Source organism: Streptomyces sp. NPDC049954 (genome assembly GCF_040656295.1).
Lineage (GTDB): Bacteria > Actinomycetota > Actinomycetes > Streptomycetales > Streptomycetaceae > Streptomyces.
The window spans coordinates 1-113,149 of the sequence record NZ_JBFALS010000015.1; the positions used below are offsets into that span (position 1 = coordinate 1).

103 protein-coding genes and 1 pseudogene (1 of these 104 cut by a window edge) are annotated in these 113,149 nt (G+C 72.2%); 53 read left to right on the forward strand and 51 right to left on the reverse strand.

Annotated features, from left to right (window positions below):
- On the forward strand, positions 1-488 hold a 488-nt coding region (locus AB0J21_RS27740; protein WP_363148865.1), incomplete at its 5' end, for a transposase.
- A gap of 183 nt (positions 489-671) precedes the next feature.
- A pseudogene (locus AB0J21_RS27745) lies at positions 672-845 on the forward strand (Uma2 family endonuclease); the annotation flags it as partial.
- Between the two features lie 156 nt (positions 846-1,001).
- Here AB0J21_RS27745 and AB0J21_RS27750 read toward each other — a convergent pair.
- Complete coding sequence (locus AB0J21_RS27750) at positions 1,002-1,415, reverse strand: hypothetical protein (RefSeq protein ID WP_363148866.1); 414 nt, start codon at positions 1,413-1,415, stop codon at positions 1,002-1,004.
- 1,152 nt (positions 1,416-2,567) lie between these two features.
- On the opposite strand from AB0J21_RS27750, the gene AB0J21_RS27755 reads away from it, so the two are divergent.
- Genes AB0J21_RS27755 through AB0J21_RS27770 form a run of 4 tightly spaced genes read left to right on the forward strand, consistent with a single transcriptional unit; the run spans position 2,568 to position 7,206 of the window.
- Positions 2,568-3,182 (forward strand): RraA family protein, encoded by a 615-nt coding sequence (locus tag AB0J21_RS27755; protein ID WP_363148867.1) that lies wholly within the window; start codon positions 2,568-2,570, stop codon positions 3,180-3,182.
- Positions 3,183-3,201: 19 nt separating this feature from the next.
- Positions 3,202-4,341, forward strand: coding sequence for a glycoside hydrolase family 88 protein (locus AB0J21_RS27760; RefSeq protein ID WP_363148868.1), 1,140 nt, complete (start codon positions 3,202-3,204; stop codon positions 4,339-4,341).
- The gene (locus tag AB0J21_RS27765) at positions 4,325-6,355 is read left to right on the forward strand and encodes a heparinase II/III family protein (RefSeq protein ID WP_363148869.1); all 2,031 of its coding nucleotides are present in this window, start codon (positions 4,325-4,327) and stop codon (positions 6,353-6,355) included. The genes AB0J21_RS27760 and AB0J21_RS27765 overlap by 17 nt, the downstream gene beginning before the upstream one ends.
- Entirely contained in the window at positions 6,352-7,206 is an 855-nt protein-coding gene (locus AB0J21_RS27770) for an AraC family transcriptional regulator (protein ID WP_363148870.1), read from the forward strand. Before AB0J21_RS27765 ends, AB0J21_RS27770 begins: the two co-directional genes overlap by 4 nt.
- A gap of 27 nt (positions 7,207-7,233) precedes the next feature.
- Here AB0J21_RS27770 and AB0J21_RS27775 read toward each other — a convergent pair whose 3' ends face one another.
- The 4 genes from AB0J21_RS27775 to AB0J21_RS27790 form a co-directional block, all read right to left on the reverse strand.
- Entirely contained in the window at positions 7,234-8,004 is a 771-nt protein-coding gene (locus AB0J21_RS27775) for an SDR family oxidoreductase (protein WP_363148871.1), read from the reverse strand.
- Positions 8,001-9,035 (reverse strand): alcohol dehydrogenase catalytic domain-containing protein, encoded by a 1,035-nt coding sequence (locus AB0J21_RS27780; protein WP_363148872.1) that lies wholly within the window; start codon positions 9,033-9,035, stop codon positions 8,001-8,003. Before AB0J21_RS27780 ends, AB0J21_RS27775 begins: the two co-directional genes overlap by 4 nt.
- Positions 9,036-9,099: 64 nt before the next feature.
- Positions 9,100-9,876 carry an SDR family oxidoreductase gene (locus AB0J21_RS27785; RefSeq protein WP_363148873.1) on the reverse strand — a complete coding sequence of 259 codons (777 nt, stop codon included), beginning with the start codon at positions 9,874-9,876 and terminating at the stop codon, positions 9,100-9,102.
- Positions 9,877-9,946: 70 nt separating this feature from the next.
- Positions 9,947-10,741 carry a helix-turn-helix domain-containing protein gene (locus AB0J21_RS27790; protein ID WP_363148874.1) on the reverse strand — a complete coding sequence of 265 codons (795 nt, stop codon included), beginning with the start codon at positions 10,739-10,741 and terminating at the stop codon, positions 9,947-9,949.
- Between the two features lie 172 nt (positions 10,742-10,913).
- Between AB0J21_RS27790 and AB0J21_RS27795 the strand changes: the two genes are divergently transcribed.
- Positions 10,914-11,825 carry a phytanoyl-CoA dioxygenase family protein gene (locus AB0J21_RS27795; RefSeq protein WP_363148875.1) on the forward strand — a complete coding sequence of 304 codons (912 nt, stop codon included), beginning with the start codon at positions 10,914-10,916 and terminating at the stop codon, positions 11,823-11,825.
- Positions 11,826-11,858: 33 nt separating this feature from the next.
- On the opposite strand, the gene AB0J21_RS27800 is transcribed toward AB0J21_RS27795, so the two are convergent.
- The 7 genes from AB0J21_RS27800 to AB0J21_RS27830 form a co-directional block, all read right to left on the reverse strand.
- Positions 11,859-13,052 (reverse strand): polysaccharide pyruvyl transferase family protein, encoded by a 1,194-nt coding sequence (locus AB0J21_RS27800; protein WP_363148876.1) that lies wholly within the window; start codon positions 13,050-13,052, stop codon positions 11,859-11,861.
- A 200-nt stretch (positions 13,053-13,252) separates the two neighbouring features.
- Positions 13,253-15,337, reverse strand: a complete 2,085-nt coding sequence (locus tag AB0J21_RS27805; protein ID WP_363148877.1) for a DUF2264 domain-containing protein — start codon at positions 15,335-15,337, stop codon at positions 13,253-13,255.
- 80 nt (positions 15,338-15,417) lie between these two features.
- A complete protein-coding gene (locus AB0J21_RS27810) occupies positions 15,418-17,064 on the reverse strand; it encodes an extracellular solute-binding protein (protein ID WP_363148878.1) in 1,647 nt (548 codons plus the stop codon).
- Positions 17,065-17,143: 79 nt separating this feature from the next.
- Entirely contained in the window at positions 17,144-18,052 is a 909-nt protein-coding gene (locus tag AB0J21_RS27815; protein WP_363148879.1) for a carbohydrate ABC transporter permease, read from the reverse strand.
- Entirely contained in the window at positions 18,049-19,071 is a 1,023-nt protein-coding gene (locus tag AB0J21_RS27820) for an ABC transporter permease subunit (RefSeq protein WP_363148880.1), read from the reverse strand. Before AB0J21_RS27820 ends, AB0J21_RS27815 begins: the two co-directional genes overlap by 4 nt.
- Positions 19,072-19,191: 120 nt before the next feature.
- Positions 19,192-21,384: an alpha-galactosidase gene (locus tag AB0J21_RS27825; protein WP_363148881.1), complete on the reverse strand. Its 2,193-nt coding sequence runs from the start codon at positions 21,382-21,384 to the stop codon at positions 19,192-19,194.
- A gap of 500 nt (positions 21,385-21,884) precedes the next feature.
- Positions 21,885-23,081, reverse strand: a complete 1,197-nt coding sequence (locus AB0J21_RS27830) for a glycosyl hydrolase (protein ID WP_363148882.1) — start codon at positions 23,079-23,081, stop codon at positions 21,885-21,887.
- Positions 23,082-23,612: 531 nt separating this feature from the next.
- Here AB0J21_RS27830 and AB0J21_RS27835 point away from each other — a divergent pair.
- The 3 genes from AB0J21_RS27835 to AB0J21_RS27845 all read left to right on the forward strand — a co-directional run bounded on the left by AB0J21_RS27835 (position 23,613) and on the right by AB0J21_RS27845 (position 27,394).
- Positions 23,613-24,509 (forward strand): helix-turn-helix domain-containing protein, encoded by an 897-nt coding sequence (locus AB0J21_RS27835; RefSeq protein ID WP_363148883.1) that lies wholly within the window; start codon positions 23,613-23,615, stop codon positions 24,507-24,509.
- Positions 24,510-24,823: 314 nt separating this feature from the next.
- Entirely contained in the window at positions 24,824-26,257 is a 1,434-nt protein-coding gene (locus AB0J21_RS27840) for a GH1 family beta-glucosidase (RefSeq protein WP_363149013.1), read from the forward strand.
- A gap of 120 nt (positions 26,258-26,377) precedes the next feature.
- Positions 26,378-27,394 (forward strand): LacI family DNA-binding transcriptional regulator, encoded by a 1,017-nt coding sequence (locus tag AB0J21_RS27845; RefSeq protein WP_363148884.1) that lies wholly within the window; start codon positions 26,378-26,380, stop codon positions 27,392-27,394.
- A gap of 39 nt (positions 27,395-27,433) precedes the next feature.
- On the opposite strand, the gene AB0J21_RS27850 is transcribed toward AB0J21_RS27845, so the two are convergent.
- A complete protein-coding gene (locus tag AB0J21_RS27850) occupies positions 27,434-28,264 on the reverse strand; it encodes an AraC family transcriptional regulator (RefSeq protein WP_363149015.1) in 831 nt (276 codons plus the stop codon).
- Positions 28,265-28,401: 137 nt separating this feature from the next.
- On the opposite strand from AB0J21_RS27850, the gene AB0J21_RS27855 reads away from it, so the two are divergent.
- Positions 28,402-29,184, forward strand: coding sequence for a phytanoyl-CoA dioxygenase family protein (locus AB0J21_RS27855; RefSeq protein WP_363148885.1), 783 nt, complete (start codon positions 28,402-28,404; stop codon positions 29,182-29,184).
- 85 nt (positions 29,185-29,269) lie between these two features.
- On the opposite strand, the gene AB0J21_RS27860 is transcribed toward AB0J21_RS27855, so the two are convergent.
- The 5 genes from AB0J21_RS27860 to AB0J21_RS27880 all read right to left on the reverse strand — a co-directional run bounded on the left by AB0J21_RS27860 (position 29,270) and on the right by AB0J21_RS27880 (position 37,229).
- Positions 29,270-30,652 (reverse strand): ADP-ribosylglycohydrolase family protein, encoded by a 1,383-nt coding sequence (locus tag AB0J21_RS27860; RefSeq protein WP_363148886.1) that lies wholly within the window; start codon positions 30,650-30,652, stop codon positions 29,270-29,272.
- A gap of 121 nt (positions 30,653-30,773) precedes the next feature.
- A complete protein-coding gene (locus AB0J21_RS27865) occupies positions 30,774-32,129 on the reverse strand; it encodes a GH1 family beta-glucosidase (RefSeq protein WP_363148887.1) in 1,356 nt (451 codons plus the stop codon).
- Between the two features lie 83 nt (positions 32,130-32,212).
- Positions 32,213-33,565, reverse strand: a complete 1,353-nt coding sequence (locus AB0J21_RS27870; RefSeq protein ID WP_363148888.1) for a right-handed parallel beta-helix repeat-containing protein — start codon at positions 33,563-33,565, stop codon at positions 32,213-32,215.
- Between the two features lie 1,553 nt (positions 33,566-35,118).
- Entirely contained in the window at positions 35,119-36,090 is a 972-nt protein-coding gene (locus AB0J21_RS27875) for a zinc-binding dehydrogenase (protein WP_363148890.1), read from the reverse strand.
- Between the two features lie 245 nt (positions 36,091-36,335).
- Positions 36,336-37,229 (reverse strand): LysR family transcriptional regulator, encoded by an 894-nt coding sequence (locus AB0J21_RS27880; RefSeq protein ID WP_363149016.1) that lies wholly within the window; start codon positions 37,227-37,229, stop codon positions 36,336-36,338.
- 157 nt (positions 37,230-37,386) lie between these two features.
- On the opposite strand from AB0J21_RS27880, the gene AB0J21_RS27885 reads away from it, so the two are divergent.
- Positions 37,387-38,556, forward strand: coding sequence for an alpha/beta hydrolase (locus AB0J21_RS27885; RefSeq protein ID WP_363148891.1), 1,170 nt, complete (start codon positions 37,387-37,389; stop codon positions 38,554-38,556).
- A gap of 69 nt (positions 38,557-38,625) precedes the next feature.
- Here the strand turns inward: AB0J21_RS27885 and AB0J21_RS27890 are convergent, their stop codons facing one another.
- Positions 38,626-39,291, reverse strand: a complete 666-nt coding sequence (locus AB0J21_RS27890) for an alpha/beta fold hydrolase (protein ID WP_363148892.1) — start codon at positions 39,289-39,291, stop codon at positions 38,626-38,628.
- Positions 39,292-39,991: 700 nt separating this feature from the next.
- Here AB0J21_RS27890 and AB0J21_RS27895 point away from each other — a divergent pair.
- Both AB0J21_RS27895 and AB0J21_RS27900 read left to right on the forward strand, forming a co-directional pair.
- Positions 39,992-40,597, forward strand: coding sequence for a SigE family RNA polymerase sigma factor (locus AB0J21_RS27895; protein WP_363148893.1), 606 nt, complete (start codon positions 39,992-39,994; stop codon positions 40,595-40,597).
- On the forward strand, positions 40,594-40,902 hold the full coding sequence (locus AB0J21_RS27900; RefSeq protein ID WP_363148894.1) for a hypothetical protein: 309 nt from the start codon (positions 40,594-40,596) through the stop codon (positions 40,900-40,902). Before AB0J21_RS27895 ends, AB0J21_RS27900 begins: the two co-directional genes overlap by 4 nt.
- Before the next feature lie 441 nt (positions 40,903-41,343).
- Here the strand turns inward: AB0J21_RS27900 and AB0J21_RS27905 are convergent, their stop codons facing one another.
- Together AB0J21_RS27905 and mca are read right to left on the reverse strand one after the other, a co-directional pair.
- Complete coding sequence (locus tag AB0J21_RS27905) at positions 41,344-41,583, reverse strand: hypothetical protein (RefSeq protein WP_363149017.1); 240 nt, start codon at positions 41,581-41,583, stop codon at positions 41,344-41,346.
- Positions 41,584-41,613: 30 nt separating this feature from the next.
- Positions 41,614-42,495 carry a mycothiol conjugate amidase Mca gene (mca, locus tag AB0J21_RS27910; protein WP_363148895.1) on the reverse strand — a complete coding sequence of 294 codons (882 nt, stop codon included), beginning with the start codon at positions 42,493-42,495 and terminating at the stop codon, positions 41,614-41,616.
- A gap of 243 nt (positions 42,496-42,738) precedes the next feature.
- Here mca and AB0J21_RS27915 point away from each other — a divergent pair, with 243 nt between their 5' ends.
- Both AB0J21_RS27915 and greA read left to right on the forward strand, forming a co-directional pair.
- On the forward strand, positions 42,739-43,131 hold the full coding sequence (locus AB0J21_RS27915) for a DUF4307 domain-containing protein (RefSeq protein WP_363148896.1): 393 nt from the start codon (positions 42,739-42,741) through the stop codon (positions 43,129-43,131).
- A 196-nt stretch (positions 43,132-43,327) separates the two neighbouring features.
- Positions 43,328-43,825: a transcription elongation factor GreA gene (gene greA, locus AB0J21_RS27920; protein WP_363148897.1), complete on the forward strand. Its 498-nt coding sequence runs from the start codon at positions 43,328-43,330 to the stop codon at positions 43,823-43,825.
- A 203-nt stretch (positions 43,826-44,028) separates the two neighbouring features.
- On the opposite strand, the gene AB0J21_RS27925 is transcribed toward greA, so the two are convergent.
- From AB0J21_RS27925 to ilvA, 3 genes are all read right to left on the reverse strand, one after another.
- On the reverse strand, positions 44,029-44,898 hold the full coding sequence (locus tag AB0J21_RS27925; protein WP_363148898.1) for an ABC transporter permease: 870 nt from the start codon (positions 44,896-44,898) through the stop codon (positions 44,029-44,031).
- Positions 44,895-46,094, reverse strand: a complete 1,200-nt coding sequence (locus tag AB0J21_RS27930) for an ATP-binding cassette domain-containing protein (RefSeq protein ID WP_363148899.1) — start codon at positions 46,092-46,094, stop codon at positions 44,895-44,897. The genes AB0J21_RS27925 and AB0J21_RS27930 overlap by 4 nt, the downstream gene beginning before the upstream one ends.
- 186 nt (positions 46,095-46,280) lie before the next feature.
- Positions 46,281-47,531, reverse strand: coding sequence for a threonine ammonia-lyase (gene ilvA, locus AB0J21_RS27935; protein ID WP_363148900.1), 1,251 nt, complete (start codon positions 47,529-47,531; stop codon positions 46,281-46,283).
- 216 nt (positions 47,532-47,747) lie between these two features.
- Here ilvA and AB0J21_RS27940 point away from each other — a divergent pair, with 216 nt between their 5' ends.
- The 3 genes from AB0J21_RS27940 to AB0J21_RS27950 all read left to right on the forward strand — a co-directional run bounded on the left by AB0J21_RS27940 (position 47,748) and on the right by AB0J21_RS27950 (position 49,174).
- Positions 47,748-48,296: a MarR family transcriptional regulator gene (locus AB0J21_RS27940; protein ID WP_363148901.1), complete on the forward strand. Its 549-nt coding sequence runs from the start codon at positions 47,748-47,750 to the stop codon at positions 48,294-48,296.
- A gap of 115 nt (positions 48,297-48,411) precedes the next feature.
- Complete coding sequence (locus tag AB0J21_RS27945; RefSeq protein WP_363148902.1) at positions 48,412-48,891, forward strand: RNA polymerase subunit sigma-70; 480 nt, start codon at positions 48,412-48,414, stop codon at positions 48,889-48,891.
- Positions 48,892-48,919: 28 nt separating this feature from the next.
- Positions 48,920-49,174 (forward strand): hypothetical protein, encoded by a 255-nt coding sequence (locus tag AB0J21_RS27950; RefSeq protein WP_363148903.1) that lies wholly within the window; start codon positions 48,920-48,922, stop codon positions 49,172-49,174.
- 132 nt (positions 49,175-49,306) lie between these two features.
- Here AB0J21_RS27950 and AB0J21_RS27955 read toward each other — a convergent pair whose 3' ends face one another.
- Entirely contained in the window at positions 49,307-50,470 is a 1,164-nt protein-coding gene (locus AB0J21_RS27955) for a cystathionine gamma-synthase (protein WP_363148904.1), read from the reverse strand.
- Positions 50,471-50,546: 76 nt separating this feature from the next.
- Between AB0J21_RS27955 and AB0J21_RS27960 the strand changes: the two genes are divergently transcribed.
- Positions 50,547-51,653 (forward strand): hypothetical protein, encoded by a 1,107-nt coding sequence (locus tag AB0J21_RS27960; protein WP_363148905.1) that lies wholly within the window; start codon positions 50,547-50,549, stop codon positions 51,651-51,653.
- 165 nt (positions 51,654-51,818) lie between these two features.
- The gene (locus tag AB0J21_RS27965; protein ID WP_363148906.1) at positions 51,819-52,778 is read left to right on the forward strand and encodes an SDR family NAD(P)-dependent oxidoreductase; all 960 of its coding nucleotides are present in this window, start codon (positions 51,819-51,821) and stop codon (positions 52,776-52,778) included.
- A 19-nt stretch (positions 52,779-52,797) separates the two neighbouring features.
- Here AB0J21_RS27965 and AB0J21_RS27970 read toward each other — a convergent pair whose 3' ends face one another.
- Entirely contained in the window at positions 52,798-53,151 is a 354-nt protein-coding gene (locus tag AB0J21_RS27970; RefSeq protein WP_363148907.1) for a DUF1330 domain-containing protein, read from the reverse strand.
- Positions 53,152-53,307: 156 nt separating this feature from the next.
- Positions 53,308-54,357, reverse strand: coding sequence for an NAD(P)-dependent alcohol dehydrogenase (locus tag AB0J21_RS27975; protein WP_363148908.1), 1,050 nt, complete (start codon positions 54,355-54,357; stop codon positions 53,308-53,310).
- Positions 54,358-54,584: 227 nt separating this feature from the next.
- Between AB0J21_RS27975 and AB0J21_RS27980 the strand changes: the two genes are divergently transcribed.
- On the forward strand, positions 54,585-55,598 hold the full coding sequence (locus AB0J21_RS27980) for a helix-turn-helix transcriptional regulator (RefSeq protein WP_363148909.1): 1,014 nt from the start codon (positions 54,585-54,587) through the stop codon (positions 55,596-55,598).
- A 123-nt stretch (positions 55,599-55,721) separates the two neighbouring features.
- Here AB0J21_RS27980 and AB0J21_RS27985 read toward each other — a convergent pair whose 3' ends face one another.
- The 3 genes from AB0J21_RS27985 to AB0J21_RS27995 all read right to left on the reverse strand — a co-directional run bounded on the left by AB0J21_RS27985 (position 55,722) and on the right by AB0J21_RS27995 (position 59,360).
- The gene (locus AB0J21_RS27985; RefSeq protein ID WP_363148910.1) at positions 55,722-56,405 is read right to left on the reverse strand and encodes an ABC transporter ATP-binding protein; all 684 of its coding nucleotides are present in this window, start codon (positions 56,403-56,405) and stop codon (positions 55,722-55,724) included.
- Positions 56,406-56,457: 52 nt separating this feature from the next.
- Complete coding sequence (locus AB0J21_RS27990) at positions 56,458-57,957, reverse strand: ABC transporter permease (RefSeq protein WP_363148911.1); 1,500 nt, start codon at positions 57,955-57,957, stop codon at positions 56,458-56,460.
- 149 nt (positions 57,958-58,106) lie between these two features.
- A complete protein-coding gene (locus AB0J21_RS27995; RefSeq protein WP_363149018.1) occupies positions 58,107-59,360 on the reverse strand; it encodes an Ig-like domain-containing protein in 1,254 nt (417 codons plus the stop codon).
- A gap of 413 nt (positions 59,361-59,773) precedes the next feature.
- Between AB0J21_RS27995 and AB0J21_RS28000 the strand changes: the two genes are divergently transcribed.
- A complete protein-coding gene (locus AB0J21_RS28000) occupies positions 59,774-60,133 on the forward strand; it encodes a hypothetical protein (protein WP_363148912.1) in 360 nt (119 codons plus the stop codon).
- Between the two features lie 54 nt (positions 60,134-60,187).
- Here the strand turns inward: AB0J21_RS28000 and hutH are convergent, their stop codons facing one another.
- The 5 genes from hutH to AB0J21_RS28025 form a co-directional block, all read right to left on the reverse strand.
- Positions 60,188-61,747: a histidine ammonia-lyase gene (gene hutH, locus AB0J21_RS28005; protein ID WP_363149019.1), complete on the reverse strand. Its 1,560-nt coding sequence runs from the start codon at positions 61,745-61,747 to the stop codon at positions 60,188-60,190.
- Between the two features lie 91 nt (positions 61,748-61,838).
- A complete protein-coding gene (locus tag AB0J21_RS28010) occupies positions 61,839-62,993 on the reverse strand; it encodes a GGDEF domain-containing protein (RefSeq protein ID WP_363148913.1) in 1,155 nt (384 codons plus the stop codon).
- 61 nt (positions 62,994-63,054) lie between these two features.
- Positions 63,055-63,855 carry an enoyl-CoA hydratase-related protein gene (locus tag AB0J21_RS28015; protein WP_363148914.1) on the reverse strand — a complete coding sequence of 267 codons (801 nt, stop codon included), beginning with the start codon at positions 63,853-63,855 and terminating at the stop codon, positions 63,055-63,057.
- A 97-nt stretch (positions 63,856-63,952) separates the two neighbouring features.
- Positions 63,953-65,311, reverse strand: coding sequence for an adenylate/guanylate cyclase domain-containing protein (locus AB0J21_RS28020; protein ID WP_363149020.1), 1,359 nt, complete (start codon positions 65,309-65,311; stop codon positions 63,953-63,955).
- Positions 65,312-65,381: 70 nt separating this feature from the next.
- Complete coding sequence (locus AB0J21_RS28025) at positions 65,382-66,248, reverse strand: biotin--[acetyl-CoA-carboxylase] ligase (RefSeq protein WP_363148915.1); 867 nt, start codon at positions 66,246-66,248, stop codon at positions 65,382-65,384.
- 254 nt (positions 66,249-66,502) lie between these two features.
- Between AB0J21_RS28025 and AB0J21_RS28030 the strand changes: the two genes are divergently transcribed.
- From AB0J21_RS28030 to AB0J21_RS28045, 4 genes are all read left to right on the forward strand, one after another.
- A complete protein-coding gene (locus AB0J21_RS28030) occupies positions 66,503-68,119 on the forward strand; it encodes an acyl-CoA carboxylase subunit beta (RefSeq protein WP_363148916.1) in 1,617 nt (538 codons plus the stop codon).
- A 174-nt stretch (positions 68,120-68,293) separates the two neighbouring features.
- On the forward strand, positions 68,294-68,503 hold the full coding sequence (locus AB0J21_RS28035) for an acyl-CoA carboxylase epsilon subunit (protein WP_363148917.1): 210 nt from the start codon (positions 68,294-68,296) through the stop codon (positions 68,501-68,503).
- 87 nt (positions 68,504-68,590) lie between these two features.
- Positions 68,591-68,725, forward strand: coding sequence for a hypothetical protein (locus AB0J21_RS28040; RefSeq protein WP_363148918.1), 135 nt, complete (start codon positions 68,591-68,593; stop codon positions 68,723-68,725).
- Between the two features lie 66 nt (positions 68,726-68,791).
- The gene (locus AB0J21_RS28045) at positions 68,792-69,442 is read left to right on the forward strand and encodes a Maf family protein (RefSeq protein WP_363148919.1); all 651 of its coding nucleotides are present in this window, start codon (positions 68,792-68,794) and stop codon (positions 69,440-69,442) included.
- Here AB0J21_RS28045 and AB0J21_RS28050 read toward each other — a convergent pair.
- A complete protein-coding gene (locus AB0J21_RS28050) occupies positions 69,420-69,911 on the reverse strand; it encodes a hypothetical protein (protein WP_363148920.1) in 492 nt (163 codons plus the stop codon). The two genes, AB0J21_RS28045 and AB0J21_RS28050, sit on opposite strands and share 23 nt — an antisense overlap.
- Before the next feature lie 439 nt (positions 69,912-70,350).
- On the opposite strand from AB0J21_RS28050, the gene AB0J21_RS28055 reads away from it, so the two are divergent.
- Both AB0J21_RS28055 and AB0J21_RS28060 read left to right on the forward strand, forming a co-directional pair.
- A complete protein-coding gene (locus AB0J21_RS28055; RefSeq protein WP_363148921.1) occupies positions 70,351-72,123 on the forward strand; it encodes a biotin carboxylase N-terminal domain-containing protein in 1,773 nt (590 codons plus the stop codon).
- Between the two features lie 156 nt (positions 72,124-72,279).
- Entirely contained in the window at positions 72,280-72,909 is a 630-nt protein-coding gene (locus tag AB0J21_RS28060) for a helix-turn-helix domain-containing protein (RefSeq protein WP_363148922.1), read from the forward strand.
- Between the two features lie 24 nt (positions 72,910-72,933).
- On the opposite strand, the gene AB0J21_RS28065 is transcribed toward AB0J21_RS28060, so the two are convergent.
- The 3 genes from AB0J21_RS28065 to AB0J21_RS28075 form a co-directional block, all read right to left on the reverse strand.
- On the reverse strand, positions 72,934-73,656 hold the full coding sequence (locus tag AB0J21_RS28065; protein WP_363148923.1) for a DUF4328 domain-containing protein: 723 nt from the start codon (positions 73,654-73,656) through the stop codon (positions 72,934-72,936).
- Positions 73,657-73,800: 144 nt separating this feature from the next.
- Complete coding sequence (locus AB0J21_RS28070; RefSeq protein WP_363148924.1) at positions 73,801-74,769, reverse strand: DeoR/GlpR family DNA-binding transcription regulator; 969 nt, start codon at positions 74,767-74,769, stop codon at positions 73,801-73,803.
- Positions 74,770-75,284: 515 nt separating this feature from the next.
- The gene (locus AB0J21_RS28075; RefSeq protein WP_363148925.1) at positions 75,285-76,733 is read right to left on the reverse strand and encodes an NAD(P)H-quinone dehydrogenase; all 1,449 of its coding nucleotides are present in this window, start codon (positions 76,731-76,733) and stop codon (positions 75,285-75,287) included.
- 175 nt (positions 76,734-76,908) lie between these two features.
- On the opposite strand from AB0J21_RS28075, the gene AB0J21_RS28080 reads away from it, so the two are divergent.
- The 3 genes from AB0J21_RS28080 to AB0J21_RS28090 all read left to right on the forward strand — a co-directional run bounded on the left by AB0J21_RS28080 (position 76,909) and on the right by AB0J21_RS28090 (position 80,130).
- Positions 76,909-77,346, forward strand: a complete 438-nt coding sequence (locus AB0J21_RS28080) for a gamma-glutamylcyclotransferase (protein ID WP_363148926.1) — start codon at positions 76,909-76,911, stop codon at positions 77,344-77,346.
- Between the two features lie 212 nt (positions 77,347-77,558).
- A complete protein-coding gene (locus AB0J21_RS28085; RefSeq protein WP_363148927.1) occupies positions 77,559-78,386 on the forward strand; it encodes a purine-nucleoside phosphorylase in 828 nt (275 codons plus the stop codon).
- Between the two features lie 73 nt (positions 78,387-78,459).
- Positions 78,460-80,130, forward strand: coding sequence for a phospho-sugar mutase (locus AB0J21_RS28090; RefSeq protein ID WP_363148928.1), 1,671 nt, complete (start codon positions 78,460-78,462; stop codon positions 80,128-80,130).
- A gap of 87 nt (positions 80,131-80,217) precedes the next feature.
- Here AB0J21_RS28090 and gdhA read toward each other — a convergent pair whose 3' ends face one another.
- The 5 genes from gdhA to AB0J21_RS28115 all read right to left on the reverse strand — a co-directional run bounded on the left by gdhA (position 80,218) and on the right by AB0J21_RS28115 (position 86,674).
- Entirely contained in the window at positions 80,218-81,576 is a 1,359-nt protein-coding gene (gdhA, locus tag AB0J21_RS28095; protein ID WP_363148929.1) for an NADP-specific glutamate dehydrogenase, read from the reverse strand.
- Between the two features lie 301 nt (positions 81,577-81,877).
- Positions 81,878-82,837, reverse strand: coding sequence for an alpha/beta hydrolase (locus AB0J21_RS28100; RefSeq protein WP_363148930.1), 960 nt, complete (start codon positions 82,835-82,837; stop codon positions 81,878-81,880).
- The gene (locus tag AB0J21_RS28105) at positions 82,834-83,946 is read right to left on the reverse strand and encodes a LacI family DNA-binding transcriptional regulator (protein WP_363148931.1); all 1,113 of its coding nucleotides are present in this window, start codon (positions 83,944-83,946) and stop codon (positions 82,834-82,836) included. The genes AB0J21_RS28100 and AB0J21_RS28105 overlap by 4 nt, the downstream gene beginning before the upstream one ends.
- Entirely contained in the window at positions 83,943-84,869 is a 927-nt protein-coding gene (locus AB0J21_RS28110; RefSeq protein WP_363149021.1) for an ROK family protein, read from the reverse strand. The genes AB0J21_RS28105 and AB0J21_RS28110 overlap by 4 nt, the downstream gene beginning before the upstream one ends.
- Positions 84,870-84,955: 86 nt before the next feature.
- Positions 84,956-86,674 (reverse strand): hypothetical protein, encoded by a 1,719-nt coding sequence (locus AB0J21_RS28115; protein ID WP_363148932.1) that lies wholly within the window; start codon positions 86,672-86,674, stop codon positions 84,956-84,958.
- Positions 86,675-86,916: 242 nt separating this feature from the next.
- On the opposite strand from AB0J21_RS28115, the gene AB0J21_RS28120 reads away from it, so the two are divergent.
- From AB0J21_RS28120 to AB0J21_RS28145, 6 genes are all read left to right on the forward strand, one after another.
- Positions 86,917-88,257, forward strand: a complete 1,341-nt coding sequence (locus AB0J21_RS28120; protein WP_363148933.1) for an ABC transporter substrate-binding protein — start codon at positions 86,917-86,919, stop codon at positions 88,255-88,257.
- Positions 88,254-89,135 (forward strand): sugar ABC transporter permease, encoded by an 882-nt coding sequence (locus AB0J21_RS28125; RefSeq protein ID WP_363148934.1) that lies wholly within the window; start codon positions 88,254-88,256, stop codon positions 89,133-89,135. Before AB0J21_RS28120 ends, AB0J21_RS28125 begins: the two co-directional genes overlap by 4 nt.
- Complete coding sequence (locus tag AB0J21_RS28130) at positions 89,132-90,019, forward strand: carbohydrate ABC transporter permease (protein ID WP_363148935.1); 888 nt, start codon at positions 89,132-89,134, stop codon at positions 90,017-90,019. Before AB0J21_RS28125 ends, AB0J21_RS28130 begins: the two co-directional genes overlap by 4 nt.
- Positions 90,020-90,076: 57 nt before the next feature.
- The gene (locus tag AB0J21_RS28135; protein WP_363148936.1) at positions 90,077-91,171 is read left to right on the forward strand and encodes an ABC transporter ATP-binding protein; all 1,095 of its coding nucleotides are present in this window, start codon (positions 90,077-90,079) and stop codon (positions 91,169-91,171) included.
- The gene (locus AB0J21_RS28140; protein WP_363148937.1) at positions 91,168-92,526 is read left to right on the forward strand and encodes a hypothetical protein; all 1,359 of its coding nucleotides are present in this window, start codon (positions 91,168-91,170) and stop codon (positions 92,524-92,526) included. The genes AB0J21_RS28135 and AB0J21_RS28140 overlap by 4 nt, the downstream gene beginning before the upstream one ends.
- A 67-nt stretch (positions 92,527-92,593) precedes the next feature.
- Positions 92,594-93,799 (forward strand): hypothetical protein, encoded by a 1,206-nt coding sequence (locus AB0J21_RS28145; protein ID WP_363148938.1) that lies wholly within the window; start codon positions 92,594-92,596, stop codon positions 93,797-93,799.
- Positions 93,800-93,912: 113 nt separating this feature from the next.
- Here the strand turns inward: AB0J21_RS28145 and AB0J21_RS28150 are convergent, their stop codons facing one another.
- Positions 93,913-94,509, reverse strand: a complete 597-nt coding sequence (locus tag AB0J21_RS28150) for a PH domain-containing protein (RefSeq protein ID WP_363149022.1) — start codon at positions 94,507-94,509, stop codon at positions 93,913-93,915.
- Positions 94,510-94,795: 286 nt separating this feature from the next.
- Here AB0J21_RS28150 and deoC point away from each other — a divergent pair, with 286 nt between their 5' ends.
- From deoC to AB0J21_RS28165, 3 genes are read left to right on the forward strand one after another with little or no spacing between them, the layout of a single operon-like run.
- Entirely contained in the window at positions 94,796-95,770 is a 975-nt protein-coding gene (gene deoC / locus AB0J21_RS28155) for a deoxyribose-phosphate aldolase (RefSeq protein WP_363148939.1), read from the forward strand.
- Between the two features lie 3 nt (positions 95,771-95,773).
- The gene (locus tag AB0J21_RS28160) at positions 95,774-97,213 is read left to right on the forward strand and encodes an aldehyde dehydrogenase family protein (protein ID WP_363148940.1); all 1,440 of its coding nucleotides are present in this window, start codon (positions 95,774-95,776) and stop codon (positions 97,211-97,213) included.
- Entirely contained in the window at positions 97,206-98,177 is a 972-nt protein-coding gene (locus tag AB0J21_RS28165; RefSeq protein WP_363148941.1) for an aldehyde dehydrogenase family protein, read from the forward strand. Before AB0J21_RS28160 ends, AB0J21_RS28165 begins: the two co-directional genes overlap by 8 nt.
- Before the next feature lie 99 nt (positions 98,178-98,276).
- Here AB0J21_RS28165 and AB0J21_RS28170 read toward each other — a convergent pair whose 3' ends face one another.
- On the reverse strand, positions 98,277-98,675 hold the full coding sequence (locus AB0J21_RS28170) for a hypothetical protein (RefSeq protein ID WP_363148942.1): 399 nt from the start codon (positions 98,673-98,675) through the stop codon (positions 98,277-98,279).
- Positions 98,676-98,800: 125 nt separating this feature from the next.
- On the opposite strand from AB0J21_RS28170, the gene AB0J21_RS28175 reads away from it, so the two are divergent.
- Complete coding sequence (locus AB0J21_RS28175; protein WP_363148943.1) at positions 98,801-99,490, forward strand: uridine kinase; 690 nt, start codon at positions 98,801-98,803, stop codon at positions 99,488-99,490.
- A gap of 97 nt (positions 99,491-99,587) precedes the next feature.
- Positions 99,588-99,776: a hypothetical protein gene (locus AB0J21_RS28180; protein WP_363148944.1), complete on the forward strand. Its 189-nt coding sequence runs from the start codon at positions 99,588-99,590 to the stop codon at positions 99,774-99,776.
- Positions 99,777-99,993: 217 nt separating this feature from the next.
- Here AB0J21_RS28180 and AB0J21_RS28185 read toward each other — a convergent pair whose 3' ends face one another.
- The gene (locus AB0J21_RS28185; RefSeq protein ID WP_363148945.1) at positions 99,994-100,776 is read right to left on the reverse strand and encodes a SigE family RNA polymerase sigma factor; all 783 of its coding nucleotides are present in this window, start codon (positions 100,774-100,776) and stop codon (positions 99,994-99,996) included.
- 211 nt (positions 100,777-100,987) lie between these two features.
- Between AB0J21_RS28185 and afsQ1 the strand changes: the two genes are divergently transcribed.
- The 5 genes from afsQ1 (at position 100,988) to AB0J21_RS28210 (ending at position 105,205) form a co-directional block, all read left to right on the forward strand.
- The gene (afsQ1, locus tag AB0J21_RS28190) at positions 100,988-101,665 is read left to right on the forward strand and encodes a two-component system response regulator AfsQ1 (RefSeq protein ID WP_363148946.1); all 678 of its coding nucleotides are present in this window, start codon (positions 100,988-100,990) and stop codon (positions 101,663-101,665) included.
- On the forward strand, positions 101,662-103,539 hold the full coding sequence (locus AB0J21_RS28195; protein ID WP_363148947.1) for a HAMP domain-containing sensor histidine kinase: 1,878 nt from the start codon (positions 101,662-101,664) through the stop codon (positions 103,537-103,539). The genes afsQ1 and AB0J21_RS28195 overlap by 4 nt, the downstream gene beginning before the upstream one ends.
- Positions 103,523-104,215, forward strand: a complete 693-nt coding sequence (locus AB0J21_RS28200) for a hypothetical protein (protein WP_363148948.1) — start codon at positions 103,523-103,525, stop codon at positions 104,213-104,215. The genes AB0J21_RS28195 and AB0J21_RS28200 overlap by 17 nt, the downstream gene beginning before the upstream one ends.
- A gap of 140 nt (positions 104,216-104,355) precedes the next feature.
- The gene (locus AB0J21_RS28205) at positions 104,356-104,907 is read left to right on the forward strand and encodes a VanZ family protein (protein ID WP_363148949.1); all 552 of its coding nucleotides are present in this window, start codon (positions 104,356-104,358) and stop codon (positions 104,905-104,907) included.
- 91 nt (positions 104,908-104,998) lie between these two features.
- On the forward strand, positions 104,999-105,205 hold the full coding sequence (locus tag AB0J21_RS28210; RefSeq protein WP_363148950.1) for a PspC domain-containing protein: 207 nt from the start codon (positions 104,999-105,001) through the stop codon (positions 105,203-105,205).
- A 61-nt stretch (positions 105,206-105,266) separates the two neighbouring features.
- Here AB0J21_RS28210 and AB0J21_RS28215 read toward each other — a convergent pair whose 3' ends face one another.
- The gene (locus tag AB0J21_RS28215) at positions 105,267-106,397 is read right to left on the reverse strand and encodes an adenosine deaminase (protein ID WP_363148951.1); all 1,131 of its coding nucleotides are present in this window, start codon (positions 106,395-106,397) and stop codon (positions 105,267-105,269) included.
- Positions 106,398-106,511: 114 nt separating this feature from the next.
- Here AB0J21_RS28215 and AB0J21_RS28220 point away from each other — a divergent pair, with 114 nt between their 5' ends.
- Entirely contained in the window at positions 106,512-107,270 is a 759-nt protein-coding gene (locus AB0J21_RS28220; protein ID WP_363148952.1) for an alpha/beta hydrolase, read from the forward strand.
- Positions 107,271-107,306: 36 nt separating this feature from the next.
- Here the strand turns inward: AB0J21_RS28220 and AB0J21_RS28225 are convergent, their stop codons facing one another.
- From AB0J21_RS28225 to AB0J21_RS28235, 3 genes are all read right to left on the reverse strand, one after another.
- Positions 107,307-108,404, reverse strand: a complete 1,098-nt coding sequence (locus AB0J21_RS28225) for a LysR family transcriptional regulator (protein ID WP_363148953.1) — start codon at positions 108,402-108,404, stop codon at positions 107,307-107,309.
- 193 nt (positions 108,405-108,597) lie between these two features.
- Positions 108,598-109,257 (reverse strand): hypothetical protein, encoded by a 660-nt coding sequence (locus tag AB0J21_RS28230; protein WP_363148954.1) that lies wholly within the window; start codon positions 109,255-109,257, stop codon positions 108,598-108,600.
- Between the two features lie 13 nt (positions 109,258-109,270).
- On the reverse strand, positions 109,271-109,714 hold the full coding sequence (locus AB0J21_RS28235) for a hypothetical protein (protein ID WP_363148955.1): 444 nt from the start codon (positions 109,712-109,714) through the stop codon (positions 109,271-109,273).
- A gap of 192 nt (positions 109,715-109,906) precedes the next feature.
- Here AB0J21_RS28235 and AB0J21_RS28240 point away from each other — a divergent pair, with 192 nt between their 5' ends.
- The 4 genes from AB0J21_RS28240 to AB0J21_RS28255 form a co-directional block, all read left to right on the forward strand.
- A complete protein-coding gene (locus AB0J21_RS28240; RefSeq protein ID WP_363148956.1) occupies positions 109,907-110,968 on the forward strand; it encodes a sigma-70 family RNA polymerase sigma factor in 1,062 nt (353 codons plus the stop codon).
- Between the two features lie 210 nt (positions 110,969-111,178).
- Positions 111,179-112,102: an AEC family transporter gene (locus AB0J21_RS28245; protein ID WP_363148957.1), complete on the forward strand. Its 924-nt coding sequence runs from the start codon at positions 111,179-111,181 to the stop codon at positions 112,100-112,102.
- A gap of 172 nt (positions 112,103-112,274) precedes the next feature.
- Entirely contained in the window at positions 112,275-112,727 is a 453-nt protein-coding gene (locus AB0J21_RS28250) for an SRPBCC family protein (RefSeq protein ID WP_363148958.1), read from the forward strand.
- A gap of 93 nt (positions 112,728-112,820) precedes the next feature.
- A protein-coding gene (locus AB0J21_RS28255; protein ID WP_363148959.1) for an NUDIX domain-containing protein crosses the window boundary here: on the forward strand, positions 112,821-113,149 show its 5' portion. It continues 298 nt past the right edge of the window; 329 of the gene's 627 nt are visible here — the first part of the coding sequence; its start codon is at positions 112,821-112,823; the stop codon falls past the right edge of the window.

Consider the following 113,149-nt stretch of genomic DNA (forward strand, 5'->3'; position numbering starts at 1 on the left):
GCTGGCCCGCGCACCACCGGGTGATTGCCCGCAAGGAGCCGCTGCATCCGCGCTACGTCAAGGACGCCAGCGCCTACGAGCTGAAACAGGAAGCGCGCTACCAGACCTTCGCCACCAACAGCCGCCGCGGCCAGATCGCCCACCTCGATGGCCGACACCGCAAACACGCCCGCGTCGAGCCGAAGATCCGCGATCAGAAAGCGTCCGGGATCGGCCTGCTGCCCTCGCGCGAGATGGAGGTGAACGCCGCCTGGCTCACCGCCACCACTCTCGCCGCCGACCTGCGCTGCTGGTTCCAGCTCCTCGCCCTGGACGGCGACCCCGCCAAAGCCACCCCGAAGACCCTGCGCTACCGCATCCTCCACGTTCCCGCCCGCCTCGTGCGAGGCCAGCGCAAACGACGCCTGAAACTGCCCGACACCTGGCCCTGGAACACCGCGATCATCCGCGCCTTCGAACGGATCCTCGTCCTGCCACACCCCACCTGACCAGCACGAATCACCTCACCGAGTGCCGAGAGGAGGCTCACCCGCACACTCCGGGCCCGTGGAACCCGGCGTCATCCGGCACGTCAGCCGACGCGCACCCCTGACCGGAACCGTCACCGGACAGGGATCAACGCGACACCACGGACGCAAGATCAACTGGCCGCCGCCGTGAAACAACGAGGCAAGGCCGGCATCCCCTTCTACTGGCGCATTGAACAGGCCGCCACCGGTGTCCCCATCGTGTACACCTACGTCCTCGACCCCGCCACCAAGGCTTACCGGGACGGCGAGATGTTCACCGGCGCGATCAAGACTGCCGCGCCGTTCCCCGTGACGGTCGATCTTGGCGTCCTGTAGGGGCACCGAGAGGTCGTCCACCATCGACGCTTGACCTTTAACGCACGCATCGTGCTACTTCGCAGTCCGATCGACAAGCGTCTTCCATCTCCGGACCTGGCGAACCTCCTGCTAGGCCAATTCTTCAGGTAGGCGATAGCGCACGCATGGGCGGCGTCAGCAGTACGGCCAGCTGATCCCTTGCCCGCCACCCCTGATCGCACGCCAACGTTCCACGGGAACCCGGCCCACAGCGGCGTAAATCCAGCCTCCGTAAAGGGCCTCGTCAACGATCTTCTCAAACGTGTGCCAGTCGGCCTGGTGCCCGCAGGAGGCGCAGCGGTTGGGGTTGAACCCTCGCCCGCGCTGCCATGCCGGCCTGTCAGCCAACTGCTCGCGGAGGCCTGGCTCACTGTCCGGCTCCGCCAGGATGTCGCGGGCCGTCTCAACCGCTTCGGGAAAGTCCGTGGTGGTGAACTCGTCGCCCCGAGGCCTGTGTGAAGGCAACAGCGCGAATACCCACCAAAAGGAGAACGAACACCGCTCGCACGGCGCCTCGAAGGTCAGGACATCCACCCTCAGCGAGTTCATTCTGACCTCCACAGTGATCGTCACACATGCCTTGGGGCATTCAGACGGGTAACCGTCACTTGGCTCAGCCGACCCGCGCAGGCGGCCGAAAGGCCGCGGGCTCCGTCTGCTACCGGTCGACGACATTGCCCACAGCCTGGAAAGAGTACGGGGACCTGGCATGCGCGAGTCGGCGGGGCATGCCCCGCCCCCAGGCACCGGCCCCGCACTACGGAGCGAGACCCGGTCCGTCCCCGACCACCCCTGACAAGACGATCCCCGAAAATCCGCACCGATGCCGGGCACGGTTCTCTCCCAAGAGTGACCCGGCAGCTTCGGGGGCAGTCCGGAGGACCATGGGAGAGGTGCCGTCAGTCGGAGTCGGCGACTGGGCGCGGGCGGGACGAGGACGGTGACCGAGCGCCCTGACACGCAAGCGCCTCGGAGTTCGGGTACCGCACAGCCTTGTCCGAGGGTGAGCGCACGGGGCGGTGCGCCGTCGCTCCGGAAGGACTCCCCTCATGACCGTGGCACTGCTCTCTGCCGTGATCTGCACTGGTCTGCACTCGTGCGTTCACCCCCAGCGCGCCATCTGCCCGCTGACCCTTCTGGTCGGCCACCCCAGCGCGGAGGATGCTCGCCACCAACCCCGAACAGACGCGTGCGCGACCGCCGTTCCTCGCGGCAGAGGACTTCACGCCGCACCAACGCTCGTGAGCTGTGCGGCCGGCCTTCCGGTCTGGGTCACGATCCGCACGGCCCTTCACGCACCGCGTCGAAGGTCCGTCTCTTACGCCTCGTCTCCCCACAGCCCCCCGCATCTGAGGTGCCTACGGCGCGAGGGGACAGCCGTACGTACCCGCACGGCGACAAGGACGCGGAGTGCGGTGTCAGGGGCGGTGGGACCGGCAGATCGTGCAAACCATCGGCATACGGGGCCGGGTGTGCACCGCTTCCCCTTGCCTACAGTCTGGAGGTCGGCGCCCAGCCGCCACTTCACCCGCGTCGCCGCCGACAGGCGGACGCTCACAGCAGAGTTCTGCAGGAAGTGAGTCACCACGCATGGACCGTTCACGCACTGACGCCGCGCCGCCTCCCGTCACATCATCCAGGGACCTGTCAGTCGCCGGGTCGCCACTCGCCGACGGTGAGCTGTGCGACCGGTACGCCCGCGTGCCCACGGCCGCGGTCAACGACGTGCTCCGCAGCAGGGGGCTCGTCCGCCAAGTGATCCCCCACGCGATCGTCCCGTTGCGGGACGACATGCGACTGACCGGTGTGGCGTTCACCATCAAGGGTGCCAAAAGCCTCCAACTGGACGGCGAGATGGAGGAACGGGCCGCGATGCTGGAGGAGATCCCGGACCACTCCGTCTGCGTCTGGGACACCTCCGGCGACGACGAATCGGCACAGTGGGGCGAGGTCATGACCATGGCCGCGCAGCGAAGGGGCTGCCGTGGTGCCGTGGTCGACGGCGGGGTGCGGGACACGGAGAAGATCTCGGACCTGGACTTCCCCGTCTTCGCCCGGTACCGGACGTCCAACGGCATGCTCGGCCGCTTCCGGATGACGGGCTGGCAGACCGACATCCGGCTTGGTGAGGTCACGATCTCGCCGGGTGATGTCATCGTCGGCGACCTCGACGGAGTGATCGTCGTCCCGCGCGCTCTGGCCGAGGAGGTCCTGCTCGCTTCCGAGGAGGTGGAGGAGACCGAGATCGGGATCAAGGAGATGGTCTCCTCCGGCGTGGAGCCCCGAGAGGTGGTGAAGCGTGGTGGCTACTTCTGACCCCGGGCGGTCCGGTGACGTGACAGACCACGCCCCGCATGCCACACCTCACGATGTCGCGGTCGGGCTCTTCCTCCACTACGAGGCCATCGAGGAGATCAAGGCCTACTACGGTGTCCTGGCGATCTACGCGCTGGGGCGTGCGGCGGCGGAGGCCGGCGACGAGGCCGGCGTTCGGCGCGCGGAGTCGGTGGTCCGCCAGTTCCCCGACGAGATCACACATCCTCCGTACAACTTCCCGAGCTACCGCATCGGCGGGATCGCTCACGCGTATCTGAGCACGCTGGGTCTCCTCGACGACCGCTCGGAGCTGCTGCGGCAGTACGCGGACGAGATGATGACGGCGACGCGCGACGAGAAGGGGATCCTCGCCATGCCGGGGTGTCCCGGACTGATCTGGATCGACGTCGCGATGGCATCCGCGCCTTTCCTGATGTACGCGGGCATCGCCCTGGACGAACCCCGCTACGTCGACGAGGCGATCAACCAGGCCGTGCTGATGTACGACGAGTTCCTCGACCCCGGCAACGGTCTGCTGCACCAGTGCAAGGGGTTCGTCGCCGAGGGGGTCGTCTCGCAGGACCACTGGGGGCGGGGCAACGGGTGGGGCCTGTTCGCTCTCGCCGAGCTCCTGCGCGCACTGCCCGAGGGCGCGGACCGGCGCGCGGAGGTCGTGGAGCGGTTCCTCGCCCTGTCACGGAGCCTGTTGCCGCATCAGACCGGCCGGGGGATGTGGCGTCAGGAGATACCCATGGCCGATGCCTGGGAGGAGTCCTCAGGAACCGGCCTGATCGTCTACAGCCTCGGGGTGGGGATCCGGCAGGGGGTGCTGGTCGGCGAGGAGTGGCACGAGGCCGTCAGGGCCGGGGTGCACGGCCTTGCCCGGTGGTGCGTCAACACCGACTTCTCCACGGAGAACAGCTGTCCGGGCACGCTGTGCCCGGGCGAGGGCGAGGCCGCGGGGACTCCCGCCGCCTACGTCGGTCTGCGTGCGCCCTTCCGGGACGAGCCGCACGGGTTCGCCGCGCTGATCCTGGCGATGTCCGTCGCGCCCGTCGTCGGCATCGAATCAGTGCGGCTTCGGCCCTCCCGGCAGTCCGGGCCCTATCTCTCCTCCTCCCCGACCACTGATGAGGCCTCCCATGTCCTTGGCGAATGATCCCCGCGCGATGAGCCGGCTCGATGTGCGGCGCGTTCTCGACCTGTGCCGGAAGGACCCCCGGGCGCAGGGCATGCTGGATGTGCTGACGCAACGTGCCGAGCGATGGGCCTCTTCCCCGACCCTCGTCGATCCGGGCGACGCGGCCGCGAGGGTGGACTGGTGGTACGTCTGCTGGGAGCGGCTGAGCGATGTCGCGCTCGTCCAGGCGCTCATGCCGGACGAGCGCCGGGCCGCCTGGCTCACCGACGAGGTGATGAGGATCTGCGGCCTCCCGGCGGACGAGTGGACAGGCCCCTCGTTCCGGCCGCGGTCCTCACCTCCGGTCGGCACCCTGGAGACGGCCCACATCGGTCTCGGCGTCACCACGGTCCTGGAGCTCTGTCCGGACCTCTTCGACGAGGCACAGCGCCGCCTCGTCGAGCAGGCCCTCGTCAGCAAGGGCCTCGAACCGTGCCGTCGCTTCCTGGAGGGCAACGAGCGCGTGCCCGGGGACGGGGAGACGGCGCCCGACGTGTGCAACTGGTACCTGGTGCTCCTGAACGGATATGCCGCCATGGCCTTGGCGACAGGCTCCGATGCCGACATCGAGACGCTCCCCGGCCGGTTCCGGTTCGGGGCCGCGCTGTGTCAGGACGACAGCTACGCGGAGTGGGTCCAGTACTGGGGCTACGCGATACTGCACCTCACGCACCTGTACGAGCTGGTGATCGCCGCCGGCGTCCCGGGGGTGTCCCCGGAGTGGATCACGCCCCTGGGCAACGCGCTGCCGTGGGTCGCGCAGTCGGTGATGTTCGAGCAGAAGCGCAGCTCGTGGGGTGAGGGCCGCTATACGGCGATGGTGAATTTCGGGGACACGGCTCTGACGGGGCGGCCACCTGCCGATGCCCTCCTGTGCCTCGCGAGGTTCCTGCCCCACTCCGGCGGGACGGGGCATCAAGGTCTCGCACGCTGGCTCTTCGAGACCACCTACGCGGACTTCGAGCTCATGCCGGGCGGAGCTTCGACCTTCGGCTTCTTCAACGGGATCAGCTGGCGGAGCCTCAACCACCTGGCGGATGCCGCCGAGCCCGTGTCGCCCTCGGCGGCCGGACTCGCGACAGGGCAGGGCTTCAGTACGGGCGCGGTCGTCGTCCGCGACTCCTGGCAGGACACCCGGACGGTACTGGCCGCGCGCACAGGCCACGACAAGCTGCCCACCGTCTCGCACCGTCATGCCGATGACGGGAGCTTCGTTCTGGGGCATCGGGGGGAGGTCCTGTTCACGGACCCGGGTCACTGCTGCTATCGCCTCCAGGCGGAGTCGGACGCCAAGTCGGCTTCCGCGCACACCGGTTGGTCGTTCTCCGATCCCTCGACAGGTGAGACGGTGACGCAGAGCCTTCCGCTGACCGTGGAAGCCCAGGGGGGCCGAGTCGGGCCGCGCCTCGTCGACAGCCCGTCCGTACAGGGACCGGTCACCGTCTTCAGCGCCGATCTGGCCGCCGCCTACCGGGATTCGGCCGTCGTCCGTGCCCGGCGCACCTGGATCAGCTGGCTTCCGCATGTCGTCCTGATCGTCGACGAGATCGATACGCGGCACCCCTTGGTCGTACACTCTCACTTCGTGATCAACAACCGCGACGATCACCTGCGGACCAACAGGGCCACGGACAGCCGGCTCGTCTTCCGGCGTGGCGAAGCGGCGGCCAAGTTCTTCCAGCTGGCGTCCGAGACCGATCAGCGCCCGTCGATGTCTCCCGTGCAGACGCGTTGGTCCGCTCTCCATGACATCTACAGCCCGCACCCGAACTCCCCCGGCCAGGGCAAGGAAGGAAGCGGCGAGGTCCACACGTTCTCCTCGGCGACCGCCGGGTCTCACCATCGCAGCGTCTACTCGATCATTCTGGACGAGGAGTCGGCGATCCAGGGCTGGCACATCTGGCTGCGGAGCGGGAACGTCGCGGTGGTGCAACGTCCGGAGGGCAGTGAGATCTCCTTCGACCTCGACCACTTGCTGGACAGCGCGACGTGACGAGCCGTTCTTCGGGTGATCAGCGGCGGCAGGTCCCTGTCCTGCCGCCGCGGGACCCGTTCGACTGCGCGGTCAGCGACATCGACTACGTGCTGATCCGCCAGACCGGGCCCAACTGGCGGATCACCAACCACGCCAACACGCAATCCCACATCATGGTCTACGCCGTGTCGGGCAAAGCGGACTACGAGATCGCCGGCCAGGCCTACCGTATCCGGCCCGGGGCGCTGATCCTGATGCCTCGCGGCACCGTGCACACGGCCAGCAGCGATCAGGAGGACCCCTGGCACTTCATGTCGGTCGCCTTCCGGGTGACGGCGGCCGGCCAGGATCCGGACGCGCTGCTCGGCACCCTCCCCGTCGTGAGCACCGATCTGTCCGGAGGGGTCACCACCTCCTTCGCGCAGCTGCACACCGCGTGGACGTCCCGGGAGCCCGGGTCCTCGCTGCAGATGCGGGGGCTGACCTCGGCGGTGCTCTTCCGCGTGATCCAGAAGCACGGCCAGTCGACGCTGGAGGCGCCGCACGCGCGGCGCATTTCCGCCATCATCCAGCTCCTGGCGGACAACTACGCGACCACGTACACGGTGCAGCAACTGGCCGCCCTGTCAGGGTTCAGCCCTTCCCATTTCCGGACCACATTCAAGAAGGTCACCGGAGTGTCGGCGACGGCGTACCAGCAGAACGTCAAGATCGCGAAGGCCACGGAGTTCCTGCGCAGCGGGGAGTTCAACGTCACGGAGACCGCACGCCTGACCGGCTTTCGGGACGTGCACTACTTCAGTCGCCTGTACAAGAAGATGACCGGCACCAGCCCCTCGCACCTGTTCCAGAGCGGTTTCACCGTCTGAACGGCCGGGACGGGCGCCGGTCGCGCGTCATCGCGCCAGCCAGCCGCCGTCGACGGGCAGCGTCGCGCCGTGCACGTAGTCGGCCGCGGCGCTGGCCAGGTACACCGCACTCCACGCGATGTCCGAGGGATCGCCCCAGCGGCCGGCCGGGATCCGGTCGAGGATCGCCCTGCTGCGGTCCGGGTCGTCGCGCAGCGCGGCCGTGTTGTCGGTGGCGATGTATCCGGGGGCGAGGGCGTTCACGTTGACACCGGATCCGGCCCACTCGTTGGCGAGCGCCTTCACCACGCCCAGGACGCCGTGCTTGGCGGCGGCGTATCCGGGGACCAGGATGCCGCCTTGGTAGCTCAGGAGTGACGCCGTGAAGATGATCTTTCCCGCGCCTCTCCGCACCATGGCGGCACCGAGGTGCCGGGCCAGCAGGAACTGGGCGGTCAGGTCCACCTGGAGGACCAGGTCCCAGTCCTCGTCGGAATGGACGGCCGCCGGCGCCCGGCGGATGACGCCCGCGTTGTTGACCAGGATGTCGATCGGCGGGTCGGCCTCGGTGAGCGCCGCCGCGAGGCCGGCGACGGCTTGACGGTCCGCCAGGTCCGCCTGGACGGCCTGGAAGGACCGCCCCTGCGCGCGGACCGCCACGGCGGTCTCGCCGTCGTCGGTGAGGGTGCTGGAGACGCCGACGACATCGGCTCCCGAGCGGGCGAGTGCGACGGCTATGGCCTGGCCGATGCCACGGCTGGCCCCGGTGACCACGGCCCGGCGGCCGGAGAGGTCGAACGGTGAGCGCGGTTCTGTCATCGGGCCTCTCCTGTGCCGGTGCCGACGAGGACCTTCATGACCCCGTGGCCGGACTCCATCGCGGCGAACGCCTCGGCCGCCCCGTCGAGCGGGACGATCGTGGAGATCATGGCCTCGGTGGGCACCGTTCCGTCGTGGATCAGCTCCACGGCCTCGGCGAAGTCCCTCCGTTCGTACAGCCGGGCGCCGACGAGGGTGAGTTCGCGCCAGAAGATCCGGTGCAGGTCGACGCTCTGGGGGCGGGGGTGGATCGCGACGAGGCAGAGCCGGCCGCGGACACCGAGTACCTGCACTGCGTTGGCCAGGCCGGCCGCCGCTCCCGAGACCTCGAAGGCGACGCAGGCGCCGGCACCCTCGGTCCACTCCTCCACCGTGGCGTTGGGGTCCTCGTCGCCCGGGTCGACGGTGCGGAATCCGAGCCGGGAGATGAAGTCCCTTCGGTAGGTGTCCGGTTCGACGACCAGTACGGAGCCGCCGGCCCGGCGGGCCAGGAGCGCGATCAGCACCCCGATGGGCCCGGCCCCCACGACCACCACGGTTTCGCCCTCCGAGACCCCGGCCCGGCGGACGTCGTGGACGGCGACCGCCGTCGGCTCCACGAGTGCGGCCGCCGCCAGGTCGATGTCGGGCGGCAGGGCCACCACCACGCCGGCCGGAACGGTCCAGCGTTCCTGGAGGGAGCCGGCGGAGTCGACTCCGATGAAGTCCAAGGACTGGCATATGTGCTGATGGCCGCCCCGGCAGGCCGCGCACGCACCGCAGGAGCGCAGCGGCATCACGGTCACCGGGTCCCCGGGCGAGAGACCGGTGACCCCCTCGCCGATCGCGCTGATCCGTCCGGACATCTCATGCCCGAGGACCGCCGGCCGGCTCACGCGGCCGTCCATGTCGCCGTGGAAGATGTGCAGGTCCGTCCCGCAGATCCCGGTGTAGGCCGGGGCGATCTCCACCTCGCCCGGTCCCGGTGGGCGCCGGTCGACGTGCGCCGTGACGATGGAATGAGCACCTGCGTACTGGACTGCGAGGGGCATGTGAGGTCTCTTCTCCGAAGGAGGCGTGCAGGAAGTGGGTGGGGGAGGCTCGCCCGGCCGGGTGTCAACGCGACCGGGGAGCTCCCGTGGACTCGAAGAGCAGCTCGCGCACCACGACGTGAGGGGGAAGGGACATGATGTACAGCAACGCGGAGACCACGTCCTCGGGTGACATCAAGGACTCCCGCTGTACGGGCCGGTCGCCCCAGAACGGCGTGTCCGTTCCTCCCGGAGCCAGATGCGTGACCCGGATCCGCTGCTCTTTCAGCTGCAGGGAGAGGGCCGCGGTGAACATCGCCACGGCCGCCTTGGCGGTGCAGTAGCCCGGGGCGGTGGCGTTCGGCCGCAGGCCCGCCGCGGAACCCACGTTGACGATCAGGCCCTGCGCGCCGGCCAGATGAGGTATGGCGTGCTTGCAGGCGAGCATGGTCCCGGACACGTTGACGTCCAGCATCCTGCCGAGGTCCGCCGCCGACGCCTCCGCGATCTCGCCGGGGACCGACAGTCCGGCAAGGTTGACGAGGACGTCGAGGCCGCCCAGTTCACCGACGGCCGCCTCCACGAAGCCGGCCACCTGCTCCTCGTCGGTGATGTCGGCGACCCGGCCGAAGACGCCGGGCACCTCCCGCGTCAGAGAGTCGAGGCGTCGCTTGTCGGAACCCGTCGCCGCCACCGCCGCGCCGCGTTCACGCAGAGCGGCCACCAGCGCTCGGCCGATACCACCGGTTGCTCCCGTGACGGCTATCCGGAGACGGGAAAGGGAATCTGCTGCGCACATCCGACAACTCCTCAACAAGTCCTGGACCTGCAACTGTGGCCGTGGAGGGCGGGCCCGTGCCATTGACTGGAAGCTCCTCCCTTGCACAATCCGCCGCTCGGCCCCGGTCGCCGGCGCCGGTCGCCGGCGCCGGTCACCGCGCGGGGTACAGCGACCGGTGGCGTCGGCGGAACTCCGCCGGGGCGATGCCGTAGGTGGCCGAGAAGGCGGCGTAGAAGCGGCTCGCCGAACCGAATCCGGCGGTGTGCGCGACCTGTACGACGGACAGCTCCGTGGTCAGCAGGAGGTCGTGCGCCAACGAGGTCCTGCACTGCCGGATGTAGGCGCCGATCGTCACTCCGGTCACCGCCTTGAAGACGGTCATGGCGTACCCCGGGGCGAGTCCGACCGCCTGGGCGAGGTCCCGGACGGACAGCGGCTCGCGGAGGTGGTGCGCGACGTACTCGGCGACGGCGGCCGCGTGGGCCGGTCCGCCCGCCGGGGCCCGCGCGGCATCCTCCTCCACCGGCCCGGCGGACCACAGCCAGCGCACCACCGCCGCCTCGGCCTCCAGGGAGACGGCGTCCTCCGGGCCCAAGCCGGGTGTCTCCCAGCGGCCGGTCACGTGGGCGTCCGCGTCGTCCTGGCGCACGATCACGGCGGTGTCGCGCAGCAGCCGGCGCATGACCGCGGCGCGGCCGCGCCAGTGGTGCAGTTCCGAAAGGGGGATGGTGACCCAGCGCACCGTGCACTCCGGGCCGGCCCGCACCAGACGGTGCGGAACCGCCGACCAGATGACGGCGACGCTCCGGGCGGGCACCACGACGTACCGTCCGCGCACGAGGTAGGCGAGGTCGCCGCCGCGGACGAGGTTGATCTCGATGCCGTCGTGCGTGTGCGTGCGGCCCATCGGTTCCGGAGCACCGGACCAGCAGTGGATCTGGACCATGCCGGTCTGCCCTCCTCTTTCCCCCGCCCTGCGTCTCCCCACCTCTGAGCAGGAGCTGAGGATACGGGAGAGAAGGAGAACAGAGCCGGAGGTTTCTCCCGCTTCCTCGCCCTAGCGTCGTCCATGGCGTCGCCCGGCGCCGGCAGACGGCCCGTCACCAGGGAGAAGAACGATGACGACGACATCCCACCCGCTCGCCCTCACCGGCGCGGACAAGGAGCTCTTCGACGAGCAGGGCTTCCTCGTCCTGCGCGACCGGATACCGCGGCACCTGCTGGAGCGGTGCCGTGTCGCCGCGCAGGAGTGGATCGACGCCGCGGACGGCGTTCCCGCCGGCCATCCGCGGTCAGCGGACTGGCACCGCGCCGAGCGCGGGGGCAGCTCCCGCCTGTTCCGGGTCGACTACGTGCACGACAAGGGCGGTGAGGCGGCTCTCGAACTGCTCGGGTCCCCCGAGGTCCTCGGCATCGCCGAGAGCCTGGCCGGCCCGGACTTCGTGCCGACCTACGAGTCCCTGGTGTTCAAGGGGGCCGGCGACGGTCAGCCCGTGCCCTGGCACCAGGACGCCGTGCACCCGCGCCGGCACCGCGTCTTCAACGTCGGCGTCTACCTCGACGACTCCCGCTCGGGCGAGGGCGCGCTACGGGTCCTGCCCGGCTCCCAGCGCGGCGCGGCCGACATCTGCGCCATCGAGCGGGACGGGGGCTGGGAACCGGACGGCTTCGTCGAGGTGGAACTCGCGGCCGGTGACGTGCTGGTGCACGACACCATGCTCGTGCACGGTTCACCCGCGGTCCGGGGCAACCGCCTGAGGCGCACGATCTACCTGGAGTTCCGTCCGGCCCGGCAGATCATCGAGGAGGGCCCCTGGGACCGTGCGTGGATCGACGCGCGGCTGCGGCTGGTCCCGCTGGCCCTCGCCTCGCACGGCGCGGTCCTCCCCCACAGCCGCCCCTTCCCGTGGAATCCGTCCCCGCGGCTGCGTCCCTCGCCTGCGCCCGGCCGGGAGGCTGAGCTGCGCATCGTGCACGGCGTCCACACCCCCGGCTCGTACTGCAGCGCGGGGCCGCCCGCCGTCCAGTAGGCCGGGCGCCCGCCACAAGGGCCGGCGCGACGGTCAGTGCCGTCGCGCCGCGCCGAGTGCGTCGGCGAGGACACGCATCGACTCCTTCTGCATCCGGTCCACCCTCTCCTTGGCCGCTGCGGCCTTCGCCCGGGCGGCGGCGGGGTCGGCGGCCATGCCGAGGACGGCGGGCGCGATGCCGGCCACGGACGCCGGGTCGTCCATGTCGAACAGCCAGTCACCGAGCCCGATGTCGCGCCACATGAACCCCTTGGACGTCTGTTCCTTCCACCGGCACACGAGGGCGGGCACTCCGTGGCCGACGGCCATGATCGGCGAGTGCATCTCGCTGCCGAACAGCCCGGCGGACCGGGCGTGGACGCTCAGCGCCTCGGCGAGACTCCAGAAGTCCTCCCGCCACACCACCCGGCTGCGGACGTCCGAAGGCAGCCGGTCGTAGATGTTCTCCCGTGCGACCTTCATCTGCGAGCGGTCCTCGGGGCACAGCAGCACCTTGAGGCCGGTGTCCCGTACCACCGCCTCGATCGCGGCGCGCAGCGGTGCGTGGTCCTGCTCGCGCATCCGCTCGTTGTACGCGTGGTCCCGCCGGTCCTGCTCCGTCATGGGCCGGTCGTAGATGTCCCAGTACGGGCTCACCCTCAGCCGGCTCAGGCAGCACAGGAACGTGCCGTCCTCCAGTCCGTTCGCGTCGAGGAACTCCCGCGCGGCGGTGTCGTCGCGGAGATCGACGGCGAACGCGCTGTCGGGGGTGAGGTCCACCACGGGTGCGCTCACCCCGGCCTCACGAGCCCGCTGGAGGGAGACCGAGTCCCGGAAGTACGCGAACTCGGCGCCGCTCAGCAGGCGGACCGTCTCCTCGTCGGTCTCCTGGAGCGTGATGCCGTACACCCCGTACGGCTTCCCGGTCTCCGCCCACCGGGCCAGCTCCTGCGCCCCCATGAGCTTGGGCCCCGACCCGTGCAGCAGGAAGTCGTTGTGGGCCAGAGCCGTCGCGAGGTTCTCCGCGGTCTTCTCCAGCACCCGCACGCGGGGGAACCGGGCGGCGATCTGCGCTTCCACCCCGTTGTCCACGGCACTGGGCCACAACTGCACCTCGGCTTCGGGGAGGTACTTCTCCAGCAGGGCCAGCAGTCCCGGTGTGTGCGCCACGTCGCCGATGTTCACCGTCTGCCACGCGGAACGCAGCAGGATGCGCGGGGGACGGGCGCCGGATGGTTCATGGGCCATGATCAGGCTCTCATTCGTATGAGGGTCAGGCGATCTGCGCGAGATCGGGGAGCGGTCACGGGGAAGCGCAACAGGCGTCCGTGCACGAGACGTTCGAGCCCGTCCACCGCCGAGCGGCCCAGCCGGGTCAGTTCGTTTCCGGAGGACCCCGCCAGGTGCGGTGTCAGCACCGTCAGGTCGTCTGCGTCATCTCGTCCCCGTCATGTCGTCTGCGTCGGGCCGTGTGCCGGACGCGTCGACGCGACGGCCTTGGCCGTCCCGGTCCCCGGCGGGTCGAGGCGGAACGCGTCGCGGTGTCCGTCGCCCCAGCGGACGCTCACCGTGCTGCCTTGCGCGTCCACCGTCACGTCGACGGTCACCTTCTCGGCGGACGTGACGATCGTGGGGTCGCCGGCGAGAACCAGCAGGGCCGCGTAGACCTCGCCGTAGCGCACCGGCTGCCCGCTGGTGACCGTGGGGACGGCCGCGTACCGGCCGAACGCGCTGGTGCCGTCGGCCTCCACGGCCGCCGCGTCCGGGAGCCCCCGCAGTCCGATCGCCACGCTGGTCGGTCCGTTCGCCGCCGTCACGTCGGCCCGCGCGGGCGAGGTGCGGGCCCGGACGGGTTCGTCGCCCGCGACGGGCAGGCCGCTCATGCTGAGCGTCCACGGCCCGTGGTCCTCGGGGAGTCCGGGGGCCCGGCTGTTGTCGGCGTCGGCGTCGGCGTTCCGCGGTTGCCAGGCGTCGACGCGTGCGAGCCGTACTTCGGCGCCGTGGTGCAGCACCGACGCGGTGGTCACCACGGGGCCGGTGGTGAACCGGGTCGAGTCGGGGACGAAGTAGTCGGGGAGTTCACCGTCGAGCCAGTGGGCCCGGTGGCGGGAGACCCCGACCCGGCCGTCCAGCCGCAGCCGCTGCCAGGGCCGTCTCAGGGAGGGCGAGCCGTCCGCGCGGACCAGGGCGACGTGGGCGTCGACCGGACGGGAGTCCGCGGTGCCGCCCACGGCGGGCCCGGAGGCCGTCGCGTACGCGTACCGCGCGTACACGCTGTCGTCGGACTCCAGGAACCTCGGGTCGGCGTGGTCCCCGCCGTGCTGGACCAGCCGCACGATCCCGTCCCGGCGGGTCCCCGAGACGAGCCACCCAGGGGCGGTGAGGGGGAACTCGGTGTCGGCCTCCTCGACGGGCAGCGGTTCCTCGGCAGCGGTCCACACCGGGTGATCGGCGGGCAGGAGCAGCCCGGCGAAGCCCTTGCTCGCCCAGTAGGGCGAGGCCGGACCGGAGTACGGCTGCCGGATGCCCGGGAACGCGTCCCGCCACCCGAGGGACAGCAGCCCCCGTTCGTCCACGCAGCCGCCGTCGAGGAAGTACCGCAGCACACCGCTGGCGAGCCGTCGGGTCAGGCCGGGAGCGAGGGGGGTGGCGTCGAAGAGCGCGCCGGTCCAGAAGGGGGCCGCGACCGCCATGCGGTAGGTCAGCGAACGCCCCTGGAACATCGGCGCGCCGTCGGCGCCGACGAGGTGCACCGCGTCCTGGAGATAGCGGGAGAGCCGTTCGCGGTACAGCGTCAGCTGGTCCGGGTAGGCGTCCGGTCCGGCGATGCGGCAGAACCAGAGCGGGTAGAAGTGCATGGCCCAGCCGGAGTAGTAGTCGAACCTCCGGTAGTCGCCCTCCTGGTCCGTGCCGTCGGCGTACCAGCCGTCGCCGGCGTAGAACTCCTCGTTGAGTGCCATGACGGCGGCGACGTCGTCGGGCGACCACGGCGCGCCGACCGAGCGCAGGAAGGCGTTCGTCACCCCCTGGAACCACGCCCAGTTGTTCCGGCTGGGCACCTGGCCGACCGCGGGTGCCAGCCACTCGGCCACCCGCTGCCGTACGGCGTCGTCCAGCCGGTCCCAGACGAGTGGACGGGTCTCGTGCAGCGCGAGCACGATCGAGGCGGCTTCCACCTTGGCCTGCGGGGTGTCCCGCAAGGTGGGCCAGCGCTCGGGCGAGGCGGGGTCCGTTCCGGCGGCCAGGCCGTGGGCGTACCGCTCCGCGAGCTGGAGCGGGTCGTGCTCCCCCGGTCCGGCGAGCCGGAAGGCCGCCAGCAGGAACGTGCGGGCGAAGCCTTCGAGGCCGTCGCTGAGCCGGCCCGACCGGCCGGCCGGGCCGGGCAGGTCGATCAGTGCGTGGGTGCTGGAGGCGTAGGGGCGTACCGCTGCGAGCAGACGGTCCGCGGTGTGCTCCCAGTGGGCGCGGGTCCAGCCGGTCAGCGGCGACAGCGCGCGGTCCTCCGGGGGCGGCGGGGCGGCTGTGGCTGCCATCGCGTTCTCCCTTCCGGTGATCGGTTCCGGTGATCGGTGCGATACGGAGCGGCCGGGCGCCGCCTCGTGGTTACGGGAGGTCAGGCCGCCTCGATGGCCTTCGTCAGCTCGTCGCGGGCGCTGTCCCCGCCGCTCTGCCGCCACGTGTTCATCGTGTCGTCCCAGGAGGAGACGGGCTTCCTGCCCTGGAGGATCTCGATGCGCGAATCGTCGAGGATCTGCTGGAGCTGGGCTTCCTTGCGGTTCAGCGTGGCCGAGTAGAAACCGAAGCAGGGGTCCTCGACGGAGGTTTCGAAGTGCACCTTCTCGAAGGTGTGCATACCGCGCACCACGTCGTCGTTGCGCGGGTAGTTGAAGACGTAGGGCGAGTCGGTGATGAACTTCACCCCGATCGACGTCTCGGCCTTCCCCTTGTCGGTGAGCGTGGGCGCGCCGTCGGCGTCCCAGGTGTAGTGGACCCCTTCGAGGCCGTAGCGGCGCAGGAGGAACTCCTGGCTTCCGATGGGTGCGGCGAGCCAGTTCGCGATGTCCAGCAGCTCCCTGGTGCGGTCCTTGCTGCTCTTCTTGATGGCGCTGAAGCCGCCCCAGAACGAGGGAGCCTGCAACCAGGGCGTTGGTGTGACGCCTTTCGCGAAGGAGAAGGCCGGCCGCCCGGTGATCCGGTAGGAATCCCCGGCGATGTTCTGGTCGTACAGGTCGGTCCAGCTGTTGTTCGGGTTCTGGATGAACGCGACCGTACCGGCGTTGAACCACTGGGCGTGCGGGGCGGTGGCGAGGAACGCGTCGGGGTGGAAGAGGCCGGCCTTGCGGACCTTGAGCATCGCGTCCAGAGCCTGCTTGGTCTCCTCCATCTCGTTGACGTTGGTGAGCTTTCCGCCTTCGGTCTTCCAGTTGTTCGGCAGGCCGAGCATCTGCTGGACGTAGAGCACCATGCCCAGGGGGCTGGCCAGTCCGTAGCGGTGCTTCGCGGGGTCGGTGTACTCCTTCAGGGCCGCGAAGAACTCGTCGAAGGTCTTCGGAGCGGGGTCGATGCCCTGCTTCTCCAGCAGGTCGTCCCGGCTGAAGAGCGCGATGTTCGCGCGCGGCCGCGGTATGGGAAGGCCGTATATCCCTCCGTTGACGGCCGACACCTTCCAGGACGACTGGGGGAGGTTGGCGAGGTGGGGGTAGTTCTTGATCTCGTCCCCTGCCAGGAACTCGCTGAGGTCCTGGCACTTGGCTTCGAGGAAGGGCGCCAGCTCCGGGACCGCGCCGTTGGTGATCTGGGTGAAGTCGGGCAGGTCGTCGCCCGCGACGAGAGTGGCGATCTTGGTCTTGTAGTCGCCGGAACCGACGACGCTCATCCGGAGGTCGACGTTGAGTTTGCCGTTCAGCGCGCGCCAGTACTTGTTGCGGTCCGCGCCCGGCGGGACGGGCGTGTAGGTCTGGACGAACCCGGAGACCTTCCCGCCCTTGCCCGGCGCCTTGCGGACCGACTTGACCGACTCGCGGGGGAAACCGAAGTACCCGTCGGTGCCGTCCTTGTTGACCTTGGGCAGGTCGGGCTTGATGCCGCCGAGCTTGCTCGGGACGTGGTGGGGCAGCTCGGCCTGCTTCCCGGGCTCGGCCGCGCTGCCACCGCCCCCGCCGCACGCCGTCAGGAGCGGGCCGCCGGCTCCGGCGGCGAGCGCGACGGCGGTGCCCCGCAGGACCGTACGGCGGCTGAGCGCGTGGTGGTTGTCGTTCATGAGATCCTCTGTTTCTTTCGAACAGCACGGAGAGACCGGATGGCCGTACGCCTCGTACGGCTCCTGCGATGCGCCCGGATCAGCCCTTCACCGCACCCGTCAGCATTCCCTTGGTGAAGTGACGCTGGAGGAAGGGGTAGACCAGCAGGATGGGAATGATCGACACCAGCAGGATCGCCATCTGTATGGACTGCTGGGGCGGCAGGGACTCCGCGGAGGCGTTCAGCTGGTCGACGCCCAGTTCGGTGTTGTTGACCACGTACGTGCGCAGGACCAGCTGCAACGGCCATTTGGAGCTGTCGTTCAGGTACAGCAGGGGTGCGAAGAACGCGTTCCAGTAGGAGACCGCGTAGAAGAGCCCGATGACGGCGAGCACCGCGCGCGACAGCGGGAGGATGATCCGGAAGAGGACGGTGAGGTCGCTGGCGCCGTCGATCCGTGCGCTCTCCAGCAGTTCCTGTGGCAGATCCATGAAGAAGGCGCGCATGACGATGACGTTGAAGGCGTTGATCGCCGTGGGGAGAATGATCGACCAGTAGCTGTTGACCAGCCCGAGGTTCTTCACGAGCAGGTAGCTGGGGATTATCCCGGGTGTGAAGAGCAGGGAGAACAGCACCACCATGAGCAGTGGTTTGTGGGCGTAGGAACCGGGCCTGCTCAGGCTGTAGGCGAGCAGCGCCGTGCATGCCAGGCTCAGCAGGGTTCCCGTCACCGTGACACCGATGCTGACCGCGAGGGCGCGGGTGACGACTCCCCCGTCGAAGATCGCCGTGTAGGCGTTGAGGGTCGGGTGGTCCGGCCACAGGACGTAGCCGCCCGCGTTGGTCACCTGCTCACGCGAGGCCAGGCTGGTGGAGATCATTCCGATGAAGGGGACGATCACCACGGCGCAGACGAGGGTGAACACCACCGCCTTGACGGCCCCGGCGAGCCGGGGCACGAGGCGGGGGGAGAGCGGGGTGGAGGGATGGACAGGGGTGTAGGTCATGACTGGTAGATGCCTCGCTCTCCGAACAGGTGGGCCACCTTGTTGGCGCCCAGTACCAGGGCGACGCCGACCAGGCCCTTCACCAGCCCCACGGCGGCGCTGACGCCCCACGCGCCGCCGACGATGCCGTTGTTGTAGACGTAGGTGTCGAGCACGTCGCTGGCGTCCTTACCGACGGGCCCCTGCTGGAGGATGATCTGCTCGAAGCCGACCGTGACGGCGTCTCCGAGCCGCAGGATGAGGAGCAGGATGATGATGCCGCGCAGCCCCGGCAGCGTCACGTGCCACATCTGGCGCCATTTGTTCGCCCCGTCGACGCTGGCGGCCTCGTAGAGGGACGGCGGGATCTGGGACAGGGCGGCCAGGAAGAGGATGGTCGCCCATCCGGTGTCCTTCCAGATCACCTGGCTGGTGAGGAGCGCCTTGAACCACTCCACGTTGCCGATGACGTGGACGGCTCCCACCCCGTGGTCGCGCAGCACGCTGTTGAGCAGGCCGGCGTCTCCGAGGAACTGCTGGAACATCGCCACGACGATCACCCAGGACAGGAAGTGCGGCAGGTACAGCACGCTCTGCACGAGCCGCTTGACGCGTTCCGACGTGAGGGTGTTGAGAGCGATCGCCAGCACGATGGGGGCCGGGAAGACGAGAACCACCTGGAGGAACAGCAGGACAAGGGTGTTCTGGAGGGCGTTGATGAACTGCGGGTCACCGTTGAAGATGACCTCGAAGTTGCGGAACCCGACCCATTCGCTGTTCTTGATGCCGGTGAAGGGCTGGTAGTCCTGGAAGGCGATGACGTTTCCCAGGAGCGGGAGGTAGTGGAAGAGCAGCAGGATGGCGATTCCGGGGACGGCGCAGAAGAGCAGGAGCCGGTCCCGGCGCAGACGGCGCCATCGGGACTCGCGCGTCTGCTGGTGCCCGGTGTCCCCCCGGGCGTTCTTCGAGGCGTTCTTCGCGGACTTCGGCGGAGCCTTCTTCGAGGCGATTCTCCGCGGCCGTTCCAGTCGATCGAGCATCAAGGCCACCTGACGTCATGAGGTTCTCGGTTTCCGCACAGCTCCACCAGCCGGCGGTGTGGCGGTCGACAAGCCTGCCGGGGGGCGCTCCTCTCACTCGCGCCGCCCGTCACGCACGGTTCAGACGACTTCCGCCAGCAGCAGCACGACCTGCAGGGGGCGCAGCTGCGGCATGGTGACTCCGACCCGGCCGAGCACGGCCCCCGAGACCACCGCGCCGTCCTCCGGCAGGCCGGGGACACGATCGGCACGCGATACCGCCACCTCCGTCGGAGGCTGGATCGAACGAATGCGGTACTGCCTGTCGGGAAGCAGTCCGGGGATGGTCATCCGCGGCGGTGTGGTGTTCAGCCCGTCGTCGAACTGCACGCAGGCCATCAGGGCGGCGGTGGCGTCCGGGGCGACGACCCCGTGCATCCACGGCCGGCCCTCGCCGGTGTCCGCCCTGACGACCCTCCCGGTGTGCAGGAGCGTCCGGTGTTCCTTGTAGAGCTCGACCCAGCCCTTGAGCGCGTCCCGTTCCTGCGGGCCGGCCTCGCGTACGTCCCACTCGATGCCGAAGTGCCCGAAGAAGGCCGTCGCGGCCCGGAAGGCGAGGGGCACGTACCGGCCGGTGTACATGGAGTAGGGCGCGGAGACGTGTGCGCCCAGGTACTCCGGGGGCACGAGCTGGCCGGTCCATCGCTGGATCGGCTGGCGCGCCAGGGCATCGGTCATGTCGGAGGCCCAGACCCGCTGGACGCGGTCGAGGACCTCCAGGTCGACGCGGGCGCCTCCGGCCGAGCACGACTCCCACTCCACGTGCGGGTGCCGTCGGCGAAGCTCGTCGAGCAGGGTGTAGTAGCCGAGGGTCTGCGCGTGGACGGCCGGCCCTCCGGCGCTTCGGCCCGAGCCCGCGTCCAGCAGCGCCCGGTTGTGGTCCCACTTCACGTACGAGATGTCGTACTCGGTGAGCAGGGCGTCGATGCGTCCGAGCAGGTACTCCACGGCCTCGGGCCGTGAGAGGTCCAGGACCAGCTGGTTGCGTTCCAGCAGCGGTACCCGCTCTCCGGTGGACAGGATCCACTCGGGGTGCCGGCGGCAGAGGTCCGAGTCCTGGCTGATCATCTCGGGCTCCACCCAGAGCCCGAACTGCATCCCGAGCTCCCGGACGCGGGTGACGAGAGGGTTCAGTCCGTCCGGGAACACGGCCTCGTCGACCCACCAGTCGCCCAGCCCCGCGTTGTCCGCTCGCCGGCCGTGGAACCACCCGTCGTCCAGGACGTACCGCTCGGCTCCCACCTCGGCGGCGAGTTCGGCGAGTTCGATCAGCTCCGCCGTGTCGTGGTGGAAGAGGACCGCCTCCCACACGTTGAAGTTCACCGGCCGGGGCGAGGCGGGGTGGGCGGGGAGGGATCGCACGTAGGTGTGGAACTGCTCGGCCAGTCCGTCGAGACCCTCGTCGGAGGCGGCGAAGTACACCCACGGTGTCTCGTATCTCTCGCCCTGGCCGAGGGCTACCTCGCCCGGCAGCAGGAGCTCCCCACCGCCGATCGTGAGCACGTCCTCGCGCAGTTCGGTGCGGTAGACCTGGTTGCCGCTCCATCCCACGTGCGCGCCCCACACCTCGCCCGAGGCGAACCCGAAGCCGCTGGTGCCGACGATGTTCAGCGTGGCCGAGTCGTGGCCCGGCTTGCCTCTGCGGCTCTCGCGCAGCCACAGCCCGTCGACGAGGGGGCGGCGCTGCGGGGTGCGTTCGTGCAGGATCCGGCCGGTGAAGTCGAGTCCCTCGCGTGCCGTGGCCGGTACGGGGACGACGACGTCGAGGGAGTCCACGACATAGGGCGCACGTCCGGTGTTGACGAGTGCGTGGCGCACCCGCAGCGGACCGCCCGCCAGCGATTCCACGGTCGTGGTCAGGGACAGTTCGGCGACGGTGTCGTGCGCCTCCATCGTCAGGACGGCGCCTTCGACGCGAGCACTGTCCAGGGTGAACGCCGGAGCCCAGTCCCGGCCGCTGCGCGGGTCGTCGCCGGTGCCGGCCAGGCGGTGGCCGCTCAGGCCGGGGCGTCCGAACCAGCCTCGCCAGTGTTCCGGAAGCAGTGGTACCGCCGACTCCGCGCCCGCGGCGCGTTCCGCCTGCTCGGCGCTCCAGGCAGCGGCTCCCTCGGCTCCGGAGGCCGTCCCGCACCAGACGACCGCCGGGAGGGCGGTGGACGACTGCTGGAGCAGCAGCCTCGTACGCCGGTCGCCGATCGCGTGCAGAGCCGGGAACAGCAACGGGAAGTGAGGGGACTGCGCCGAAGGGGACGAAGGCGGGTGGAGGGAGACCACGGCGCGAACCTCTTTCATCGGTGGAAACGACGTGCACATCGTTCTGGTGGGTCGGTGGACAAGGCGGTTGGTGATACGGCGCCCGCCTGTGTTCCGTGGGGAACGGGTCCGGCGGGCGGGAGGGTGCTGGAGACCGGAAGAGCCTGGTCAAGGCGTGGCGGCGGATGCGTGTGCGCCACGGTCCCCGCCGGGTCCCCGCGGCAACGTGCCGCCGTCGTGGTCCGGTCCGTGTGATCGTCCCGGTGCCTGCGCCGGTCGCGGGCGAACCGGCCGAAGGAAGGGACCGGGCATTCCGGGGCCGCCGGTGGGAACGACGCGTTCCGGACCGGTGGTCCGGCCGTTCGGGCCCTCACCCACGAGGCGGTGTCTCCGGTTACTCCGTGGGGTGCCCGGGGCCGCTGTGCTCTCCCTTCGCGTCGTGCTTGTCTGCCTGCCCGCCCGGGCAACACCCCTTCGTGCCCGGGTGGGGCGGGCGGATCGTTGTCGGTGCGGTTCGCCCGTCAGTGGTGGACGAGTTCGCGGATGCCGCGCGCGGCCAGACGCGCGGTGTCGTCGACGTGCTCGGGGAGGACGAGTGCCGGCCTGACCCCTTCGTCGATGAGGGAGAAGAAGCGGTCGGCGGCCTTGAGTCCTCTGTCCCCTCCCTCGGGGAGGACCAGTCCGACGTGGCGGCCGACGGGCCGGACCGGTTCGGCCCGAAGGTCCTTGATGAGGCGGGCGAGGCGGGCACCGGTCGGCTTGACCTCGTTGTCCACGGTCAGGAGTCCGAGGTCGTACTCGTACTCCACGAAGGCGGTGTAGCGCCGATCGATGTCGTGACTGCCCCACCAGGTGCAGCCCCAGATGCCCTCCGAGGAAAGCGTGTTGCGGACGAAGGTGTCCGCCCACTGCGGGATCGACTCCGCCGGACGTTCCACCGGCGAGGCTCCGAACTCCTGGAGCCACTTCGGCCGCCTCGGCCGTTCGGCGTACGCCTCGGCGAGCTCGGCCATGTACTCGCCGAGGTGCAGGACACCGGTGCCGTCCTGTCCGTAGCGCTCGATCGCGCCCGTCCAGTACGGGTAGCAGTGCAGCACGCTGGCTGAGCCCTGTGCGGCGGCTCCCGCGGGGGAGAACGTACGCGCTTCGAACCAGGGTTGATGGTCCACGCCGTTGACGTGGAAGCCACCGGGCGCGATGGCCTCGCAGTGGTCCAGCAGGCGAGCGGCCCACTGATCTCCCGCTGCCGCAGGCACGTCGCCGCTGGGCACCGACAGTTCGTTGCCGAGGTCGAAACCGAGAAAGCGGGGGTGGCCGCCGACGCACTCGGCGACCGCGTCGAACAGGAGCAGCTCCGCGCGGACCACGTCCTCGTCGGTGATCATGGAGCGGCCCTTGAGCCACGCCGGCAGAAAGGTGAAGCCGCTGAGCCAGCCGTCGAGCACCGACACCGAGACGTCCAGGCGTACGTCGGGGCGATCGGCGAGGTCCATCAGTTCGGCCAGCCGTTCCAGGGCCGTGCGGTTCACCACGGCGGGGTCGGGCTGGAACACCGGCCACAGCAGCTGGACGCGTACGTGGTCCATGCCCAGGTCCGACACGGCACGCAGGTCGTCCAGGACCGATACCGCGTCCCATTCGGTCCACGAGTGCCACCAGTTCTTGCTGGGCACGTAGTTCACGCCGAACCTCGGTGCCGCGTCGCGGGATGCCGCCATCGCTCCTGCCCCTCTGCTGACCGCTCGTACTCGCGCCGCCCCGGGTCCCGGGGCGGCCTCTTCACCGGTACACGCCTGTCACCCGCACCGTGGACAGGACGTGAGAACGCGTCGGCCCGGGGGGCAGACGCGCGGAGTTACCGGTGCCGTCGTGTCAGGCCCCCGCGCCGAGCCGGCACGGCACGCGTGCCGGGGCGGGGTCCTGACTGCTGGCTGAACCTGCGCCGTCCGGTCCTGCCGGTCTCCCTCGCGAGGGAGCGTCCCGGTGACCACCCGGCCGGGGCCGGGAGGGGCCGGACGACGTCACACCGGCCGGGGCCCCGGTAACTCCGGTTCCGCCGGGCGCTTCCCGGGCCGCACGGACGGCGGACAATCCAGCCGGTACCCGCCCACTTCGAGGGGGAGAACAGTCATCGCTCCTCCTCGTCGACGTGGGTTAATCCGGATGGAACACTGCTGACACACGTCATGGAACCGCGCCCAGCCTGCAGGTTCCTCCTGTCGGCTCCTTCGACCTTCCTGGATCCTCAGATGCTGGAATCACTCACCCCCCGTACCGACCCGTCGATGCTCGCCTGCTGGCGCGGCCTGCCCATGTTGATGGAACGGGCCCACCGGCACGACGACATCGAGTTGAACCTCTGCATGGACAGCGAGCTGATCTATATCGTGGGAGGGCGTCAGCTCACCTTCGCGCCCGGGGAACTGGTGGCCTTCTGGGCCGCGATACCGCACAAACTGATCCACGTGGCCCCCGAGACCCCCATGGGGTGGCTCTACATCCCGCTGACCACCTTCCTGGGCTGGCGACTGCCTGCGGCCGGCGTGACGGCCCTGCTGCACGGCGAGCCGGTACAGACCGGCAGGGCCGGCCGGCAGAAGGGGGACGCCGACCTGCTGAGCCGGTGGCAGACCGACCTGAGCACCGACGACGCCGAGTTGCACCGCATCGCCCTGCTGGAGATGGAGGCGCGGATGCGCAGGCTCGTCCACCAGTCCTTTCCCGGCGCGCGGGACGCGGACGAGCCCGGGGGGCACAGGTCGGTGGAGCACGCGGCCCGGATGGCCCAGTTCATCTCCGCGCACTTCCGTGAATCACTCACCGCCGAGCGCATCGCGGCCAGCATCCCCCTGCACCCGCACTACGCCATGACGCTGTTCAAGGAAGTCCTGGGAACGACGCTGAACGGGTACATCAACCAGTGCCGGGTGGCGGATTCCCAGCGGCTGCTGATCACGACGGACCGGCCCGTGGCCGAGATATCCGCTGCCGTCGGCTTCGGCTCGCTGAGCAGCTTCTACGCGCACTTCACCGAGACCTGTGACACCTCACCGGGCAGCTACCGCAAGGCCCACCACGGCCGTACGCCGTTCGCGAGCGTGGCCGGGGACGACCCGGTCACCGTGATCGACAGGGCCTCCGCCTGATCCCCGGAGAAGTGTCCGTCAGCGGCCGCTCGCGTGGCGCTCACCGCCCCCGCCGCACCACCCTCATCGCATTGAACACGGGGAGAAATTTCAGCGGACGAGGACGAGGAGGTGTGCCGGAAGCGCGAAGGACCGCGCCGCTTCATCCGGGCTCGTACCGCTTCAACCCGCTTGCGGATCGTCTCACAGCGGGGATTCTCCACTGAACGATTGACCGCGACTTCAGTTGTCTGTTCAATTCCGGTACGTGCGTCACCTCCACCCCATCCGTCTGGAGAATCGTGGACACCACTGCGAAGCCCACTCACCTCGGCATGCGCCCGCACCCCTCGCTGACCCACGTGCGCGAGGACTTCGTGTGGGGGGTGGCGACGTCGTCGTACCAGATCGAGGGCGCGGTCGGCGAAGACGGCCGGGAGCCCTCCATCTGGGACACGTTCTGCCGCACTCCTGGGGCAGTCGCCGGAGCCGAGAACGGTGATGTGGCCTGCGACCACTACCGCCGTATGCCGCAGGACGTCGAGACGATCGCCGGCCTCGGTGTCGACGCCTACCGCTTCTCGGTCGCCTGGCCGCGCGTGCAGCCGCAGGGGAGGGGACCGGCCAACGCCAAGGGCCTGGCTTTCTACGACCGGCTCGTGGACGAACTGCTCGCCCGGGACGTCGATCCGTGGGTGACCCTGTACCACTGGGACCTCCCCCAGCGGTTGGAGGACCTCGGCGGCTGGCCCCACCGTGACACCGCCTACCGTTTCGCCGACTACGCGGGGCTGGTCTTCGACGCCCTGGGCGACCGGGTCCAGCACTGGACGACCCTCAACGAGCCGTGGTGCTCGGCCTTCCTCGGCTACGCGGAAGGGGTCCACGCCCCGGGGCGCCGCGACCCGCAGGCCGCGTTCAGCGCCACGCATCACCTGCTGCTCGGCCACGGTCTGGCAGCACAGCGGCTGCGGGCCGCGGCCGACAGGCCCGTCAGCGTCGGTATCACCCTCAACGTCAGCGACCACCTCGCCGCCAGTGACAGCCCCGCCGATCTCGACGCGCTGCGCAGGGCCGACGGCGTGTCCCATCGTCTCTTCCTCGACCCCCTGCTGCGGGGCGGCTACCCGGCGGACGTCGTGGCCGACATCGCACGCGACGACCTGCGCCTGCCGGTCGTGGACGGCGACCTGGAGACCATCGCGGAACCGGTCGACTTCCTGGGGATCAACCACTACACCCACCTCACCTTCGCGGCCGACCCCGAGGCCGGCGAGGGCCCGGCGTACAACGGCGGCATGAAGACCGTCCCCACCGGGGCCGAGCAGACGGCCATCGGCTGGGAGATCGTGCCCGACGGCCTGACCCGCCTGCTGCTGCGCCTGACCCGCGAGTACCCGGGCACTCCGCTCGTCGTCACCGAGAACGGCGCGGCGTTCGACGACAGCGTGTCCGGCGACGGCCGGGTGCACGACGACCGCCGGGTGGACTACTTCAGCGCCCACATCGCGGCGGTGGACGAGGCAGCGTCCCAAGGCGCCGACGTCCGCGGCTACTTCGCGTGGTCGCTGATGGACAACTTCGAATGGGCCGAGGGCTACCGGCGGCGGTTCGGACTGGTTCACGTGGACTACGCGACGCAGGAACGCAGGCTGAAGGACAGCGCACGCTGGTACACGGCGCTGCTCGCCCAGCACCACTCCCGCGCAGCGGCCACCCCGGCGGCAGCCACTTCGCCGTCGCCTGAGGGAGGGGGCGGGCGGCCCTGAGCGCGGGCAGCCCCGGTAGGTCCGCTTGCGCGGACCGGTGAATACTGTCGGTCCCACCGGAGAGCCGGTGGTGCGGGGTGCCGGACGGGTGTGCCGGGCGGACGGCGGACGGAGCGACGGGTGGCGGGCAGAGCGACGATGCGGGAGGTGGCCGACCGGGCCGGTGTGGCCATCGGCACCGTCTCCGCCGTGTTCGCCGGGAAGACCTGGGTGTCTGCGCGGACCCGGACGGCTGTGCGCGAGGCCGCCGAGGAGATCGGCTACACACCGCCCGCACGGGGACTCGCCCGTCCCGCCGTCACCGATCTCGGGTTCGTCTCCTGGGTGGAAGAGGCCTTCTCCCCCGCCAACCCCTATTTCGCACGGGTACTGCACGGCGCCCAGCAGGCGTGCGCCGACCACGGCATCTCCCTCCGCTTCGAGGTGGCCGACCCCGCCTCCGCGCCCTTGCCGCTGTGCGTGGAACGCGCGGAGGTGGCCGGCGTACTGGTGCTGGGGCACGCCGTTGACGACGCGTACCTGCGTCGCGTGCTCGACCGGGGGGTTCCGGCCGTCCTCCTGGAGTGCGAGCCGACCGGCCTCTCCGTCGACCATGTGCGGCACGACGACGAGAAGGGCGGCCATCTCGCCGCCGCACACCTGTTGTCGCTGGGCCGGGTGCCACGGATGCCCGGAGTGGTCTCCGCCGACGAGCGGATCACCCCGGTACGGGCCCGCCTGGCGGGCTTGCGCAGGGCACTCACCGAGGCGGGGGTCGGTTTCGACCCGCGATACGTGCGGCCGGGCACACTGGACATGGCAGGCGGCCTGCGGGGCATGACCGAGCTGCTCGCCCTCCCGGTGCCGCCCTCGACGGTCCTCTGCGCCAACGACGAGTCCGCGCTGGGGGCCCTGGAGGCGCTGCGGTTGCGCGGGCTGCGGGTTCCGGACGACGTCGCGGTGGCCGGGTACGACGACATTCCGCACGCCCAGGTCTCGGACCCCCCGCTCACCACGGTCGCCACCGACAAGGAACTCGTCGGCGCGCAAGCCGTGTGGCACCTGCTGGAGCGCCTGCGGCGGCCCCACATCGCAAGCCGGGACACGCGGCTCGCGGTGCGCCTGGTGAAACGTGCGTCGACGCTCGGCGGCGTCTGACCTTCCGCACACGACCCTCCGCCCGGAGGGCCCGGACCGTCACCGGCCCTCGGTCCCCCCGGTGCCGTGACGGTACGCGCTGGGCGGTGCCCCGAAGTGCGCGCGGAAGCGGCGGGAGAAGTGGAACTCGTCGTGGAATCCGTAGAGGCGGGCGACCTGGCGGACCGTCATCGTGGTCATGCGCAGCAGCCCCGCCGCCTCCCGGAGCCGGTGTCCGTTGCGGTACGCCAGCGGGGCCTGGCCCACCTCGGCCACGAACCGCCGCCGGAACGTGTCGTACGGCAGCCCCACCGCCGCGGCGACCTCGCGCAGGTTCACCGGCGCCCGCAGGTCCTCGGTCAGGAGGGCACACGCCTGCTCGACGGGGCCGCGTGGTCTCGTGGTGCCGGGGGTGTCGGCCGCTGTGATGTCGACCAGCAGGCCGGCGAGAGCGAGGAGTTGGTGTTCGGCCTCGGTGACGTCGGCCTGACCGGCCGCGAGCACGGCTCTGAGGGCGGGTGCCGGGACCGGTGTCCGCGGAAGGCGCGGACCGTTCCCGGCCAGGATGCCGACGGCGGCGAGCGTGTCCGTCAGCGGGCCGGTGACGATGGTGAAGAGCTCCGTCCAGGGGGTCCCCGGCGGCGTTCCGTACCGGTGGGGCACGCCCGGAGCGACCACCGTGACCATGCCCTGCTCGATCGCCTGTTGTCGTCCTTCGTCGTCGTGGTAGGTGCCGCTGCCCTTGATCACATGGGACACGACCCATCCCGGCGCCGTCCTGAACCTGTCCGACGGCAGAGGCTCGGTGTCGACGAGCTCGCCGGCGAGCAGTATCCGGCCGAGCCGCGTCGGTCGTCCGTCGACCCTGAAGATCCGGTCACCCGGGGTCATGGCATTCACCGCCCAGAACGTACATGCATCGGTCAGGACATCCATTCACGCGCCCCGGCGGGCGCCCTAGCGTTGCCACCACGGATCCGGAAGGACACCTCACCCGGCGCACCAGTCAGCACAAGGAGAGACCCAGCATGACCACGGACTCAGCCGAGCACAGCCGCACCGCCCTGGTCACCCAGGAGATGGCCGACCAGTACCGCCGGGACGGCTATTTCGTCATCGAGTCGGCACTGCGGCCCGAGGAACTCGAACTGCTGCGCAGCGGTGCCGACCGCTCCGTCGCGAAGACGGACGCGGCGATGGACGCGGCCGGCGCGGACCGGCTCGGCATCAACGCGCGCGGCAAGCGCTACTTCAGCAACATGAACTACCAGGACCTGCCGGAGCTGCGCCAGTTCCTCTTCGGCGAGACCATGGCGGAGATCTGCCGGGCCGTCCTCGGCCCGGAGGCCTACCTGTTCTGGGAGCAGTACGTCATCAAGGCCGGCGACAAGGACACCTCGTTCGCCTGGCACCAGGACTCCGGCTACGTGCACGAGGACCACGAGCCCTACCTCACGTGCTGGATCGCCCTCGACGACGTCACCGAGGAGAACGGCGCCGTCTACCTGCTCCCCTACTCCCGGTCCGGCATCCGCTCCTACATCAAGCACATCAAGGACGAGCGGACCAACGACCAGGTCTGCTACTTCGGGTCCGACCCGGGGGTACCGGTCGTCGCTCCGGCCGGGTCCATCGCGGTGTTCTCCAGCGTGATGATCCACCGCAGCGGTCCCAACCTCACCGACCGCTACCGCCGCGTCTACACGGCCCAGTACTCCGGCGAGATCGTCAGGAAGAAGGCGGAGGACGGCGGGGAGCCGTACGGTGCGTTCGAGCGGTTCCTCGACGGCGGCAGGATCGTCGGGGCCTGACCGGTGTGAGGGGTGGTGCCCGCGGCTCGCGGGCACCACCGGATCACGGCCACCGGATCACGGCCACCGGATCACGGCCACCGGTTCACGGCCGGCCGGGAGGTGTCGCCCCGGCGGCTCCCAACACGCGCGCGGGGAGCGCCGCCACCCGGTCGGCGGCAGCGGACAGTGAGTTCTCGTACCACCCGGCCAGCCGGGTGTGCAGCACGTCGTTGAACGGGGCGGTCCACCGTTCCTCCAGGTACCCGGGGCCGAAGTACACGCCCAGCAGGGAGCCGGCCGTCGCACCGTAGCTGTCGGTGTCGTTGCCCTGGCTGACCTGCTTGCAGATGCCGTCGCCGACGTCCGAGGCGAAGCGCAGCGTGTTGATCAGGGTCCCGCTCTCCTGGAAGACACGGCAGTGGCCGTACTGCGCGTACCGGCCGTGGATGGCCCGGTAGCCCTCCAGCCAGTCGTGTGCCTGCGCCACCAGCCCGAGCGAGTCCGAGACGATGGCGAAGAAGCGGCTGCGCTGCGGTACGTAGCGCAGCGCGGTGGCGAAGACGTCCAGCGGGTCGGTGGCGGTGAAGGCCGCGGCGATGGCGGCGGCCGCGAACATCGCCCCGTAGATCCCGTTGCCACGGTGAGTCAACGACGCGTCGCGCCAAGCGAGTTCGGCCGCGAGGTCGGGACGGCCCGGACAGGCGTAGCCGTAGGCGTCCGCGCGGATCATGGCGCCGCACGCTTCGTCGCCGGGGTTCAGCCGTGCCGGAAGTGCCTCCAGCTCCTCGGGCGTCATCGTCGGGTAGTCGTCCAGGCCCATCGCGAGGCCCTGACGGGTGAGGAACGTCCGCTCCGGCCCCCAGGTGAAGGCGAAGGGGATGTTCTCCAGCCACATGCTCCGCAGGTTGGCCTTGGTGAAGCCGGGCCCGTACCGTTCGAGCGTCATCACCCCCAGCAGCGTGTAGTTGATGTCGTCGTCCGGGACCACCTGGGTGATGTTCTCCCGGGTGGTCCCCGGCCAGTCCGGGTGGAAGGCACGGAAGCCGCCCGCCGTGCACAGCCCGGAGGGGATGTAGTCCCGCAGGGGCCATTCTCCGAGCCGTTCCAGAGCCGACCGCAGTTCGTCGAGGGTCGGCATGACCTCGACCGGCTTGCCCAGGACGCAGCCCGCCACCGACCCCAGGAACCCGGCACGCGCCCGTTGCCCCGCCGTCTCGGCGCACACCGCGCCCGAAGCCTCCGGGAGCAGACGGGCGGACGGGTCCTGCTCGGCGCGGATACCCGCCAGGTCGCTGGGCTCGACGTACTGCCAGTCCGCGCGTACCGGTGCCGCGTCGATCTCGGCAGCCAGTCCGGCGAGGGCCTGGTAGTCGTCCGGAAGCCGCTCCAGGCGGCCCGCCATGCCGGTGACGTCGCGGCCCTGCTCCTCCTTGTCCCGGAGCATGGCGTTCAGCTGCTGACGCAGCGCGGGGAAGGGTGCGAACACTGTTTTTCTCCCTGTGTGTGGGGTGGGCCGGGGCTCGGCGCGGCCGGCCCCGTGGCCGCCCACCAGCGGTCCGTCGTGGTCGCCGGTGGGCGGGGGTGAAGGGCCGGCCGCGGCTGTCGCGTCAGGCGGGTGCGGTCGTCTTCCGGTGGGCGTCGATCAGCTGGGCGAAGCGCCTCCCGCTCGTCTTGACGGTGCGGCGCTGGGTCGCGTAGTCGACGTGGACGAGCCCGAAGCGCTTGCCGTAGCCCCAGCACCACTCGAAGTTGTCCAGCAGCGACCAGGCGTAGTAGCCGTCCAGGGGCACCCCTTGGCGTACCGCGGACGCGCAGGCCTTGAGGTGGCGCTCCAGGAAGTCGACCCGCTCGGGGTCGTGCACCGTTCCGTCGGCCCCGACGACGTCGTGCTGGGCGGAGCCGTTCTCGGTGACGACGATCGAGGCGGGGGCGTACTCCTCGTGCAGCCTCATGAGCGTCCGTTCGAGGCCCTCCGGATGCACCTCCCAGCCCATCGCGGTCGTCCGGGCCCCGGGAACGGGCACGGCACGGAAGGAGGGCGCCGGTTCACCGGGGGCGGCGGCGACCACCTGCCGGAGGTAGTAGTTGACGCCGATGTGGTCGAGCGGGGCGGCGATGATCTCGGCGTCGCCCGGACGCTCCGGCAGGTCGACGCCGTACACCTCGCGCATGTCGGCCGGGAAGCCGCGCCCGTGCAGCGGGTCGAGCCACCAGCGGTTGCTGTGCCCGTCGGCCCGCCGGGTGGCCGCACGGTCGGCCTCGGAGTCGGTGGCGGGTTCGCAGGGAGTCAGGTTGAGGACGATGCCGACGTCGGGGGTGCGCGCGGCGTTGGCCCTCAGCGCCTGGGCGGCGATACCGTGACCGAGCAGGAGATGGTAGGAGGCCTGAACTGCGGCGGTCAGGTCCGTCGTCCCGGGGGCGAGGTGGCCTTCGAGGTGGCCGAGCCAGGCCGCGCAGTACGGTTCGTTGAGGGTGGCCCAGTGCTGGACGCGGTCGCCCAGCGCCTCGGCCACCGTCGCGGCGTAGTCACCGAAACGCTCCGCCGTCGCACGCTCCGGCCAGCCACCCCGGTCCTGCAGGGCCTGCGGCAGGTCCCAGTGGTAGAGAGTGGCGTACGGGCGGATTTCCGCTTCGAGCAGGCCGTCCACGAGACGGTCGTAGAAGGCCAGGCCGGCACGGTTGACGGCGCCGTCGCCCTGGGGGAAGACCCGAGGCCAGGAGAGGGAGAAGCGGTAGTCGCTCACCCCCAGCTCCTTCATCAGCCCGATGTCCTCGGCCCACCGGTGGTAGTGGTCGCACGCCGTGTCGCCGTTGTCACCCCGCTCCACCACGCCGGGGGTCTCGCAGAACGTGTCCCAGATGGACCGCCCCCGCCCGTCGGCGGCGGTGGCTCCTTCGATCTGGAAGGCCGAAGTGGCGACTCCCCAGCGGAACGAAGGGGGAAGGCCGTGGAGGGACCGCATGGAGCAACTCCTGTTTCCTGGTGCGTGAACGAGGTGAGTGAGGGGGACGAGCGGGGTGGCGCGGGCGCGGCGACGCGACGGTTCTACGGCCTGTCCGCGTGCCGGCTGGGGACGTACTCGTACGCTCCGCGGTCCCAGCCGGCTCCCTGCGGACGGGGAACACCGGCGAAATCGGTCCTGGTCCGGGTCGGCACGCCGCTGTCGACGGCCACGGACGACGCGGTGGGCCGGAAGTCCGCCTTCTCCGGCTCCGTGCCCGGGGCGGTCAGCCGGGGATCGGCGACAAGGTCGTGCGGGCCCTGCACCTGGGGAGTCGTCCCGCCCCAGTAGACGTTGTAGTCGTAGACGACATCGGTGTTGCCCTGAATGAAGTTGGTGGGCTTTCCGGGACTCGCCACCGAGATGTTGTCCAGCACGTTCACGTCCTCGCTGTTCCAGGCACCGATGTTGGGATAGGCGATCTCACGGCCCTGGGAGTTCAGGTAGGCGGTGTTGTGAACGATGTCCACATGGCTGGACTTGTAGGCGTGGATGCCCGAACCGCCGTTGTCGTACGAGACGTTGTTCTCCACGAGCGAGCGCCCCGCGTAGGGCTTCCCCTCCGTGCCCTCGCCCGTCAGCGTGCTGTCGACGATGATCCCGTTGCCGTCCGAGTAGCAGTCGCAGGCACTCCACTTCACCTTGGTCTCGTTGCCGTACACGAGGTTGTCCCTGATGATGATCTTGTAGCCGGTGTCGCTGTCGACGTCCACGGGGGTCAGCACGGAGATGCCGCTGTTGGCGTAGACGGAGTACCACGCATTGGAGTGCACGGTGTTGTGCTCGATCAGCAGGTGGTCGGCGCCGGTGCTGGCGATCCCGCCACCCGGGCAGTCCCACACGTGGTTGCCGCTCACGACGACGTGGTGCGGTGTGCGCCCCGACGTCTTGTCCGCCCGCAGATCGATGCAGTTGGTGTTGAACTTCGCCTTGCCCGGGACGGAGCCGGCCTCGGCCTCCGCGAGGGTGTACCGGTCGCTGGGGCCGCGTACGTCGAGGCCGGTGACGGTGATGTAGGACGCCCCGGCGACCAGGACGCCGTTCCATCCGGTCACCGGCGCGATCACCGGGTGCTGCCCGGGGTACGGCCGGTAGGTGATGGGCTTGCCGGCCGTCCCCGAGCGGGTGATCTGAACGACCCCTTCCGAGGACACGTCGCCGTACGTCCCGTTCATGACGAAGACCGTGTCGCCCGGCAGCGTCCGGTCGGCCGCCTGCTGAATGGTCTTGAACGGGCTGCCGGGTGAACGCCCGTCATTGCTGTCCGATCCCTTGGTGCTGCTGACGTAGTAGGCGCCCGTATCGGCCGCTGCCGGGGGCGAGGCCGCGAGCAGCCCCCCGAGAAGCGCTGCGGAGGCGAGGGCGGCCTGGGCGACGAAGCGGTGGGTGTGCGTCATGAGGTTCTCCCTGTGACGATGAGGAGCGGGTGCGTTCCCCTCGCGGTGGCGCCGACCGGGCAGAAGCGGCCTCCAGGGCGCCCGGAGGGGCTCCCGTCCCGTGCGGCGGGGCGGTTCCGGCTGGTGGCGCGCGGACACGGTCGGCCGGGTGCTCGCGGGGAGGCGGGAGGCCGGTGCCGCCCTCCACTGCCGACCGAGCACACGGGGGGCGATGGGCGCTTGTACCGAGGGCGAGGCTCAGCCCCGCTCGGTGTGGTGCCGAGCGGAGAAGGCCGGCCCCCGGCAGGTCTGAGCGAGAGCGGACCGACCCCGGCGCGACGCCTACGTCGCGGGCGAGGAGTGCGGTTCTCCTCCCCCGGGCCCGGCGGAGACGGGGTGATGCCGGAGTGTCCCGAGCCGCAGGCGGATGCTGTCGGCGAATCCGCTGCCGCCCGGTGAGGGGACGGCGTGCCGGCCGGGACACACTGTCGCCTCGTGATTCGCCACGGCGCATTCCCTTCTCAAGACGTGATGAGTCAGCTGACCGGCTCTCGGTCTCTCGGTCTCTCTCGGACTCTCGCTCTCTCTCTTTCGGACGTTGAGGCAGCGGACGGGAACCCGGTCGAAGACCCGTCACCGGGCACGGGACTCCGCCGAACACCACCGTGTTCAGGCGGTGGAGGCAGTGGAGGCAGTGACACGGGAAGCCGGCTGGACGGAAGGTGAGCGAAGGGTGGAGGAAGGGCTGCCGACATCCGCTATGGAACTCTCTCCGCCGACCGGCTTCCTCCTGTGAGCCCGTGCAACCTTCCTGGTTCCTCAGATGACGGGAGTGCACCGTGCTCTCCGGTGTCGAGCCCGACAGTTGGCAGACCTCGACCGCTGCCGAGACCGTGTCGGACAGCGCTGTGCCGTGGGGGCCGCCGGTCTGCCGCGACGCGCGCTCCTCGCCGAGGCGGCGCCGGAGTCGCGCGGCGGCACTCCCTTGGTGAGTCACCGTCGCGGTCCCGCCAGGCGCCGAGGCCGAACGTGAACCGGCCCGTTGCGGGCAGCGGCACACCGAGCGCCGCCCGGGAACGGCAACAGCCCGGGAAGAGCCCGGGAAGAGCCCGGGAAGAGCCCGGGAAGAGCCCGGGAAGAGCCCGGGAAGAGCCCGGGAAGAGCCCGGGAAGAGCCCGGGGAAGATCGCCTTGGGAGGAGCGCAAGGAGGACACGCCCCCCTGCTGACCAGCCACTTCAGATGACGGGGCTACAAAACGCGGGTGCGTAGCCGGTCCTGTCACGCGCCCCTGCCAAGAACTTGGTGGAGCCCGGGTGGTCACAGGAAGTGGAGACGCGCACGGGTCGCGGATGCGGCAGTGAACACGTGCATGCCCGGCGGCATGGGACCCGACCTCCGCCAAGGCAGCGGCCCACTCCGCCTGCGGACGTTCCCACGGGCGGAGCGGGCCGCACTCGTTTCGTCAGCATCCGACGTCAGCGTCTGCCGAGTTCCGGCGGTGCCACTGAAACGCCGTCCGCTGCCTGGACGACGGCGCGCCGCGGTCCACGGCCGAACTGTTGGCTCCCGGACGTCACATGAGCAGCAGGGTCTTCCCCAGGGCGGTGCGGTCCTCGATCGCGGCGTGCGCGTCCGCGGCGCGTTCCAGTGGGAAGGTCTGCCCGATGACCGGCCGGACCAGCCCGGCGGCGGCCTTGGACATGATCTGCTCCGCCCAGCGCGTCACGTTCGGCCCGAAGTCGAAGAGCTGCTCGATGCCGATCACGTGCACGCGCTTGGAGCGCGCCTCGCCGGAGTCGATGAGCGTCGCCTCGCCGCTGGAGGCACCGTGCACCGAGAACCGGCCCCCACGGGCGGTCGTCTCAAAGGCGGCCCGGCCGATCTGTCCGCCGACGCCGTCGAACACGACGTCCGGTCCCGCACCACCCGTCACCTCCAGCACCCGCTTGGTCCATGACGGTTCCGTGTAGTCGACCGTGGCATCGGCACCCACTTCCCGCACCAGGTCGAGCTTGCGCGCTCCACGGGCGGCCCCGACGACCCGGCCGCCCGCCGACCGGGCGAGCTGGACCAGGAGGCTGCCGACGCCTCCGGCCGCCGCCTCGACCAGCACCCAGTCTCCCGGGCCGACACCGGCGTTGGCGATGAGCCCCTGAGCGGTGCTGCCGTCACTGTGCAGGGCGACGGCCTCCGGCAGGCCCAGCCCCTCCGGCACCGGAAACAGGTCCTGGACATCGGCGACGGCACGCTCGGCGAACCCACCCGTGCCCCCGGTCCCGGCGACGACCCGCCGCCCCAGCCACGCCGGGTCCACCCGTGCCCCGACCGAGCCCACACGGCCGGCCACCAGAACGCCCGGCACGTACGGCAACGACGGCCTGGCATGCCACCTGTCGACGCCCCGCCGTATCTGCGTCTCGACGAAGGTCATGCCCGCGACCGCCACATCGACGACGACCTGCCCCTCGCCGGCCACCGGATCCGGTGCCTGACCAGGCACGAGCACCTCCGGGCCGCCGAACCGCGCCACTTGGACCAACCGCAAACCGAACGCCTCCTCGCAGCGACCACCGGGACGCACCAGCCTGCGCGCCCCACCCTTGCCGTATCAACGACGGATCAGGCCACGACCCTTCACTCAGAGCTAATGAATCAGAGCGCGTGAATCCGGGGCGGTCCGGGCGGCAGGCCGGTGTGGTTCGCGCGCCCTGCGGTGCGGGCCTGCCGCGTCTCGCCGTGCCGGATCAACGCACCGCATCGGAGCGGCACTCCTGGAAGTGACCTGCTCCGCTACGCGCCGGACCCGGACAGGAGCCGGTCGGTGTCGGCGGACGCCTCGGCGAACCCGCGGATGAGCGGTGACTCGCTCGCCGTGCGCCAAGCGAAGGCCCACCGGCAAGCGGGCGCGTCGCGGATGGGGAGGTAGACCAGGTTGGGCCACGAGTAGAAGTCGGGCACCTCAGCCGGTACCGCGGCGGTCGCCTGGCCCGAAGAGACCGCGCTGAGCACCTCTTGCCAGGTGGTGACCCGGGGGCCGCGGCGGACGGGTCGGCCGGCCGGGGTGTACCGGGGATTGAGGACCTCCTCCATGGAGGAGGGGATCGACCCGCCCTCGACCACGGTGCAGTCGCCGAAGTCCTCCAGACAGATGGACTCCCCCTCCGCGAGGGGATGGCCGGCGCAGACCATCAGCAGGAGGGCCGAGGTGTGCGCGGTCGGCAGGACGGTCAGACCGGGCTCTTCGACCGGCAGCCACACGTACACCACGTCCACGTCACCTGACATCAGCAGGTCGAGGGGGGACGCGGGCTGGATCTCGCGGTGCTGGAGGCGGGCGTCGGGGTGGCGGGCGAGGAACAGGCCGAGCGTGTTGTCGATCCGCGCGGAGTACGGGCCCATGGTGCCGAGAGTCAGGGTGCCCGTGACGCCCTGAGCGGTGGCCCGTGCCGCCTCGATCCCCTGCGTGATCTGCCGGTGCCCGTGCTGGAGCGCTTGGTGCAGCTGCTCACCGAGGGCTGTGAGGCGCACGGTGCGCGTGGTGCGGTCGAACAGGGGAGCGCCGATCCGCCGTTCCTGCTTCTTGATCGACTGGCTGACGCGGCCCGGGCTGATGCCAAGTCGCTCTGCGGTGCGGCTGAAGTGCAGCTCCTGGGCCAACGTCAGGAAGATCTCGATCTCCCGCATCTCCAACACGGCCCCCCGATTCATTAGCGCAAAGTCAAAGGACGTTACCAGAAAGGTCGTTGATGGCCCGGCCGCGCCGAGGAAGACTGGGGCGTGCGGCACTCTGCCCGAGGGGCGCTCGCGAGCAGTGGATCGGGCTGCCGCCCCAGGAGGTACCGTGCCAGTCGGCTATCTGATCACTGTGACGATCGTCGCGCTCGGCACCCTGTGCGCACTGGTGCCGGTGCCGTGGGAGCATCCGCTGGGCCGCCCGAGCTACTTCCTCGGCCTGGCCGCCAACGAGTTGCCGTTCGCCGCCTTCTTCTGGATGCTGCTGCTCCCGACGGTGCTGGCCTTCGCCGAGGGCGACATCGACTCGGCGGGCGCCTGGGCGGTCGTCGGGCTGGCCGCCGTGACCGTGCCCGGACTCGTGGTCGTCGCCCACCGCGCGTGGAAGGACCGGGACCGGATCGAGCGCGCCGTGGCCGAAGGTCTCGGCGACGGATGGCGCTCCACCATCGACGCCGACCTCGCCGAAGGACTCCGGCGCCGCCTCCCGTGGGCCCGCGTCCTGTTCCTGCCCGTCTTCCGGCGCCGGTGGGACGTCCGGCGCGTGGCGAACCTGTCCTACGGCGACGCGGGCCGGCGCAACCGGCTCGACGTGTACCACCACCGCTCCCGCCCGGAAGGCGCGCCCGTGCTGATCCACGTGCACGGCGGTCACTACAGCGGGGGGCACAAGAACAGCCAGTCGCTGCCCCTCCTCTACCGGCTGGCCGGCCGCGGCTGGGTGACCATCAGCGCCAACTACCGCCTGAAGCCCCACGTCCGGCATCCCGACCACATGATCGACCTGAAGAGGGCGATCGCCTGGGCCCGGGAGCACGCCCACGTGTACGGAGCCGATCCGTCCACCCTGTTCGTCGCGGGCAGTTCGGCGGGCGGGCACATGGCCTCGATCGCCGCACTGACCCCCAACGACCCCGCGTTCCAGCCGGGTTTCGCGGACGCGGACACCTCCGTCACCGGGGTCGTCGTCCTGAACGGCTTCCTGGGCTCGTACTGGGACCAGGGACCCGAATCCTCCCCTCTGGGCCATGCCCGGCCCGACGCGCCCCCCATGTTCATCGTCCACGGCGATCTGGACCCGCTGGTGCCCGTGTCCGACATCCGGAAGGTCGCCGGCCGGCTGCGCCGTGCCTCCTCCGACGCCGTCGTCTACGCCGAACTGCGGGGCGGGCACCACGCCTTCGACCTGTACCACTCGCTGCGCTTCGAAGCGGTCGTCGACGCCATCGAGGCCTTCGCCGCCTGGGTGAGAACACGGGAGAGGACTCCCCGGCCGTGACTCGGCCGCAGCGTACGGGTGCGCGCTCGTCGCCATCGCCCCCGGGCCGAAGTGACTGAACTGTTCCCTTCAGCGGGAGGCGTCGTAGGAATCCACCACGAACGAGATGACCCGGTCCTGCAACGCGGTTCCTGAGGCACCGGCCCGCTTGATCATGTCTGTCCCGTGGAAGCCGCTCTTGTCGATGACGAGCTTCTTCCTGTGGGCGGCGGAGGCCGCGTAGACCTCTCGGACCTGCTCCTCCACCGCGCCGTTCATGTCGCCGGGAGACACCACCAGCAGCGTCGGGACGCTCAGCTTCTGCTGCCTCACCGCGGCCACGGCGTCCGCCTCCAGGCACCGGGCGGGTGAGGACATCATCAAGAGCCCCACCACGCGCAGGGGCGTGTCCAGGCCGGCGACCGCTGCCGTCGTACCGCCGCACGAGGCACCCGCAAGGAACACGCTCTTCGCACCGACACGGCGCAGTTCAGCCAGCCCGGCGCGGGCATCGCGGTCGATGTGCTCGTTGACGGCCACGTGCTCGGACGCACCGTGATCGCGGTACTCCGGAATCACCACGTGATAGCCACGCTCCGCCAGTCGTCTCCCGATGTCGACGAAGGAGCAGATGCTGTATCCCTGCTCGTGGTCCAGGAGGACACCGTCGGGCCCGTCCCCCAGGACCAGCGCCGACAGATGCACCTTGTCGCTGGTCGTCAGCGTGGTGACCTTGCTCCGCAGTTCCTTGGGCACGCACGTGTTGACGAGATGTCCCCGTGCCGTGCGCACGGTCCGGTCGGGCGAGCTCGGCTTGTACGGGACCGGCTCGTGATCGGGCGGCGCCGCGGGGGCACGGCTCCCGGTCCCGGACGGCACCGGCGTGGTGGACCTCGCCGCCCCGTCCGCGTCACGCGCCGGCTGGCCGCCGGGCCCGAACAGCCCGACGCCGGCCCCAGACAGACCAGCGCGGCAACGGCGGCGGCAACGGCTCTGACTCTCAGCACGGTTTCCCTCGGATCTCACCTGCACGTCGGCGTCCCGTGCGCCGGCAGGGCACACCAGTCCGTGCCGGGACGGAACATCCCTTCATGCCCTGACAGACGTACGGGCCTGCCCGAGGTTGCAGGGCCGCCATCGATGTGTGACGTCCCCGCCAAGCGGGCGGACAGACGGGCCACAGCCGCACGCCCGCACCGCCCGCACCGCCCGGGGAACTGCAACCTCTCGGTGCCCCACACGTCCTTTCGGACAGGGGGTCCGACAGGGGGCGTCCCCTGAAAGCCCTGAACCGCTTGATCACTCGACAGCTCGATAGGTCGTCCATGCCAGAAACAACCCGCCGGGAAGCCGGCTGCGGCAGCATCCCGGCGTCGCCCCGGCGCCCCGGACCGGATCACTGCCGGCCCGTGCGACGTCACGACGTCACCGCCCCGTCCGCGGGGACAGGGCGCTGATGGCCGCCGTTCTCCCCCAGAGAGGTGCTTTCCCCCGCAGCCGGTGGCGGGGGCTGCTGGCCCGCCTCTCGCAGGACCGAGGCAGAGCGGACCTCAAGGGCCGGCTGTCCGGCACGGCGGCGGAAGAGATCGACATGCTGTACCGCCACCGCAGGCTCGATCTCGTACGCCTGGCGGTCTTCCTGGTCGACGACGTCCCCACGGCGGAGGACGTCGTCCAGGACGCCTTCGCGGGCCTCTACCGGCGCCACGGCGGCACCCTCGACAGCATCGCCGATCCCGAAGCGTACGTACGGCGCAGCGTGGTCAACACCTCCAGGGACGTCCTGCGCAGGAGGCGCACCGTGCGCGCCTACATCCCCCCGCGCGTCCTCCCCGCGCCGCCACCGGAAGAAGAGGTCCTCCTCAAGGAGGAGCACCAGGAAGTACTGTGCGCGCTGCGGCTGCTGACCGTGCGCCAGCGGGAGGTCCTCGTCCTCAGGTACTGGTCGAACCTGACCGAAGCCGACATCGCCGCCACGCTGGGCCTGTCCCGTGGTGCGGTGAAGTCCACAGCGAGCCGCGCGCTCACCGCGCTGGCGAGAAGACTGAAGGAGACGCCATGACAGCCGTCGAGGACCGCCTTCGCGCCGCACTCCGGGCCCGGGCCGGCCAGGTCACCCAGCTGCGGCCGCCCCGCCCTCCGTCGGCCGGCGCGCGGATGATCGTCCACCCCGGACTGCGCAAGGCCGCGGTGGTCCTCCTGGCCGCAGTACTGGCGACCGTCCTCCTCGTACTGCCACGGCTCCTCTCCCGCGACGCCCCACCGGGACCGGCCGGCACGCCTCCACCGGCCGGCCCGAGCAACAGCACATCGCCTTCGCCCGCCCCTCCCCCACCGGACGAGGAGCCCATGCCGGTCGCACCGTAGAGCGGCCGGGGCCGGGGCGTTCCCACTCAAGGGAGATCCAGCCGGGGTATCCCTCTTCCCTCAGTGCGTCGAGGATCCGGGCCACCGGGAGAGTGCCGTCCCCCAGGAAAACGGGGGTGTGGCCGCGCCCCCCTGCCTCGTGTTCCACGCAGTCTGTGGTAGGCGGGCGTGACGGCCCCGGAGGCCGGGTGAAGCGGACGCGGAGCAGCGTCCGCCCGGTCCGGAACCGTCCCGGAACAGCTCTGCCCGGAACCGTCCGGTTCCGGGCAGAGGCATGCAGGCACGCAGGCACGCAGGCACGGTCGAGTACGGCTGCGGACACCCGCGTACGGGCCCGGCCGGGGCAACCCGCAGCCCCAGCCGTCACCCGCCCACCGGGCCACCCGGCCACCGGATGCCCGCACCGCCTCGGCCGGCCGGGCCACCGGCGGGCCGGGTGCCCTACTTCGCCTTGCCGGTGGCGGACGCCTTCCGCTGTTCCGGTGCCGCCTGGGCGGGGTTCGTCCCGTCCTGGCCCGGCGCTTCGCCCTGTTCCTTGAATTCGACCCGGCGCATGTGCCTGTTCATGGACTTCATCAGCCCCCACACCGCCACCGCCATCACGGCGAAGACGACGAACCCGAGGACACCGGGCGTCACCTTGTCGTCGTCGACTTCGGCGAGAGGGAGGAGATGGATCATGGCCTGGCCTGCGCTCGCGCTTACGCTCATTCAGCCATTGTCGCGGATGCCCGCAAACAGGTCGTCCTCGGGGAGGGAGGTTTCGACCAGAGACTTCGCGAGTTCGTACTCCTCGGTGGGCCAGATCTCCTTCTGGATCTCCATCGGGATGCGGAACCAGCCGCCGTCCGGGTCGATCTGGGTGGCGTGCGCGATGAGTGCCTTGTCCCGTACCTCGAAGAAGTCGGCGCAGGGGACGTGCGTGGTCAGCGTGCGCTCGACGTGCCCGGACTCCTCCCAGCGCTTGAGCCAGTCGCCGTAGGGCGACTCCAGTCCGCGGGCCAGCAGCGCCTCGTGCAGGGCCTCGGTACGGGGACGGTTGAAGCCCTGGTTGTAGTAGAGCTTCGCGGGCTGCCACACGGGGCCGAACTCGTCCTCCGGGTAGCGCTCGGCGTCGGACGCCCCGGCGAAGGCCACCATGGAGATCTTGTGGGTCATGATGTGGTCGGGGTGCGGGTAGCCGCCGTTCTCGTCGTAGGTGGTGATCACCTGCGGGCGGAAGGAGCGGATCGAGCGCACGAGCCGGCCGGCGGCCTCGTCGACGTCCTGGAGGGCGAAGCAGCCCTGCGGCAGCGGCGGCAGCGGGTCTCCCTCGGGGAGCCCGGAGTCCACGTAGCCGAGCCAGCTCTGCTGGACGCCGAGGATCTCGCGGGCCTCGTCCATCTCCTTCCTGCGGACCTCGTGGATGTTCTCCTCGATGTAGGAGTCGCCCTGGAGCTTGGGGTTGAGGATGGAACCCCGCTCGCCCCCGGTGCAGGTGACGACCAGCACGTCCACCCCCTCGGACACGTACTTGGCCATCGTGGCCGCGCCCTTGCTCGACTCGTCGTCGGGGTGGGCGTGGACGGCCATCAGGCGCAGCTGTTCAGTCAAGGCTCGTTCCTCGGTGATTCGTCTCTTCGTCGCGTGAGCGCGATGCTTCGTCTGCCACTGCGCGGGGCGCAGTGTCCGTCGGACGCCTGGGGCCTCGGGGACGGGGTCGTGGGGTGGGGTCGGGCGGCCGGACGGAGGCTTCTATAGTGACCGAACCGGGGGCGGGAAAATTCCGGCTTCCGCGCACCGCGGAACTCCGAGCACCGCGGCGCCGAGCACCGCGGAACTCCGAAGGGAACGATCATGACGGCGGTTCGCCCCGAAGGTCGTTACGGTCGTAGCGCCGACCGGGACGCGGACCGCAGGCTGACGGTCATCGGCTGGGTGCTCGGCGTGGTCGTACTGGCCCTGGTGGGCTGGTTCGGCTACGGCTACGTCTCCGGCCAGGACATCAGCGCCGAGGTCATCAAGTTCCAGGTGGTCACCGACCACGAGGTGCAGGTCCACCTGGAGGTCCGCAAGGACGACGGGGCCAAGGGCTACTGCACGATGCGTTCCCAGTCGGCGGACGGCGCCGAGGTGGGCCGGGCCGACTTCCGGTTCGACCAGGACCAGGGCCGCGTCGACAAGGTGGTCAAGCTGCGCACGACGGCGCGCGGCACCAACGCCGAACTGGTCGGCTGCCACACCGGCTGAGCCGCCCGGCGCCCGTTCCGCGCGGGCCCCGCCTTCCCGCGCCCCGCGCCCACGACCAGCGCCGACGAATCCGGCACGGCTTATGTCCTCCCCTCGGGGCGCCGGAATTGTTAGGCTCGTGGTTTCGCCCACCGAGGAGGGACCATCCTTCTGGTAGGGCGTTGCTTTGTATTCCGAGTACCTACGAGGAGCACCTGTGACCCAGACCAGCGACAACGTCACCTGGCTGACCCAGGAGGCGTACAACCAGCTGAAGAACGAGCTGGAGGATCTGTCTGGTCCCGCGCGCATCGAGATCGCCAAGAAGATCGAGGCGGCGCGCGAGGAGGGGGACCTGCGCGAGAACGGCGGGTACCACGCGGCCAAGGAGGAGCAGGGCAAGCAGGAACTCCGGATTCGCCAGCTCACGCAGCTCCTCGACCACGCCAAGGTCGGTGAGGCCCCCGCCGACGACGGTGTGGTGGAGCCGGGCATGGTCGTGACGATCGCCTTCGACGGCGACGAGGACGACACGGTGACCTTCCTGATGGCCTCCCGCGAGTACGCGAGCAGCGACATCGAGACGTACTCGCCGCAGTCGCCGCTGGGCAAGGGCGTCAACGGCAAGAAGGTCGGCGACGTCGCGCGGTACGAGCTGCCCAACGGCAAGACCGCCTCGGTGACGATCCTCGCCGCGAAGCCGTACTCGGGCTGAGCCGGCCCGCCGTCCCGCATCCGTGACCGTGCGGCCGTCACCGTGCGGCCGCGCGCGTGCCGCGCTCGTACGGCCGTGGTCCTCGGGGTCGCGGTGGACGCGTGCCCGTCCGGGCGCGGGACCACCCGCAGGTGTCCTCGTAGGGGCCGCCCGCCATGCCGTTCACCGGCGGCGGGCGGCCCCTGTCGGCGTGCGCGGGCGGCTCAGCTCGTGGCCCTGCGGTAGCGGCGTACGGCGAGCGTGCGGAACACGAGGACGATGAGGACCGAGTAGATCAGTGAGGCCCACACCGGGTGCTGCATGGGCCAGGCGCCGGAGGGCGCGCCGCCGGGCAGGGCGTTGCCGAACAGGTCCCGGCAGGCCTGCACGGTCGCGCTGAACGGGTTCCACTCGGCGATGTGCCCGAGGACCGCCGGCATGTTCTGCGAGGGTACGAAGGCCGTGGACACGAAGGTCAGCGGGAACAGCCACACGAGGCCGCCCGAGGTCGCCGCCTCCGGGGTGCGCACCAGCAGGCCGATGAGGGCGCCGATCCACGAGAAGGCGTAGCCGAGCAGGAGCAGCAGCCCGAATCCGGCGAGGACCTTCCCGAAGTTCTCGTGGGTGCGCCAGCCGACGATGAGGGCGACGCCCGCGAGGACCACCAGGATCAGCGCGGTCTGCGCCGAGTCGGCGAGGGTGCGGCCGCTGAGGACGGCGCCGCGGCTCATCGGCAGCGAGCGGAACCGGTCGACCAGGCCCTTCTGCATGTCCTCGGCGAGTCCGGCGCTCGCTCCGGCGGTCGCGAAGGTCACGGTCTGCGCGAAGATCCCCGCCATCAGGTACTCGCGGTAGGCGGCGGCGCTCAGTCCGGCGCCCGGCAGCGCGATGGAACCGCCGAACACGTAGCTGAACAGCACGACGAACATGACGGGCTGGACGAGGCCGAAGACCAGGACCTCGGGAATCCGCACCATCCTGATCAGGTTGCGTTGGCAAATGACCCAGGTGTCGTGGAGGGACTGTCCGAGGCCGCCGCCGGAGGCGGGCACGGGCGGGCCGTCCCGCAGCGGGCTGCTGGTCTGCGCGCTCATCGCACCGTCTCCTCGCCGTCGTCTTCGCCGTCGTCTTCGCCGTCGTCTTCGCCGTCGCCGTCCTGCGGCCGGCCGCCCCGGCCGCCCCGGCCGTCCCGCGTGCTGCCGCCGCCTTCGCCGTCCCGGGCCCGACCGCCGTCACCGGAGGCCCCGCCCGCTCCCGCCCTCGTAGCGCCCGCCTCGGGACCGTCCGGCTCCGGACCGTCCGGTGTCGTACCGTCGTCCGGCTTCTTGCCGTTCGCCGCGTCCTCGGCCTCCTGCGCCGCGTGCCCGGTGAGGGTGATGAACACGTCGTCGAGGGTGGGGCGGCGCAGCCCGATGTCGTCGATCTCGATGCCCCGGGAGTCGAGCGCCCTGATGACCTCGGCGAGCAGCCTGGCGCCGCCCTCGACGGGGACGGTGAGGCCGCGGGTGTGCTCGGAGACGGTCGGCTCGCCCCGGGCGAAGCCGCGCAGGACCTCGGCCGCCGAGGTCAGGTTCTCCCGCTCGTGGACGACGAGTTCGACGCGCTCCCCGCCGACCTGCGCCTTCAGTTCGTCGGAGGTGCCGCGGGCGATGACCCGGCCCCGGTCGATCACGACGATGTCGTGCGCGAGGTGGTCGGCCTCCTCCAGGTACTGCGTGGTCAGCAGGAGGGTCGTACCGCCCGCCACGAGGTCCTGGATGACCTCCCACAGCTGCTGGCGGTTGCGCGGGTCGAGGCCGGTCGTGGGTTCGTCCATGAACATCACGGGCGGGGACACGACGAGGGCGGCGGCGAGGTCGAGGCGGCGGCGCATGCCGCCGCTGTACGTGCGCGCCGTGCGGTCGGCGGCGTCGGCGAGGTGGAACTGCTCCAGCAGTTCACCGGCGCGGGCCTTCGCCGCCTTCCCCTTGACCTGGTAGAGCCGGCCGACCATCTCCAGGTTCTCCCGGCCGGTGAGGTACTCGTCGACGGCGGCGAACTGCCCGGACAGGCCGATGACCCGGCGTACGTCGTTGGGGCGTTCCACGACGTCGATCCCGGCGACGCTCGCGCGTCCCGCGTCGGGCCGCAGCAGCGTCGTCAGGCAGCGCACCGCCGTCGTCTTCCCCGCCCCGTTGGGGCCGAGGACCCCGAGGACGCTGCCCTCGGGTACGTCGAGGTCCACCCCGTCCAGGGCCCGGACCTCGCCGAAGTGCTTGACGAGTCCCTCGGCGTGCACGGCACCCGGCATGTTCGCTCCCCCAGTCGTCCTAGGTCGGCCGCGGCCCCGCGTCGCGGGACAGTCGAAAGCCTAGGGTCGGGTCCCCGGCGCCGCGCGCCGGAGCGCGCTCCCGGGGGACGGCCGGGACGCCCGGGGGAAACGGCCGTGGGGGGCGCTCGCGGCAGACGCGACCGGCGGGCCGGCGGGCGGGCCGGTTCAGGCGTCCCGCGCGTCACCCGTCGTCGTCGCCCCGTATCCGGCCCCGCGCAGGGCCGCCTCGACCTCGGCGCGGTGGCCGGGGCCCTGTGTCTCCAGGTGCACCTCGACCTCGGCCTCGGTCAGGGCCAGCCGGGCGTCGGTGCGGACGTGCCGTACGTCGAGGACGTTCGCGTCGGCCGCCGACAGGACGCCGAGCAGTCCGGCGAGGGCGCCGGGCCGGTCCGGCAGGCGCAGCCGCAGGGACAGGTAGCGGCCGGTCGCGGCCATGCCGTGCCGCAGGACGCCCTGGAGCAGGAGCGGGTCGACGTTGCCGCCGGACAGGACGGCGACCACGGGCCCTTCGAAGGCGGCCGGGTCGGCGAGCAGCGCGGCGACGGGGGCGGCCCCGGCGGGTTCGACGACGAGTTTGGCGCGTTCCAGGCACAGCAGGAGCGCGCGGGAGAGTTCGGCCTCGGTCACGGTGCGGATCTCGTCGACGACGTCCTTGACGAGGGCGAAGGGCACGTCGCCGGGGCGGCCGACCCGGATGCCGTCGGCCATGGTGCTGGGCGCGGGCACCGCGACGGGCCGGCCGGCGGCGAGGGAGGGCGGGTAGGGCGCCGCCCCGGCCGCCTGCACGCCGATGACGCGTACGTCGGGCCGCAGCGCCTTGACGGCGACGCCGACGCCCGCCGCGAGCCCGCCGCCGCCCACGCCGACGAGGATCGTGCGGACGTCGGGGCACTGCTGGAGGATTTCGAGGCCGACGGTGCCCTGTCCCGCGATGACGTCCGGGTGGTCGAAGGGGTGGATGAAGACGGCTCCGGTGGCCTCGGCGTACTCGATGGCGGCGGCGAGGGTCTCGTCGACGACCTCGCCGTGCAGGCGGACCTCGGCGCCGTACTCGCGGGTCGCGGCGACCTTGGGCAGCGGGGCGCCGGTCGGCATGAAGACGGTGGCGTGCACGCCGAGCAGCGCGGAGGCGAGGGCGACGCCCTGCGCGTGGTTGCCGGCGCTCGCGGCGACGACCCCGGCGGCCCGCTCCTCCGGGAGCAGGCCGGCGATCCGCACATAGGCGCCGCGCAGTTTGAAGGAGCCGGTGCGCTGGAGGTTCTCGCACTTGAGGAGCACGGGGGCGCCGACCAGCCCGGACAGGTGGCGGCTGGTGTCGAGCGCGGTGACTCTGGCGACGCCGTCCAGCATCTTCTGCGCGCCTCGTACGTCGTCGAGGGTCACGGAGGGCAGCGAACGGGCCGTGAGGTAGTTCATGCGGTCCAGTGTCCCAGCGCCCGGGGAGGGCGGGCACGGAATGGTCGCAGCGGTAGGTGAGGGATGAATCCGGATACCTCCTGCGGGGCCCCGGGTCAAGCAGGTCTGGGGAAGAAATGACCTTCCCTTGGTTTACGCACCCCCGGTCCGTATGGCGTCGTTGCCGCGTACGCTGTCCCCCAACCCAGCCAGCCAAGCATGAAGTGAGCCCCGGCCATGCCCACATCTTCGGACATGACGACCGAGAGCGATTCCGGTCTGCTCGAAACCCTCCAGCACGCCGTGGCGGTCTTCGCCCGGCGGGCGGAACAGACGCGCCTCGGCGGGATCGGCCAGGTCCGCAACTCGATGGACCGCGCCGCGTACCTGCTGCTGAACCGCCTCGACAACGAAGGCCCCATGGGCGTCAAGGCCCTCGCGGCCAGCATGGGCATCGACTCGTCCACGGTGACCCGGCAGGTGGCCCCGCTCGTGGACACCGGCCTGGTCAAGCGGACCTCGCACCCCGAGGACGGCCGGGCCGTCGTGCTCCAGCTGTCCCCGCGCGGGCAGGCCCGGCTCGCGGAGGTCCGCGCCTCGCGCCGGGCGCTGATGGCCGAGCTGACGGACAGCTGGGCGCCCGAGGAGCGGGAGATGTTCACGGCCCTGCTCACCCGGTTCAACACGGCTCTGCTCCAGCGGCAGGCGAGCCGTGAGAGCCGTGCGGACAGGGCGCCGGGCGAGAGCTCCGGTGAGAACGGTGAGGGGCCGGACCTGGCCCGCTGACCCCGGCCCGCCGGGTGGCGGCCGCGAACCCCCTGGCCGCGTGCGGGGGTTGACGGGGCGCCGTCCTGGCCTTCTGATGAGATCCGGTCGGGTCTCCGGAGGGCGGGGGGCGAGGGTGCGCGGGAGTGGTTCCATCCAGCGGCGGCGCGCGGACCGCGAGTTCGAGGCGTACGTGGCCGGTGCCGCGCCGCGTCTGCTGCGTACCGCGGCCCTGTTGACGACGGAACCGCCCGGGGCCGCCCCGCTGGCCGGCCGGCTGCTCGAACTGTCCCTGGCGCGCACGTACGCCGCGTGGGAGCGGCTGCGCCGGGGTGAGGACCCGTACGAGCACACGCGCAGCGATCTGGCGCTGCGCTTCGCGCGCTCCGCCTGGCGTCATCGCGCCCCGCGCGGCGGCCCGTTGTCCGCGCTGGAGCCGCGCGCCCGGCTCGTCCTCGTCCTGCGCCTGTACGAGGGGGTGGCGGCGGAGCAGATCGCGGCACTCCTCGCGCTGCCCGGGGACCGGGTCGAGGCGGTGTGCGCGGGGGCGGTCCACACGCTGCTGCACCCGCCGAGGGCGGACGGCGCCCGGCACGTGGGGCCGGTCGCCTCGTGAGCGCGCGGCGGCGGGGCGGGGGCGCCGGGTGAACCTTCCGGAGCGCAAGGAGGCGCGGGCGCGAGCCCTGTTGGAGGCGGCCGCGTCGCCGCCGGTGCCGGCGGGGCTGGCCGGGCGGGCGCTGCGGCGCGGCCGGCGGATCGCGCGCCGTCGGCGGCGGCTGCGCCGGGCGGGCTGGTGCGCGCTGGGCGTGGCGGTCGCCGTGTTCACGGTGTGGGCGGTGGTGGCGAGGCCGTGGGTGGAGCCGCCGACGGTGACGACTCCACCCCTTCAGTACTGGTGAGGTCAGTACTGCTTCAGTACTGGTGAGGTCAGTACTGCCGAGGGACCCGCGGGCCCCTCAGGTCTTCGCGGTCCGGCCGAAGGTGGCCCGGCCGAAGGTGGCCCGGCCGGGAGCGGTTCAGCCGGGGCCGGTTCAGCCTAGGGCCTCGCGCAGGTCGGCGATCAGGTCGTCGGCGGACTCGATGCCGACGGACAGCCGGACGAGGTCGGCGGGGACCTCCAGCGGGGAGCCGGCGGCCGAGGCGTGCGTCATGCGGCCGGGGTGCTCCAGCAGGGACTCGACGCCGCCGAGGGACTCGCCGAGGGTGAACAGCCTGGCGCGGTCGCACACCGCGACGGCCGCCTCCTCGCCGCCCGCGACCTGGAAGGACACCATGCCGCCGAAGGCCCGCATCTGCTTGGCGGCGGTCTCGTGGCCGGGGTGCTCCGGCAGCCCTGGGTAGAGCACGCGGGTCACCTTGGGGTGCCGGGTGAGCATGTCGGCGACGCGGCCGGCGTTCTCGCTGTGCCGGTCCATGCGTACGGCGAGGGTCTTGATGCCGCGCAGCACGAGCCAGGCGTCGAAGGGGCCCGCGACGGCGCCCATGGCGTTCTGGTGGTACGTCAGTTCCTCGCCGAGCGCCTCGTCGGAGGTGACGAGGGCGCCGCCGACGACGTCGGAGTGGCCGCCCATGTACTTGGTCGTGGAGTGCACGACGACGTCGGCGCCGAGGGCGAGCGGCTGCTGGAGGTAGGGGCTCGCGAAGGTGTTGTCGACGACGAGGCGGATTCCGGCGGACCGGGCGACCTCGGCGAGGGCGGTGATGTCGCTGATGCCGAGCAGCGGGTTGGAGGGCGTCTCGACCCAGATGGCCTTCGTCCGGCCGGTGAGCGCGGCGCGCACGGCTCGCGGGTCGGAGGTGTCGGCGACGGAGAAGTCGACGCCCCAGCGGCTGATCACTTTCGCGAACAGCCGGAAGGTGCCGCCGTAGGCGTCGTCGGGGATGACGACGTGGTCGCCGGGGCTGAGCAGGGTGCGCAGCAGGCAGTCCTCGGCCGCGAGTCCCGACGCGAAGGCGAGGCCGCGCCGGCCGCCCTCCAGCGCCGCGAGGTTCTCCTCCAGGGCGCTGCGGGTGGGGTTGGCGCTGCGGCTGTACTCGTAGCCGCCCCGCAGCCCGCCCACGCCGTCCTGTTTGTACGTCGACACCTGGTAGATCGGCGGGACGACGGCGCCGGTGAGGGGGTCCGCGGTGTTGCCCGCGTGGATCGCGAGGGTCTCGAAGTTGTCGAACGCGTCGACGGGGTGCCTGTCGGTCATGGGCCCCGAGCGTAGTGCCCCGGCGAAGGTGGCCGGGGTTCGCCAGAACGTGTGCGCGTCTGGTTCGCTTGTCCGTATGGAGATTCTGTGGGTCCTGTTGGGTGTCGTCCTGATCGGCGCCGTGCTCGTGCCGCTGCTGCGGCGGGGCGCCGGCGGCGGCATCCGGCAGGTGCTGCCGGGCTCCCCCGACGCGGCGGACCCCGCCGAGTACGGGTTCATCCGTCAGGAGGACCTGGACGTACGTATGCCCGGGGCGGACCAGGACCTGCTGGACGTCCTGGAGGTCGTGCAGCACACGCGGGAGTGGCGGGCGGCCGCTCAGTTGCTCGCGGGCACCGACAAGCACGGTGAGGCGCGCTGGCAGCGGGTGCAGTCCTTCGCGGGGGCGGCCTCGCTGGAGCTGGCGCGAAGGCCCGGGGAGGGCGGCGGCTGGCTGCGGCGCTGGCGCGCCGAGGCGCCGAAGGACGCCGGGGGCGCCGCCGTGCACGCCGAGTTCCTGGTGCAGCAGGCGTGGCGGACCTCGACGCCCGGTTCGGACGAGTTCCGGATCATCCTGGAGGAGGCGCGCGCGGCGAGCGGGCAGGCGGCGCTGCTGGCCCCGGGCGATCCGGTGCCGTACGTCACGGAGCTGACGGTCGCGCGGGGCCTGGGCGTCCCGCACGAGGAGTTCGAGCAGATCTGGCTGAAGATCCTGGACCGGGCCCCGGCCCACATGGGCGCGCATCTGGCGGCGCTCCAGTACTGGTGCGAGAAGTGGCACGGCTCCGCCGACCTCGCCGACTCCTTCGCGCAGGCCGCCGCCGCCCGCGCCCCGCGCGGCTCACTGCTGGCCGCACTGCCCCTGTTCTCGCTCTACGAGCACCTGCCCGAGGTCCCGATGGTCCGCGACTTCTACGGCACGGCCGTCGTCTCCCGCGCGATCGAGGGCGCCCTGTACGCGGTCCACCAGGCGCGCGCCGACGACCCGGTCCTGCCCCTGGTCCGCCATCTCCTGCTGATGTTCCTGGTGCGGGCGCAGCGCTGGGGCGAGGCGATGCAGCAGATCGTCCACGTCGACGGCTACGTGGGCGCCCTGCCGTGGACGGCGAACGAGGACCCGGCGGCCGAGTACGCGGTCTACCGCGCGCTGGCCGTGGCCGGCTACGAGGCGAACGGCGGCAGCCCGGCGACGCTTTCGCAGTGAGCCCCCGGGTTCCGGCCCGTCCGCTGCGGTGGGGACCCGCGCGCCGGGCCGTCGCGGGTGCGGGGACTGTGCCTCCGCCTCGCATAACGTGCTGTCCGCCCGTATCGCCCGCTCGCCCCTCAGGACACCCCACACGCACCACGCCACCGGAAGGCGGATTTCCCGATGTTCTCGTCGACGCTTCCTCTCCCCGTCCCCGCCCCGCCGCTCACCACGCCCTTCGGTTTCGCCTCGACCGCCGAGGACGTGATCGAGGGGATCGACCTGAGTGGGCGCCGGGCCGTCGTGACCGGGGGTGCTTCCGGGATCGGGGTCGAGACGGCCCGGGTCCTCGCGTCGGCGGGGGCCGAGGTGACGCTCGCCGTGCGTGACGCCGAGGCCGGGCGGAAGGCAGCGGCCACGATCGGCGGGCGGCTGGGGAAGGACTCGGCCGGTTCGGTGCGGGTCGCTCCGCTGGACCTCGCCGACCGGGCCTCGGTGCGCGCGTTCGCCGAGTCCTGGACGGGGCCGCTGCATCTGCTGGTCAACAACGCGGGCGTCATGGCGTCCCCGGAGACCCGCACCGCCGAGGGCTGGGAGTTGCAGTTCGCGACGAACCACCTCGGGCACTTCGGGCTCGCGACCGGGCTGCACAGGGCGCTCGCGGCGGCGCACGGGGCGCGGATCGTGTCGGTCGCCTCCAACGCGAGCCTGCTGTCCCCCGTCGTCTTCGACGATCCGCACTTCCTGTTCCGGCCCTACGACCCGTGGCTGGCCTACGCGCAGTCGAAGACCGCGAACATCCTGTTCGCCGTCGAGGCGAGCCGCCGCTGGGCCGGGGACGGTGTCTTCGCGAACTCCCTCAACCCCGGTGCCATCGCGACCAACCTCCAGCGGCACGTCGGCAACCGGCTGACGACGCCGCCCGAGCGGCAGAAGTCGGTGGCGCAGGGCGCGGCGACCTCCGTGCTGCTGGCCACCTCGCCGGTCCTGGAGGGGCTGGGCGGCCGCTACTTCGAGGACGGCGAGGAGGCGCCCGTCGTGCACCGCCGTCCGGAGGGGTTCGGCGGGGTCGCCGCGTACGCCGTGTCCCCGGTGAACGCGACGCGCCTGTGGGAGCTTTCCCGGGAGCTGCTGGACTCGTGAGCCGTGGGGCGGGGCCCGTTCAGGTGCGCGCGGCGGCCTCCGTCCGCTCCCGCATCCTCCGGGCCGTCTCGCGCGGGTCGTAGTCCTCGGGCACGCCCCGGACGAGGATCGTGTCGCCGTCCAGGTGGCGGGTGCGCAGCGGGAGCAGCGCGCGGTAGGCCGGGGAGCCGTACCAGGCGCGGGCCTGCTCCAAGCCGGGGAAGGCGACGACGACGGTGCCGGGCCAGCTCCCCTCCAGCGTCTCGACCTCCGCGCCGTGCACGAGGAAGCGGCCCTCGTAGGGGTCCAGGGTGTCCTGGATGCGCTCGATGTACGTGACGACGTCGGCGTGCGGCTCGCCGGGGCGCAGGTGGGCCAGGGCGTACGCGGTCATGGCGGTGCCTCCCTGAAGGGGCGGGGTACGGGTTCGGGGTGCCCCCGCCGTGTGTGGCGGGGACACCCCGATCCTTCCGGGCGGCGCGGTACGGGTCGATTACCTCACGGGTAATCACTGGTCATCACGGGTGAGGGGCCGCCGCTCGCCGGTCGCTCAGATCGTCGCCGTGTCGATGACGAAGCGGTAGCGCACGTCGCTGGCCTGGACCCGCTCGTACGCCTCGTTGATCTGCTGCGCGCCGATGAGTTCGATCTCCGCGCCGATCCGGTGCTCCGCGCAGAAGTCCAGCATCTCCTGGGTCTCGGCGATCCCGCCGATGGCGGAGCCGGCCAGCGTCTTGCGGCCGGCGATGAGGGAGAACATGTTGACGGAGTTCGGCTCCTCGGGGGCGCCGACGTTGACGAAGGCCCCGTCGACCTTCAGCAGCGCCAGGTAGGCGTCCATCGGCAGCGGGGCGGAGACCGTGGACACGATCAGGTCGAACCGGGCGCGCAGGTCCGTGAAGGTGGCCTCGTCGCTGGTCGCGTAGTAGTGGTCGGCGCCCAGGCGCAGCCCGTCGTCCTTCTTGCGCAGCGACTGGCTGAGGACGGTGACCTCGGCGCCCATGGCGTGGGCGATCTTGACGGCCATGTGCCCGAGCCCGCCGAGGCCGATCACCGCGACCTTCTTGCCGGGGCCCGCGTTCCAGTGCCGCAGCGGGGAGTACGTGGTGATCCCGGCGCACAGCAGCGGGGCCGCCTCGTCGAGGCCGAGGCCCTCGGGGATGCGCACGGCGTAGTTCTCGTCGACGACGAGGTGCGTGGAGTAGCCGCCGTAGGTGGGGTCGCCGTTCTTGTCGCGGCCGTTGTACGTCGCGGTGGAGCCGTTCACGCAGTACTGCTCCAGGCCCTGCTCGCAGTACTCGCACTCACGGCAGGAGTCGACGAAGCAGCCGACGCCGACGTGGTCGCCCACGGAGTACTTCGTCACACCGGGGCCGACCTCGCTGACCACTCCGGCTATCTCGTGGCCGGGGACCATCGGGAAGATGCCGGTGCCCCAGCCCTCCTGGACCTGGTGGATGTCGGAGTGGCAGATGCCGGCGTACTTGATGTCGATGAGGACGTCGTGCTCGCCGACCGGGCGGCGCGCGATGGTGGTGCGCTCCAGGGGGGCCTTGGGCGCGGGGGCGGCGTAGGCGGGGACGGCGGTGGGGCTGGTCATGCCTGGGATGCTCCAGAGGTAGTCGGAAAGCGGGGGGGGACGGCGGATCACGCCGGTTCTCTCCTCCTCCACCTTGCCTGATCGTCCTGCGGACACCCAGATCCCCCTTGTACGTACGACTGGCGTGCGTACTACCAGCGGGGACAGGTTCCCGGCCCGGGCCGGGGAAGAGGCCGGGCGGTGCACAGGCCCCCGGGGGTTCGCGCGGCCTTCGCCATACTGGGAGGATGAGCAGCCTTCCGTCCGCGTCCGCCCCCGTCTCCCCCGCCGTCGGCCCCGGGGGCGCGCTGGACCCGAAGGCGGAGCTGAGCGAGTTCCTGCGCGGCCGCAGGGCGCGGCTCAAGCCGCAGGACGTGGGGCTGCCGGATCTGGGCCGGCACCGCAGGGTGCCCGGTCTGCGCCGGGAGGAGCTGGCGCAGCTCGCCGGGGTGTCCGTGGCGTACTACACGCGGCTGGAGCAGGGCAACGGCCGGAACGTGTCGGCCGAGGTCCTGGACGCGATCGCCCGGGCGCTGCGCCTGTCGAACGCCGAGCGGGAGCACCTGCGGCATCTGACCCGGTCCGGTTCCCACGCGAAGAAGAAGGGCCGGTTGCGGCCCCAGCTCCTGCGTCCGGCCGTCGGGACGCTGCTGGAGTCGATGGAGCTGGTCCCGGCGTACGTCATGGGCCGGCGTACGGACATCCTGGGCTGGAACCGGCTCGCGGGCGCCGTGTTCGGTTTCGGCGCGCTGCCCGAGGAGCGGCGCAACTACGCGCGGCTCGTCTTCCTGGAGCCCTCGGCGCGCACGCTGTACGCGGACTGGGAGGCGAAGGCGGCGGAGACGGTGAGCGCGCTGCGCGTGTACGCCGGCCAGTGCGTGGGCGACCCGGAGCTGTCGGTGCTGGTCGGGGACCTGTCGGTGCGCAGTGAGGACTTCCGCCAGCTGTGGGCGGCGCACGAGGTGCGGGATCTGGGGTTCGGCGAGAAGGCGCTGAACCATCCGCTGGTGGGCCCGCTCACGCTGTCGTGGGAGAGGCTGCGGCTGCCGGACGATCCGGAGCAGTCCCTGATGGTCTTCCACGCCGAACCGGGTTCGGCCTCCGCGCAGGCGCTGCGGCTGCTGTCGAGCTGGGAGCCCGGGCCGGACGCGGAGGGTACGGGAGCGGCGGACGCGGGCCTGGCGGGCACCGGAGCCGTGGAGACGGGCGTGGCGGACACGGGAGCGGGCCCGGACGCGTCGCGGGGGCACCCGGCCCGCTGAGGGCGCCCGCGCGACGCGTCCGGGCCGGGGGAACGGCGCGCCTCACCTACGTGTCCGGCCCTGGGGAACGGCGCCCTCGCGACGCGTCAGGCCCGGAGAACGGCACCCCCCGTCCGGCCCGGATCAGGCCCCCGCCTTCTCCCGCAGCGTGATCCTCCCCTTCCTGAGGGTCGCGAGGCGCGGGGCCCGGCGGGCGATGCCGCTGTCGTGGGTGACCATGACGAAGGTCAGCCCGTGTTCCTTCCAGAGCCCTTCGAGCAGTTCCATGATCTCGTCGCGCATGGACTCGTCGAGGTTGCCGGTGGGTTCGTCGGCGAGCAGCACCTTGGGGTTCTTGACGAGGGCGCGGGCGATCGCGACGCGCTGCTGCTGGCCGCCGGAGAGTTCGGAGGGCAGGTGGCCGAGGCGTTCGCCGAGGCCCACCGAGCGCAGCGCCTCGGCGGCCCGTTCGCGGCGTTCGGCGGTCTTGACCCCGAGGGGGACGAGGGCGGTCTCGACGTTCTCGTGGGCGGTGAGCGTCGGTATGAGGTTGAAGCTCTGGAAGACGAAGCCGATCGAGTCGCTGCGGACCTGGGTGAGCCGGGCCTCGCTGAGCCGCGCGAGATCGGTGCCGTCGAGTTCGACGCTGCCCGAGGTGGGCCGGTCGAGGCCGCCGAGGACCTGGAGGAGGGTGGACTTCCCGCCGCCGGTGGGGCCCTGGATGACGAGCCGGTCGCCGTCGCCGATGGTCAGGTCGACCCCGGCGAGGGCGTCGACGGTCTCCCGGCCCCTGCGGTACTGCTTGGTGACACCGCGAAGCTGATACATGCTGCTTGCTGCCTTCTGCGAAGGGGGATGAGGTGACGGTGCGCGGCGGCGGCTACTCGACGCGGCGCAGGGCGTCGGCGGGCCGCAGCCGGGAGGCGCGCCAGCCGCCGAAGGCGCCCGCGACGAGTCCCCCGGCGACCGCGAGGCCCACGGCGAGAGCGATGGTCGTCCCGGAGACGGGGGCGCTGAGCGAGATGTCGAGGGCCTTGCCCGCGGCCTGCCTGCCGGGCCCGCCGCCGAAGCCGCCGCCACCCCCGAAGCCCCCGCCGAAGCCGCCCGCGCCCCGGCCGGAGCCGGCGCCCGCGCCGAGCTGGGCGGTCAGGGTGGGGCTGACGGCGGTCACGACGTACGCGGCGAGCAGTCCGACGCCGATGCCGAGGGCCCCGCCGACGAGGCCGTTGACGACGGCTTCCCCGACGACCTGTCCGGTGACCCGGCGGCTGCGCCAGCCGAGCGCCTTGAGGGTGCCGAACTCGCGGACCCGGCGGCCCACGGCGGACACGGTGAGCAGTCCGGCGACGAGGAAGGCGGCGGCGAGCACCACGACGGACAGCCAGCGGCCGACGCTCGTGGCGAGCGAGGAGGCGGTGGACAGCGAACCGGACACGGTGTCGGCGAGGTCGGCGGAGGTGGTGACGGTCGTCCCCGTGATGTTCTTCTGGATCGCGGACTTGACGCCGTCGATCTGCTGCGAGCCGGTGGCCTTCACGTAGACGGTGGTGACCTTGTTCTTCGCGTCCGCGAGGCTCTGCGCCTTCTTCAGCGGGACGTACACGTTGGCGGCGGCGTCCCCACTGTCGGCGGTCGCGATGCCGACGACGGTGAACCTGGTGCCGTGCACGGTGAGTTTCGAGCCGACCGAGAGCTTCTTCTCCTTCGCGTAGGCGCTGTCGACGATCGCGGAGGCCGCGTCGGTCTCCTTGGCCGTGAAGCCGCGCCCCTTGGTGATCTTCGAGGAGGTCAGCGGGCCGAGCGCGGGGTGCGCGACGTCGGCGCCGTACACCGAGTAGGAGTCGACGTCGAAGCGGGCGCCGCCGCCTTCCACCCGTCCCTGGGGCTGTCCGGAGGAGCCGCCGGAGCGGCCGCCGCCGGGCCCCTGGCCGCCCTGGGCGCCCTGCTGCTGCTTGAACTCGCCGCGCTGGAAGGAGCCGTTGACCTTCATGACCTGGAGGCTGAGACCGCCGACGGCCTCGGCGACGCCGTGCTGGGCGCCGACCTGGGTGACGGCGGAGGAGGCGAGGGTCTGGAAGCCCTGGACCAGGACGCGGTCGCTGCTCTGCTCGGCGTCGTCCCCGCTGTCCTTCGCGTCGAAGTCGAAGCGCGGCCGGCCCCCGTTCTCGCCCTCCTTGGGCGGGGTGGCCGCCTTGGTGACCGTCATGTCGGTGCCGAGCCCGTACAGGGACTGGAGCACCTTGTCCTGCGCCTGGCTCATCCCGGCGGCCACCGAGTTGACGACGATGACCAGGGCGATGCCGAGCGCGAGGCCCGAGGCGACCACGAGGGCCGCCTTTCTGCGGCGGCGCAGTTCGCGCCGCAGGTAGGTGAAGAACATGCGCTGACGGTAGGGAGGACTCCTGACGGTCGGTTAAGGACCGCATAAGAGGAGCATGAGAACGTGCCGCGGACGTGCGAGAAGCGGCGGCCCCCTCGTCTCCGAGGGGGCCGCCGCTTCTGTGCCGTCGCGACCGGGGTGGAGCCGGATCAGCTGTCCGAACCGGCCTTCCACTGCGCCCAGTCGAGGTTCCAGCCGTTGAGGCCGTTGTCCGGCGGGATGGTCTTGTCGCCGGTGTTCTTGACGATCACGACGTCACCGACCATGGAGTTGTCGTAGAACCAGGCACCCGGGGTGTTCGGGTTGTTCGCCCCCTTGGCGTCCTGGATGCCGACGCAGCCGTGGCTCGTGTTGACGTTGCCGAAGATCGACGGGCTGCCCCAGTAGTTGCCGTGGATGAAGGTGCCCGAGGTCGACAGACGCATCGCGTGCGGCACGTCCTTGATGTCGTACTCGCCCTTGCCGTCGTCATCGGTGAAGCCGACGGACGCGCCGTCCATCCGGGTCTCCTTGAACTTCTCGGAGATCACCATCTGGCCCTCGTACGTCTTGTTGTCCGGGGAGCCGGCCGAGATCGGGATGGTCTTGACCGTCTTGCCGTCCCTGGTGACCTTCATGGTCTTCGTGGCGGCGTCGACGGTCGTGACCTGGTTGCGGCCGATCTTGAAGGTGACGGTCTTCTGCTGGACGCCGTAGACCCCGTCCGCGCCCTCGACCCCGTCGAGCTTGAGCTTCAGCGTCACCGTCGAGCCGGCCTGCCAGTAGTGCTCGGGCCGGAAGTCCAGGCGCTTGTCGTTGAACCAGTGCCCGACGACCTCCTGTCCCGAGGTGCTGGAGACGCTGATCCCGGACTGCACGGCCTTCTTGTCGGTGATGCCCTTGTCGAAGTTGATCGACACGGGCATGCCGACGCCGACGGTCGAGCCGTCCTCGGGGGTGAAGTTGCCGATGAAGCTGTTCTTCGGGGAGACGGTCGTGAAGGAGCCGTTCTCGTGGGCGACCCTTCCGTCCTTGTCCTTGGCGGCGGCGACGACCTTGTAGGTCGTGGACCGCTCCAGCTGCTGGGACGGCTTCCAGCTCGTCTTGTCCGAGGAGAACGTGCCGGGCACGTCCTTGCCGTCGGCCGACTTCACGGACACCGAGGTCAGGGTGCCCTGCGCGACACTCACCCGGGCGGCGTTGTTGATGCTCGCCGCCGAGCTGCCGTCCTTGGGGGTGATCTTTATTCGCGCGACGGACGCCTTCTCCGCAGCGGCCTTGTCGACCTGCGACTGCGACTTCTTGCCGCCGTCGGAGCCCGAACCCCCGTCGTCGTCACCGCCGCCACAGGCCGAGAGCACCAGCACTCCACCCAGTACGGCGGACGCCGCGGCAAGCCCCTTGCGCCGCTTGCTGACCGTCATCACACGCTTCTCCATCGTCGCCGAATCCCCTTGGTTTCCCGGGGTGCCCGGGCCGCCAGGGTCCGTTTCCGCGGCGGCCGGGCGGCCGGCACGCGGAAATCCCCCATCCCTGTCTACAGCACCCGTCCGGTTCGTCCGATTCCCCGATCTCGCGATGTGGGGAATACCACGCCCCGGAGGTCCCCCCAGGTCACTCCACCTCCTGAGACGAGGATCTCCGGTGCGCGGTTGCCGTATTCGGGATCGCGTTTCCGCACAGGGCCAGAGCAAACCGCACAAGTGCGGTTCCTGCCAAATCGGGGCAAGCCGGGATACGGGGTCCCCGGAGGGGCCGTACGGCTTTCGCGGCACGGCCCGCGGTCACTACCATCAGCCCACGCCAACCCTCCAGCGTCACAAGGGAGATCACCCACGTGTCGTCCGTCGCCCGCAGGTCCCTGCTGACCGCCACGGCCTCGGGTGCCCTGCTCGGCGCCCTCTGGTTCGTCCCCTCCGCGCACTCGGCCCCGGCCGGCGAGCGGCCCGCGTCGACCGAACTGGCCCGGACCGGGAAGGTGGCCGACTCGGCGCCCGCCCCGGCCGCCGGGGGAACCTCCGTCACACAGGCCACGCACCCGCGGACGGCCACGGGTGTCACGGGCGCCACGGAGAGTGACCGGCTGGCCGACACCGGCGGAGTGGACACGACCCCGTACCTGGTGGGCGGGCTCGCCTCGCTCGGCATCGGCGCCGGTTTCGTCCTGCACTCGGCGCGCCGCTCCCGCGCGCTGTGAACCCCGCGCCCGTGCCGCGCCCCGGCGGACGGGGCGCGGCACGGGCGGGGTGGCTCAGGCCAGCGGCCCGGTGACCGACTCGGCGGCGCGCACGACGCCGCCCTCGCGCACGAAGGCCTCGGCGGCGGCGAGGTCGGGGGCCAGGTAGCGGTCCGGCCCCGTACCGCCGACCCCGGCGGCCCGCGCGGCCTCGGTCACGGCGCGCGAGGCGGGGGCGGCGCTCAGCTCCCCGCCGGCCGTCCGCAGCTCCTGGGCCCGGGTCGCGGCGAACAGCTCGACGGCGACGACCCGCGCGAGGTTGTCGACGGCCGTCCGCAGCTTGCGCGCCGCCGACCAGCCCATCGACACGTGGTCCTCCTGCATCGCGGAGGACGGGATCGAGTCGACGGAGGCGGGGGCGGCGAGCCGCTTCATCTCGCTGACCAGGGCGGCCTGGGTGTACTGGGCGATCATGAGCCCGGAGTCGACCCCGGCGTCGTCGGCGAGGAACGGCGGCAGCCCGTGCGAGCGGTTCTTGTCGAGCAGCCGGTCGGTACGGCGCTCCGCGATCGACGCGAGGTCGGCGGCGGCGATGGCGAGGAAGTCGAGCACGTAGGCGACGGGGGCGCCGTGGAAGTTCCCGTTCGACTCCACGCGCCCTCCCTCGAAGCCGTGCGCCAGGACCACGGGGTTGTCCACGGCGGCGGCGAGTTCCCGCTCGGCGACCGTACGGGCGTGCGCGAGGGTGTCCCGTCCGGCGCCCGCGACCTGCGGGGCGCAGCGCACCGAGTAGGCGTCCTGCACGCGGGGCGCGTCGTCCTGGTGGTGCCCGGTGAGCTGGGAGCCGGCGAGCACCTTGAGCATGTTGGCGGCGCTCGCGGACTGCCCCGGGTGCGGCCGGATCGCGTGCAGTTCGGGCGCGAGCACCCGGTCGGTCCCCAGCAGCGCCTCCAGCGACAGGGCGGCCGTGACGTCGGCGGAGGTGTAGAGCCGCGCGAGGTCGTCGAGGGCCATGAGCAGCATGCCGAGCATGCCGTCGGTCCCGTTGAGGAGCGCGAGGCCCTCCTTCTCCCGCAGCTCGACGGGCTTGAGCCCGTGCGCCTCCAGCAGCTCCCCCGCCGGGTGCGTCACCCCGTCGGGTCCCTCGGCCTCGCCCTCGCCCATGAGGGCCAGGGCGCAGTGGCTGAGCGGGGCGAGGTCCCCGGAGCAGCCGAGCGAGCCGTACTCGTGGACGACGGGGGTGATCCCCGCGTTGAGCAGGTCCGCCATGGCCTGCGCGACCTCGGGCCGTACGCCGGTGTGCCCCGAGCACACCGTCTTCAGCCGCAGGAACATGAGCGCGCGCACGACCTCGCGCTCGACGCGCGGGCCCATCCCCGCGGCGTGCGAGCGCACGATGTTGCGCTGGAGCCGGGCCCGCAGGTCCGGGGCGATGTGCCGGGTGGCGAGCGCGCCGAACCCGGTGGAAACCCCGTAGACGGGTTCCGGCTTGGCCGCCAGCGCGTCGATGATCTCCCGCGCGCGGGCCACGGCGGTCAGGGCCTCGGCCCCGAGTTCGACCCGGGTGGTGCCACGGGCCACGGATACGACCTCGGCCGGGGTGACCCCGGAGGTGCCGAGCACGACAGTGTGCATATTCATATTCACGACCCTACGTAATGAATCAGCGGGAGCGTAGTCCCCACCAGCCCGTCCCGGGGGACCGTGAGGGCAAAAGAGCCGGCCGCTACTGCCTCCGCCCGCGGATGCGCCTGCGCTCCCCCGCCGCCACCTCCGCCGAGGCCACCTCGTCCGCGAGCCGCACGACCGGGTCGTCGTCGCCCTCGCGCCCCGCGACCACCGGCCACCTCGACCCGGCCGCCTTCGCCTCGTACTGCGCCGCGTCGGCCAGGCGGAACAGGCGGCGCGCGGAGCGCACCTCGCCGATCAGGTCGCCGGTCGAGGCGACCCCGCAGGCGACGCCGTCCCCGTGCTCCAGGGCGTAGGCCCGTTCGCACAGCTCCTCGGCGACCGCGACGACCTCCTCGGCGGTGGGCCCGACGCTCAGGACGCAGAACTCGTCGCCGCCCAGCCGCGCGGCCAGCGCCCCCGGCAGGCGGGCCGCGCCGCGCGAGAGGACGCAGCCGAAGCGCTCCAGGAGCTGGTCGCCCACCGCGTGCCCGTACGTGTCGTTGACCCGCTTGAGCCCGTTGAGGTCGCACACGACGAGGCTCACGACGGCGCCCTCCTCGCGGTGCCGCTCGACGGCCTCGTCCAGACGCGTGTCCACGAGGCGCCGGTTGGCGAGCCCGGTGAGCGGGTCGGTGAAGGCGAGCCGCCGCGCCTCCTCCAGGCGTTCGAGCTGGGCGAGCCCGGCGGCGACGACTGCGGCCAGGACGGTCGCGAGTTCCGCGTCGGCGTGGTCGAAGACGGGCTCGCCGGGCGCCCGCGCCACGTACAGCTCGCCCCAGGCGCGGCCGGCCAGGACGAGCGGGGCGACGACGCAGCAGCCCCGGCCCCGGCGGCGCAGCGCGGCCACCCGCTGGTGGCAGTACCCGGCCGCCGCCCCGCCCGGGGGGCCTTCGGCGGTCTCGACCCAGGCGTGCGGTTCGCCGCCGGCCACCCAGCGTTCGTGCAGGAACTCGGTGATCTCGGGGAACGCGTGGACGGGGTACGTCTCGTCCGGCGGGAACTCCTCCTCGTCCGGGGCCCGCTCCCCCGCGTTGACCAGGACCTTGAGCCGTCCCGGCGCCCGTTCCCACACGGAGAGCGCGGCGAAGTTCCCCGACAGCACCCGGCTGGCGCCTTCCGCGGCGGCGCGCCAGGTGTCCTCGGGGCTGCGCGCGGCGGCCATGGCCCGGGCCAGTTCCACCACGGCCCTCAGCCGCAGGTCGTCTCCCATGAGCCCCACTGTAGGAAGGTTGTCGCACTTACGCGGCTCGCAGGGTCACGCAGCGTCATCCTCACTCGCCGGGCCACTGCGGTTTCCGCTTCTCGTTGAAGGCGGCCACCCCTTCGGCCCGGTCGCCGGAGAAGGCCACGGAGCGCCAGGCCGCGTCCTCGACCTCCAGGCCCGCCCGCAGGTCGAGGCCCTGCCCCAGGCGCAGCGCGCGTTTGGCGGCGCGCAGCCCCACCGGGGAGTTCCCGGCGATGCGGGCGCCGAGGGCGAGCGCCTCGGCGCGGTCCTCGCCCTCGGCGACGAGCTGGTCGACCAGGCCCAGCGCCCGGGCCTCCTCGGCGGGGACCCGGCGGGCGCTGAAGACGAGTTCGGCGGCGCGGGCCGCCCCGACCCGCCTCGGCAGCAGCTGGGTGCCGCCGCCGCCCGGGATGACGCCCACGGACACCTCGGGCAGGCCCACGACCGCCGTGGCGTCGGCGACGATCAGGTCGCAGGACAGGGCGATCTCGAAGCCGCCGCCGAGCGCGAAGCCGTGCACGGCCGCGATCACCGGTACCGGGAGGTCCAGGACCGCCGTGTAGGCGGCGCGGGTGACGGGCCGCTGGCGCAGGAGTTCCGCGTCGCTGAGGCCGTTGCGTTCCTTGAGGTCGGCGCCGACGCAGAAGGCCCGTTCGGCGGTGGAGGTCAGGACGACGGCCCGTACCTCGCGGTCCTCGCCGAGCGCGGCGCAGGCGGCGGTGAGGGAGCGGGCCATCGCGGTGGACACGGCGTTCATGGCGCGGGGCCGGTCGAGGACCAGCTCGGCCACGTGCCCGTCCCGCCGTACCGCGACGTGCTCCCCGTACCGCTCCTCGCGCTCCGCCATGTCCCGACCTCCGTACGCACACCTGTGAACGACCGTTTACCGGTCGATCATGGCAGGAGAGCGGCCCCGGCCACCAGGGGCGCGGGCCGGGGGCGGCTCAGTCGCGCCGGGTCAGCAGCCAGGGTTCGACCACGCCGAGGCCGCGCACCGGGCGCTGCCACATCGGCTGGAGCGCGAACCGGTAGGCGGGCGGCTGTTCGCCCTCCTTCTCGGCCTGCGCGGCGGCCTCGGCGGCGGCCGCCTCGGACACGGGGGCCTCACCGGTGCGGGTCAGCTCCTCGGCGAAGGCGGAGTCGACGAGGATGGCGTCCTTGGGCGCTATCGAGGTGAGCCGGCTGGCGAGGTTGACGGTCGTGCCGAAGACGTCGCCCATGCGGGTCGCGACGGTGCCGAAGGCGATGCCGACGCGCAGTTCGGGCATGGTCTCGTCGCCGGCCAGGGTCTCTATGAGGCGCAGCGCGATGTCGGCGGCGGTCCCGGCGTCGTCGGCGGCGAACAGGACCTCGTCGCCGAGGGTCTTGATGAGCCGGCCGCCGCGCGCGGCGACGAGGTCGGCGGAGGTCGTCTCGAAGGCCTCGACGAGTTCGCCGACCTCCTCCTCCTCCATGCGCCGGGTCAGCCGGGTGAAGCCGACGAGGTCGGCGAAGCCGATGGCCAGGCGCCGGTCGACCATCTCGTCGTCGTCGGTGACCTGGACGACGCGGCCGGTCGCGGCGGCGAGCTGGCGCCGCCACACGTAGACGAGGAACTCCTCCAGCTCGGGCAGGAGCAGTTCCATCAGCGGGTAGGTGACCTCGGTGCGGGTCATTCCCGGCTCGGGGGGTTCGGTGAGCCCTTCGAGGAAGGAGTCGATCTGCCACTCGGCGAGCCGCGCGGTGGTCTGCCCGGTGGAGCGCGCGACCTGGACGGCCATGGCCTCGCTGAGCAGTCCCGCCTCGACCAGACCGGCGAGGCGGCGCAGGGCGAGCACGTCGGCCTCGGTGAGCGCCTTGGCCTGGCCGATGTCGGCGAAGCCCATGGCCCGCCAGAACCGGGAGGCCAGCTCCATGGAGACACCGGCGGTGCGGGCGGCCTGGAAGGGGGTGTAGCGGCGTTCGGCGCCGAGGATGAGCTGTTCGAGGCGCAGGGCGAGCGGATCGTCCTCGGGGGGTTCGGGGACGCGGTGCGCGCCGGGGGCCGTGGTGCCCGCCTCGGCGCGGTCCACCGCCCGGTCGCCGGTCCATTCGCCGAGGGTCCGGGACGTGGAGCGCGCGGGTGGCTCCGGGGCCCCTTCGTCCTCGTCCTCCTCGGCGCCCGTGCCGCCGTGCCCGGCCGCGTCGGAGGGGCCGGAGCGGGGACTGGGATCGCCGGTGTCGGCTTCGGCCGCGGCCGGGGTGGGCGAGGTGGACTCCGTACGGCTCTCGCCGCCGGAGGCGGGGGACGTGCCCGCACCTGAGCCCGAGTCGTCGACGGTCACTGCCTGCGCCCTTCCCATCTGTCGCGGGTCTCCCCGACCGCGCTCCACGATACGGCAGGTGTGCCGTGGCTCACTCGCCGCCCGACCGGCCCGGTCGCCCGGGCGGGGGCCCGGTGGGGCGCAGATGGACGATGTCCCCCGCGCCCACGGGTTCGCGTACGCCCTCCTCGGTGGCGAGGACGAGGCGGCCGTCCCCGTCGACGGCCACGGCCTCGCCGAGCAGGAAGCGGTCGCCGGGCAGTTCGGCGCGCACCTCGCGGCCGAGCGTCGAGCAGGCGGCCGTGTACGCCTCCTGGAGCCGGGAGGCGGCGGGGTCGCCGTCGGCCGCGCGCCAGTCCGTGTACCACTGCTCGACGGAGCGCAGGACGGAGCGCAGGAGCGGGTCGCGGTCGGTGGTGAGGGCTCCGGCGAGGGCGAGCGAACCGGCGGCCGGGGTGGGCAGTTCCTCCGCGCGCAGCGAGACGTTGACACCGACGCCGACGACGACGGCCCCGTCCCCGGCGCCCTCGGCGAGGATGCCGGCGGCCTTGCGTTCCTGCCCGTCGATGGTCAGCAGCAGGTCGTTGGGCCACTTGAGGGCGGTGTCGACTCCGGCCGTGCGGGACAGGGCGGCGGCGACGGCGACCCCGGTGAGCAGCGGCAGCCAGCCCATGCGGTGGGCGGGGACCTCCGGTCGCAGCAGTACGGAGAAGAACAGCCCGGAGCGGGCCGGTGCCGTCCAGCGCCGGTCGAGGCGCCCCCGGGCCTGCGACTGCTGCTCGGCGACGAGCACCGCGCCCTCGGGCAGTCCGGCGGCGCGGGCCACGAGGTCGGAGTTGGTGGACCCGGTGGCGGCGACCACGTCGAGCGAGGTCCACAGCCCGCCCTCGCGCAGCAGCCCGCGCCGCAGGGAGCGCTCGTTGAGCGGCGGACGCCCCAGATCGGAGAAGGAGTTCATCCCCCTACCCAAACACGGATGCCGGGGAGCCCCGCGTACGGTCCGGGGCCGGCCGCCGCGCCGAGTGTGGCGAACGCCGCACCGCCGACTCCGCCCGGCCGCCGATAACCTACGGGCCAGTAGCGAAGACCCGGTAGCAGTCCGTAGCAAGACCCAAGAAGCCAAGCAGCCAAGCAGCCAAGCAGCCAAGCAGCCAAGCAGCCGAAGAGAACGTCAGCCCGCCGCCAGGCGCACCGCACTCAGGGAGCCGCACGATGTCCGAGCCGGAAACCGCCCCCGCGTCGGAGACCAGCCCCGTGACCGACGCCACCACCACCGCCGGCAAGATCGAGGATCTGCGGCGCCGGATCGCGGAGGCCCGGACCCCCGGCTCGGCCCGTTCGGTCGAACGCCAGCACCAGAAGGGCAAGCTGACGGCGCGTGAGCGCATCGACCTGCTGCTGGACGAGGACTCGTTCGTGGAGCTGGACGAGTTCGCGCGGCACCGCTCGACCAGCTTCGGGCTGGCGGAGACCCGTCCGTACGGCGACGGCGTGGTGACTGGCTACGGGACGGTGGACGGCCGCCCCGTCGCGGTGTTCTCGCAGGACTTCACGGTGTTCGGCGGGGCGCTGGGCGAGGTCTTCGGGCAGAAGATCGCGAAGGTCATGGACTTCGCGCTGAAGAACGGCTGTCCGGTCGTCGGGATCAACGACTCGGGTGGCGCGCGCATCCAGGAGGGCGTGAGCGCGCTCGGCATGTACGGCGAGATCTTCCGCCGCAACACGCATGCCTCGGGGGTGATTCCGCAGATCAGCCTGGTGGTCGGCCCGTGCGCGGGCGGCGCCGTGTACTCCCCGGCGATCACCGACTTCACGGTCATGGTCGACAAGACCTCGCACATGTTCATCACGGGGCCGGACGTGATCAGGACGGTGACGGGCGAGGACGTCGGCTTCGAGGACCTGGGCGGGGCCCGTACCCACAACGCGACCTCGGGCGTGGCCCACCACATGGCGGCCGACGAGAAGGACGCCGTCGACTACGTCAAGTCGCTGCTGTCGTACCTGCCGTCGAACAACCTGAGCGAGCCGCCCGCCTTCCCCGAGGAGGCCGATCTCGCGGTGAGCGACGAGGACCGCGAGCTGGACACCCTCGTACCGGACAGCGCGAACCAGCCGTACGAGATGCGTACCGTCATCGAGCACGTCCTGGACGAGGGCGAGTTCTTCGAGACGCAGGAGCTGTTCGCGCCGAACCTCGTGACGGGCTTCGGCCGGGTCGAGGGCCGCCCGGTGGGGGTGGTCGCGAACCAGCCGATGCGGTTCGCGGGCTGCCTGGACATCGACGCGAGCGAGAAGGGCGCGCGGTTCGTGCGCACCTGCGACGCCTTCAACATCCCGGTGCTGACCTTCGTGGACGTCCCCGGTTTCCTCCCGGGCGTCGACCAGGAGCACACCGGCATCATCCGGCGCGGCGCGAAGCTGATCTACGCGTACGCCGAGGCGACGGTCCCGCTGATCACCGTCATCACCCGCAAGGCCTTCGGCGGGGCCTACGACGTGATGGGCTCCAAGCACCTGGGCGCCGACCTCAACCTGGCCTGGCCGACCGCGCAGATCGCGGTGATGGGCGCGCAGGGCGCGGTGAGCATCCTGCACCGCAGGGCGCTGGCCGAGGCCCCGGAGGAGGAGCGCGAGGAGCTGCGCGCCCGGCTGGTGCGGGAGTACGAGGAGGCGCTGCTCAACCCGTACTCGGCGGCAGAACGCGGCTACGTCGACGCGGTGGTGCTCCCCTCGGACACCAGGGCGCACATCGTGCGGGGCCTGCGTCAACTGCGCACGAAGCGGGAAACGCTCCCTCCGAAGAAGCACGGCAACATCCCCCTGTAGGCGTCCGGAACACCCGGAACGTCCGGCACACCCAAGGCGAGTGAGCCGAAGGGCGCGTGGGTGTCGAGAGGGCCGTCGCGCGCGGGCCCGACGAAGGAGGGCCGAGCACGTCGGCTCTCTCGACACCCACTGAGGCGCCCGGAGGCGAACCGAGCCCCCGAAAAAGGAGCAGCGGTGATCAAGGTGGTGCGGGGCAATCCCAGTCCCGAGGAGCTGGCGGCGGCGCTCGCCGTCGTACGGGCGCGCGCGGCGGCCGTGGGCGCCGGGGAGGGCTCCGGCGCGCCGTCCGGGCCGGACGCCTGGTCGGACCCGGCGCGGGTGGCGGCGCACCGGCTGCCCGCGCCGGGCCCTTCGGCCTGGGTCCGTTCGGCATGGCCGCGCTGAGCCGGGGGCGCCTCGCGGGCCTCGCGCGGCGCGGTTGAGTACGCGTACTCAGGCGCGCCGCGCGGGGCCGGACGCAGCATCGGAGGCATGTTGTGGTCCGATCCGCGTGACGAGCCGCCCGAGGAGTTGCGCGCCGCAGAGCGGATGGTGCGCCGGGCGGGCTTCGTCGTGGCCCTCGCGATGGTCCTCGCGATGGGCGTGATCGGGCTGGGCCTGCTCTGAACGCGGTGGGCCGCTCGCGTCGGCACCGCTTCCGGGGCGCCGTGCCCGGCGGCCTACGATCGGGCCATGACCCCTCCCAGCGAACCGGCCGACGTGCGCGCGGCCTCCGGCTCCGCCGTCCGTCGGCGGCTCGTGCTCGCCTCCCAGTCCCCCGCCCGTCTCGGTCTGCTGCGGCAGGCCGGTCTCGCTCCCGAGGTGATCGTGAGCGGGGTCGACGAGGACGCGCTGTCCGCGCCCACCCCGGGTGAGCTGGCCCTGCTGCTCGCCGAGGCGAAGGCCGGCGCGGTCGCCGCGCGGCCCGAGGCGGCGGGGGCGCTCGTGGTGGGCTGCGACTCGGTGCTCGACCTCGGCGGCGCGGCGCTCGGCAAGCCGGCGGACGCGGCGGAGGCGAGGGCCCGCTGGCAGGACATGCGGGGCCGCTCCGGCGCGCTGCGCACCGGCCACTGCGTGATCGACACGGCGAGCGGGGCCCGCGCCTCGGTCACCTGCTCGACCACGGTCCGCTTCGGTGAGCCCTCGGACGCGGAGATCGCCGCGTACGTCGCGAGCGGTGAACCGCTGTACGTGGCGGGGGCGTTCACGCTGGACGGGCGTTCGGCGCCGTTCGTCGAGTCCATCGAGGGGGATCACGGCAACGTGATCGGCCTGTCGCTGCCCACGCTGCGCCGGCTGCTGGCCGAGGTGGGCACGGGCATCACGGAGCTGTGGACGGACTGATCCCGGGCGGGCCGGCCGGGGCGGGGTCCCCGTCCGCGTCGGACGCGGGCCCGGAGTCGCCACCGGTCTGTCCTCCGGCGGCCCGGTTCTCCGCGAGCAGCAGCCACACGAGCAGGCCGAGGACGACGAGCAGGAAGACGGACACGGCCGGGCCGGTGAGCGCGAACGTGAGCGCGGCGAGCACCCCGTGCAGGACGGCGGCGACGATCAGCAGGACGCGCCCGGTGCGTCCGGGGGCGCGGCGGCGCAGGGCGCACAGCAGGGCGACGGTGGCGCACAGGGCGAGGAAGAGCCCGGCGACCACGGCCAGGACGTAGGTCGCGTCGACGACGAGGCCGGGGTCGGTCCCCGCGAGCGACATCGTCTGGTTGTCCACGACCGTGCCCAGCGTCAGGCACAGCAGGATCACCCCGAGCGTCTCGGCCAGGAGCAGGAGCCCGGTCACCCAGGCCACGACAGTGCGTGCCACGACACCCCACCCGCTTCCGCTGTTACCGCCAGTACGTCAGGGTCCCGCCGTACGTTACTCATGGGTAAAGGCATCGGCAAGGGCCGTGCGGGGAGCAAAGAAGTCCGGCCTGTTTAGTGGGGACTCCACAAAGAAAACCGCTGCCGCGCGGTCATGGCGGACAGAGACCTTCGTCACCTCGCAGGGCTACGCTGACCGGAGAAACAGCCGGGCCCTCCCCGTGACAAGGGTTTTCGGGGAGAGCGGGAGATCACGACCGCGTTCTGTGGGCAAGCTCACTTTCGGGTGCCGGTCGCCGCCGCGTGTCGGCAGTCCCTAAACTCGGCGTGTTTGAGTGAGTCTTCCCATGGCCCGCGACGGCTCCCGGAACCCTTCGGCACGAGTCCGGACGGGTCCCGGGGAACGTCCCCCGGGACGAGACAGCAAGGAGGGAGCCATCGTGCGCAAGGTGCTCATCGCCAACCGTGGTGAAATCGCCGTCCGTGTCGCCCGTGCCTGCCGGGACGCGGGTATCGCGAGCGTGGCCGTGTACGCAGAGCCGGACCGGGACGCCCCGCACGTCCGCGCCGCCGACGAGGCGTACGCCCTGGGCGGTGACAGCCCGGCGACGAGCTACCTGGACATCGCCAAGGTCCTGCACGCGGCCGAGGAGTCCGGCGCCGACGCCGTGCACCCCGGCTACGGCTTCCTGTCCGAGAACGCCGAGTTCGCGCAGGCCGTCCTCGACGCCGGCCTGACCTGGATCGGCCCCCCGCCGCAGGCCATCCGCGACCTCGGCGACAAGGTCGCCGCCCGCCACATCGCCCAGCGCGCGGGCGCCCCCCTGGTCGCCGGTACCCCCGACCCGGTCGGCGGCGCCGAGGAGGTCGTGGCCTTCGCCAGGGAACACGGCCTGCCCATCGCGATCAAGGCGGCCTTCGGCGGCGGCGGACGCGGCCTCAAGGTCGCCCGCACCCTCGAAGAGGTCCCCGAGCTGTACGACAGCGCGGTGCGTGAGGCGGTCGCCGCCTTCGGCCGCGGCGAGTGCTTCGTGGAGCGCTACCTCGACCAGCCCCGGCACGTCGAGACCCAGTGCCTCGCCGACCAGCACGGCAACGTCGTGGTCGTCTCCACCCGCGACTGCTCCCTCCAGCGCCGCCACCAGAAGCTGGTCGAGGAGGCCCCGGCGCCGTTCCTGAGCGAGGCCCAGGTCGCGGAGCTGTACTCCTCCTCCAAGGCCATCCTCAAGGAGGCCGGTTACGTCGGCGCGGGCACCGTCGAGTTCCTCGTCGGCAACGACGGCACGATCTCCTTCCTGGAGGTCAACACCCGCCTCCAGGTCGAGCACCCGGTGACCGAGGAGGTCTCCGGCATCGACCTCGTGCGCGAGATGTTCCGCATCGCCGACGGCGAGGAACTGGGCTACGACGACCCCGAACTGCGCGGCCACTCCTTCGAGTTCCGCATCAACGGCGAGGACCCGGGCCGCGGTTTCCTGCCCGCCCCCGGCACCGTCACCCTCTTCTCCCCGCCCTCCGGCCCCGGCGTGCGCCTGGACGCCGGGGTCGAGACGGGCTCGGTCATCGGCCCCGCCTGGGACTCCCTCCTCGCCAAGCTGATCGTGACCGGCGCGACCCGCGAGCAGGCGCTCCAGCGCGCGGCCCGCGCCCTGGACGAGTTCCGCGTCGAGGGCATGGCCACCGCGATCCCCTTCCACCGCGTGGTCGTGCGGGACCCGGCCTTCGCCCCCGAACTCACCGGCTCCAGCGACCCGTTCACCATCCACACCCGCTGGATCGAGACCGGGTTCGTCAACGAGATCAAGCCCTTCGCGGCCTCCTCGGACACCGACGCGGACGAGGACGCGAGCCGCGAGACAGTCGTGGTCGAGGTCGGCGGCAAGCGGCTTGAGGTCTCGCTGCCCTCCTCGCTCGGCATGTCGCTGGCCCGTACCGGTCTCGCGGCGGGTGCCAAGCCCAAGCGCCGCGCGGCCCGCAAGTCGGGACCGGCCGCGTCCGGCGACACCCTCGCCTCACCGATGCAGGGCACGATCGTCAAGGTCGCCGTCGAGGAGGGCCAGGAGGTCAAGGAGGGCGAACTCGTCGTCGTCCTGGAGGCGATGAAGATGGAGCAGCCGCTCAACGCGCACCGCTCCGGCACCGTCAAGGGCCTGGCCGTCGAGGTCGGCGCCTCCCTCACCTCCGGCGCCGTGATCTGCGAGATCAAGGACTGACACGGGTCCGCGGACCGGCAGGACGGCGGGCGGCACCCGGGGAGACCGGGGAGCCGCCCGTCGTCGTCCCGAGCCTCCGTCGCCACCCTCGGACCGGCCCGTTCGTGATGCGATGCTGTGGACGCACGCGTGCGACGCAGGACACGGAGGACGAGGATGGCCGCACCACCCGAACCGGACCCCGCCCCGGCCCGGACGGCCCCCCGGGAGCGCCCCCTGCGCGCCGACGCCCGGCGCAACTACGAACGGCTGCTCGCCGAGGCCCGTACCGCGTTCGCGCAGGCCGGTACGGAGGCCTCGCTGGAGGACATCGCGCGCCGCGCCGGAGTCGGCATCGGCACGCTCTACCGCCACTTCCCCGACCGGTACGCCCTCATGGAGGCGGTGTTCGCCGCCGGGATCGCCGCGCTGTGCGCCGAGGCGGAGCAGTTGTCCGCCGATCCCGCCCTGGAGGCGAGTGAGGCGCTCGCCGGGTGGCTGGGCTCCTACGTCGCGTACGCCACGACCTACGGCGGTCTCTCCGGCGCCCTCGCCGAACAGGGCCGGATGACGTCCTGTCACGACATCCTGTCCGGGGCGGCGGCGCTCCTCCTGGTCCCCGCGCAGCGCGCGGGCTCGGTCCGGGCCGCCGCGAGCCCGCACGACGTCCTGCTGCTCACGACCGCCGTGGCCTGGGCGGCGGAGCGGCTCCCCGAGGGCGACGAGGAGGGGCGGGGCAGACTGCTCGGGCTCGTGCTCGACGGCCTGCGGACGGGCCACCGGCCGCCACCGGGGCGACCGGGCTGACAGGCACCCCGGGACGCAGGACGCTCAGTCGCCCTCGGTGCCTCCCGGGACGCCCCGCCGGCCGGGTGCCGTCACCTCGTCCTGGTCGCGGCTGAGCGCGAGCACCACCAGGGCGGCGAAGCCGGCCGCGACGATGATCACCACGTCGTTCAGGAGCGCGCTGCCGAAGGCGGTGTGCACCTGGTCGACGGCCTCGGTGTCGTCCTGGGCGAGCCCCGTGCCGCTGGCAACGGTGCTCCACAGCCACAGCAGCCACCACACGTTGACGTACCAGGGGGTGCGCCGCTCCTCGGGTGCGAGGCCGCCGCGGGCCCCGGCGCGCCACACGTCCACGACGATGCCGCGCGGGAACCACAGGGCGACCACCGGGACGAACCAGCCCAGCAGCAGCCACATCCTGCGGTAGCGCTGGGCGCCGGGGGCGAGCACGTCGGCGTTGTCGCGGGCCCGGCGCAGCCACAGCAGGAAGGCCAGGACGCTCAGCAACAGCGTCACGGTGTACGCGTCGTCCAGCCAGTGATAGGTCTGCTCCAGCGAGGTGAGCGGCGGGTGGTAGCCCTCCTCCCGCTCGCTCTTGGGGATGTACGCCGCGGTCTCGTCGTGCAGCCGGAACTGCCACACCACCATGGCCAGGCGCGCGAGCACCAGGAGGCCGAGCGCCCCGGCCGCCGTCCAGGCGTGCGGGCGCAGCGCGGGCAGGGCACGGGCGGAGCCGGGCGGGGGTGTACGGGAGCCGGTGAGCGTCATGGTGGCCTCCACGACCGGGGGACGGCGGCCTGGGGAGGCCGGTGGGGGGCTGCTGACGGGCCGTGGGCACGGCCCGTCCGTCCCCCTCCTAGACCGCTCGCACGGCCGCGTGGTTCCCGGGGACCGCGCGCGCTGGTCCCGCCCTCAGCGCCGCCGCAGGTCGGCGACCCGGGCGCGTTCACCGACCGGCCCCTGGTCCCCGGCCGTGGCGGAGCCGCGCGGCGGCCCCGGCGGCCCGCCCTGGACGTGTGCGCGGCGCTGGCCGGGCAGCGGTACGTCACGGCCCTGGGCGCGGGGCTGCTTGCGGGCCTTGCGCTCGGCGCCCGGTTCGGCGGGCGGACGGGAGGGCGGGGGCTGGGCCCCGGCGACGGAGATCTGCACGCCCTGGTCGGCGAGGGCCTGGAGTTCGGTCGCGGCGCGTTCCTCACCGGGGTGCGGTTCGTCCGTGACCAGCCGGGTGATCAGCTCGGTCGGCACCGTCTGGAACATCGTGTCGGTGCCGAGCTTGGTGTGGTCGGCGAGGACGACGACCTCCGCGGCGGACTGCACGAGGGCCCGGTCCACGCTCGCCGAGAGCATGTTGGACGTGGACAGCCCGCGTTCGGCGGTGAGGCCGCTGCCGGACAGGAAGGCCCGCGACACGCGCAGCCCCTGGAGGGACTGTTCGGCGCCGCTGCCCACGAGCGCGTAGTTGGAGCCGCGCAGGGTGCCCCCGGTCATGACGACCTCCACGCGGTTGGCGTGCGCGAGGGCCTGCGCGACGAGCAGGGAGTTGGTGACGACGGTGAGGCCGGGCACCCTGGCCAGCCGTCTGGCCAGCTCCTGGGTCGTGGTCCCGGCGCCGATCACGACGGCCTCGCCCGGCTCCACGAAGCCCGCGGCGAGATCGGCGATGGCGGTCTTCTCGGCCGAGGCCAGCCGGGTCTTCTGCGGGAAGCCCGACTCGCGGGCGAAACCGCCGGGCAGCACCGCCCCGCCGTGCCGGCGGTCGAGGAGCCCTTCCGCTTCGAGTGCCCGCACGTCCCGCCGTACGGTCACTTCTGAGGTCTGGACGACGCGGGCCAACTCCCGGAGCGATACCGCCCCGTTGGCGCGCACCATTTCGAGGATCATTTGACGACGTTCTGCAGCGAACACAAAACTGACAGTAACTCGGGTGACCGTCTGCTTTCACCGGTTTCCGCCGAGTTACAGATGTTGTCCGCACACGACCCCCCGAAGTGGTATACGGGGCGCACCGCCGTACGCCGCCCCCGCCAGTTCGGCCACCGGTCCGGTGAAGGCGCAGGTCAGCGGCGCACCGGACGGGGCGCGCGCGCAGCCGCCCCGGGGGCGGGAGTTCCGCGCCGGGGCGGACGGGCCTGTCCTCGGCGGAACGTTCCTGACCTCCGCGCGCCGCTATACGCCCGAACCCGGCCGCCATCTGCCCGTCGTGGGACGGAAGTCGGCGCTCCGTCGGGGAGCGCCGGCCCCTCGGCCGGAGTCTTGCCGAAACCGGGGCCCGAGATCACTCGTTCGAGGGCGCGGCGCCGTCGTTCCTCAGGGTTCCGCAGGGCGACACGCCCGGGACCGTCACGTGTCCCGGGCGGACGGGGGTGTTCCGGGCGGACGGGCCCCGGCGGACCGGGTCAGAGTTCCTCGGCGACCTTGACGGTGTGCAGCTGGCGGGCGACCTCGGCGACCGAGCCGGACAGCGAGGGGTAGACGGTGAAGGCGTTCGCGATCTGCTCGACCGTCAGGTTGTTGTCGACGGCGATCGAGATGGGGTGGATCAGCTCGCTCGCGCGCGGGGCGACGACGGTGCCGCCGACCACGACGCCGGTCCCGGGGCGGCAGAACAGCTTGACGAAGCCGTCCCTGATGCCCTGCATCTTGGCGCGCGGGTTGCGCAGCAGCGGCAGCTTCACGACGCGGGCCTCGATGCGGCCGCTGTCGACGTCGGCCTGGCTGTAGCCGACGGTGGCGATCTCCGGGTCGGTGAAGACGTTGGAGGAGACGGCCTTGAGGTTGAGCGGGGTGACCGCGTCGCCCAGGAAGTGGTACATCGCGATGCGGCCCTGCATCGCGGCGACCGAGGCGAGCGCGAAGACGCCGGTGACGTCGCCGGCCGCGTAGACGCCGGGGGCGCTGGTGCGCGAGACCCGGTCGGTCTTGATGTGCCCGGAGTCCTTGAGCTTGACCCCGGCCTCCTCCAGGCCCATGCCCGCCGTGTTCGGGATGGCGCCGACCGCCATGAGGCAGTGCGTGCCGGAGATGGTCCTGCCGTCCGCGAGGCTCACCTCGACGCGGTCGCCGACCCGCTTGACGGCCTGCGCGCGGGAGCGGGCCATGACGTTCATGCCGCGCCTGCGGAACACGTCCTCCAGGACGGCGGCGGCGTCCGGGTCCTCGCCGGGCAGCACGCGGTCGCGGGAGGAGACGAGGGTGACGCGGGAGCCGAGCGCCTGGTAGGCCCCGGCGAACTCGGCGCCGGTGACCCCGGAGCCGACCACGATCAGTTCCTCGGGCAGCTCCTCCAGGTCGTACACCTGGGTCCAGTTGAGGATGCGTTCGCCGTCGGGCCGCGCGTCGGGCAGTTCGCGCGGGTGGCCGCCGGTCGCGACGAGGACGGCGTCGGCGGTCAGCCGCTCCTCGGAGCCGTCGGCGGCGGTGACGACGACCGTGCGCGAGCCGTCGTGGTCCTGCTGGCCCTCCAGCCGGCCCCGGCCGCGCAGGACGCGGGCGCCGGCCCGGGTCACGGAGGCGGTGATGTCGTGGGACTGGGCGAGCGCGAGGCGCTTGACGCGGCGGTTGACCTTGCCGAGGTCCACGCCGACGACCCGGGCCGCCTGTTCCATGGGTGGGGTGTCGTCCGCGACGATGATGCCGAGTTCCTCGTAGGAGGAGTCGAAGGTCGTCATCACCTCCGCGGTGGCGATCAGGGTCTTCGACGGCACACAGTCGGTGAGCACCGACGCGCCGCCGAGGCCGTCGCAGTCCACGACGGTCACCTCCGCGCCGAGCTGGGCGCCCACGAGGGCCGCTTCGTATCCGCCGGGTCCGCCACCGATAATCACGATCCGAGTCACATACCCCATTGTCCCGCACCCTTCAAGAGCCTTCGCCCCCGGCCCCTCCGTCCGGGTGTGCCCTCGCTCACGTATGCCCCGCGGGCGCCGGAGCACGACGGTGGGCCGCGTGCGCGTCCGGGACCGCCGCTCGCTCCCCGCGCTCCCCCCTGCTCCCGGCGTCCACTGCCGTACCCTCGTCCCCATGTCGCTCTACGCTGCGTACGCCGGCAATCTCGATGCGCGGCTGATGACGCGCCGCGCACCCCACTCGCCGCTGCGCGGCACCGGCTGGCTGAACGGCTGGCGGCTGACCTTCGGCGGTGAGCAGATGGGCTGGGAGGGCGCGCTCGCCACGATCGTGGAGGCCCCGCGTTCGCAGGTCTTCGTGACGCTGTACGACATCGCCCCGCTCGACGAGGACTCGATGGACCGCTGGGAGGGCGTCGGCCTCGACATCTACCGGCGCATGCGGGTACGGGTGCACACCCTGGACGGCGAGGAGCCGGTGTGGCTCTACGTCCTCAACGGCTACGAGGGCGGCCTGCCCTCCGCGCGCTACCTGGGCGAGATCGCCGACGCCGCCGAGTCGGCGGGCGCCCCCCACGACTACGTGATGGAACTGCGCAAGCGCCCCTGCTGAACGGGGCGGACGGCGTCGTCCCGGGCACCCCGAGGCGTGACGCCCGTGCGGTTCGCGCCAAACCCCGCACCCCCCGCCGCCCCGGGTCCGCCCCGTGGTCCGGCCGCCTGAACAGGCTGGTCCGGGCCCCGGGGCCCCACGGCGGAGACGGCAATCAGGTCGTTATCGGAGGCGTCTACGCGCGTAGGACATGAGCGGCTACGCTCGTCCGCGTGAACGCATCTGTTATTCCGGACGACATCCAGGGCGGCCCCTTCGCGGCCGCGGAGGCCGCCGCCGCGCGGCTGCGCGAGCTGACGGGCGCCGAGTCCCACGACGTGGCCCTGGTGATGGGCTCGGGCTGGGTGCCCGCGGCGGAGGTGCTCGGCGCGGCCGACCACGAGCTGTCCTTCACCGACCTGCCCGGCTTCCCGCCGCCCGCCGTCGAGGGGCACGCGGGCCGCATCCGCTCCTACGGGAACCTCGGCGGCAGGCGCGCGCTCGTCTTCCTGGGCCGCACCCACTTCTACGAGGGCCGGGGCGTGGCCGCCGTCGCGCACAACGTGCGCACCGCGGTGGCCGCCGGCTGCAAGACCATCGTGCTGACCAACGGCTGCGGGGGGCTGCGCGCCGGGATGCGGCCGGGCCAGCCGGTCCTCATCAGCGACCACATCAACCTCACGGCGACCTCGCCGATCGAGGGCGCGAACTTCGTCGACCTCACCGACCTGTACTCGCCGCGGCTGCGCGCGCTGTGCAAGGAGATCGACCCCTCCCTCGAAGAGGGCGTCTACGTGCAGTTCCCCGGCCCGCACTACGAGACGCCCGCCGAGATCGGCATGGTCCGCGCGATGGGCGGGGACCTGGTGGGCATGTCCACCGTGCTGGAGGCCATCGCCGCGCGTGAGGCCGGGGCGGAGGTGCTCGGCATCTCGCTGGTCACCAACCTCGCCGCCGGTCTCTCCGGGGAGCCCCTCAACCACGAGGAGGTCCTCCAGGCCGGCCGTGACTCGGCGGCGCACATGGGCGATCTGCTGGCCCGCGTCCTCGACCGCATCTGACACCCGCGTACGCCGCGACACCCGCCCCCTCCCGCACCTTCGTACCCCGCACGCACGAAAGGGCCGATCCACCGTGGTGGAACTGGACGAGAAGGACCTCCTCGAACGCGCCGGCCGCTGGCTCGCCGAGGACCCGGACCCCGACACCCGGGCCGAGCTGTCCGCGCTGATCGACAACCGTGAACTCGACGCGCTCGCCGACCGGTTCAGCGGCACGCTCCAGTTCGGTACGGCCGGGCTGCGCGGCGAGCTGGGTGCGGGGCCGATGCGCATGAACCGGGCGGTGGTCCAGCGGGCCGCCGCCGGGCTCGCCGCCTTCCTGAAGGACCGGGGCAAGGGGGACGGCCTCGTCGTCGTCGGCTACGACGCGCGCCACAAGTCGGCGGACTTCGCGCGCGACACGGCGGCCGTGCTGACGGGGGCGGGCCTGCGCGCGGCCGTACTGCCGCGCCCGCTGCCCACCCCCGTACTGGCCTTCGCGATCGGTCACCTCGGGGCGGTCGCGGGCGTCGAGGTCACCGCGAGCCACAACCCGCCGCGCGACAACGGCTACAAGGTGTACCTCGGCTTCGGCTACCCGGACCCGGCCGAGGGCGCGGGCTCGCAGATCGTGCCGCCCGCCGACGCGGAGATCGCGGCCGGTATCGAGGCCGTGGAGTCCCTGGCGGACGTACCGCGCGCCGATGCGGGCTGGGAGGTCCTGGGCGAGGACGTCCTGAACGCCTATCTGGAGCGCACCGACCGGGTGCTGGCGGGCGGCAGCCCGCGCACCGCCCGCGTCGTGCACACCGCGCTGCACGGCGTGGGCACCGAGACGGTGCGGGCGGCCTTCGCGCGGGCCGGTTTCCCCGCACCGGTCCCCGTCCCCGAACAGGCCGAGCCCGACCCGGACTTCCCGACGGTCGCCTTCCCCAACCCGGAGGAGCCGGGGGCGATGGACCTGGCCTTCGCGACGGCCCGCGCCCTCACCCCGCCCCCCGACCTGATCATCGCCAACGACCCGGACGCGGACCGCTGCGCGGTGGCCGTACCGGACGCCGCGCGGCCCGGGGGCTGGCGGATGCTCACCGGCGACGAGGTCGGCGCCCTGCTCGCGCTGCACCTCGTGCGGCGCGGGGAGCACGGCGTGTTCGCCGAGTCCGTCGTCTCCTCGACCCTGCTCGCCGCGATCGCCCGCGCGGCGGGCCGCCCGCACGCCGAGACCCTCACCGGTTTCAAGTGGATCGCCCGGGTCCCCGGACTGCGCTTCGGCTACGAGGAGGCGCTCGGCTACTGCGTCGACCCCGAGGGCGTACGCGACAAGGACGGCGTCACGGCGGCCCTGCTGGTCACCGAGTTCGCCTCCGTCCTCAAGGAGTCGGGCCGCACCCTCGTGGACGCGCTGGAGGACCTGGCGCGCGAACACGGGACGCACGCGACGCGTCAGGTCTCCTTCCGCGTCGCCGACCTCTCCCTGATCACCGCGGCGATGGCGCGCCTGCGCGCCGAGCCCCCGGCGTCCCTGGGCGGCCTGTCCGTCCTGAGCGCCGAGGACCTCGGCGAGGGCCTGAACGGCCTGCCGCCGACCGACGGCCTGCGGTACGTGCTCGGCGGCTCCGGGGTGCGCGGCCGGGTGATCGTCCGCCCGAGCGGCACCGAGCCGAAGCTCAAGTGCTACCTGGAGGCCGTGGGCGACCGGCGGGAGGCCGGGGAGGCGCTGGACCGGGTCGCGCGGGACGTGTCCGCGCTGCTGGGACTGGCGTAGGCCCCCTTTCACCGGGCCCCGTTCCCGGCCGGGCTTCCCCGCACCTCGTACGGGGAAGCCCGGCGGGAGCCGGACGGCTCGCTGCCTTCAGATGACGCCCTGCGCCAGCATCGCGTCGGCGACCCGCTCGAAGCCGGCGATGTTCGCACCCGTGACGTAGTCGCCCGGCGCCCCGTAGCGCTCGGCGGTCTCGTGGCAGGTGGTGTGGATGTCGTTCATGATGCGGGTCAGCTCGTCCTCGACGCGGGCCGCCGTCCACGAGGCGCGCGCGTGGTTCTGGGACATCTCCAGCGCGCTGACCGCGACCCCGCCCGCGTTCGCCGCCTTGCCGGGCCCGAAGGCCACTCCGGCTTCCCGCAACAGGTGGACGGCCCCCGGGGTGGTCGGCATGTTCGCGCCCTCGGACACGGCCTTGACGCCGTTGCGGATCAGCGCGGCGGCGTCCTTCTCGTCCAGCTCGTTCTGGGTGGCCGAGGGCAGGGCGATGTCGGCGGGGACCTCCCAGACGCTCCCGCCCGGCACGAAGCGCGCGGACCCGCCGCGGCGCTCGGCGTACGTGCTGATCCGGCCGCGCTCGACCTCCTTGACCTGCCTCAGCAGACCGAGGTCGATGCCCTTCTCGTCGACCACGTAACCGGTGGAGTCCGAGCAGGTCAGCGGGTTCGCACCGAGGGCGAGCAGCTTCTCGACGGTGTGGATCGCGACGTTCCCCGATCCGGAGACGGTCGCCGTGCGGCCCTCCAGGTCCTCGCCGCGCTCGCGCAGCATCGCCGCCGTGAACAGGACGTTGCCGTACCCGGTGGCCTCGGGGCGGATCAGTGAGCCGCCCCAGCCGGGGCCCTTGCCGGTGAGGACGCCGGCCTCCCAGCGGTTGGTGATCCGCCGGTACTGCCCGAACAGGTAGCCGATCTCCCGGCCGCCGACCCCGATGTCACCCGCGGGGACGTCGGTGTGCTCGCCGATGTGCCGCTGCAGTTCGGTCATGAACGCCTGGCAGAACCGCATGACCTCCGCGTCGCTGCGGCCGTGCGGGTCGAAGTCGCTGCCGCCCTTGCCGCCCCCGATACCGAGGCCGGTCAGCGCGTTCTTGAATATCTGCTCGAAGCCGAGGAACTTGACGATGCCGAGGTTCACCGACGGGTGGAACCGCAGACCGCCCTTGTACGGGCCCAGCGCGCTGTTGAACTCGACCCGGAAGCCGCGGTTGACGTGGACGCGGCCCCGGTCGTCCTGCCACGGCACCCGGAAGACGATCTGCCGCTCGGGCTCGCACAGCCGCTCGACCAGCCCCGGCTCGGCGTACTCGGGCCGGGCCACGAGCACGGGGGCGAGAGTCTCCAGCACCTCGTGGACGGCCTGGTGGAACTCGGGCTGGGCCGGGTTGCGGTGCTCGATCTCGACACGCAGGGCGTCGAGAGCGGTGTTCATATCGGGTCGCGTGGTCACGGGAGCCCTTTCTGGCACGGCCGCCACCGGAACCGGACCGGTACACCGGACCGGCACACGGCACGGCTGCGGCCGGTGAGGGGCGCTCGGCGCCATTGCCGCGCGCGGGGGGTATCAGTGTGACGTCCACGTAAACACCATGGCCGACCGCTAGGGCCAGGGGCGTTCACGATGCGAGACCCGGCCTGCCCCAAAGTGGTATTCAGGGGCCGATATCCCCCGGTTCGCTCTCCGTGCTCCCGTTCGCGGGCGCGTCCTCGTCCGGCCGAAGCCTCAGCGGACGTATACGAACGGGCTCACGTCACGCTCTCCGGCCCGGGCCGTGCAGGGCGCGTCCGAGGACCGCGGCCTCCTCGTCGAGTTCCCGCCGGGAGACTTCGGCCCCGGACACCCCGACCGATCCGTGGAAGGTCCCGGGGAAGAGATGGAGTTCCACCGGGACCCCGGCGGCGAGGAGCGCCTGGGCGTAGGCGATGCCCTCGTCGCGCAGCGGATCGAACTCCATGGCGGTGATGTACGCCGGGGGAAGCCCCGAGAAGTCCGTGGCCCTCGCGGGAGCGGCGTAGGGCGACACTCCGTCACTTCCGGGCAGGCCCGGACCGAGGTAGCTCTCCCAGCTGAGCACGGCGTTCTCGCGCCACCAGCCGGGGGTGTCGGTGAAGCTCCGCATGCTGGGGGTGTCCAGCCGGTCGTCCAGTGCCGGGGTGCCCAGGTACTGGAAGCAGAGCGCCGGCCCCGCGCGGTCCCGGGTGAGGTGGGTGAGGGCGGCGGCGAGCCCGGCGCCCGCGGACTGGCCGTAGACGGCGATCCGGGAGCTGTCCACGCCGAGTTCCGGGGCGGCCTCCGCGAGCCACACGAGGCCCGCCCAGCAGTCGTCCAGCGCCGCCGGGAACGGATGCTCGGGTGCCAGCCGGTAGTCGACGGCCACCACGAGGGCACCGGTCTCCCGGCACAGTCTGAGGTCCCGGGAGTGGACCGCGTCCAGTGAACCCAGGACGAACCCCCCGCCGTGGATGTCGTACACGGCCGGACGCGACCGGCCGGCCGGAGCGGACGGGGTGAACAGGCGCAGGGCGACCGGGGGCCGGCCGGCGCCGCCGGGGACGGTCACGTCCCGCACGGTCACCGACGGATCCTCGGGCAGGGGGTTGGCACGCAGCCTCCCGGCCGCCTGCTCCCGCGCGGCGGGTATGTCGCAGAGGTCCGCGGGGCGCAGTCCGGGCAGGGCGGCCCGCAGTTGTCCGTCCAGACGGTGGTTCACGTCCTGCCCCGCGAGGGGGCGGGGCCGCGGGCGGCCGGGGAGTGGTCGACGACCGAGGTGGGGAGGATCGCGCGGGCCAGCGGCGCCCGCTCGTCCGTCCCCGTCCGACGGTTCTCGGCGAGGCGGCCGAACAGGAGGTCGGCGGCCCTGCGGCCCAGCGCCTCGGGGGCGTAGGACACGACGCGGAGCGACAGGTCGAGCATGTCGGCGAGTTCGAAGTCGTCGAAGCCGAAGATCGCGACCCGGCGCGGGTGCGGCCGCACCACGCGGGCGACACCCAGCGTGTTCCGGCTGTTCGCGCAGAAGAAGGCCGTCGGCGGCTCGGGAAGTCCGAGCATCCGGGTGGCCGCCCGCCGGGCCGACTCGATGTCGCGCTGCTCGCACCGCACCAGGTCCTCGTCGAGGGCGAGGCCCGACTCCTCCAGGACGGCACGGTAGCCGCGCAGTCGCTCGGCGCTGGTCCACGCGGCGGGCGGCCCGAGGAACCCGATGCGCCGGTGGCCGTCGGCGACGAGCAGGGAGGTCGCCTCCCGCGCGCCCCCGAAGTCGTCCAGCAGCGCGCAGTCGACCTCGATGCCGACGGGCGGCCGGGTGGCGAGGACCACGGGGATGTCGTTGAGCTGGGCCGGGGCGAGGTGGCCGTGGTCGGGGCCGGCCGGCACGACGATGATCCCGTCGACCCGGCGCGCGGCGAGGTCGTCCACGATCTCGCGTTCCTGTTCGACCCGGTCGGCGGTGTTGCTGACGACGACCTTCATCCCGTGCGCGGAGGCCACGGCCTCGACGCCGAGCGCGAGTTGGGAGTAGAAGGGGTTGGCCAGGTTGGTGACCACCAGGCCGATCATCCCCGTGGTGCGGCCCAGCCGCAGCCCCCGGGCGAGTTCGTTGCGGCGGTAGCCGAGTTCGGCGGCGGCCGAGCGGATCCGCTCGGTGGTCCGCGGTGAGACCCTCGGATCGCCCCGCAGGGCCCGCGACGCGGTCATGGCGCTGACCCCGGCGCGCAGCCCCACGTCGTGCAGTGTGGGCGGCGCCGCCCCCCGGGCCCGGGTGGTCTCCTGACGGGTGCTCGGGGCGGCGGGGCGCTCCGGCTCACGACGCGAGTCGGTCATGTGTCCTCCCCTCCCCGGCGCACGTCGGCGCGGGGTGCCGCACCCACCTGCCGCACGTGCAGGGCGGCTCCCAGAAGGGGCGCCGCCACGAGTCGTTCGGCCCTGCGCAGCACGATATCGGTACGCGGCCCGGCCTGCGTGATGCCCGCGTCCACGGCAGGCCGCACCAGGTCCCACGCTCTCGCGACGGAGCCGCCCACGATCACGGCCTCGGCTCCGAAGGCGCTCAGCCAGGGCGCGAGCGCGGCCCCCAGCGCGTGGAAGGCCCGGTGCAGGACCCGGCCCGCCACGGCCTCACCGGCCCGGGCACGTTCGGCGAGGTCGCGGACGTCGACCCCGTCGTCCGGGGAGTGGCCCGTCTCGGCGGCGTACCGCCGCAGGAGGGCCCGCCGGGAGACGGTCTCCTCCAACGGGCGTCCGTCGATGGTGAGGAGATGCACGTGCCCCTCGTGGGGGACGCCCGGGCCCTCGTCGGCCAGGGCCCCGTCGGCGAGGAAGGCCGATCCCACTCCGGTGCCCAGGGTCAGGCCCACCACCCGCCCGTGGCCACGCCCCGCTCCCACGGCCCACTCGCCGAGGGTGAAGGCGTGGGCGTCGTTGAGGAAGCGGAAGTGCGCTCCGGCGCCCGGCAGTCCGGCCGTCAGGGCGCGTCCCAGATCGGTTCCGGCCAGCGCGTCGAACTTGCCGACGCCGCTGAAGCGCGCGACGCCGCGGGCGTAGTCGAAGGGGCCGGGCACCGCCGCGCCCCAGGTCGCCCCGGGTGGCGCGGCCACCTCCCGGGCGCAGGCCAGCACCGCGCCGAGGATCTCCTCCGCCGGGGCGCCGGGGTCGAGGGCGGCGTGCCGCACGCTGTCCTGGAGCACGGCCGCCCGCCCGGTGTCCACCAGGGCCGCGGTGACGTGCGTCCCGCCGATCTCCAGCACGGGGGTGGCGTGCGGGCCGCCGGTCCCGGGGACGGGGACGGCCGCAGGTGCGGGACGAGCGGCCGGAGGTGTCGAGGGCACCGTCCTCACCGGACCAGGGACTTCACCAGCCGGACCGGGCTCCGGCCGGTCCTGGTGAGCGTGTAGCGGCCGACCGAGGCCGGGACCACCAGGGTCTCGGCGTAGGCCAGCGCGTGCCGGTGCCCGCTCTCGGTGACGATCTCCACGCCCTCCCCCTCCACGAGGTTCAGGATGTGGAAGCGCCCGGCGGTGTCGTCCTCGGCGGGGTGGTCACCCTCGACCACGATCCGGCGTACCTCGAAGAACATCTCGGGCAGCGCGCCGAGCAGTTCCTCGCGCCAGCCCTCGCCGGTGCGCAGCGGACGCGGAGCGGGCACCAGGTCCTCGGTGACCGCGTCGCCGGTGCGGCCGGTGGTCAGGTTCTCGAAGGCGTGCCCGAGGTGGACGGGGCGCTGGCGCCCCTCGGCGTCGCGGCGCAGCCAGTCGTAGAAGCGCAGGGAGTACAGGTAGGGGGTCGCGCTGACCTCCAGGACGACGTTGCCCTTGCCGCTGCCGTGCGGAGTGCCCGCCGGGATGACGAACAGCTGGTGCGGGTCGGCCGCGTGGGTCTGGACGTAGGCGGTGATGTCGAAGGGCGTCTCGTGGTGGTGCGCCTCGTGCGCCTCGTGCTCGAAGGCCGCCAGGTCGGCGTCCTCGCGCAGTCCGAGGTAGACCGTGTTCTGCTCGCCGCCGACCATCACGTAGTACGTCTCGTGCTGGGTGTACGGCCAGCCGAACACCTCGCGCATGTAGTCGGACTGCGGGTGGCAGTGCACGGAGAGGCTGCCGCCGCCGACGGTGTCGAGGTAGTCGAACCGTACGGGGAAGGAGGTGCCGAACACCTCGTGGACCTCGGGGCCGAGTATCTCGTCCGGGTGCAGGGCTACCAGCAGTTGGAAGGGAACCTCCACCGCGGAGCCCGACTCGCCCACGAGTACGCCGCTCTCCGGGGCGATCAGCTCGTACCCGAGGGCGGTGTTGGCCGCGTCCCGGTTCATGCCCAGCTCCTCCTGCGCCCAGTGGCCGCCCCAGGACGTGGTGTTGAAGGTGGGGCGGGTGCGGAAGGGGCGCCGGGCCAGGGAACGCGCGGTACGCCGTAGGGCCTCGCCGGCCACGCTGCGGGGAGCGGTGAGGTCCTGGCAGTCGATCCAGAGGTCGATGTCCGGGGCGACGGCGTCGCGGTGACGGTCGAGCAGGGGCCAGTCGATGTAGAACAGCCGCTTGGTGGTCGGGGGGCCGTCCGTGGGGCGCTGCCCGAGGTTGGGCGCCCTCCCGGCGATGACGGCGGCCTCCGCGAAGCGCTTGGGGGCGTCGGCGTACCAGAGCACGTCGTGCGCGACCAGCGCGGCGCCCGGGCCGAAGACCAGGGCCACCCCGCCGGCGGGCGGGGCCGGGGCCACCAGCGCGTCGAAGAGGTCGCCGAGGGTGCCGTCGGCGAGCCGGTCGAAGTCCGGGTCGTCGGCGAGACCGGCGAAGCCGGTGCGCTCCACGATCTCGTTCCAGGGCGCCAGTTGCTCGCGCAGGTCCGTCGGCGCCACGGTCAGCCCACGTTCCTCCAGCGCCGACGACAGCAGTGCCACGGCCGCGTGCCAGTCGAACGCGGCGGGCCCGTCGAGGGCCAGGGTCACCGGTCCCTCGGGCAGCGAGCGGGCCGACGCGGCCCAGCCGGGGATCGTGTCCGCACCTTCGAGGGGGTAGTGGGGATTGGGTTCGTAGGACCGGGGCTGCACGTCTCGCACCCTCATCTCTGCAACGTCGCGGACAGTGACGGGATGCACCGTAGCAGAGATGTCAACGTTAACATTTATCGTTAACACCCTTGACGCGCTTACCGACGGTACCTAGTGTCCGAGCCATGAGTCGCCGGTCGCCTCGGCCGGACGCTGCCGGGCCTGCGTACGCCGACCGCTGACGGACGCGTGCTCTCTCTCCCGTTTGCCGTGCGGTCCGGTACCCCGGGCGGCTGACCGAACCAACGGAGAACACCATGCTCAACTCACCTCCACGCTCCCGCCCTTCGCGGCGGGACGTGTTGCGCTGGGGGTCCGTCGCGGGCGTCGCGACCCCCGCGCTCGCGGCGTGCAGCGGGATGTCCACGTCCGGGGCGAGTGGATCCGGAGTCAGTTTCCTGACGACGCAGTTCACTCCGGTCGAGGAGACGCGGAACCTGCGCGCCATCCTGAACAGGGCCTACGAGCCCGGCGCGCAACTGGTCGCGGGCGACTCCTCCCAGCTCGGTACGCAGGTGCGTTCGCAGGCCGACAGCGGACACGTGCAGATCGACGTGATCGCCGGTCTGCACGGCGATTTCGCGATGCTGGGCGAGGACTACCTCACCGACCTCAGCGGGCTGATGACGGACCTGGCCGGCCGCGGCTACTCCCCCGACCTGCTGGAACTGGCGAAGCTCGGCACGCGGAGGACCTGGTACGTCCCGTGGTGCCAGGCCAGTTACCTGATCTGCGCCAGGAAGTCCGCCCTGGAGCACCTGCCGTCGGGCGCGGACGTGGACACCCTCACCTACGAGCAGTACCTGGACTGGGCGATCGCCGCGCGCAAGGCGAACGGCGGCAAGCCCGCCTTCGGGCTGCCGGCCGGTCCCGAGGGGCTGCTCGCCCGCTTCGTGCAGGGACACCTCTACCCCTCGTTCACCGGAGGAGTGGTCACGGAGTTCCGCAGCGCGAAGGCGGTGACGATGTGGCAGTACCTCCGGGACCTGTGGGCCAACACCGTGCCGAGCAGCACCAACTACAACTTCATGCAGGAGCCGCTCACCTCAGGTGAGGTCTCCGTCGCCTGGGACCACGTCGCCCGTCTGGTCGAGGCACCCAGGAAACACCCCGAGGAGTGGGTGATGGCCCCGAACCCCGCCGGGCCCAAGGGTCGCGGCTACATGTCGGTGGTGCTCGGCCTCGGGATACCCAGGGGCGCCCCGCACCTCGACGCGGCCAAGGACCTGCTGCGCGCACTGGCCAAGCCCACCGCGCAGATCGATCTGCTGCGCAAGAACTCCTTCTTCCCCGCGGTCAAGGCCCCCATCCCGCCGGACCTGCCACCCGCCATACGTCTGGAGTCGGACGCCCTGCACGCACAGCAGACGGCACCGCGGGCCATCCTGTCGCTGCCGCCGGTCGGCCTGGGCCGGCACGACGGGGAGATGTCGAAGATCTTCACCGACGCGTTCGCCGCGATCGTGCTCAACCACCAGGACATCCGCAGGACGCTCGACGCCCAGGCCAGGAACATGCAGTCCATCCTCGACGAGGTGAAGGTGCCCTGCTGGTCACCCGACCCCGTCCGGGCCGACACGAACTGCACGGTCGGATGAGCGCCGCCGCCCCGGCCACGCGCCCTCCGCTGTGGCGCAGGAGCACCCCCTACCTCCTGCTGCTGCCCTCGCTGGTCTTCATGCTCCTACTCTTCGGATGGCCCATGGTCAAGGGCGTCGGCGCGGCGTTCGACGGGCCGGGAGGTGTCGGTCTCGACAACTGGCGCCGCATGGTCGAGGAGCCGCGCTTCTGGGACTCGGTCCGCAACACGCTGCTGCTCACCGCGATCGTCATCCCCGTGCAGTTCGCCCTCGCCATCGGCATGGGGCTGCTGCTCCAGGTCAAACCACGCTTCTCGCGCTTCCACTTCTACCTGTGGGCCGTGCCGCTCGCGGTCAGCGACCTCGCCGCCGGCCTGGTCTGGCTGTCGGTGTTCACCGACCGCGGCTACCTCAACTCCGCGCTGTCCGCACTCGGGCTGGGCGGTTCCTATTCCTGGCTGTCCTACCAGCACACCTCGACGATGCTGCTCGCGGTGGTGCTCGCGGAGGTCTGGCGCTCGACCTCTCTCGTCATGGTCATCGTCGTCGCCGGCATGCAGATGGTCCCCAAGGAGTTCGACGAGGCCGCGCAGGTCTTCGGCGGCAGCGCCTGGCAGCGCCTGCGCCACGTCACCCTGCCGATGCTCAAGCCGAACCTCCAGGTGGCGCTCATCCTGCGGACCATCATGGGCCTGCAGACCTTCGCCGTGGCCCAGGCACTGACCGGGCAGAACTTCCCGATGCTGGTGGGCGAGACGTACCAGTGGTTCACCGCACTGCAGAACCCCGCGGTCGCCAGCGCGGTCGCCCTCGTGGTGCTCGGCGTGTCCCTGCTCGCGTCGACGGCCTACCTCAGGCTGCTGCGCCAGTCCGGGGCGGAAGGCGGAAAGCGATGACGACCACCGTACGCACGCAACAGACCCGGCAAGCAGAGGGGTTGACCCTGCCGCCGGTCGACAGGACTCCCCTGCGGCGGCGTCGGCGCACCCGTGCGCTCCAGCAGTGCGCCGCCGTCGCGATCAGTCTCTTCATGGGGATCCCCCTCTACCTGATCGCCGTCGCGGCCCTGTCCTCCCGGGAGGGGCTGAGCCAGTTCCCGCTCTCGTTCCTGCCCAACCACTTCTCCTTCTCCACGGTCACGGACCTCTTCACCGGCACCGCGGTCGGCCCGTCCATGGTCAACTCCCTGCTGGCCGGGCTGTGGACCGTCGGGCTCTCCCTGGTCGTCGGCGCGCCGGCCGGGTACGCCATGGCCCGCTTCGTCTTCCGCGGCCAGGACGCCTACCAGCTGGTCCTGCTGCTGGTACGCGCCCTCCCGGTCGTGGTGCTGTCCGTTCCGCTGGCCGAACTCTTCCTCAACGCGGGCATGTTCGACAGCGTCGTGGCCGTCGCCCTGGTGCACACCGGACTGGCGCTGCCCACCACCATCCTGATCACCGCGAGCATCTTCGTCTCGGTCCCCCGCGACCTGGAGGAGGCGGCGCTGCTCTTCGGCTGCGGCCGGTTCGGCGCCTTCCGGCGCGTGGTCGTCCCGATGGCGGCGCCGGGGATCGCGGCCTCCAGCGTGTTCACCTTCGTCCTGTCCTGGAACGAGGTGCTCGCCTCGGCGGTGCTCACCCTCAACCACCGCACGCTGCCGGCCCAGATCCTCACCTCCCTGCGCCAGTCCTCGCTGCCCTACCAGTTCGCCGGGGGGCTCGTACTCGTCGTGCCCGGCGTGCTCTTCATCCTGTTCATGCGTCGCTACCTGCTCAACATGTGGGGATCGAGTGCGCGCTGACCACCGAGCGGACAGCCCGTGCCCCGGCGGGCACTCGCTCCGACCCCTGGGGAAACCGTGACCGAAGTACATCTGCGCAACCTGGTCAAGACCTATCCGGGCGCCTCCGCCCGGGCGACGGACGACGTCTCCCTCGACATCGCCGACGGCGAGTTCATGGTCCTGCTCGGGCCGTCCGGCTGCGGAAAGACGACGCTGCTGCGCATGCTGGCCGGCCTGGAACTGCCCGACTCCGGGCAGATCGTGGTGGGCGGGCGGGACGTCACGTACCTGCCGCCCAAGGACCGCAACCTGTCTATGGTCTTCCAGTCCTACGCCGTCTTCCCGCACCGCACGGTCCGCGCCAACATCGGCTTCGGGCTGACCATGCGGGGCGTGGACGCCGACGAGGTCAGGCGGAAGGTCGACTGGGCGGCCGGCCTCCTCCAGCTCGGTCCCTACCTGGACCGCTACCCCACCCAGCTGTCCGGCGGCCAGCGCCAGCGCGTCGCGGTCGCCCGCGCCATCGTGGTGGACGCCGACGTCCTGCTGATGGACGAACCGCTGTCCAACCTGGACGCCCTGCTGCGCCTGTCCTTCCGGGCGGACCTCAAGAAGCTCGTCGAGGACATCGGCACCACCACGCTGTACGTCACCCACGACCAGTCCGAGGCCCTGTCCCTCGGCAACCGCGTCGCCGTGATGCGCGACGGCGTCATCGTCCAGTGCGAGGACCCGCTCCGCGTCTACGACGAACCGGTGAGCCGGTTCGTCGGCGGCTTCATCGGCAGCCCGCCGATGAACTTCCTCCGCGCCAGGATCGACACCGGCGGCCAGGACGGCGGCGTCCTCGCCGATCTCGGCGGCCAGGTCGTCCCCGCGCCCGCGGCGCTGCGTCCCCTGGGCGGCACCGAGGTCCACCTGGGGGTCCGCGCCGAGACGATCGGCATCTCCCACGAGCGGCGCCCCGGGGCCCTCCGGGCGACCGTACGGGTCTTCGAACCCCTGGGCTCCGCCGTCCTGGTGACAGCCGACGTCGACGGACAGGAGGTCAAGGTCCAGGCGGCGAACACCTTCCGCGCCTCCTCGGCCGACACCGTCTGGCTGACCCTCGCCCCGGACGACCTGCGCTGGTACGACGCCGAGACCGAACTCGCCCTGGAGACGGCATGAGCACCCTCGCCCCGCCCCGCGGGCCCCGGACGACGGACAAGGCCCTCGCCGCACGGGCGGCCTACGTCCTGCGCGGCAACGACCGGGGGTCGATGACGACCGCGGCCCCCCGGCTGTACCCGCACATGTGGAGCTGGGACGCCGCCTTCATCTCCGTCGGCATCGCCCGTCTCAGTGTCCCGCGGGCGATCACCGAGCTGGACACGCTGCTCGCCGCCCAGTGGTCCACCGGCATGATCCCGCACATCGTCTTCTCCGACGACGAGGCCGGGTACTTCCCCGGGCCGCGGCGCTGGGAGTGCGGACGGCTCGCCGCGGCCGGCCCCACCGCCGTCGCCACCTCCGGGATCTGCCAGCCTCCCGTGCACGCGATCGCCGTCAGAAGGATCATGGCCGTGGCGCGCGGCCGCGGCCGCACCGAACGGCAGGCGGCGGAGGAGTTCCTGCGGCGGTCCTGGGAACCGCTGATGCGCTGGCACCGCTGGCTCGCCGAACAGCGCGACCCGGAGGGCACCGGCCGGGTCACCCTGCACCACGGCTGGGAGTCGGGCATGGACAACTCGCCGCGCTGGGACGGCCCCTACCGCCGGGTCGAGGTAGGCGGCGGCCTTCCGCCGTACCGGCGCGTGGACCTCACGGTGGTCGCCGACCCCTCCAGCCGGCCGAGCGACCGCGAGTACGACCGCTACCTCTGGCTGATCGAGGAGATGCGGCGGGCCGGGTACGACGACCGGGAGGTCCGGCGCACCGGCAGTTTCGCGGTCGAGGACGTCTTCACCAGCGCGATATTCGCCCTGGCCTGCGAGGCGCTCGCCGAACTGGGCGACGGTGCGGCGGAGCGCGCCGAGGACGTCCGGCTGCTGCGGACCTGGGCCGCCCGCTTCCGGACCGGCGTGGCCGCGAGCGTGGACCCGCTGACCGGAACGGCCCGCGACCGGGACCTGCGGACCGGTGCATGGCTCCCCTCGCAGACCCTGGCGGGTTTCGCACCGCTCCTGTGCGGCGGACTCGACCGGCCGGCCGAGCGGCGGCTGGCGGACCTGCTGGACTCCGATGCCTGGTGCGGGCACCCCGCGCTGATGGCGGCCGTCCCTCCGTCGACGGCCGTGGACTCCCCCGACTTCCGGCAGCGCGAGTACTGGCGGGGCCCGCAGTGGCCGGTCATGGTGTGGCTGTTCTCCTGGGCCTTCGCCGAACGGGGCTGGCAGGACCGGGCCTCGGCGCTGCGCGAGGAAGGGCTCCGGCTCATCGGCGACGGCACCTTCGCCGAGTACTACGACCCTCTGACCGGCGAACCACTCGGCAGCCACGACCAGTCCTGGACGGCGGCCACCGCACTGGACTGGCTGTGCTGAGCGGCCCTCCCACCGGCCCCGCGCACCCCCGACACCGACGGCGCGTCCCCCACTCGAAGAGGTACCCATGACATCCACGGACCGCGACGCCACGGCAGGCCCCGTGCACCAGCCCGCCCTCCAGCAGCAGGCGCTCGCCCTCCTCGACGCCCACTGGGACGAGGGGCGCGGGTTCTGCGTACCGAGCCCGGACACCTACCCGCACCTGTGGCTGTGGGACTCCTGCTTCCACGCCATCGCCTGGGCCCGCCTGGGCGACGCGCGGGCGCACCGCGAACTCGCCGCGGTCCTGGAGGGCCAGTTGCCCGGCGGAATGGTGCCGCACATGCGCTACGGGCCGGCCGGACCGGACACCTGGCTCGGCCCGCTCGACGCGACCTCCTCGCTGACCCAGCCGCCGATGTTCGGCCACGCCGCCCGGGTCCTCGCCGACGCCGGCGATCCCCCCGCCCCCGAGGTCCTGCGCCGCGCCCGGCGGGGCCTGGACTGGCTGTGGGAGAACCGGCGCACGCAGGACGACCTGCTCTACGTCGTCCACCCGTGGGAGGCCGGCAACGACCACGCCCCGCGCTACGACGACTGGGGCGCCCCCGGCCGTACCCGGCACGACTACGACCGTGCCGCGCGCACCCAGTGGAACAAGGAGCGGATGCGCGACATCTCCTTCCACGAGGACGGGGCGGCGGCGTGGTCCTCCACGTTCGTGACCTGTCCCGCGGCCTTCAACGCCTACACCGCCTTCAACATGGCGCAGCTCGCCCATGTCCTCGACGACCCCGCACTGGCCGAGCGGGCGCGCCGGATCAGCCGCGCCATGGACACCCACCTCTGGGACGAGCGGCACGGGCTGTGGAGCGACCGCGCTCTGGTGGGGGGAGGGCCCTCGGTCTCCGTGCCGATCAGCGACGGGGTGATGGGTGCTCTCGTCACCGACGACGGCGAACGCGCCCGCACCGCGCTGGCCCACCTCACGGACCCGGCGGGCTTCGCCGCCCCGTTCGGACCGGCCAACGTGGCTCGCTCGCATCCGTCCTACGATCCGCATTCCTACTGGCGCGGACCGGCCTGGCCCCAGCTGAACTACCTGCTGTGGCTCGCGCTGCACCGCTGGGAACTGACCGGCCCGGCGGACGGACTGGCGCGCTCTTCGGCCGCCGCCGTCGCGGTCAACGGATGGGCGGAGTACTGGGACCCGGAGACCGGGCAGGGACTCGGGGCGCGGCCCCAGTCCTGGACGACACTGGTCGTCGCGATGCTCCCGTCCGTCTCCTGAGAGACCGTCTTCGTCGAGAGACCCGCGCGGTAGGCGGGGCGTTCGCGCCCCGCCTACCGCGTACCGCTTCAAGCTCCTACGGCGCTTGAGGACGCAGCCGCACCCCCGGTCTCTCAGGCCAGCAGCAGGACGAGCAGCAGGACGGCGCCCGCGACGGCCGGGGCGATGACCGGCCAGGCCCACTGGGCCCTGGCCTCGCCGCCTGCGGCGGCCCCGGCGGCCTCCGTACCGGCGGAGCACAGGTCCCGCAGCTCCTCCATCGCGCTGTCCCCCGGGGCCTTCGGCACGACCTCGTGCGCGGCCGTGGCGGTGCGCCCGAACCCCGGCCGGCCGCCTCCCGGCGCCTCGCGCTTGGCCTGCTGCCTGGCGGCCCGCTTACGGCCCCGCAGGGACACGGGGACCGACCACAGCTGGTACTTGGCGCCGCCCTCGGCGACGACCTCGTTGGAGTACCCGGAGCGCAGCGAGACGACGGTCCGCCACGGAAGTTCGATCGAGCGGAACGGGTTGCGCACCCGCAGCCGCTCGGTGTTCGCGTAGACGGCGGGCCGCAGCGTGAAGGCCACGATCAGCGGCACCGCGCACAGCAGCGCGGCGATGGCGAGCCAGGGCGTACGGCCCTCGCCCTGCACGATCGCGTCGCCCCCCAGCCAGACGCACAGCGCGAGCAGCAGCACGCCGGAGGCGAGCCCGGCGGGCGAACGGTAGATCCGGTCGGGCGCGGCCGGCTCCTGGGGGGCGGAAGGCTCCGAGCCGGAGGTCTCCGACGGTTCGGCCGTCTCCGGCGCGGCCGGCTCAGGCGCGCCCGGCTCCTTCCGGGCGGAGGACGCGCCCGGCTCCTGCGGCGTGGAGGGCGTGGCCGGCTCCTGCGGGGCGGAGGAGTCGTCCGGGTCAGGGGTCGTCATACGTCCGATTCTGCCTGACGCGTTCGTTCCGCCCCGACCAGCCGCCCCCTGTACATACCGCTACGCGCGTAGATATGCTCGGGTGGTGAGCATGCCCACCACTTCCCCCGCGCCCCGAGGCGCAGGAGGCTCGTCCTACGCCGAAGTGACCGCGTCGAACGCCTCGTTGCGCCGTTTCCTGCACGGCCTGCCCGGCGTCGACCCGGTCGGCCTCGAAGCGCGCGCCACCGCCCTCGGTACCCGTTCGATCAAGACCACCGCCAAGGCGTTCGCGCTGGACCTGGCGATCTCGATGATCGACCTGACGACCCTGGAGGGGTCCGACACGGTCGGCAAGGTCCGTTCGCTGGCCGGCAAGGCGCTCCATCCCGACCCCACCGACCCTGCGACGCCGAGGGTCGCCGCCCTGTGCGTGTACCCGGACATGGTGGCGACCGCGAAGGCCGCCGTGGCCGGCAGCGCGGTCCGGGTGGCCTCGGTGGCGACGGCCTTCCCCGCCGGGCGCGCGCCGCTCGCGGTGAAGCTCGCCGACACCGAGGGCGCGATCGAGGCCGGGGCCGACGAGATCGACATGGTCATCGACCGGGGCGCGTTCCTGGCCGGGAACTACGCGAAGGTGTACGAGGAGATCCTCGCCGTACGCGAGGCCTGTGGCACCCGGGCCCGGCTGAAGGTCATCTTCGAGACCGGCGAGCTGTCGACGTACGACAACATCCGGCGCGCCTCGTGGCTCGGGATGCTGGGCGGCGCGGACTTCATCAAGACCTCCACCGGCAAGGTCGGGGTCAACGCGACCCCGGCGAACACCCTGCTGATGCTGGAGGCCGTGCGCGACTTCCGGCGCGAGAGCGGGGAGCAGGTCGGGGTGAAACCGGCCGGCGGCATCAGGACCGCGAAGGACGCGATCAAGTTCCTCGTGCTGGTCAACGAGACGGCGGGCGAGGACTGGCTGTCGAACGACTGGTTCCGCTTCGGCGCCTCCAGCCTGCTGAACGATCTGCTCATGCAGCGGCAGAAGCTGGCCACCGGCCGCTACTCCGGCCCCGATTACGTGACGGTGGACTGACCCATGGCATCTTCGATCTTCGAGTACGCGCCGGCCCCGGAGTCGCGCGCGGTGGTCGACCTCGCCCCCTCGTACGGGCTGTTCGTGGACGGCGAGTTCACCGAGGCCGCCTCGGGCAAGGTCTTCAAGACGGTGTCCCCGGCCACGGAGGAGGTGCTCTCCGAGGTCGCGCAGGCCGGTGAGGAGGACGTGGAGCGGGCCGTGCAGGCCGCGCGCCGCGCCTTCCCGGGCTGGTCGGCGCTGCCCGGTTGTGAGCGGGCCAAGTACCTGTTCCGCATCGCGCGGATCATCCAGGAGCGCTCGCGCGAGCTGGCCGTCCTGGAGACGCTGGACAACGGCAAGCCGATCAGGGAGACCAGGGACGCGGACCTGCCGCTGGTCGCGGCGCACTTCTTCTACTACGCGGGCTGGGCCGACAAGCTGGAGCACGCCGGTTTCGGTCCGGCGCCCAGGCCGCTGGGCGTGGCCGGTCAGGTCATCCCGTGGAACTTCCCGCTGCTGATGCTGGCGTGGAAGATCGCCCCGGCGCTCGCGACCGGCAACACGGTGGTCCTCAAGCCCGCCGAGACGACGCCGCTCTCGGCGCTGTTCTTCGCGGACATCTGCCGTCAGGCGGGGCTGCCGAAGGGCGTCGTCAACATCCTGCCCGGCTTCGGGGACGCGGGCGCGGCCCTGGTCGCGCACGAGGGCGTGGACAAGGTGGCGTTCACCGGTTCGACGGCGGTGGGCAAGGAGATCGCCCGTACGGTGGCCGGTACCCGGAAGCGGGTGACGCTGGAGCTGGGCGGCAAGGGCGCCAACATCGTGTTCGACGACGCGCCGGTCGACCAGGCCGTCGAGGGCATCGTGAACGGCATCTTCTTCAACCAGGGCCAGGTGTGCTGCGCGGGTTCGCGGCTGCTGGTCCAGGAGTCGGTGCGCGACGAGGTGCTGGACGCGCTCAAACGGCGGCTGTCGACGCTGCGGCTGGGCGATCCGCTCGACAAGAACACCGACATCGGCGCGATCAACTCGGCCGAGCAGCTGGAGCGCGTCACGCGTCTGGCCGACCAGGGCGAGGCGGAGGGCGCCGAGCGCTGGACCGCCCCGTGCGAGCTGCCGTCCGCCGGCTACTGGTTCGCGCCGACCGTGTTCACCGGCGTCACCCAGGCGCACACGGTGGCCCGGGAGGAGATCTTCGGCCCGGTGCTGTCGGTGCTGACCTTCCGCACCCCGGCCGAGGCGGTCGCCAAGGCCAACAACACGCCGTACGGCCTGTCGGCGGGCATCTGGACCGAGAAGGGCTCCCGGATGCTCGCGGTGGCCCAGCAGCTGCGGGCCGGAGTCGTGTGGGCCAACACGTTCAACAAGTTCGACCCCACCTCTCCGTTCGGCGGATACAAGGAGTCGGGTCACGGCCGCGAGGGCGGCCGGCACGGCCTGGAGGCGTACCTCGATGTCTGACAAGACCCCCAAGTCCGCGAAGTCCCCGAAGTCGCAGGACGGGCCCCGGAAGTCCCCCGGCCGGAGCGAGCCGGGCCCGCTGCGGCTCGGCGTCCTCAAGACCTACAAGCTGTACGTCGGGGGCAGGTTCCCCCGCAGTGAGAGCGGCCGGGTGTACGAGGTGACCGACACGGACGGCGAGTGGCTCGCGAACGCCCCGCAGGGCTCCCGCAAGGACGCCAGGGACGCGGTCCTCGCGGCCCGCAAGGCCTTCGGCGGCTGGTCGGGCGCGACCGCGTACAACAGGGGCCAGGTCCTGTACCGGGTCGCCGAGATGCTGGAGGGCCGGCGCGAGCAGTTCGTGGCCGAGGTCGCCGCGGCCGAGGGACTCCCGGCGGCGGAGGCGGGCGCGCGGGTGGACGCCGCCGTGGACCGCTGGGTCTGGTACGCGGGCTGGACCGACAAGATCGCGCAGATCGCGGGCGCGGCGAACCCGGTCGCGGGCCCGTTCTTCAACGTGTCCTCGCCCGAGCCGACCGGCGTCGTCGCGGTGCTGGCCCCGCAGGACTCCTCGTTCCTCGGTCTCGTCTCCGTCCTCGCGCCGGTCCTCGCGACGGGCTGCACGGCGGTCGTCGTGGCGAGCGAGGAGCGCCCGCTGCCCGCGCTGTCGCTCGGCGAGGTCCTCGCGACCTCCGACGTGCCGGGCGGGGTCGTGAACCTCCTGACCGGGCGTACGGCGGAGATCGCGCCGTCCCTCGCCGCACACAGGGACGTCAACGCGATCGACCTGACGGGCGCCGGGCCCGGGCTGGCGCGTGAGCTGGAGATCGCCGCGGCCGACAACCTCAAGCGGGTGCTGCGCCCCGCACCGCACCCCGAGGACTGGACGGCCGCCCCCGGTACGCACCGGCTGACCGCCCTGCTGGAGACGAAGACGGTGTGGCACCCGACGGGCGCGCTGGGCGTCGCCGGCTCCTCGTACTGAGCACCGCGCACCGCGTCGCACCACCCGGGAACGACGGACGGCCCGGCTCCGGCCCCGACGAGGGGCGGAGCCGGGCCGTCCGGCTGTCCGGGGCCGGGTTCAGCCGGTCAGCGCCTTCGTGACGGGGCCCACCAGCGGCAGCTCGGACAGGGAGGCGCCGTCGGTGATCGGCTTGGTCACGAGGGCCGTGGAGACCGGCTTGAAGTCCGCGACCTGGGTGCCGACCGCGTTGTCCAGCGGGTCGCTGCCGGTGCCCGCGAGCGGGTCGAGCTGGAGGTTGGTCACGGCGCCGAGCCCGTGCTTGGTGGCGCTGTGCAGGCCCTGCGCGGCCCCGCCCAGCGCGTCACCGCCGCCCACCACGTCGCCGAGCGGGAGCGGGGCGGCCTGCGCGGCGGAGGCAGCCGAGGCGCCCGCGGTGAGCGCGGCGCCGACGGCGGCCAGGGTGAGGCCCGTGCGCAGCAGCGCGCGGGAGGGGCGGGGGGATGCGTGTCGTGCCATGAGAGCCACCTGACCGGGTTGAGTGGTAATCGTTCGGGCACGCAGCGTAGTTGAGGTGTCGGTCGGGTACCAAAGCGTCCCCCGGCGGGTCGGGCCGGCCCCGGGATGACGCACACTGTTCTCTCGTGAGTTCCCATCCACCGATCCCCACCCGGGTCGTTCTGCTGGCCGGCCCCTCCGGTTCGGGCAAATCGTCCCTGGCCGCCGTGTCGGGCCTGCCCGTGCTGGCCCTCGACGACTTCTACAAGGAGGTCGGCGACCCCTCGCTGCCCCTGGTCGCCGGGGAGGGCCCGCACCGGGACATCGACTGGGACTCCCCGCGCTCCTGGGACTGCGAGGCGGCGGTCGCCGCGATCCGGGAGCTGTGCCGCGAGGGCCGTACCCAGGTCCCGCTGTACTCGATCGCGACCAGCTCGCGCACCGGCGAGGAGACGATGGTCGTCGACCGGACCACGCCACTCTTCATCGCCGAGGGCATCTTCGCGGCCGACATCGTGGACCGCTGCCGGGAGCTGGGCGTCCTGGCCGACGCGCTGTGCCTGCGCGGCCGCCCGAGCACGACCTTCCGCCGCAGGCTCGTACGGGATCTGCGGGAGGGCCGTAAGTCGGTGCCGTTCCTGCTGCGGCGCGGCTGGCGGCTGATGCGCTCGGAGCGCGCCATCGTGCAGCGGCAGACCGCGCTGGGCGCGCACCCCTGCGGCCGCGAGGAGGCCCTCGGCCGCCTGGCGGCGGCGGCAGCGGGCCGCTGCGCCCCCGGCGCCGCCCGCCCGGCACGCACCTCCGCTCCCGCGCCCCGCACGGAGGCGGCACGCTGAAGGCGTGCCGTGCCGACCGGACGAGGACGCACCCCGCCCGCGCCGGCCGCCGTGGCGACGGGGTACGGACGAGGCCGACCGCGTGAAGGAGCCCGCCATGGGCGTCGACACGACCGAGCGGACCGAGTTCCCCGGAGGACTTCTCGCGCGGCGCTTGGCGGAAGCCGTGGCCGCCGGACTCCCCGACCGGTTGATCCCTCGCGGGCCCCACCGGCATCCACCGGGGCGCCTGGAGACCTCCGCCCCGTTCCCTCTGGGCATCGGTCTCGGCGCCGTCGTGCCCTGACGGGCACACAGCACAGCGGGACCGGACAGACCCCCCGGCCCTCCGGTCCCGCTGCTGGTGGCCACCCCCATGGCCGCCGTACTTACCCCCGTGCTTTCCCCCCGGGGCGCACCACCCGTTTCCCCCGTGTCCCCCCGGGTGGTGATCCCCTTCTTTCCTGCTCAGCGGTCCCGCCGGGTTCCCCCGAACCCGTGCGGCGGTTCCGCCCCCCGTTCCTTCAGGCCACCAGCTCGCCGAAGGACTCCTCCTCGTCACGGCCGAAGCTCAGCGCCTGGTCGTCGCGCAGCCTGCGCAGCGACCGCCAGATGCTGGACTTCACCGTGCCGACACTGATGTCGAGTATGTCCGCGATCTCCGGATCGGTGCGGCCCTCGTAGTAGCGCAGGACCAGCATCGTGCGCTGGAGTTCGGGCAGCCGCGCGAGCGCCTGCCACAGGACGGCGCGCAGTTCGGTGCCGCGCATCGCGTCCGTGTCGCCGGCCGTCTCGGGCAGTTCCTCGGTCGGGTACTCGTTGAGCTTGCGCCGCCGCCAGGCGCTGATGTGCAGGTTGGTCATGGTGCGGCGCAGGTAGCCGCCGACGGCGGCCTTGTCGCTGATCCTGTCCCAGGCCCGGTAGGTCGAGAACAGGGCGCTCTGCAGCAGGTCCTCGGCCTCGAAGCGGTCCCCGGTGAGGTGGTAGGCCGTCGCGTACAGGGAGGCCCTGCGTTCCTGGACGTAGGCGGTGAACTCCGCCTCCGCCGAGGATGCGCTCTCCCCCGAGTCCCCCGTGGACTGCCCGTACGCGACCGCCGTGTTCCCCCCGCGTCCCCCTTCGGGAACCACGCGTGCGTCAACGACCGTCATGAGTGACGTGCGCTGACGTCCGACGCCACGAGCACGCCCCCGCCCTCCCCCAAGGGCTGAGGTGCTCGCCGCGGCACCGGACTTCTCGCTCCGTACGACGATGTCGTGGAGACGCGTGACCACTGCGCCAGTAGTGGTGCTGTGCAGGGTGTCCATCTCGCGCCCCCTTCGTGGAGTCCGTCGTCGTTCCGTGTGGCAAAAGCCTGCCGGAGCGACTTCATAGAGGTGTCCGCCGACTGTCACAGAGCTGTCACAGCGGCCCCTGGCGGCCTGTCGGTACGGGCGCCGGCGCCGGGCTGTGCGAAGGGTTCGCGCAGGTCAAGGACCGGAGGTCGAAGTCTCCAAGGTATTGGGACAGAATGACGCCGTGCCTTCCCTGTTGCTGATCGAGGACGACGACGCCATCCGGACGGCCCTGGAGCTGTCGCTGACACGCCAGGGGCACCGGGTGGCGACCGCTGCCACCGGTGAGGACGGTCTGACGAAGCTGCGCGAGGAGCGGCCGGATCTGATCGTCCTCGACGTGATGCTGCCCGGGATCGACGGCTTCGAGGTGTGCCGGCGCATCCGCCGCACCGATCAGCTGCCGATCATCCTGCTGACCGCGCGCAGCGACGACATCGACGTCGTGGTGGGCCTGGAGTCGGGCGCCGACGACTACGTCGTCAAGCCCGTGCAGGGCCGGGTCCTCGACGCGCGGATCAGGGCCGTACTGCGGCGCGGGGAGCGGGAGTCGAACGACGCGGCCGTCTTCGGCAGCCTCGTGATCGACCGGGCCGCGATGACGGTGACCAAGGACGGCGAGGACCTCCAGCTCACCCCGACCGAACTGCGGCTGCTGCTTGAGCTGAGCAGACGCCCCGGACAGGCCCTGTCCCGGCAGCAGTTGCTGCGGCTGGTGTGGGAGCACGACTACCTCGGCGACTCGCGCCTCGTGGATGCGTGCGTCCAGCGCCTGCGCGCCAAGGTCGAGGACATCCCCTCCTCGCCGACGCTGATCCGTACGGTGCGGGGCGTGGGCTACCGGCTGGACGCCCCTTCGTGACCGCCGCGCACGAGGATGCGCGGCGCGGTGTGAGCGGTATCGGCGGGGCGGCACGGGACGGGGCGCAAGACAGCACGGTGGACGAGGGCACAGGGACCGGGGGCGACGCGCGGCGCGGCGCCACGGCGGACGGCGAGGGCGCGGCCCCCGGGGTCGCGGACAGCGGTGGTCCGGCCGCCGCGGAGGCCGGCGGGGTCGGTACGGCGAACGGCGGGGGCGCGCGGTCCGGGCGGCCGTCCTGGGTGCGGCGGCTGCTGAGCCGGGGGGTGCGTTTCACGAGTCTGCGGCTGCGTCTGGTGCTGGTGTTCGGGCTGGTCGCGCTGACCGCCGCGGTCTCCGCCTCCGGTATCGCGTACTGGCTCAACCGGGAGGCGGTCCTCACCCGCGCCCAGGACAACGCGCTCGGCGACTTCAAGGAGCAGATGGGCAGCCGTGACCGCACCCTGCCGCTGCGCCCGACCGGGGAGGAACTGCGGCGCACCGCCTACGAGATGTCCCGCTCCAGTCAGCACTACGACGTCGCGCTGAGCGCCGAGGGGCCCGACTCCCGGACGGTCGTCGGCTACTCCGACCCGGACGCGTTCACGCTGCGGGACGTGCCGCCCTCGCTGCTGGAGGCGGTCAACCGGAAGCAGAAGGTGACCTCGGCGAACAAGGCCGAGTTCCACATGTTCTGGCAGCGGGTCGAGGAGCAGGGCACCCCCTACCTGGTGGGCGGGGTCAAGGTGGTGGGCGGTGGTCCCACCGGCTACCTGCGCAAGTCGCTCCAGCCGGAGGCGGACGACCTGCGTTCGCTGGCCTGGTCGCTGGGGATCGCGACGGGGCTCGCGCTGATCGGCTCCGCGCTGCTCGCGCAGGCGGCGGCGACCACCGTACTGAAGCCGGTGCACCGGCTCGGGGTCGCGGCGCGGCGGCTGGGCGAGGGCAAGCTGAACACCCGTCTCCAGGTCTCGGGCACCGACGAACTCGCCGAACTGTCACGGACGTTCAACCGGGCGGCGGCCTCCCTGGAGAAGCGGGTCGCGGACATGAGCGCGCGCGAGGAGTCGAGCCGCCGCTTCGTCGCCGACATGTCGCACGAGCTGCGCACCCCGCTCACCGCGATCACGGCGGTCAGTGAGGTGCTGGAGGAGGAGGCGGACAGCCTCGACCCGATGATCGAGCCGGCGGTACGGCTGGTCGTGAGCGAGACGCGGCGGCTCAACAGCCTCGTGGAGAACCTGATGGAGGTGACCCGCTTCGACGCGGGCACCGCCCGGCTGGTCCTCGACGACGTGGACATCGCCGACCAGATCACCGCGTGCATCGACGCGCGGGCCTGGCTCGACGCCGTCGACCTCGACGCGGAGCGCGGCATCATGGCGCGCCTCGACCCGCGCCGGCTCGACGTGATCCTCGCCAACCTCATCGGCAACGCCCTCAAGCACGGCGGGTCCCCGGTGCGGGTCTCGGTGCGGGTGGAGGGCGAGGACCTGGTGATCCGGGTGCGGGACCACGGGCCCGGCATCCCGGAGGAGGTCCTGCCGCACGTCTTCGACCGCTTCTACAAGGCGAGCGCCTCGCGGCCGCGTTCGGACGGCAGTGGTCTGGGCCTGTCCATCGCCATGGAGAACGCCCATATCCACGGCGGCCGGATCACGGCGCGCAACGTCCCCGAGGGCGGCGCGGTGTTCACCCTGCGCCTGCCGCTCGACGGACGGACGGCCGAGGACGAGACCGACGACGGGGACGGCGGCGAGGGGCTGCGGCCCGGTGACGGCGGCGCGGAACGCAAGGGCCGTCCGGCACGCGGCGGGGGCGCGCGTGCGGGGGACGGCAAGGGCGACGAGGACGACGAGGGCGGGAGTGGGAGTACGGGTGCGCGCGGGCGTTGAGGACGGCGGCGGTTCGGGGCCGCGTCGCGCGGGGGACGTGCGGGCCGGTGCCCGGCGGGTGGCGGGGCGGGCGCCGCACGGTCCGGTGTCCCGGGCCCGGCGGGCCGTGCTGGGCGTGGTCGCGGCGCTGGTGGGAGTCGCCGTGCTGAGCGCGTGCGGCATCCGTCCTACGGAGGTGCCCACGGACTTCGGGGCGGCCCCGAGCCGGCTGCCCTGCACTCTGGACGAGGGCGGGCCGGTGCCGCCCGCGAGCGGTGAACTGCCCGTGGAGATCTACCTGGTGTGCGGACCGCAGCTGGTCGAGGTGGACCGTACGGTGCGCGCGGTGGCGTCCCAGGACACCACGGGCGGACGCGTACGGCTCGCGCAGCGGCTCCTGGCCGAACTGCTCGTGCGCCCCGGAGCGGCGGAGCGGGCGGCGGGTTTCGTGAGCAGCGTGCGCGGCGGTACGACGGTGTCGGGCCCGCGCCAGGGCGATCCGGCGGGCACGCTGCGGCTGAGCGTGCCCCCGGACGACCTCGGCGACTTCGCACTCGCGCAGATCGTGTGCACCCTGGCGCAGAGCGCGGCGGCCACCACGGACGGCGAGATCACGCTGGGCGGTCCGGCCACGGCGACGCACACCTACCGCTGCACACCGGACATGAGGAAGAACCCGTCGGCGCAGCTGCCCTGACTTTCCGGGGCTGTGGCGGTGGTCGTCCCGGGCCGCCGCGTCCGCCCGGCCGCGCCGGGGTGACCACCGCCACAGCCCCGCAGCGCCCCGGGCGGCGCGCGCCCGGAACCGTTTCCCCCGGGGGCCGCGTCTTGTGATCCGTGCAGCGTCAGAGCCACGACGGAGGCCCTCGCCCCGTCCGCTACCGGGCGACGGGAGCCCTTCTCCTCGTCGTCCATCTCCTGTTCGTCGGGTGGTTCTCGCTGCGGTCCCTGGACGTGCCGTGGGTGAGCGCGGCCAACCTGACGCCCTTCGCCGGTATCAGGGCCGATCTGTCGCTGAGCGCCCCGGAGGCGGCCCGCCGGATCGGGGCGGGCCTGGGACTGCTGGCCCCGCTGGGGGTGCTGCTGCCGCTCGCGGACGGGCGCCTGCACGTGTCGCGGCTGGGTTCCCTGATCCGGACGACGACGGCGGGGGCGCTGCTCGCCCTGGCCCTGGAACTGCTCCAGACCGGGGTGCCCGGGCAGGTCGTGGACATCGACTCGGTACTGCTCTCGACGGCCGGGGTGGCGCTCGCGCACGTCCTGGTCGTCCCGGCGGCCCGTGCGCGGCTGCGGCGCAGGGGGGAGCGCGTCCGCTCCGCGCTCCGGCGCCCGGAGGAGTCCCCTCAGGGGGCGACCCCGACGATTCCCAGGGTTGGTATAGCACCATAGGGTGATGCTTGTACCGGTTGGCGCCCGTAGCGTGGAACGTGTCAAAGGCCCCGCGAGGGGGTCTCTCCCCACGGTTCACGAAGGAGCCCTCATGACCGCCCTGGCCCGCCCCACGAACGGACGGATGATCGGCGGAGTGTGCGCGGCGCTGGCCCGGCGCTTCGGTACCTCGGCGTCCACGATGCGCGTCATATTCGTCGTGTCCTGCCTGCTCCCCGGCCCGCAGTTCCTCCTCTACCTGGCCCTGTGGATCCTGCTGCCGAGCGAGAGGTCCGCACGCGGCAACCCGGCCTGGTGACGCCCCTGCGGCCCGGACCGGCCCTGCGGGGGACGCGGCCCGGCCGCCGGGCGGGTCCCGCTCAGGCGCCCTGGAACAGCCACTCCGCCTTCAGCTCGGCGTACCGCGGCTTGATCACCTCGTTGATCATGGCGAGCCGCTGGTCGAACGGGAGGAAGGCGGACTTCATCCCGTTGACGGTGAACCACTGGAGGTCGTCGAGGGTGTAGTCGAAGACCTCCACGAGGTGCGCGAACTCGCGGCTCATCGTCGTGCCGGACATGAGGCGGTTGTCGGTGTTGACGGTGCAGCGGAACTTGAGCCGGCTCAGCAGCCCGATGGGGTGCTCCGCGTAGGAGTCGGCGGCGCCGGTCTGGAGGTTGGAGGTCGGGCACAGCTCCAGCGGTACGCGCTTGTCGCGGACGTACGAGGCGAGCCGGCCCAGGCGCACGGTGCCGTCCTCGGCGACCTCGATGTCGTCGATGAGGCGTACGCCGTGCCCGAGCCGGTCGGCCCCGCACCACTGGAGCGCCTCCCAGATGGAGGGCAGCCCGAAGGCCTCACCTGCGTGGATCGTGAAGTGGTTGTTCTCCCGCTTCAGGTACTCGAAGGCCTCCAGGTGCCTGGTGGGAGGGAAACCGGCCTCGGCGCCCGCGATGTCGAAGCCGACGACGCCGAGATCCCGGTGGCGGTTGGCGAGTTCGGCGATCTCCAGGGAGCGGGCCGCGTGCCGCATGGCGGTCAGCAGCGCGCCGACCCTGATCCGCCGGCCCTCGGCGGCGGCGCGGCGCTCACCTTCCCGGAAGCCCTCGTTGACGGCCTCGACGACCTCTTCGAGGCTCAGTCCGCTCTCCAGGTGCTGCTCGGGCGCGTACCGCACCTCGGCGTAGACGACGCCGTCCGCGGCGAGGTCCTCGGCGCACTCGGCGGCCACCCGGAACAGGGCCTCGCGGGACTGCATGACGGCGCAGGTGTGCGCGAAGGTCTCCAGGTAGCGCTCCAGCGAACCGGAGTCGGCGGCCTCGCGGAACCAGACGCCGAGCTTCTCCGGGTCGGTCTCGGGCAGCCCGGTGTAGCCGGAGGCGGCGGCGAGTTCCACGACGGTCGCGGGGCGCAGGCCGCCGTCGAGGTGGTCGTGCAGCAGGACCTTCGGCGCGCGGCGGATCTGCTCGGGCGTGGGGAGCGCGCGGGAGGCGCGGGCAGGGCTCGTCATGGCCCGATGCTAGCTCCTACGCGCGTAGACAGCGCCTTCCGCGCCCGGGGCCGATATGTAACGGTGACCCGGCGGACGGGTGGCGTATCGGCGTCCTTCTGTCAGGGTGCAGGCATGGCACAGCAAGCGACGCCGGTACGTGAGGCCCGGCTCGGGCGGATGGTCGGGGCGCGGCCCGGCTCGGTGAACGCGGTCGTCCTCCTGCTGCCCGGCGGCGAGGAGACCTCGGGGCGCCGGCCGCCGGGGCGGGCGACTGGTACGGCGCGGGCTCTGGCCCGTGCGATGGCACGGCACAGCCGTACGGAGGGCCTGGCCACGTACGTCGTGCGGTACCGCACGCGGGGGTGGAACGGGCCGGAGGCCGATCTCGCGCGGGACGCCTCGTGGGCGGCGGACGAGAGCGTGCGGCTGCACGGCGACGTACCGGTGTGTCTGGCGGGCACCGGGATGGGCGCGCGGGCGGCGCTGCGGGCGGGCGGGCACGAGGCCGTCAACACGGTGCTCGCGCTGGCCCCCTGGCTGCCGCCGGACGGTCCGGCCGATCCCCCCGAACCGGTGAAACAGCTCGCGGGCCGCCGGGTCCTGATCGTGCACGGCACGGAGGACCGGAACACCGACCCCGAGTTGTCGTTCCGGCTCGCGGAGCGGGCGAAGAAGGCGAACCGGGACGTGTGCCGGTTCGAGGTGCACACGGACGGGCACCGGCTGCACCGTTACCGCTCCGAGGTCCTCGCGCTGTCCACGGACTTCGTCCTGGGCTCGCTGCGCGGTCAGTCCTTCTCCCGCCCGGTCGAGGACGCCCTCGCGGCGCCCCCGCCGATCGGTCTGCGGATGCCGCTGGCCTCGGGTTTCGGTCGCACGCTGATCCGCTGAGCCGCCGGTCCCCTGCCGCCAAGCCGGGTCGTGCGCTCATCCGTTGACGGAGTCGTGGCCGTGCGCGGGGTCGGGCAGGAGGCGGCCACGGCGGGAGAGCAGGAAGCGTTTGAAGGCGGCGACGGGCGGGCTGTCGTGGTGCCCTTCGCGCCAGGCGAGGCCGATCTCGCGGACGGCACGCGGCGTGGTGACGGTCAGTTCGGCGACTCCGGGCCTCGGGACGGCGGGCGGCGGCAGGAGCGCGACGCCGAGTCCGGCGGCGACGAGACCGCGCAGGGTCTCGGCCTCCTCGCCCTCGAAGGCCACCTTGGGCCGGAATCCGGCCTCGGCGCACAGCGCGTCGGTGATGCGGCGCAGTCCGTAGCCCGCTTCGAGGGTCACGAAGGTCTCCTCGGCGGCCTCGGCGAGCCGGACCCCTCGGCGGGCGGCGAGCCGGTGGTCCTCGGGGACGACGAGGCGCAGCCGTTGTTCGTCGAGCCGGCGGGCGACGAGGTCGGGCGCCTCGGGCACCGGCGAGGTCAGGCACAGGTCGAGTTCACCGGACCGCAGCCGCTCCAGCATGGCCTCCCCGTAGGTCTGCACGAGGGTGAAGCGGATGCGGGGGTGCCCGGCGCGGAAGGCGCGGATCAGTCCGGGCACGGTCTCGGAGCCGAGGGTGTGCAGGAAGCCGAAGGCGACCTTCCCGGTGGCCGGGTCGGCGTCGGCGCGGACCTCCTCGGCGGCGCGTTCGACCTCGCCGAGGGCGCGTTCGACGCTCACGAGGAAGGTGCGGCCGGCCGGGGTCAGGGACAGGGTGCGGCCGCGCCGGGCGAACAGCGACACCCCGAGGTCGTCCTCCAGCCGGGCCAGCGCGCGCGACAGGGTGGACTGCGGTACCCGCATGTCGTGCGCGGCCCGCGTGACGTGCTCGGTGCGGGCGACCCCGGCGAAGGCGGCGAGACGCGGCGCGAGCACGGCGGGCCACGACCCGGGATCGAGGGCGGCGACGGGCCGGGCGGCGGGGGCGGCCGGGAGGCCCCCGCCCTGGTCCGGCCCCGCCGGGGCGCCGGTCGGGATGTCGGCCGAGGCACCTGCCGTGAGGTCCCGTACATCCTGGTCATGACGTGCGTGACGTGCGTGACTGTTCCGCGACATGTCCCCTTCTGAAATCCGCTCATGCTTCATGGGATGGATTATCGCGTTTCGATGCATTGACGGCATGAGTGGAGGGGGCCCAGGTTCGTTGTTCCTGGCACCTGGCACCTGGCACCTGGCACCTGGCACCTGGCACCTGGCACCTGGTGCGACTGGAGACGATCCTCGCACTGGGCGCCTCGGACTCCCCGGGTCACCAGTCGGTGAGATCGATCAAGCGGGAACAGTGCGGATCGCCGATGTCGCCCGGTACGGCCCGTTCCACCTCCTCGACCAGGGAGGGAAGAGCCGCGAGCAGGGCGGTCAGGGCCCCGGACAGCCGTACGTCGGCGGCGACCACGTCGGTGTCCTCCTCGTGGTCGGCGTACAGGCGCATCCGGTCGGAGCCCTGGAGGAGGAATCCTCGCAGCCTCGGGTCGGGCTGTTCCTCGGTCCAGGGGTAGGTGAGGGTGCGCAGGATGGTGAAGGCGTTGTCGCGCTCCCCCGGGCCGACGGGAACGACCCGCGCCGGATCCACCTGGATGAGGGTCATGCCCATCACCGTGCCGACACGGCTGCTGGTGAAGATCTGGGTGCCGGTGTTCAGGGCACGCACGAGGCCGAGGACGTCGTGCGCGCCCGTCAGCTCCTCAGCGTCGTCGACGGTGCGCAGGGGGATCTCCCAGGCCGTCAAGCCATCTGGAACACCGTCCCGTTGTGGGCCAGTGACGATCCGGACCCCTGCGGCCGGGGACGGCGAGGGCAGGACACCCCGGATGAACCGGCCGTCGGGCAGGGGGGCGTGGATGTGGTGCAGCAGCAGACGGACGATGTCCGCCTGCTGCTCCGCGATGTCGTCGTACGTGAGAGTCACGCGTCAGAGAATGTCACTGATTGAGCCAGTTCGGGCACCTGTTCATGCCCTTGCAGTAGGCGGTGATGACACCGATCTTCTGGCCGGCGCCGGCGTCGTAGGCTCCGTCCGCGGTCTTGCGGGCGTACTGGACGATCACGATGACCTGCACACGGCGGTTGCCGTTCCAGGCGTAGGCCCAGTATTCGAGGCGGGCGCCCTTCTTCTTGTCGGGCTTGCCGTTGATGGCGGCGTTGACGATCTTGCACTTCTTGATGTTGTGCGGACCGGAGAAGTGCTTCCAGCCGAGCTTGCCGTTGCCGGCGCGGGTGGGGATCACCCGGTCGTCCCAGTCCTTCTGCTTGCACTTGACGGTCTTGTCCCAGGCCGGTGCGGCATGGGCGGGTGCAGTGAGGCTGCCAGCGAGAAGGGCCGTTGCGGCGAGGGTCGTTGCCGCCCCCGTTGCGATCCTTTTCATGAACCGACCATGCCCTGCCCGGTGGCCGCATACACGCCAATATGCTCACTTATGCACGCCAAGTACTGGTTCCCGGGCACCGAGGGCCGCCGCGCTGTATCCGATCCCCCGTTGTCAGTCGCTCCCAGTAACGTCCTCGTCAGTGCCGTCGCGATGTCGCGGCGCGCCGTGCGGCCATGGGGGTGGTGAGGGATGGGCGAGATCGCGCGGACCACGAGGAAGCCGGGTCCGGAGCTGGGTCCGGGGCCGGGTCCGGGTCCGAATCCGGAGCTGGGTCCGGAGCTGGGTCCGGGTCCGGGTCCGGGTACGGATCTGGAGGAGTACCGGGTCGAACTGACCGGCTACTGCTACCGGATGCTGGGTTCGGTCTTCGAGGCCGAGGACGCGGTGCAGGACACGATGGTGCGGGCCTGGCGTGGTCTCGGCAGGTTCGAGGGCCGGTCCAGTCTCCGTTCCTGGGTGTACCGCATCGCCACCAACGTGTGCCTGGACGCGCTGAACGCGGGCAGCCGCAGGGCGCTGCCGATGGATCTGTCGCAACCGCAGACCGTCGCCACGGCGGTGCTGAAGACGCGTGCGGAGCCGACCTGGCTGGAGCCGGTCCCGGACGCCAGGGTGCTGCCGCAGGGCGCGGCGGACCCGGCGGAGGCGGCGGTGGGCCGCGAGTCGGTGCGGCTCGCGTTCGTCGCGGCGCTCCAGCGTCTGCCGGCGAGGCAGCGCGCGGTGCTGATCCTGCGCGAGGTGCTGGCGTGGCGGGCGAGCGAGGTCGCCGAGTTGCTGGGGACGACGGTCGCGTCCGTCAACAGCGCGCTCCAGCGGGCCCGGGCCACGCTCGCGGAGAGCCCGGCGCGCGAGAGCGATCCGGCCGCCCCGCTCGACGGGGAGCAGCAGAAGCTGCTGGCCCGCTATGTCGCGGCCTTCGAGGGGTACGACATGGAGGCGCTCACGGCGGTGCTGCACGAGGACGTCGTGATGTCGATGCCCCCGTACGACCTGTGGATCCAGGGCCCGCGGAACTTCACGGACTGGATGCTGGGCCCCGGCGCCGTGTGCCGGAACTCAAGGCTGAGACCGACGGTGGCGAACGGCGCGCCCGCCTTCGCGCACTATCACGCGGAGTCTGACGGGGGGTTCAGCCCGTGGGCGCTCCAGGTGATGGAGGTGCGGGACGGCCGGGTTCTGGGGGTGCACTGCTTCATGGACACCGCCCGCTGGTTCCCGCTGTTCGGCCTGCCGATGCGGCTGGAGGGCTGAGGGGCCCGGGCCCGGCGGTTCCGTCTCGCCGCAGGGCCCGGCCACCCCTCGCCCGCCGACGTTCCGGGCCCGGTGACCACCTGCTGACCTGCGCCTTGACCCGGTCACGTGCCGCCGGACAATTGTCTGCATGCCTCATGGAACCGGGCCGGGCGCCGGCCCCCGCCCTCCGATACCGGCCCCGCCCCTGCTCGGTCCGGGGGCGGTTCTGTGCGCGGGGTGCTGACGGGCTTCTGGGTGATCGCCGCCGTCATCGCGGTGGGCTACGCGCTGGGCCGCAGTGGCCGGATCGGGGACAACGGGCGGGAGGTGCTGACCCGGCTGGCCTTCCATGTGGCCACCCCCGCGCTGCTGTTCACGACGCTCGCGCAGGCCGACCTGTCGGTGATCCTCTCGGGCAAGCTGCTGGTCACGGTGTGTGCGACGGCGGCGGTCTCGGGGATCTTCGTGGCGGTCGCGGCGGTACGGCGCTGGGGTGTGGGCGCGGGCACGATCGGGGCGTTGTGCTCGGGGTACGTCAACGCGGGCAATCTCGGCATCCCGATCGCCGTGTACGTACTGGGGGACGCCTCGCTGGTGGCCCCCGTGCTGCTGTTCCAGCAGATCGTGGCGACTCCGGTGGCGCTGACGGTCCTGGACCTGAGCCGCCCGGACCGGCAACACGGCGGTCTCGTACGGCGGATGCTGACGCCGTTGCGCAACCCGGTGGCGGTGGGCTCGCTGTCGGGGGTGCTGGTCTCGGCGGCGGGGCTGCGGGTGCCGGGCCCGGTCCTGGACCCGCTGACGCTGATCGGCAACATGTCGGTGCCGGCCGTGCTGCTGGCCTTCGGCATCTCACTGTGCGGCGCGACACTGCCGGGCCGGGGCGCGGACCGGGGCCCGGTGCTGCTGTCGGCGGCGCTGAAGGCGGTCGGGCAGCCACTGATCGCGTGGGCGCTCGCGGCGGGCCTCTTCGGTCTGGGCGGACACGATCTGCTGGACGTCGTGGTGACCTCGGCGCTCCCGGCGGCGCAGAACCTCTACACGTACGCCTCCCGGTACGGGGTCGCGGAGCGGCTGGCCCGCGAGTCGATCCTGTTGTCGACGATCGCGGCGGTCCCGGTGCTGGTGGTGATCGCGGCGCTGCTGGGCTGACGGTGCCGCTTGGGGCGCCGGGGGCGACCGGGCCCCCGGACGGAGGAACGCGGGCGGGTCGAGGCGTCCGGGGCCGTACCCGGGGGAAGGGGAGAGTCCTGGAGCCGTCGTGGGCCCGCCGGGCCCCGGGCTCCCGCCGCCCGCAACGGCCCGCAACGGAGCGAGGAACCCGATGATCCACGTCGAGCGCGTCATGACCGTCCCTGTCCCCCTGGACGAGGTGGTGGCCTACCTCTCCGACTTCGCGCACGCCGTGGACTGGGACCCGGGCACGGTCGAGTGCACCCGGGCCGACGGGGAGGAGGGGCCGGTGGCCTCCGGCGCGCGCTGGCACAACGTCTCCGAGTTCCGTGGCCGCAAGACCGAACTCACCTACCGGCTCGACCGGTTCGAGCCGGACCGGCTGGTGTTCCAGGGCCACAACAAGACGGCCTCCACCACCGACGACCTGTCGTTCAGCCCGGCCGAGGACGGCGGCACCACCCGCATCGCGTACCACGCGACGATCGGCTTCAAGGGCGTCGCGGCGCTCGCCTCCCCGTTCCTGCGCAGGGAGTTCGAGAAACTCGGCGACGAGATCACCAGGACGCTCCCGGACGCGCTGGTACGGCACGCGCGGGGCTGAGCCGGGACGGGACCGGAGAGCGGCACGCGCACCTCTCGGGGCCGGGGGCCGGAAACCGGACCGCGCGCCCACGCCGCCTGGCAGGCTGCCGTCATGCGTATACGACGACGCGCGGCCCGGGTGGCCGTCGTGGCCCCTGACTGGGCGGTCCACCTCTTCCACTACGACAACCCGGAGGTCGGCGAGCACTGGGCGCTGCCCGACGGCGGACTGGAACCGGGCGAGAGCCCGCGCGAGGGGGCGCTGCGCGAACTGCGCGAGGAGACCGGCTGGACGGACCTCGAACCGGCCGGTCCGCTGTGCCTGTGGGAGCACGACTTCACCCGCGCCGACGTCCGGGTGCGCCAGCACGAGCACGTCTACCTGGCGTACGGCCCCCGCCGCGATCCGCAGGGCGACCTGAGCGCCGCGCACGCGGCGGA

Coding starts and splice junctions, on each gene's coding strand:
- AB0J21_RS27750 (WP_363148866.1), bottom strand. CDS start 1,415: ATGAACTCGCTGAGGGTGGATGTCCTGACCTTCGAGGCGCCGTGCGAG.
- AB0J21_RS27765 (WP_363148869.1), top strand. CDS start 4,325: ATGTCCTTGGCGAATGATCCCCGCGCGATGAGCCGGCTCGATGTGCGG.
- AB0J21_RS27775 (WP_363148871.1), bottom strand. CDS start 8,004: ATGACAGAACCGCGCTCACCGTTCGACCTCTCCGGCCGCCGGGCCGTG.
- AB0J21_RS27780 (WP_363148872.1), bottom strand. CDS start 9,035: ATGCCCCTCGCAGTCCAGTACGCAGGTGCTCATTCCATCGTCACGGCG.
- AB0J21_RS27785 (WP_363148873.1), bottom strand. CDS start 9,876: ATGGCACGGGCCCGCCCTCCACGGCCACAGTTGCAGGTCCAGGACTTG.
- AB0J21_RS27790 (WP_363148874.1), bottom strand. CDS start 10,741: ATGGTCCAGATCCACTGCTGGTCCGGTGCTCCGGAACCGATGGGCCGC.
- AB0J21_RS27795 (WP_363148875.1), top strand. CDS start 10,914: ATGACGACGACATCCCACCCGCTCGCCCTCACCGGCGCGGACAAGGAG.
- AB0J21_RS27800 (WP_363148876.1), bottom strand. CDS start 13,052: ATGGCCCATGAACCATCCGGCGCCCGTCCCCCGCGCATCCTGCTGCGT.
- AB0J21_RS27805 (WP_363148877.1), bottom strand. CDS start 15,337: ATGGCAGCCACAGCCGCCCCGCCGCCCCCGGAGGACCGCGCGCTGTCG.
- AB0J21_RS27810 (WP_363148878.1), bottom strand. CDS start 17,064: ATGAACGACAACCACCACGCGCTCAGCCGCCGTACGGTCCTGCGGGGC.
- AB0J21_RS27815 (WP_363148879.1), bottom strand. CDS start 18,052: ATGACCTACACCCCTGTCCATCCCTCCACCCCGCTCTCCCCCCGCCTC.
- AB0J21_RS27820 (WP_363148880.1), bottom strand. CDS start 19,071: ATGCTCGATCGACTGGAACGGCCGCGGAGAATCGCCTCGAAGAAGGCT.
- AB0J21_RS27830 (WP_363148882.1), bottom strand. CDS start 23,081: ATGGCGGCATCCCGCGACGCGGCACCGAGGTTCGGCGTGAACTACGTG.
- AB0J21_RS27835 (WP_363148883.1), top strand. CDS start 23,613: ATGCTGGAATCACTCACCCCCCGTACCGACCCGTCGATGCTCGCCTGC.
- AB0J21_RS27840 (WP_363149013.1), top strand. CDS start 24,824: ATGCGCCCGCACCCCTCGCTGACCCACGTGCGCGAGGACTTCGTGTGG.
- AB0J21_RS27850 (WP_363149015.1), bottom strand. CDS start 28,264: ATGACCCCGGGTGACCGGATCTTCAGGGTCGACGGACGACCGACGCGG.
- AB0J21_RS27855 (WP_363148885.1), top strand. CDS start 28,402: ATGACCACGGACTCAGCCGAGCACAGCCGCACCGCCCTGGTCACCCAG.
- AB0J21_RS27865 (WP_363148887.1), bottom strand. CDS start 32,129: ATGCGGTCCCTCCACGGCCTTCCCCCTTCGTTCCGCTGGGGAGTCGCC.
- AB0J21_RS27870 (WP_363148888.1), bottom strand. CDS start 33,565: ATGACGCACACCCACCGCTTCGTCGCCCAGGCCGCCCTCGCCTCCGCA.
- AB0J21_RS27880 (WP_363149016.1), bottom strand. CDS start 37,229: ATGCGGGAGATCGAGATCTTCCTGACGTTGGCCCAGGAGCTGCACTTC.
- AB0J21_RS27895 (WP_363148893.1), top strand. CDS start 39,992: ATGGCCGCCGTTCTCCCCCAGAGAGGTGCTTTCCCCCGCAGCCGGTGG.
- AB0J21_RS27900 (WP_363148894.1), top strand. CDS start 40,594: ATGACAGCCGTCGAGGACCGCCTTCGCGCCGCACTCCGGGCCCGGGCC.
- AB0J21_RS27905 (WP_363149017.1), bottom strand. CDS start 41,583: ATGATCCATCTCCTCCCTCTCGCCGAAGTCGACGACGACAAGGTGACG.
- AB0J21_RS27915 (WP_363148896.1), top strand. CDS start 42,739: ATGACGGCGGTTCGCCCCGAAGGTCGTTACGGTCGTAGCGCCGACCGG.
- AB0J21_RS27925 (WP_363148898.1), bottom strand. CDS start 44,898: ATGAGCGCGCAGACCAGCAGCCCGCTGCGGGACGGCCCGCCCGTGCCC.
- AB0J21_RS27930 (WP_363148899.1), bottom strand. CDS start 46,094: ATGCCGGGTGCCGTGCACGCCGAGGGACTCGTCAAGCACTTCGGCGAG.
- ilvA (WP_363148900.1), bottom strand. CDS start 47,531: ATGAACTACCTCACGGCCCGTTCGCTGCCCTCCGTGACCCTCGACGAC.
- AB0J21_RS27940 (WP_363148901.1), top strand. CDS start 47,748: ATGCCCACATCTTCGGACATGACGACCGAGAGCGATTCCGGTCTGCTC.
- AB0J21_RS27955 (WP_363148904.1), bottom strand. CDS start 50,470: ATGACCGACAGGCACCCCGTCGACGCGTTCGACAACTTCGAGACCCTC.
- AB0J21_RS27960 (WP_363148905.1), top strand. CDS start 50,547: ATGGAGATTCTGTGGGTCCTGTTGGGTGTCGTCCTGATCGGCGCCGTG.
- AB0J21_RS27965 (WP_363148906.1), top strand. CDS start 51,819: ATGTTCTCGTCGACGCTTCCTCTCCCCGTCCCCGCCCCGCCGCTCACC.
- AB0J21_RS27970 (WP_363148907.1), bottom strand. CDS start 53,151: ATGACCGCGTACGCCCTGGCCCACCTGCGCCCCGGCGAGCCGCACGCC.
- AB0J21_RS27975 (WP_363148908.1), bottom strand. CDS start 54,357: ATGACCAGCCCCACCGCCGTCCCCGCCTACGCCGCCCCCGCGCCCAAG.
- AB0J21_RS27980 (WP_363148909.1), top strand. CDS start 54,585: ATGAGCAGCCTTCCGTCCGCGTCCGCCCCCGTCTCCCCCGCCGTCGGC.
- AB0J21_RS27985 (WP_363148910.1), bottom strand. CDS start 56,405: ATGTATCAGCTTCGCGGTGTCACCAAGCAGTACCGCAGGGGCCGGGAG.
- AB0J21_RS27990 (WP_363148911.1), bottom strand. CDS start 57,957: ATGTTCTTCACCTACCTGCGGCGCGAACTGCGCCGCCGCAGAAAGGCG.
- AB0J21_RS27995 (WP_363149018.1), bottom strand. CDS start 59,360: ATGACGGTCAGCAAGCGGCGCAAGGGGCTTGCCGCGGCGTCCGCCGTA.
- hutH (WP_363149019.1), bottom strand. CDS start 61,747: ATGCACACTGTCGTGCTCGGCACCTCCGGGGTCACCCCGGCCGAGGTC.
- AB0J21_RS28010 (WP_363148913.1), bottom strand. CDS start 62,993: ATGGGAGACGACCTGCGGCTGAGGGCCGTGGTGGAACTGGCCCGGGCC.
- AB0J21_RS28015 (WP_363148914.1), bottom strand. CDS start 63,855: ATGGCGGAGCGCGAGGAGCGGTACGGGGAGCACGTCGCGGTACGGCGG.
- AB0J21_RS28025 (WP_363148915.1), bottom strand. CDS start 66,248: ATGAACTCCTTCTCCGATCTGGGGCGTCCGCCGCTCAACGAGCGCTCC.
- AB0J21_RS28030 (WP_363148916.1), top strand. CDS start 66,503: ATGTCCGAGCCGGAAACCGCCCCCGCGTCGGAGACCAGCCCCGTGACC.
- AB0J21_RS28040 (WP_363148918.1), top strand. CDS start 68,591: ATGTTGTGGTCCGATCCGCGTGACGAGCCGCCCGAGGAGTTGCGCGCC.
- AB0J21_RS28045 (WP_363148919.1), top strand. CDS start 68,792: ATGACCCCTCCCAGCGAACCGGCCGACGTGCGCGCGGCCTCCGGCTCC.
- AB0J21_RS28060 (WP_363148922.1), top strand. CDS start 72,280: ATGGCCGCACCACCCGAACCGGACCCCGCCCCGGCCCGGACGGCCCCC.
- AB0J21_RS28065 (WP_363148923.1), bottom strand. CDS start 73,656: ATGACGCTCACCGGCTCCCGTACACCCCCGCCCGGCTCCGCCCGTGCC.
- AB0J21_RS28070 (WP_363148924.1), bottom strand. CDS start 74,769: ATGATCCTCGAAATGGTGCGCGCCAACGGGGCGGTATCGCTCCGGGAG.
- AB0J21_RS28075 (WP_363148925.1), bottom strand. CDS start 76,733: ATGGGGTATGTGACTCGGATCGTGATTATCGGTGGCGGACCCGGCGGA.
- AB0J21_RS28080 (WP_363148926.1), top strand. CDS start 76,909: ATGTCGCTCTACGCTGCGTACGCCGGCAATCTCGATGCGCGGCTGATG.
- AB0J21_RS28105 (WP_363148931.1), bottom strand. CDS start 83,946: ATGACCGACTCGCGTCGTGAGCCGGAGCGCCCCGCCGCCCCGAGCACC.
- AB0J21_RS28115 (WP_363148932.1), bottom strand. CDS start 86,674: ATGAGGGTGCGAGACGTGCAGCCCCGGTCCTACGAACCCAATCCCCAC.
- AB0J21_RS28120 (WP_363148933.1), top strand. CDS start 86,917: ATGCTCAACTCACCTCCACGCTCCCGCCCTTCGCGGCGGGACGTGTTG.
- AB0J21_RS28125 (WP_363148934.1), top strand. CDS start 88,254: ATGAGCGCCGCCGCCCCGGCCACGCGCCCTCCGCTGTGGCGCAGGAGC.
- AB0J21_RS28130 (WP_363148935.1), top strand. CDS start 89,132: ATGACGACCACCGTACGCACGCAACAGACCCGGCAAGCAGAGGGGTTG.
- AB0J21_RS28140 (WP_363148937.1), top strand. CDS start 91,168: ATGAGCACCCTCGCCCCGCCCCGCGGGCCCCGGACGACGGACAAGGCC.
- AB0J21_RS28145 (WP_363148938.1), top strand. CDS start 92,594: ATGACATCCACGGACCGCGACGCCACGGCAGGCCCCGTGCACCAGCCC.
- deoC (WP_363148939.1), top strand. CDS start 94,796: ATGCCCACCACTTCCCCCGCGCCCCGAGGCGCAGGAGGCTCGTCCTAC.
- AB0J21_RS28160 (WP_363148940.1), top strand. CDS start 95,774: ATGGCATCTTCGATCTTCGAGTACGCGCCGGCCCCGGAGTCGCGCGCG.
- AB0J21_RS28165 (WP_363148941.1), top strand. CDS start 97,206: ATGTCTGACAAGACCCCCAAGTCCGCGAAGTCCCCGAAGTCGCAGGAC.
- AB0J21_RS28170 (WP_363148942.1), bottom strand. CDS start 98,675: ATGGCACGACACGCATCCCCCCGCCCCTCCCGCGCGCTGCTGCGCACG.
- AB0J21_RS28180 (WP_363148944.1), top strand. CDS start 99,588: ATGGGCGTCGACACGACCGAGCGGACCGAGTTCCCCGGAGGACTTCTC.
- AB0J21_RS28185 (WP_363148945.1), bottom strand. CDS start 100,776: ATGGACACCCTGCACAGCACCACTACTGGCGCAGTGGTCACGCGTCTC.
- AB0J21_RS28210 (WP_363148950.1), top strand. CDS start 104,999: ATGACCGCCCTGGCCCGCCCCACGAACGGACGGATGATCGGCGGAGTG.
- AB0J21_RS28215 (WP_363148951.1), bottom strand. CDS start 106,397: ATGACGAGCCCTGCCCGCGCCTCCCGCGCGCTCCCCACGCCCGAGCAG.
- AB0J21_RS28220 (WP_363148952.1), top strand. CDS start 106,512: ATGGCACAGCAAGCGACGCCGGTACGTGAGGCCCGGCTCGGGCGGATG.
- AB0J21_RS28225 (WP_363148953.1), bottom strand. CDS start 108,404: ATGTCGCGGAACAGTCACGCACGTCACGCACGTCATGACCAGGATGTA.
- AB0J21_RS28235 (WP_363148955.1), bottom strand. CDS start 109,714: ATGAAAAGGATCGCAACGGGGGCGGCAACGACCCTCGCCGCAACGGCC.
- AB0J21_RS28240 (WP_363148956.1), top strand. CDS start 109,907: ATGGGCGAGATCGCGCGGACCACGAGGAAGCCGGGTCCGGAGCTGGGT.
- AB0J21_RS28250 (WP_363148958.1), top strand. CDS start 112,275: ATGATCCACGTCGAGCGCGTCATGACCGTCCCTGTCCCCCTGGACGAG.